Source organism: Mycobacterium aquaticum (assembly GCF_002086485.1).
GTDB lineage: Bacteria > Actinomycetota > Actinomycetes > Mycobacteriales > Mycobacteriaceae > Mycobacterium > Mycobacterium aquaticum.
The window spans coordinates 1-103457 of sequence record NZ_MVHF01000028.1 but is presented as its reverse complement, the minus strand read 5'-3'; the positions used below and the strand labels follow the sequence as shown (position 1 = coordinate 103457).

Annotated in this window: 104 protein-coding genes, 1 tRNA gene and 3 pseudogenes; 69 read left to right on the top strand and 39 right to left on the bottom strand. The window is 67.0% G+C overall.

Going from position 1 to position 103457, the window contains the following annotated elements; all coding sequences use genetic code 11:
• The 3 genes from BST13_RS24240 to BST13_RS24230 form a co-directional block, all read right to left on the bottom strand.
• Positions 1–1203 (bottom strand): HNH endonuclease signature motif containing protein (locus BST13_RS24240; protein WP_083166542.1); only part of this gene is annotated, 1203 nt, incomplete at its 3' end.
• A gap of 152 nt (positions 1204–1355) precedes the next feature.
• Positions 1356–1997, bottom strand: coding sequence for a DUF4145 domain-containing protein (locus BST13_RS24235; protein ID WP_083166541.1), 642 nt, complete (start codon positions 1995–1997; stop codon positions 1356–1358).
• Between the two features lie 29 nt (positions 1998–2026).
• Positions 2027–2239: a hypothetical protein gene (locus tag BST13_RS24230; RefSeq protein WP_083166540.1), complete on the bottom strand. Its 213-nt coding sequence runs from the start codon at positions 2237–2239 to the stop codon at positions 2027–2029.
• A gap of 777 nt (positions 2240–3016) precedes the next feature.
• On the opposite strand from BST13_RS24230, the pseudogene BST13_RS39080 reads away from it, so the two are divergent.
• Positions 3017–3241 (top strand): annotated as a pseudogene (locus tag BST13_RS39080) (hypothetical protein); the annotation flags it as partial.
• A gap of 122 nt (positions 3242–3363) precedes the next feature.
• Here the strand turns inward: BST13_RS39080 and BST13_RS24220 are convergent.
• From BST13_RS24220 to BST13_RS24210, 3 genes and pseudogenes are all read right to left on the bottom strand, one after another.
• A pseudogene (locus BST13_RS24220) lies at positions 3364–3492 on the bottom strand (IS481 family transposase); the annotation flags it as partial.
• A 104-nt stretch (positions 3493–3596) separates the two neighbouring features.
• On the bottom strand, positions 3597–3857 hold the full coding sequence (locus BST13_RS24215) for an alpha/beta fold hydrolase (RefSeq protein ID WP_083166537.1): 261 nt from the start codon (positions 3855–3857) through the stop codon (positions 3597–3599).
• Between the two features lie 106 nt (positions 3858–3963).
• On the bottom strand, positions 3964–4395 hold the full coding sequence (locus BST13_RS24210; RefSeq protein ID WP_083166536.1) for an esterase/lipase family protein: 432 nt from the start codon (positions 4393–4395) through the stop codon (positions 3964–3966).
• Between the two features lie 81 nt (positions 4396–4476).
• Here BST13_RS24210 and BST13_RS24205 point away from each other — a divergent pair, with 81 nt between their 5' ends.
• On the top strand, positions 4477–4740 hold the full coding sequence (locus BST13_RS24205; protein ID WP_083166535.1) for a ribosomal protein L7/L12: 264 nt from the start codon (positions 4477–4479) through the stop codon (positions 4738–4740).
• Between the two features lie 11 nt (positions 4741–4751).
• Here BST13_RS24205 and BST13_RS24200 read toward each other — a convergent pair whose 3' ends face one another.
• The 3 genes from BST13_RS24200 to BST13_RS24190 form a co-directional block, all read right to left on the bottom strand.
• Positions 4752–5654 (bottom strand): sensor domain-containing protein, encoded by a 903-nt coding sequence (locus BST13_RS24200; RefSeq protein WP_083166534.1) that lies wholly within the window; start codon positions 5652–5654, stop codon positions 4752–4754.
• 85 nt (positions 5655–5739) lie between these two features.
• Positions 5740–6258, bottom strand: a complete 519-nt coding sequence (locus BST13_RS24195; protein WP_083166533.1) for a DNA-deoxyinosine glycosylase — start codon at positions 6256–6258, stop codon at positions 5740–5742.
• 75 nt (positions 6259–6333) lie between these two features.
• The gene (locus BST13_RS24190) at positions 6334–8163 is read right to left on the bottom strand and encodes a flavin-containing monooxygenase (protein WP_083166532.1); all 1830 of its coding nucleotides are present in this window, start codon (positions 8161–8163) and stop codon (positions 6334–6336) included.
• A gap of 152 nt (positions 8164–8315) precedes the next feature.
• Between BST13_RS24190 and BST13_RS24185 the strand changes: the two genes are divergently transcribed.
• The 5 genes from BST13_RS24185 (at position 8316) to BST13_RS24165 (ending at position 13313) form a co-directional block, all read left to right on the top strand.
• Complete coding sequence (locus BST13_RS24185; RefSeq protein WP_083166531.1) at positions 8316–9371, top strand: 2,3-butanediol dehydrogenase; 1056 nt, start codon at positions 8316–8318, stop codon at positions 9369–9371.
• Positions 9368–10147, top strand: a complete 780-nt coding sequence (locus tag BST13_RS24180) for an acetoin reductase (RefSeq protein WP_083166530.1) — start codon at positions 9368–9370, stop codon at positions 10145–10147. Before BST13_RS24185 ends, BST13_RS24180 begins: the two co-directional genes overlap by 4 nt.
• 45 nt (positions 10148–10192) lie before the next feature.
• Positions 10193–11470: a GAF domain-containing protein gene (locus tag BST13_RS24175; RefSeq protein ID WP_083166529.1), complete on the top strand. Its 1278-nt coding sequence runs from the start codon at positions 10193–10195 to the stop codon at positions 11468–11470.
• A gap of 14 nt (positions 11471–11484) precedes the next feature.
• Positions 11485–12582, top strand: a complete 1098-nt coding sequence (locus BST13_RS24170) for an adenylate/guanylate cyclase domain-containing protein (RefSeq protein ID WP_083166528.1) — start codon at positions 11485–11487, stop codon at positions 12580–12582.
• A gap of 80 nt (positions 12583–12662) precedes the next feature.
• Positions 12663–13313, top strand: coding sequence for a DUF305 domain-containing protein (locus BST13_RS24165; protein WP_083166527.1), 651 nt, complete (start codon positions 12663–12665; stop codon positions 13311–13313).
• A 3-nt stretch (positions 13314–13316) separates the two neighbouring features.
• On the opposite strand, the gene BST13_RS24160 is transcribed toward BST13_RS24165, so the two are convergent.
• Positions 13317–14441: a HAMP domain-containing sensor histidine kinase gene (locus BST13_RS24160; RefSeq protein WP_083166526.1), complete on the bottom strand. Its 1125-nt coding sequence runs from the start codon at positions 14439–14441 to the stop codon at positions 13317–13319.
• Positions 14438–15163 (bottom strand): response regulator transcription factor, encoded by a 726-nt coding sequence (locus tag BST13_RS24155; protein ID WP_083166525.1) that lies wholly within the window; start codon positions 15161–15163, stop codon positions 14438–14440. The genes BST13_RS24160 and BST13_RS24155 overlap by 4 nt, the downstream gene beginning before the upstream one ends.
• 36 nt (positions 15164–15199) lie before the next feature.
• On the opposite strand from BST13_RS24155, the gene BST13_RS24150 reads away from it, so the two are divergent.
• From BST13_RS24150 to BST13_RS24115, 8 genes are read left to right on the top strand one after another with little or no spacing between them, the layout of a single operon-like run.
• On the top strand, positions 15200–15406 hold the full coding sequence (locus tag BST13_RS24150; RefSeq protein ID WP_083166524.1) for a heavy-metal-associated domain-containing protein: 207 nt from the start codon (positions 15200–15202) through the stop codon (positions 15404–15406).
• 4 nt (positions 15407–15410) lie between these two features.
• Positions 15411–16265, top strand: a complete 855-nt coding sequence (locus tag BST13_RS24145) for a hypothetical protein (RefSeq protein ID WP_083166523.1) — start codon at positions 15411–15413, stop codon at positions 16263–16265.
• A gap of 7 nt (positions 16266–16272) precedes the next feature.
• Positions 16273–18468: a heavy metal translocating P-type ATPase gene (locus BST13_RS24140; RefSeq protein WP_083166522.1), complete on the top strand. Its 2196-nt coding sequence runs from the start codon at positions 16273–16275 to the stop codon at positions 18466–18468.
• Between the two features lie 60 nt (positions 18469–18528).
• Positions 18529–19086 (top strand): methylated-DNA--[protein]-cysteine S-methyltransferase, encoded by a 558-nt coding sequence (locus BST13_RS24135; protein ID WP_083166521.1) that lies wholly within the window; start codon positions 18529–18531, stop codon positions 19084–19086.
• Positions 19083–19559 carry an RNA polymerase sigma factor gene (locus tag BST13_RS24130; protein WP_211296168.1) on the top strand — a complete coding sequence of 159 codons (477 nt, stop codon included), beginning with the start codon at positions 19083–19085 and terminating at the stop codon, positions 19557–19559. The genes BST13_RS24135 and BST13_RS24130 overlap by 4 nt, the downstream gene beginning before the upstream one ends.
• Before the next feature lie 14 nt (positions 19560–19573).
• Positions 19574–20137: a methylated-DNA--[protein]-cysteine S-methyltransferase gene (locus tag BST13_RS24125; protein ID WP_245839787.1), complete on the top strand. Its 564-nt coding sequence runs from the start codon at positions 19574–19576 to the stop codon at positions 20135–20137.
• Positions 20134–20850, top strand: a complete 717-nt coding sequence (locus tag BST13_RS24120; RefSeq protein ID WP_083166518.1) for a 2OG-Fe(II) oxygenase — start codon at positions 20134–20136, stop codon at positions 20848–20850. The genes BST13_RS24125 and BST13_RS24120 overlap by 4 nt, the downstream gene beginning before the upstream one ends.
• Positions 20847–21119, top strand: a complete 273-nt coding sequence (locus BST13_RS24115) for an Ada metal-binding domain-containing protein (protein WP_083166517.1) — start codon at positions 20847–20849, stop codon at positions 21117–21119. The genes BST13_RS24120 and BST13_RS24115 overlap by 4 nt, the downstream gene beginning before the upstream one ends.
• On the opposite strand, the gene BST13_RS24110 is transcribed toward BST13_RS24115, so the two are convergent.
• On the bottom strand, positions 21100–21924 hold the full coding sequence (locus BST13_RS24110) for an AIM24 family protein (RefSeq protein WP_083166553.1): 825 nt from the start codon (positions 21922–21924) through the stop codon (positions 21100–21102). The two genes, BST13_RS24115 and BST13_RS24110, sit on opposite strands and share 20 nt — an antisense overlap.
• A 71-nt stretch (positions 21925–21995) precedes the next feature.
• Between BST13_RS24110 and BST13_RS24105 the strand changes: the two genes are divergently transcribed.
• Together BST13_RS24105 and BST13_RS24100 are read left to right on the top strand one after the other, a co-directional pair.
• Positions 21996–22199: a hypothetical protein gene (locus BST13_RS24105; protein WP_083166516.1), complete on the top strand. Its 204-nt coding sequence runs from the start codon at positions 21996–21998 to the stop codon at positions 22197–22199.
• A gap of 79 nt (positions 22200–22278) precedes the next feature.
• Complete coding sequence (locus BST13_RS24100; RefSeq protein ID WP_083166515.1) at positions 22279–22827, top strand: hypothetical protein; 549 nt, start codon at positions 22279–22281, stop codon at positions 22825–22827.
• A gap of 74 nt (positions 22828–22901) precedes the next feature.
• Here BST13_RS24100 and BST13_RS24095 read toward each other — a convergent pair whose 3' ends face one another.
• Both BST13_RS24095 and BST13_RS24090 read right to left on the bottom strand, forming a co-directional pair.
• Positions 22902–24764, bottom strand: coding sequence for an ABC transporter ATP-binding protein (locus tag BST13_RS24095; protein WP_095533688.1), 1863 nt, complete (start codon positions 24762–24764; stop codon positions 22902–22904).
• 55 nt (positions 24765–24819) lie between these two features.
• Entirely contained in the window at positions 24820–26565 is a 1746-nt protein-coding gene (locus tag BST13_RS24090) for an ABC transporter ATP-binding protein (RefSeq protein ID WP_083166513.1), read from the bottom strand.
• Positions 26566–26683: 118 nt separating this feature from the next.
• Between BST13_RS24090 and BST13_RS24085 the strand changes: the two genes are divergently transcribed.
• Complete coding sequence (locus BST13_RS24085) at positions 26684–27277, top strand: DUF3558 domain-containing protein (protein ID WP_083166512.1); 594 nt, start codon at positions 26684–26686, stop codon at positions 27275–27277.
• On the top strand, positions 27274–27831 hold the full coding sequence (locus BST13_RS24080; RefSeq protein ID WP_083166511.1) for a DUF3558 domain-containing protein: 558 nt from the start codon (positions 27274–27276) through the stop codon (positions 27829–27831). The genes BST13_RS24085 and BST13_RS24080 overlap by 4 nt, the downstream gene beginning before the upstream one ends.
• A gap of 9 nt (positions 27832–27840) precedes the next feature.
• Here the strand turns inward: BST13_RS24080 and BST13_RS24075 are convergent, their stop codons facing one another.
• A complete protein-coding gene (locus BST13_RS24075) occupies positions 27841–28347 on the bottom strand; it encodes a SixA phosphatase family protein (protein WP_083166510.1) in 507 nt (168 codons plus the stop codon).
• Positions 28348–28477: 130 nt separating this feature from the next.
• Between BST13_RS24075 and BST13_RS24070 the strand changes: the two genes are divergently transcribed.
• Together BST13_RS24070 and BST13_RS24065 are read left to right on the top strand one after the other, a co-directional pair.
• Positions 28478–29662, top strand: a complete 1185-nt coding sequence (locus tag BST13_RS24070) for a metallophosphoesterase family protein (protein WP_083166552.1) — start codon at positions 28478–28480, stop codon at positions 29660–29662.
• On the top strand, positions 29659–32286 hold the full coding sequence (locus tag BST13_RS24065; RefSeq protein ID WP_083166509.1) for an AAA family ATPase: 2628 nt from the start codon (positions 29659–29661) through the stop codon (positions 32284–32286). The genes BST13_RS24070 and BST13_RS24065 overlap by 4 nt, the downstream gene beginning before the upstream one ends.
• 10 nt (positions 32287–32296) lie before the next feature.
• On the opposite strand, the gene BST13_RS24060 is transcribed toward BST13_RS24065, so the two are convergent.
• Complete coding sequence (locus tag BST13_RS24060) at positions 32297–33142, bottom strand: MBL fold metallo-hydrolase (protein ID WP_083166551.1); 846 nt, start codon at positions 33140–33142, stop codon at positions 32297–32299.
• Positions 33055–34506, bottom strand: coding sequence for a purine-cytosine permease family protein (locus BST13_RS24055; protein ID WP_083166508.1), 1452 nt, complete (start codon positions 34504–34506; stop codon positions 33055–33057). The genes BST13_RS24060 and BST13_RS24055 overlap by 88 nt, the downstream gene beginning before the upstream one ends.
• A 105-nt stretch (positions 34507–34611) precedes the next feature.
• Here BST13_RS24055 and BST13_RS24050 point away from each other — a divergent pair, with 105 nt between their 5' ends.
• A complete protein-coding gene (locus tag BST13_RS24050; protein WP_083166507.1) occupies positions 34612–35259 on the top strand; it encodes a TetR/AcrR family transcriptional regulator in 648 nt (215 codons plus the stop codon).
• Positions 35260–35291: 32 nt separating this feature from the next.
• Here BST13_RS24050 and BST13_RS24045 read toward each other — a convergent pair whose 3' ends face one another.
• Entirely contained in the window at positions 35292–36506 is a 1215-nt protein-coding gene (locus BST13_RS24045) for an acyl-CoA dehydrogenase family protein (RefSeq protein WP_083166506.1), read from the bottom strand.
• 79 nt (positions 36507–36585) lie between these two features.
• Between BST13_RS24045 and BST13_RS24040 the strand changes: the two genes are divergently transcribed.
• On the top strand, positions 36586–37824 hold the full coding sequence (locus BST13_RS24040; RefSeq protein WP_083166550.1) for an alpha/beta hydrolase: 1239 nt from the start codon (positions 36586–36588) through the stop codon (positions 37822–37824).
• On the opposite strand, the gene BST13_RS24035 is transcribed toward BST13_RS24040, so the two are convergent.
• Genes BST13_RS24035 through BST13_RS24020 form a run of 4 tightly spaced genes read right to left on the bottom strand, consistent with a single transcriptional unit; the run spans position 37814 to position 43219 of the window.
• Entirely contained in the window at positions 37814–39490 is a 1677-nt protein-coding gene (locus tag BST13_RS24035; RefSeq protein WP_083166505.1) for an ABC transporter family substrate-binding protein, read from the bottom strand. The genes BST13_RS24040 and BST13_RS24035 overlap by 11 nt on opposite strands.
• The gene (locus tag BST13_RS24030; protein WP_083166504.1) at positions 39487–41325 is read right to left on the bottom strand and encodes a dipeptide ABC transporter ATP-binding protein; all 1839 of its coding nucleotides are present in this window, start codon (positions 41323–41325) and stop codon (positions 39487–39489) included. Before BST13_RS24030 ends, BST13_RS24035 begins: the two co-directional genes overlap by 4 nt.
• Positions 41322–42245, bottom strand: a complete 924-nt coding sequence (locus BST13_RS24025) for an ABC transporter permease (protein ID WP_083166503.1) — start codon at positions 42243–42245, stop codon at positions 41322–41324. The genes BST13_RS24030 and BST13_RS24025 overlap by 4 nt, the downstream gene beginning before the upstream one ends.
• Positions 42242–43219, bottom strand: coding sequence for an ABC transporter permease (locus BST13_RS24020; RefSeq protein WP_064944818.1), 978 nt, complete (start codon positions 43217–43219; stop codon positions 42242–42244). Before BST13_RS24020 ends, BST13_RS24025 begins: the two co-directional genes overlap by 4 nt.
• Before the next feature lie 204 nt (positions 43220–43423).
• Here BST13_RS24020 and BST13_RS24015 point away from each other — a divergent pair, with 204 nt between their 5' ends.
• A complete protein-coding gene (locus BST13_RS24015; RefSeq protein ID WP_083166502.1) occupies positions 43424–43666 on the top strand; it encodes a hypothetical protein in 243 nt (80 codons plus the stop codon).
• On the opposite strand, the gene BST13_RS24010 is transcribed toward BST13_RS24015, so the two are convergent.
• Positions 43660–44091 carry a hypothetical protein gene (locus BST13_RS24010; protein ID WP_245839785.1) on the bottom strand — a complete coding sequence of 144 codons (432 nt, stop codon included), beginning with the start codon at positions 44089–44091 and terminating at the stop codon, positions 43660–43662. The genes BST13_RS24015 and BST13_RS24010 overlap by 7 nt on opposite strands.
• Positions 44092–44269: 178 nt before the next feature.
• Here BST13_RS24010 and BST13_RS24005 point away from each other — a divergent pair, with 178 nt between their 5' ends.
• The 6 genes from BST13_RS24005 to BST13_RS23980 all read left to right on the top strand — a co-directional run bounded on the left by BST13_RS24005 (position 44270) and on the right by BST13_RS23980 (position 52352).
• Entirely contained in the window at positions 44270–44974 is a 705-nt protein-coding gene (locus BST13_RS24005) for a response regulator transcription factor (RefSeq protein ID WP_083166549.1), read from the top strand.
• Positions 44952–46583: a sensor histidine kinase gene (locus tag BST13_RS24000; RefSeq protein ID WP_083166500.1), complete on the top strand. Its 1632-nt coding sequence runs from the start codon at positions 44952–44954 to the stop codon at positions 46581–46583. The genes BST13_RS24005 and BST13_RS24000 overlap by 23 nt, the downstream gene beginning before the upstream one ends.
• 61 nt (positions 46584–46644) lie before the next feature.
• The gene (locus BST13_RS23995; RefSeq protein WP_095533683.1) at positions 46645–48456 is read left to right on the top strand and encodes an ArnT family glycosyltransferase; all 1812 of its coding nucleotides are present in this window, start codon (positions 46645–46647) and stop codon (positions 48454–48456) included.
• Between the two features lie 55 nt (positions 48457–48511).
• Positions 48512–49795, top strand: coding sequence for a bifunctional glycosyltransferase family 2/GtrA family protein (locus BST13_RS23990; RefSeq protein WP_083166498.1), 1284 nt, complete (start codon positions 48512–48514; stop codon positions 49793–49795).
• Between the two features lie 28 nt (positions 49796–49823).
• Positions 49824–51728 (top strand): ArnT family glycosyltransferase, encoded by a 1905-nt coding sequence (locus BST13_RS23985; RefSeq protein ID WP_083166497.1) that lies wholly within the window; start codon positions 49824–49826, stop codon positions 51726–51728.
• A gap of 132 nt (positions 51729–51860) precedes the next feature.
• The gene (locus BST13_RS23980) at positions 51861–52352 is read left to right on the top strand and encodes a beta-class carbonic anhydrase (protein WP_083166496.1); all 492 of its coding nucleotides are present in this window, start codon (positions 51861–51863) and stop codon (positions 52350–52352) included.
• 84 nt (positions 52353–52436) lie between these two features.
• Here BST13_RS23980 and BST13_RS23975 read toward each other — a convergent pair whose 3' ends face one another.
• Positions 52437–52856: a PaaI family thioesterase gene (locus BST13_RS23975; RefSeq protein WP_083166548.1), complete on the bottom strand. Its 420-nt coding sequence runs from the start codon at positions 52854–52856 to the stop codon at positions 52437–52439.
• A gap of 105 nt (positions 52857–52961) precedes the next feature.
• Here BST13_RS23975 and BST13_RS23970 point away from each other — a divergent pair, with 105 nt between their 5' ends.
• From BST13_RS23970 to BST13_RS23935, 8 genes are all read left to right on the top strand, one after another.
• Positions 52962–54296, top strand: coding sequence for an MFS transporter (locus BST13_RS23970; RefSeq protein WP_083166495.1), 1335 nt, complete (start codon positions 52962–52964; stop codon positions 54294–54296).
• Between the two features lie 90 nt (positions 54297–54386).
• The gene (gene cysD / locus BST13_RS23965; protein ID WP_083166494.1) at positions 54387–55316 is read left to right on the top strand and encodes a sulfate adenylyltransferase subunit CysD; all 930 of its coding nucleotides are present in this window, start codon (positions 54387–54389) and stop codon (positions 55314–55316) included.
• A complete protein-coding gene (gene cysC / locus BST13_RS23960) occupies positions 55316–57160 on the top strand; it encodes an adenylyl-sulfate kinase (protein WP_083166493.1) in 1845 nt (614 codons plus the stop codon). Before cysD ends, cysC begins: the two co-directional genes overlap by 1 nt.
• The gene (locus BST13_RS23955) at positions 57157–57891 is read left to right on the top strand and encodes a 3'(2'),5'-bisphosphate nucleotidase CysQ (protein WP_083166492.1); all 735 of its coding nucleotides are present in this window, start codon (positions 57157–57159) and stop codon (positions 57889–57891) included. The genes cysC and BST13_RS23955 overlap by 4 nt, the downstream gene beginning before the upstream one ends.
• A gap of 101 nt (positions 57892–57992) precedes the next feature.
• Positions 57993–58706 carry a hypothetical protein gene (locus BST13_RS23950; RefSeq protein WP_142282829.1) on the top strand — a complete coding sequence of 238 codons (714 nt, stop codon included), beginning with the start codon at positions 57993–57995 and terminating at the stop codon, positions 58704–58706.
• A gap of 68 nt (positions 58707–58774) precedes the next feature.
• A complete protein-coding gene (locus BST13_RS23945; RefSeq protein WP_083166490.1) occupies positions 58775–59371 on the top strand; it encodes a cysteine hydrolase family protein in 597 nt (198 codons plus the stop codon).
• Between the two features lie 6 nt (positions 59372–59377).
• Positions 59378–60043, top strand: a complete 666-nt coding sequence (locus BST13_RS23940; RefSeq protein WP_083166489.1) for a pyridoxamine 5'-phosphate oxidase family protein — start codon at positions 59378–59380, stop codon at positions 60041–60043.
• A gap of 19 nt (positions 60044–60062) precedes the next feature.
• Positions 60063–60533, top strand: coding sequence for an Rrf2 family transcriptional regulator (locus BST13_RS23935; RefSeq protein WP_083166488.1), 471 nt, complete (start codon positions 60063–60065; stop codon positions 60531–60533).
• An 8-nt stretch (positions 60534–60541) separates the two neighbouring features.
• On the opposite strand, the gene BST13_RS23930 is transcribed toward BST13_RS23935, so the two are convergent.
• Entirely contained in the window at positions 60542–60925 is a 384-nt protein-coding gene (locus BST13_RS23930) for a VOC family protein (RefSeq protein WP_083166487.1), read from the bottom strand.
• A 55-nt stretch (positions 60926–60980) separates the two neighbouring features.
• On the opposite strand from BST13_RS23930, the gene BST13_RS23925 reads away from it, so the two are divergent.
• The gene (locus BST13_RS23925) at positions 60981–61505 is read left to right on the top strand and encodes a GNAT family N-acetyltransferase (RefSeq protein WP_083166547.1); all 525 of its coding nucleotides are present in this window, start codon (positions 60981–60983) and stop codon (positions 61503–61505) included.
• Positions 61506–61523: 18 nt separating this feature from the next.
• Here the strand turns inward: BST13_RS23925 and BST13_RS23920 are convergent, their stop codons facing one another.
• Genes BST13_RS23920 through BST13_RS23910 form a run of 3 tightly spaced genes read right to left on the bottom strand, consistent with a single transcriptional unit; the run spans position 61524 to position 64389 of the window.
• Complete coding sequence (locus tag BST13_RS23920; protein WP_083166486.1) at positions 61524–62408, bottom strand: DUF4097 family beta strand repeat-containing protein; 885 nt, start codon at positions 62406–62408, stop codon at positions 61524–61526.
• Positions 62409–62449: 41 nt separating this feature from the next.
• The gene (locus BST13_RS23915) at positions 62450–63094 is read right to left on the bottom strand and encodes a response regulator transcription factor (RefSeq protein ID WP_083166485.1); all 645 of its coding nucleotides are present in this window, start codon (positions 63092–63094) and stop codon (positions 62450–62452) included.
• Positions 63082–64389, bottom strand: coding sequence for a sensor histidine kinase (locus BST13_RS23910; protein ID WP_083166484.1), 1308 nt, complete (start codon positions 64387–64389; stop codon positions 63082–63084). Before BST13_RS23910 ends, BST13_RS23915 begins: the two co-directional genes overlap by 13 nt.
• A 105-nt stretch (positions 64390–64494) precedes the next feature.
• On the opposite strand from BST13_RS23910, the gene BST13_RS23905 reads away from it, so the two are divergent.
• Together BST13_RS23905 and BST13_RS23900 are read left to right on the top strand one after the other, a co-directional pair.
• Positions 64495–65637, top strand: a complete 1143-nt coding sequence (locus BST13_RS23905; RefSeq protein WP_083166483.1) for a TDT family transporter — start codon at positions 64495–64497, stop codon at positions 65635–65637.
• Positions 65638–65650: 13 nt separating this feature from the next.
• Positions 65651–66532, top strand: a complete 882-nt coding sequence (locus BST13_RS23900; protein WP_083166546.1) for an LLM class flavin-dependent oxidoreductase — start codon at positions 65651–65653, stop codon at positions 66530–66532.
• A 4-nt stretch (positions 66533–66536) separates the two neighbouring features.
• Here BST13_RS23900 and BST13_RS23895 read toward each other — a convergent pair whose 3' ends face one another.
• The 6 genes from BST13_RS23895 to BST13_RS23870 are packed head-to-tail and all read right to left on the bottom strand — an operon-like array spanning position 66537 to position 71302.
• Positions 66537–67964 carry an MFS transporter gene (locus BST13_RS23895; RefSeq protein ID WP_083166545.1) on the bottom strand — a complete coding sequence of 476 codons (1428 nt, stop codon included), beginning with the start codon at positions 67962–67964 and terminating at the stop codon, positions 66537–66539.
• 37 nt (positions 67965–68001) lie between these two features.
• Entirely contained in the window at positions 68002–68610 is a 609-nt protein-coding gene (locus BST13_RS23890) for a 2OG-Fe(II) oxygenase (protein ID WP_083166482.1), read from the bottom strand.
• Positions 68607–69494, bottom strand: a complete 888-nt coding sequence (locus BST13_RS23885) for a GlcNAc-transferase family protein (RefSeq protein ID WP_083166481.1) — start codon at positions 69492–69494, stop codon at positions 68607–68609. Before BST13_RS23885 ends, BST13_RS23890 begins: the two co-directional genes overlap by 4 nt.
• 2 nt (positions 69495–69496) lie before the next feature.
• On the bottom strand, positions 69497–69775 hold the full coding sequence (locus tag BST13_RS23880) for a hypothetical protein (RefSeq protein ID WP_083166480.1): 279 nt from the start codon (positions 69773–69775) through the stop codon (positions 69497–69499).
• Between the two features lie 46 nt (positions 69776–69821).
• On the bottom strand, positions 69822–70865 hold the full coding sequence (locus BST13_RS23875; protein ID WP_083166479.1) for an LLM class F420-dependent oxidoreductase: 1044 nt from the start codon (positions 70863–70865) through the stop codon (positions 69822–69824).
• Between the two features lie 26 nt (positions 70866–70891).
• A complete protein-coding gene (locus BST13_RS23870; RefSeq protein ID WP_083166478.1) occupies positions 70892–71302 on the bottom strand; it encodes a nuclear transport factor 2 family protein in 411 nt (136 codons plus the stop codon).
• A gap of 117 nt (positions 71303–71419) precedes the next feature.
• Here BST13_RS23870 and BST13_RS23865 point away from each other — a divergent pair, with 117 nt between their 5' ends.
• The 3 genes from BST13_RS23865 to BST13_RS23855 all read left to right on the top strand — a co-directional run bounded on the left by BST13_RS23865 (position 71420) and on the right by BST13_RS23855 (position 73054).
• The gene (locus BST13_RS23865) at positions 71420–71983 is read left to right on the top strand and encodes a PadR family transcriptional regulator (RefSeq protein ID WP_083166477.1); all 564 of its coding nucleotides are present in this window, start codon (positions 71420–71422) and stop codon (positions 71981–71983) included.
• A gap of 196 nt (positions 71984–72179) precedes the next feature.
• Complete coding sequence (locus BST13_RS23860; RefSeq protein ID WP_245839784.1) at positions 72180–72431, top strand: hypothetical protein; 252 nt, start codon at positions 72180–72182, stop codon at positions 72429–72431.
• A 62-nt stretch (positions 72432–72493) separates the two neighbouring features.
• Complete coding sequence (locus tag BST13_RS23855) at positions 72494–73054, top strand: cadmium resistance transporter (RefSeq protein WP_083166544.1); 561 nt, start codon at positions 72494–72496, stop codon at positions 73052–73054.
• Between the two features lie 17 nt (positions 73055–73071).
• Here the strand turns inward: BST13_RS23855 and BST13_RS38755 are convergent, their stop codons facing one another.
• Entirely contained in the window at positions 73072–73344 is a 273-nt protein-coding gene (locus tag BST13_RS38755) for a hypothetical protein (RefSeq protein ID WP_142282828.1), read from the bottom strand.
• A 246-nt stretch (positions 73345–73590) separates the two neighbouring features.
• Here BST13_RS38755 and BST13_RS23845 point away from each other — a divergent pair, with 246 nt between their 5' ends.
• The gene (locus BST13_RS23845) at positions 73591–73821 is read left to right on the top strand and encodes a hypothetical protein (protein WP_083166474.1); all 231 of its coding nucleotides are present in this window, start codon (positions 73591–73593) and stop codon (positions 73819–73821) included.
• Here the strand turns inward: BST13_RS23845 and BST13_RS23840 are convergent.
• A complete protein-coding gene (locus BST13_RS23840; RefSeq protein WP_083166473.1) occupies positions 73818–75758 on the bottom strand; it encodes a G1 family glutamic endopeptidase in 1941 nt (646 codons plus the stop codon). The genes BST13_RS23845 and BST13_RS23840 overlap by 4 nt on opposite strands.
• 419 nt (positions 75759–76177) lie before the next feature.
• Here BST13_RS23840 and BST13_RS23835 point away from each other — a divergent pair, with 419 nt between their 5' ends.
• Complete coding sequence (locus BST13_RS23835) at positions 76178–76840, top strand: DUF1942 domain-containing protein (RefSeq protein ID WP_245839783.1); 663 nt, start codon at positions 76178–76180, stop codon at positions 76838–76840.
• Between the two features lie 262 nt (positions 76841–77102).
• On the opposite strand, the gene BST13_RS23830 is transcribed toward BST13_RS23835, so the two are convergent.
• Positions 77103–77175: transfer RNA gene (locus BST13_RS23830), tRNA-Arg, on the bottom strand.
• 114 nt (positions 77176–77289) lie between these two features.
• Between BST13_RS23830 and argS the strand changes: the two genes are divergently transcribed.
• From argS to rho, 6 genes are all read left to right on the top strand, one after another.
• Complete coding sequence (gene argS, locus BST13_RS23825) at positions 77290–78939, top strand: arginine--tRNA ligase (protein ID WP_083166472.1); 1650 nt, start codon at positions 77290–77292, stop codon at positions 78937–78939.
• 35 nt (positions 78940–78974) lie between these two features.
• Positions 78975–80360, top strand: a complete 1386-nt coding sequence (gene lysA / locus BST13_RS23820; protein ID WP_211296169.1) for a diaminopimelate decarboxylase — start codon at positions 78975–78977, stop codon at positions 80358–80360.
• A complete protein-coding gene (locus BST13_RS23815; protein ID WP_083166470.1) occupies positions 80357–81679 on the top strand; it encodes a homoserine dehydrogenase in 1323 nt (440 codons plus the stop codon). The genes lysA and BST13_RS23815 overlap by 4 nt, the downstream gene beginning before the upstream one ends.
• On the top strand, positions 81676–82755 hold the full coding sequence (thrC, locus tag BST13_RS23810; RefSeq protein WP_083166469.1) for a threonine synthase: 1080 nt from the start codon (positions 81676–81678) through the stop codon (positions 82753–82755). The genes BST13_RS23815 and thrC overlap by 4 nt, the downstream gene beginning before the upstream one ends.
• 3 nt (positions 82756–82758) lie before the next feature.
• A complete protein-coding gene (gene thrB / locus BST13_RS23805) occupies positions 82759–83712 on the top strand; it encodes a homoserine kinase (RefSeq protein WP_083166468.1) in 954 nt (317 codons plus the stop codon).
• 286 nt (positions 83713–83998) lie between these two features.
• On the top strand, positions 83999–85948 hold the full coding sequence (gene rho, locus BST13_RS23800) for a transcription termination factor Rho (protein WP_083166467.1): 1950 nt from the start codon (positions 83999–84001) through the stop codon (positions 85946–85948).
• Positions 85949–86015: 67 nt separating this feature from the next.
• Here the strand turns inward: rho and BST13_RS23795 are convergent, their stop codons facing one another.
• On the bottom strand, positions 86016–86621 hold the full coding sequence (locus BST13_RS23795; RefSeq protein ID WP_083166466.1) for a TetR/AcrR family transcriptional regulator: 606 nt from the start codon (positions 86619–86621) through the stop codon (positions 86016–86018).
• A 129-nt stretch (positions 86622–86750) separates the two neighbouring features.
• On the opposite strand from BST13_RS23795, the gene fadD1 reads away from it, so the two are divergent.
• The 16 genes and pseudogenes from fadD1 to BST13_RS23715 all read left to right on the top strand — a co-directional run bounded on the left by fadD1 (position 86751) and on the right by BST13_RS23715 (position 101245).
• Positions 86751–88316 carry a fatty-acid--CoA ligase FadD1 gene (gene fadD1 / locus BST13_RS23790; protein WP_083166465.1) on the top strand — a complete coding sequence of 522 codons (1566 nt, stop codon included), beginning with the start codon at positions 86751–86753 and terminating at the stop codon, positions 88314–88316.
• A 116-nt stretch (positions 88317–88432) separates the two neighbouring features.
• Positions 88433–88672: a 50S ribosomal protein L31 gene (rpmE, locus tag BST13_RS23785; protein ID WP_029374091.1), complete on the top strand. Its 240-nt coding sequence runs from the start codon at positions 88433–88435 to the stop codon at positions 88670–88672.
• Between the two features lie 85 nt (positions 88673–88757).
• Positions 88758–89831 (top strand): annotated as a pseudogene (prfA, locus tag BST13_RS23780) (peptide chain release factor 1).
• Positions 89828–90709 (top strand): peptide chain release factor N(5)-glutamine methyltransferase, encoded by an 882-nt coding sequence (gene prmC, locus BST13_RS23775; protein ID WP_083166464.1) that lies wholly within the window; start codon positions 89828–89830, stop codon positions 90707–90709. The pseudogene prfA and the gene prmC overlap by 4 nt, the downstream one beginning before the upstream one ends.
• 15 nt (positions 90710–90724) lie before the next feature.
• A complete protein-coding gene (locus tag BST13_RS23770; protein ID WP_083166463.1) occupies positions 90725–91387 on the top strand; it encodes an L-threonylcarbamoyladenylate synthase in 663 nt (220 codons plus the stop codon).
• Between the two features lie 7 nt (positions 91388–91394).
• A complete protein-coding gene (locus tag BST13_RS23765) occupies positions 91395–92639 on the top strand; it encodes a glycosyltransferase family 4 protein (protein ID WP_083166462.1) in 1245 nt (414 codons plus the stop codon).
• A gap of 224 nt (positions 92640–92863) precedes the next feature.
• Positions 92864–93319, top strand: a complete 456-nt coding sequence (locus BST13_RS23760) for an ATP synthase subunit I (RefSeq protein WP_029374096.1) — start codon at positions 92864–92866, stop codon at positions 93317–93319.
• Between the two features lie 11 nt (positions 93320–93330).
• Complete coding sequence (gene atpB, locus BST13_RS23755) at positions 93331–94083, top strand: F0F1 ATP synthase subunit A (RefSeq protein WP_083166461.1); 753 nt, start codon at positions 93331–93333, stop codon at positions 94081–94083.
• Between the two features lie 61 nt (positions 94084–94144).
• Positions 94145–94396, top strand: coding sequence for a F0F1 ATP synthase subunit C (locus BST13_RS23750; RefSeq protein WP_018599073.1), 252 nt, complete (start codon positions 94145–94147; stop codon positions 94394–94396).
• A gap of 9 nt (positions 94397–94405) precedes the next feature.
• Positions 94406–94921, top strand: coding sequence for a F0F1 ATP synthase subunit B (locus BST13_RS23745; protein WP_083166460.1), 516 nt, complete (start codon positions 94406–94408; stop codon positions 94919–94921).
• Positions 94922–96259 carry a F0F1 ATP synthase subunit B/delta gene (locus BST13_RS23740; protein WP_083166459.1) on the top strand — a complete coding sequence of 446 codons (1338 nt, stop codon included), beginning with the start codon at positions 94922–94924 and terminating at the stop codon, positions 96257–96259.
• 82 nt (positions 96260–96341) lie between these two features.
• Positions 96342–97991, top strand: coding sequence for a F0F1 ATP synthase subunit alpha (gene atpA / locus BST13_RS23735; RefSeq protein WP_083166458.1), 1650 nt, complete (start codon positions 96342–96344; stop codon positions 97989–97991).
• 7 nt (positions 97992–97998) lie between these two features.
• A complete protein-coding gene (locus BST13_RS23730) occupies positions 97999–98925 on the top strand; it encodes a F0F1 ATP synthase subunit gamma (RefSeq protein WP_083166457.1) in 927 nt (308 codons plus the stop codon).
• Positions 98926–98961: 36 nt separating this feature from the next.
• Positions 98962–100392 (top strand): F0F1 ATP synthase subunit beta, encoded by a 1431-nt coding sequence (gene atpD / locus BST13_RS23725; RefSeq protein ID WP_083166456.1) that lies wholly within the window; start codon positions 98962–98964, stop codon positions 100390–100392.
• A gap of 33 nt (positions 100393–100425) precedes the next feature.
• Entirely contained in the window at positions 100426–100791 is a 366-nt protein-coding gene (locus tag BST13_RS23720) for a F0F1 ATP synthase subunit epsilon (protein WP_083166455.1), read from the top strand.
• A 7-nt stretch (positions 100792–100798) separates the two neighbouring features.
• Positions 100799–101245, top strand: a complete 447-nt coding sequence (locus BST13_RS23715) for a DUF2550 domain-containing protein (protein ID WP_064946988.1) — start codon at positions 100799–100801, stop codon at positions 101243–101245.
• Here the strand turns inward: BST13_RS23715 and BST13_RS23710 are convergent.
• On the bottom strand, positions 101239–101811 hold the full coding sequence (locus BST13_RS23710; RefSeq protein WP_083166454.1) for a cob(I)yrinic acid a,c-diamide adenosyltransferase: 573 nt from the start codon (positions 101809–101811) through the stop codon (positions 101239–101241). The genes BST13_RS23715 and BST13_RS23710 overlap by 7 nt on opposite strands.
• Positions 101812–101898: 87 nt before the next feature.
• On the opposite strand from BST13_RS23710, the gene murA reads away from it, so the two are divergent.
• On the top strand, positions 101899–103152 hold the full coding sequence (murA, locus tag BST13_RS23705) for a UDP-N-acetylglucosamine 1-carboxyvinyltransferase (RefSeq protein ID WP_029374106.1): 1254 nt from the start codon (positions 101899–101901) through the stop codon (positions 103150–103152).
• Positions 103153–103457: the final 305 nt, after the last annotated feature.

Sequence of the window (103457 nt, the reverse complement as noted above, 5' to 3'; positions counted from 1 at the left end):
GGCCAGGGTGGGGAACAGGGCCGCGCCGTGGGGTTCGGTGCGGTAGATGTGCCCGGTGGGGGCGGTGAGAAGCACGGTGCCGTCGGGCAATTGACGATCAGACCAGCCGGGGCAGAACGTTTTGACCAAGTGGTGATGGCGGCAGTACAGCTTGAGGTTGGATGGGTGGGTCGCCCCGTAGGGGTAGGGCACGGTGTGGTCGATGTCGGTGGCGAGTGCGGGGGCGTCGCAGCCGGGCCAGCGGCAGGTCAGATCACGCCATCGGATGAAGTCGCGCAACGCCGCCGTCGGGCGGTACCCGGGTGTTTCGGTGGGCACGGTGACGGGTGTGGTGCGCCCGGCGGCGGCGAGTTCTCGTACCGTCTGGGCGGGTTGGATCCCGAAGCCGGGCAGGTATCCCGGCTTATCGGAGGTGCCGTCGACGGTGGCTTGGTCGGCCAGGACATGTACCACCGCGGCGTCGGCGGCGGCGCGGGTGGCGGCGGCGGGGCAGTCCGGGGTGCCGCAGCGGCACGGCAATTGGGCTTCGAGTCGCGACAGTGGCCCGAGGGCGTCGGAGCGGCGTTGTTGGTGGGTGCGGGGGTCGTTGGCGCAGACGGTGGCGGCCAGGGCGTCGAGGCGTTGATCGAAGGAGGCGCCGTCGGCGGCGCTGACGGTGCCCCACACCACGGCTTGGCCGGGGGTGGTCGGCTCGACGGTGATGTGGCGGGACTCTTCGACACTGGGGGGTACTCGGACGCCGTTGGGGTCGTATTTGGCCACCCATTGATCGACGCGGTCTTGCAGTTTCTGGTCGGACAGGCGCATCCACTTGGGGGCGTGGCGGGCCAGGGCGGCATCCAACTCGGGGAACACGCCCGTGTCGACGGTGGCGGTGCGGGTGATGATGGTGCGGACCACCCGGTAGTCGATGGCCCCGGCGGCGAACACCGCCGCCACCAGGGGCAGTTTGTCCCGCAAGGCGCGGGCGTACTGGATTTGTCCGCCGGCGCGGGCGCGGCTGATGGCCAGGGCTGCGGATACTTCGGCGGCGACTTCTTCGAAGGGGTCGGTGCGCCAGAAGATGGTTTCGGCCAGTTCGCGTTCGCGGCGGGCGTCGAGTTCGCCGATCAGGGCCAGGCGTCGGGCGATGGCCGCGGCCTCCGCGCGCCCCGCATCGCTCAACCCGTCGATCAGGTCAGCGTCAGCGAGGGTATCGAACACATGTTCTATTATGCCATCGTCTGCTGACAAATCGCGGTGTGATGTCTCAGGGCATCGTCGCACTGACAGCCTGATTGTTTATGGCTGTGCGAAGCCCTCCTGAAGGCTCCGCGTAAATATAGGGACCGTGAGCCAGTACGATAACCAGCGAGCTATTTAGAGTCCCGTTGGTCGACCGCCTGACGTTTCGACTCCGGCAGTTGGGCATACAGGTGAGCGATCCGCTGCGGTCGGTAGACCAACCGCTCAACGACCAAATTCAGTAGCTCGAACAAGGCTTCAACGCTCGGCGACTGGTCGTCGAGTTGGACTTCTCGTGGATGCACAGCTCCATTGCCGGTGAGTCTCAGATAGTCCATTGCCTGTTGCAACGACTCGTCGAGTCTGCCGTCCTTCACCAGATTTCCGATGGCATCATTGAGACTGACGTTCTGCTGTCCCAAATGATTGGTAGTGAGGACTTCAAGGGCAGTACGCAGCAGCGCCGACGCACTCCGGGGAGACAAATCAGCAATCGAGGCTGCCTCGTCGTATAGAGCGAGTACATCTGCAGGCATTCCCTCTTGTGCAGGCGGAGCCGCTGATCGGCGAGGGTGGACAAGTTCGCCATCGATCCACCAGGAAATATGGCCGCAGGCACCGCACTTGCAGCGACGAGCTTGCTCGATCTCCTCGGGCCCCTCGTCCTTATAGGTCTGAAGGTAGAGCTTGAGCCAATTCTGCGAGACGAGCGTGCCACAGAACGGACAGGTGAATTGCCACTCGCTCATCGCGGGCTGCACGAACTTTGGCACTATGAATACTTACCCCATCCGGACAGTCGTTACCGAACCTGGTCCCACGCGCGCCGTACGACGCCACGAGCGGTGTCGCGAGGGCAGTCCAACCCAGCTTCCTTGAACTGCTTCTGCACGAAGCGGGTCGCACCGTCCTCGTTGGCCTCATCTGGGCTGGGCACGCAGACTCCCTTCGGAAAGTTGTTCCGCAGGTGCTTCTTGATGCATTTGACAATGTTCTCCACGTCGCCGTTGCTCACATCCCCACGGTAAACAAGGGATCCGACATTGCGTCGGTTTTATGCCTTCGCTCCGAAGCGCTTTTGAAAGCGGACCGACGTGGACAGAGCTCGCCCTAGGCAATTGCCGTTGACGTCGGGCTCGGCTGATACCTTTCCTCTGTGGCCGTGGGCAAGTTCAAGGTATTCATCAGCTGGTCTGGACAGCTGTCACGAAATGTCGCGGCTGTGTGGCAAGACTTGGTAAGAGAGACGTTCGATTCAGTACAACCGTTCATGTCCGAGGAAAACATCGGGTCGGGTGAGCGTGGTCTCGCCAAGATCGCCTCGGAGCTGTCGGGTACGTCGTTCGGGATCATTGTCGTTACGCAGCAGAATCAGAACTCCCCCTGGTTGAACTACGAAGCCGGCGCACTGTCGAAGGATGTTGACGACGAAACTGTGCGTGTCGCCCCGTCATTGGTCGACTTCGAGCGGAAGAACGATGTCACCGGCCCCCTTGGTCAGTTCCAAGCGAGCCTGCTGAACCGCGAAGGCGTCGAGAGCATCGTCGTCGAAATAGCGAAGGTCGTCGGGGCTGAAGAGCGGGCGGTAAAAAAGCGTTTCGCCAACTCATGGGGACAGGAGTACGAAAGCCGGTTCATGTACGCGAAGACGGCTGACGTAGAACTACCTGTTACGAAGCGTCGGAGTAATGATGAGATCCTCGATGAGATTCTCACGATTGTGCGCGAGATGGCTCGGTCACCGCTGCACACAGACGGAGCGGCATTGTGGGCGCATCTTGTTCCCCTATCCGCCGGCGGCACTAGCAGTAGCGGCGATGTCGGCAAGCCAAAAGTGCAGCGCGAGATTTTGGTGCTGGAACCCGGAGACTGGGTGGTACACGACAAGTACGGATCTGGCAAGGTCGAAGAGGTGTCAGGTGAGGGCTCAAGCCAAATGTCGCTTATCGACTTCGGCCAGGGCGGTCGGGTCAAACTGATGCACAATCATGCGCCGGTGGAGAAAGCGCCCTTTTAATAACCTCGCAGTCAAACCGACGAGGCTATGACTTCCATCTGACCTGTACACGGTCAGGGTTGAATCCATGGCCACCTTTGACGACCGGCGCAATGGTCACCGTCATGGGCAGCCGGATGGCAGCGCGCAGCGGTAGTGGCCGCGACTTGAAACCGTTCGGCAGCCCTGCGTAATGACCAACCGTTTTCGACGATGCAGCGAGCAAGGTGTAGACGGCCGGTTTCTGACAACACGGCATTACCGTGGGACATTAAGGCCTCCGAGACGAGTTGGTGCGTCCTCTACAGCTCGCACTTCACTCGGAGGTCTTAATGTGCCACGCCAATCCGTACCTAAGGTCCGTAGTCAACTCAGGCTAAGAAGCAAAGAGACCGCGATTGCCCGCGATCCAGGCGTCGATATGGCCCATGGTGGTCGCGAGCGCATCCCCGGAAAAGACGAGGTGATCAGAGCCGGCGATGTCGACGCATGTGCCGTACCGATAGCGGGCCGCTGTCTTGGGCGCGATTTGTGGCGGCACAAGCAGGTCATGTTCGGCCCGCAGGGTGAGCACGGGGGTTGTGACTGCCGCGAAATCCACTGTTGTCGCGTTGCCGCGGTCCAAGAAGGGGAACACGATTTCGCAATATGCTCGACCTGAGTCGCAGACCAAGTCGGCAAAGAACCCGCGGGCGTCCTCGTCGGTCTGCGTATTGGCTATCCATCGCCGAAACCGTTGCCAATCAGTCGGATACAGCGGTTTGGCCCAGGGTTTCGGCTGTATGAAGTGCGTGCCGAAGACGCTGGCGAAGGTTCGCACCGTAGACGGGGTCGGGGCGAAGATGCCTGCGGCCGGCGAGGGGGCAGGCGGCGACGACACCTGCATGGCGGGCTCGTGCAGCGACGAGCTGTGCGAGCAGGCCGCCAAGCGACAGGCCCACGAGAAGCGGCGGGGAGTCCAGCGAGTCGACGAGGGATACGAGGTCGTCGGTGTAGTCGCGCATGCTCACTGCCGCGACCTTGTCGGCGCCGTCCTCCAACGGCAGTTCGTGATGGCGCAGCGTCGGGGTGTGCACGGTGTAGCCGCGCCCTTCGAAGGCTGCTCGGGCCGGCGCCCAGCTGTCGCCGCGGCCCCACGTGCCGTGGATGAGAACGACGTGCGTGCAGTCGGGCATCACATCAGGGTGACGCCCGAGCGGTCAGACAGTGGCCCAAACGCCAAAGATCGCACCCATATCCCATGCCACACTTGCCCAATGGCATTGTTCGGAAGCTCCGACGACGATCTGCGGCGCCGCATCGAGGACCTGGAACGGCGGGTCGCGTTCCTGGAGCGCGCGGCTTCGGCCGCGGGCCGACCCACGGCGCCGACGCCCGGCCGGCCCGGCGAGCTGGTGGCCAGCCCGATGGTGCGTCAATTGGCCTTGCAGGGCAACAAGATAGCGGCCATCAAGCTACTCCGGGACGAGACGGGTCTCGGCCTCAAGGAAGCCAAGGACATCGTCGATCGATTGGCCTGATCGGCCGGGCCTCAGTGCCGCCTCGAGTGGTGGAACCAGCGGAAGTGACGGTGTGAAGACCGCTGGGTCTGCGCGGCCTTGTCGATCTTGTCGCCGATCTTGGCCGCCAGCTCCCCGACGAACTGCGGATCGGACTTGTCGTCGCACAGGCCGACCTCGACCACCACGTTGTCCCGCGCGCTCAGCCCGTCATGGCAGGTCCACCCGCCGGCGTCGGAACCGAGCTTGGTGATCGACCACAACACCACGCCGTCGCTGTCGGAGACATCGCCATTGCGCCAGCTGTCGACCGTGGGAGGAGTGTCGCCGGTCATGGTCACCTGGAACGTCTTGCCGACGCACTGCTGCCATTTGTCCTTGGTGGTGGAGACGAACTTCTGCGCGGAGTCCGCATCGGGAAACGCGACGACGGCCTGCGTGAGGCTGAAATCCTTGCCTTTGTCGGCATCGGAATCGGTTGACTTGAGGTTCTGCCTGCGCACCGCGGTCGATCCGCTGCCGGCGTGCTCGCGCTCGGCGCCGAGGACGAAGTTGCACGGATCGGGTTCGCTGGTGTCCCAGGAGCTTTCGACTTCGCCACCGTAATCCGTGTCGGCGACCAACGGTGCGGTACCCAGGATGGTGCCGGCCTCGGGCTTGGTCAGCAGCACGCCGGCCAGTGCGGACTCTTTGACGATCCGTTCCTCGTCGGAACCGCCGAGCAACCACAACACCAACGCGACGATCAGCATCACGACCACGAACACCACCCCGAGAACGATGATGATCAGGCGCGAGCGGCTGCGGCGCGGCGGGGCGGGCGGAGGCGGCGGAGCCGCGTAACCGCCACCGGGCGCCCACGGCTGGCCGGGCACCGGCTGCGGCGAGCCCCAGTTCTGGGCGGACGGCCAGGGGTCTGCTGGCGGAAACGTCATCGTGGTTCCTTCGTCAAGCCTGGGGGAGCTGGTGACGGCGGACAACGCGGCCTGGATCGCCCCCCGGTAGCTGAAGCGTAATGGGTCAACCTGCGCCCGCCCGACGGTAATCCGTCAACTCGAGGGCGGGCCGCCACGCGGCCAGCTTGTCGGCATAGGCCATGGTGTGCGCGGGGCTCGTGGACGGGAGCCGCACGCTGGGTGGCGAAGTCTCCACGGCCACGAGGCGGCGGTAGTTGGTCTCGGCGGCCGCGCCGTTGAACACCACTCGAACGATCTCGCGGTGAGCGACGAAGAACGTCCCGAAGTCGTTGGGCACCATGCTGTCTGGCTCCACAGCGGAATCGAGGCTGCCGACCCGGCGACAGGATCGCAGGACGTCCCATACGGCGATCCCGCGCTGCACCAGCGCGTGCACCCGCTCGTCATAGGGGGCGGCCGCGTCGAATCCGAGCACGTCGGCGGTGATCCGCCAGAACGCATTTCGCGGATTGCCGTAGTACTGGCCGGCGGCCAGGGACATGACGCTCGGCATGTTTCCGAGGATGAGCACGCGGGGTCGGGTGCCGACGATGGGGGCCAGCCCGTGCAGGAGCTCACTCACCCGAAGCACTCAACCACACGCGGGCGCCCCGAACGGAGTGGGGAATTCACGTTCGGGGCGCCATGTCGTGTGGTCTCAGCTCAGGTGATGGACCTCCTGCAGTCCGTACACCGGCGTCTCGAGCCCTTCATAACGGGCCTTGAGCTGCAACGCCAGATACAACGAGTAGTGCCGCGACTGGTGCAGATTGCCGCCGTGGAACCAGAGGTTCTCCTGCTGGGTGGGCTTCCACATGTTGCGCTGCTCGCCCTCCCACGGGCCGGGATCCTTGGTCGTGTCCGAACCCAGGCCCCAGACCTTGCCGACCTTGTCGGCGACGTCCTGGCCGATGAGGTCGGCGGCCCAGCCGTTCATCGAGCCGAAGCCGGTGGCGTAGACGACGACATCGGCGGGCAATTCGGTGCCGTCGGCCAGGATCACCGAGTCCTCGGTCAGGCGGTCGACCTGGCCGTGCGCCAGCTTGACGCTGCCGTCGGCGATCAGGTCCGATGCGCCCACGTCGATGTAATAGCCCGAGCCGCGACGCAGGTATTTCATGAACAGCCCCGAGTCGTCGTCACCGAAGTCCAACTCGAAACCGGCAGCTTCGAGGCGTGCGTAGAAGTCCTTGTCGCGCCGACGGATTGCGTCGTAGATCGGTCGTTGGAAGTCGGCCATGATGCGGTAGGGCAGCGACGCGAAGGTCAGGTCTGCCTTCTCCGTCGTCATGCCCGCCGCGACGGCCCGCTCCGAGTAGAGGTCGCCCAGGCCCAGATCCATCAGTGACTCGGACTTGACGATGTGCGTCGAGCTGCGCTGCACCATGGTGACGTCGACGTCGTTCTCGTAGAGCGCCTTGCAGATGTCGTGCGCGGAGTTGTTGGACCCGATCACCACGGCGCGCTTGCCGACATACTGGTCGGGGCCGGGGTGGTGGCTGGAGTGGTGCTGATCGCCACGGAACACTTCCTGGCCGGGCAGCGTCGGGATACTGGGCTTGCCCGACATGCCCGTCGCCAGTACCAGGTGCACCGGTCGCAGCGTCACTGGCTCGCCGTTGCGGTTCACCTCGACCGTCCAGCGCTTTTCGGCCTCGTCGTAGGAGGCCGAGAGGCACGTCGTCGAGCTCCAGTACGGGACCTCCATGACGCGTGTGTAGAACTCGAGCCAGTCGCCGATCTTGTCCTTGGGCGCGAACACCGGCCAGTTGGCCGGGAACGGCAGGTACGGCAGGTGGTCGTACCACACCGGATCGTGCAGGCACAGCGACTTGTAGCGCTTGCGCCACTGGTCACCCGGGCGTTCGTGCTGGTCGACGACGATGGCGGGCACGCCGAGCTGGCGCAGCCGGGCGCCCAGCGCGATGCCGCCCTGGCCACCACCGATCACCACGATGTAGGGCTGCTCGGTGTAGCCCAGCGTCAGTTCCTCGTCGAGGCGCTTCTCGGCCCACGATCGCCGGTCCGGGTCGGAGCCGTGCACGGCTCCGAGGACGCGGGTCGCCCCCTTGCGCTCCTCGTGGCCCTTGAGTTCCTGCAGGGTGGTCAGCAGAGTCCAGCCCTTGTCGTCGCGCAGCCGCAGATGACCCTTCCCGCGGCCGACGGCGGTCTCGAACTCGATGAACGCCGAGGTGATGACGTGTTCGCCGTCGAGGTCCTCGGTCGGGGGTTCTGCAGTCCGGAACCCGGACGGATCGGTGTCGTGCAGGCGCTCGGTCAGCATGCCGGAGATGCCGGCGTGACCTTCGACCGTCTTGAGGTTCCAGGTGAACGCGACGAGGTCGCGCCAGAAGCTGTCGGTGGCGAACTTCCCGACGACGCGGTTGATGTCCCGTTCGGCCAGTGCGGACTCGAAGTCGGCCAGCCAGGCGTCAACCCGTTCCTGCGGTGACAGTGTGGCCAGCGGTGCTGCGGTGGTCTGTGTCATGTGAGTCAGCCCACACGGTGGCAACGACTGCGACAAGGGTTGCACGGGGTTGCAGCCTGCCCGACGGTTGCGGGCGCAAATGAACACAGGAGCGAACGCAACCTCTTGCAACCCTTACGGCGAACGGGCCTGCTGGCCTAGAAACGTCCACCATGAAAGCAGCCGTGTATTACGGACCGAACAAGGTCGAGATCGCCGATGTGCCCGAGCCCCGACCGACCGAAGGGACCGTCAAGATCAAAGTCGGCTTCAACGGCATCTGCGGCACTGACCTGCATGAATACTATGCGGGACCCATCTTCGTGCCGACCGAACCGCATCCGCTGACCGGGCAGCAGCTGCCCCTGACGATGGGGCATGAGTTCTCCGGGACCATCACCGAGGTCGGCCCCGGCGTCACCGACTACACGCCGGGCGACCGGGTGGCGATCGAGCCGATCTACCGGTGCGGGCACTGCAGCCCGTGCCGGGCCGGGAACTACAACATCTGTCAGCAGATCGGCTTCCATGGCCTGATGTCCGACGGCGGGATGGCCGAGTACACCGTGGTCCCCGTCAACATGCTGCACCGCCTGCCCGACAACGTGTCGCTTGAGTTGGGTGCGCTCGTGGAGCCGATGTCGGTGGCCTACCACGCCGCCACCCTCGGTGAGGTGGGGCCGATGCACACCGCGGTGGTCTTCGGCGCCGGGCCGATCGGCATCGGGCTGTGGTTCGCGCTGCGGGGCAAGGGCCTGGAATCGGTGTTCGTCGCCGAGCCGTCGCCGACCCGGCGGGCTGCCATCGAGGCGCTCGGCGCCAAGACCCTGGACCCGACGACCACCGACGTGCCTGCCTTCATCGCCGATCACACCGATGGGCGGGGCGCTGACGCGGCCTTCGACGCCGCGGGCGTGGCGCCGGCCATCGCGGCCGCCACCGCGTGCGTGGGTGCGCGCAAGCCGACGATCAGCGTCGCCATCTACGAGAAGCCACTGGCCACACCACTGCTCAACCTCGTGATGAACGAATCCCGCATCCAGGGATCGCTGTGCTACACCTCGGCCGATTTCGAAGCCGTCATCGATCTGATGGCGCAGGGGGTGTACGACACGAAGGGCTGGGTCACGCCCATCGAGATCGACGACGTCATCGATGAGGGCTTCGAGGCCCTGCACGCCGGTAAGAAAATGAAGGTGCTCGTCGACCCGAGTGGAGAATCAGCATGACATTGCAGGGCAAGGTGGCGCTGGTCACCGGAGCGGGACGCGGTATCGGGCGGGGCATCGCGCTGCGGCTCGCGCGCGAAGGCGCCGACATCGCATTGGTCGACGTGGTGCCGGACGGCGTCAGCGCGGTGGCTGACGAGGTGACTGAAATCGGGACCAAGGCAACGACATTCGTCGCCGACGTGAGTGACCGCGACGCGGTGTATGCGGCGGTGGAACACGCCGCCACGGCGCTCGGCGGATTCGATGTGATGGTCAACAACGCAGGCATCGCGCTGGTCGGCCCCATCGCCGACGTCACACCCGCCGAGGTCGCGCGGGTGTGGTCCATCAACGTCGACGGTGTGCTGTGGGGCATCCAGGCCGCCGCGGCCAAGTTCATCGAGTTGGGCCGGCCGGGGAAGATCATCAACGCCTCATCGATCGCCGGTCACGACGGCTTCGCGATGCTCGGCGTGTACAGCGCTTCCAAGTTCGCGGTTCGCGGACTGACGCAAGCGGCCGCCAAGGAGTACGCGTCGGCCGGGATCACGGTGAACGCATACTGCCCCGGCATCGTCGGCACCGACATGTGGGTCGAGATCGACAAGAAGTTCGCCGAGCTCACCGGCGCGGCAGAGGGGGAGACGTTCCAGAAGTACGCGGGCGGCATCGCTCTGGGGCGGCCGGAAACTCCGGAGGACGTCGCCGGGTTCGTGGCGTATCTGGCCGGGCCGGACGCCGATTACATGACCGGACAGGCGGGCCTCATCGACGGCGGACTGGTCTATCGGTAGGGCCGTCGTAGCGCGTTGATGTGACGGGGAGCACAATTGCAGGCGATGTCCGGATCGTCGATACCCGAGCCCGCGGTCGCCCCCGGTGAGGACCCGCGTCGTTACGCGCGGCTGCTGACAGCGGTATACGACGCCACCATGTCGGGGGACCGGGCGCCGGCCCGGCCCCGCTCGATCATCGAGGACTCCTGGAACAGGTTGCGTGCCAAGGGAATCAATCCCGAGGAGCACAACCCGCCACGCATCGAGACCGGCTTGGAGTTGCTGCGCCAGTCGTCCGGGCTGGTCGGGGTGCTCGGTGACGTCACGCGTGGTCTCGAATCGGTGATCCAGGAGGGCGACAACATCCTGGTGATCGCCGACGCCCGCGGCCGTGTGCTGTGGCGGTCGGGCTCACCTCGGGTGCTGGCACTCGCCGACCGCCTCGGCTTCATCGAGGGCGCATGCTGGAGCGAAAATGCGGTGGGCACCAATGGAATTGGCACGGCGCTCGTGTCGCATTCCGCGGTGCAGATCTTCTCGGCCGAGCATTTCCTGCGCAGCCACCACCCGTGGACGTGCGCCGGGGCGCCAATCCGCGACCCGCGTACCGGCCAGGTGATCGGGATCGTCGACGTGTCCGGCCCGGCGCCCACCGTGCACCCCACGACGGTGGCACTGGTCGACCTGGTCGCCCGGCTGGCCGAGTCGCAACTGCGTGAGGTGCATGAGCGCACCCTCAACCGGTTGCGCACGGTGTCGGCGCCGATCCTGGCCCGGATGCGCAGCCCGGCGCTGGCCGTCGACACCGACGGCTGGGTGGCCGCGGTGGATTCCCTGCCGCTGCACAACCGGGTGCTGTTGCCGGAGGAAGGACTGCCCGGCCGGGTGTGGATACCGCCGCTCGGTATGTGCGACGTCGAGTCGCTGCCGGGCGGCTGGCTGGTCCGGGTGGCCGCCGACGCCGAACCGGCCCCGGCGCCGGCACGGGTGACCCTCGATCTGCGCGACAGTGAACCCTCGCTGGAGATGGTGGGGCAGTTCGGTAGCTGGCGCCGCGGGATCTCCAGCAGGCACGCCGAGATCCTGCTGGTGCTGGCCACGCGTCCGGAGGGCCGCTCAGCGCAGGAGCTGGCCGCGGATCTCTACGGTGACGGCTCCCGCGTGGTGACGGTGCGCGCCGAGATGTCCCGGTTGCGTAAGCAGTTCGTCGGCCTGCTGTCGGGTAAGCCCTATCGATTCGCCGATTCGGTGCTGGTCGACGTCCGTTACCCACAGGACATGACGACGCTGCTGACCGCGTCGACGGCCCCGGCGGTGCGAGCGGTCCGCGCCATCCCCTGACGCGCTACCTTGGCGTGGTGTCAGACGACGATTTGCTCGATGGTCTGGAAGGCGACGCCCGCGCCGAACGTGCCGAGCTGATCCCGTGGCTGCTGGGTCGGGGGATCACCGTCGAGCAGATCCGCCACGAGATCGCTCCGGCACTGCTGGCTCCGCGCCGCATCCTCGGGGACGACGGTCAGTACGTGTCCGCGCGGGAGATCAGCGAGCAGGTCGGTATCGATCTCGAGCTGCTGCAGCGTCTGCAGCGGGCCATGGGCCTGCAGTCGGTCGACGACCCCGATGCCGTGGTGCTGCCGCGGGCCGACGCCGATGTCGTGGCTCTTGCCCAGCGTTTCATCGAGCTCGGCGTGGAGCCCGACCAGGTCGTGCTGATCACCCGGGTGCTTGCCGAGGGCCTGGGCCGGGCCGCCGAGGTGATGCGCTACGCGGCGTTGGCGGCGGTGCTGACCCCTGGCGCGACCGAGCTGCAGATCGCGCAGGCCTCCGAGCAGTTGGTGGCCGCGGTGGCGCCGCTGATCGGGCCGATGATCCAGGACATGCTGTTCGTCCAGCTGCGCCATGCGCTGGAGACCGAGGCGGTCAACGCCTCCGAACGTGCCGAGGGGGTGCCGCTGCCCGGTGCCCGGTTGGTCAGCGTGGCCTTCGCCGATCTGGTGGGTTTCACGCGGTTGGGCGAGGTCGTGCCTCCCGAGGACCTGGAGCGGTTGGCCAACCGGCTCGCCGACGCCGCACGCGATGTCGCGGTGGGGCCGGTGCGGCTGATCAAGACCATCGGCGATGCGGTCATGTTGGTGAGCCCCGACGCGGCCGCCCTGCTCGACGCGGCGCTGGCGCTGGTGGCGGCCACCGAGACCGACGAGGATTTCCCGCGGCTGCGGGTGGGGCTGGCCACCGGGCTGGCGGTGAGCCGGGCCGGTGACTGGTTCGGCAGTCCGGTGAACCTGGCCAGCCGGGTCACCGGCGCGGCACGGCCGGGCAGCGTGCTGGTGGCTGAATCGACGCGCGAGGCGATCGGCGAGAGCGAGCGGTTCAGCTGGTCATTCGCCGGGGCGCGGCGCCTCAAGGGCATCAAGGGTGAGGTGAAACTGTTCCGCGCGCGGCCTGCTTGACGGCGCGGACGCGCTTTATCGAATCTTCACAGAACGACTAGGCCGGCCATATCCATCCCGGGCAGGCTCGAGTTGTGGACATGAAACGAACCATGGCGATAGGGGCCGCCGCGCTCGCCACCGTTGCGATCGCGGCAGGCTGTACCAATTCTTCGAGCGCTCCGGCGAGCAGCAGTCCGACGACGAGCGCGAGCCCGACGACAAGCGCCTCGGCGGCCGCAGAGGCGCACAACGCTGCCGATGTCATGTTCGCCCAGCACATGATTCCGCATCACCAGCAGGCCGTCGAGATGAGCGACATGCTGCTCGCCAAGCAGGGCATCGACAAGCGCGTCACCGACCTGGCGACTCAGATCAAGGCCGCGCAGGCGCCCGAGATCCAGCAGATGCAGGGTTGGCTCACCGCATGGGGCAACCCTGCGATGCCGCCGATGTCGTCGACCGACATGGGTCACGGCGGTATGCCCGGCATGTCCGGGATGCCCGGAATGCCCGCCATGCAGGGCATGATGTCCGACGCCGACATGACCGCGCTGCGCAATGCCCAGGGTGTCGAGGCCGCCAAGCTGTACCTGACCCAGATGATCGCCCACCACGAAGGGGCGATCACCATGGCGCAGAACGAAATCAAAGACGGTCAGTACCCGGACGCGGTCAAGATGTCGCATGCCATCGTGACCACGCAGCAGCAGGAGATCGACACGATGCGCGCCATCCTCGGCACGCTCTGACGGTCATCTCGCGGGCAGGGTGATGGTGAACGTGGTACCGGCACCGGAACTGCTGGCGACGCTGATGCGACCGTGGTGGGCTTCGACGAAGGCCTTGGCGATGGACAGGCCGATGCCGGAGCCACCGCGATCGCGGTCGCGGGCCGTGTCGGCGCGGTAGAAGCGTTCGAAGACATGCGCAAGGTGCTCGGCGGCGATGCCATCGCCCGTGTCGGTCACTGTGAGGGTGACCGCGGACGTGAGGAGCATCATCGGGTTTGTGGGACCTGTTGTCGTCGCGGCGATTTCGACGCGGCCGCCCAGCGGGGTGTGCCGCAGGGCGTTGTCGAGCAGGTTGCCGAGCACCTGGCCGAGTCGGTCCGGATCCGCCCACAGTTGCGGCAGACCTGGGTCGACGGCGGTGTGCAGGGTGACGCCCTTGGTGTCGAACCGGTCGGCGGCAGCGGCCACCGCGGCCGCCACCAGTTCCGCCACCGACACCGGGCCGGGTTCGATGATGGCCTGGCCCTCCTCGGCTTGCGCGAGCGCGGCGGCGTCGTCGGAAAACCGTACGAGCCGCCGGGTCTGCTGCCGCAGCACGGCCACCGTCTCGGCGTCGAGCGTGCGCACACCGTCCTCGACGGCTTCGATGTAGGCCTCCAAAACCGATACGGGAGTGCGGATCTCATGCGCGAGGTCGCCGAACAGCCGGCGGCGGCCGGTGTCGACCGCCTGCAGCCGGCCCGCCATCTCGTTGAAAGACTGTGCCAGGGCGTCGAATTCGTCGCCCAGATGCGCCGGCGGAACCCGCGAGTCGTAGCGGCCGTCGGCGATCGCGGAGGCTGCGGTGGCGACGTCGGTGACCGAGCGCTGCAGTCGTCGGCTGACGTACCAGGTGACCACCAGGGCGGCCAGGGCCGCCACGCACACCGCGACGCCGACCGAGATGACGGTCGCGTACACGTACGCCTGCTCGGCGTGCATCTGCTGGGCCGAATCACCGGAAACCCCGGCTCGGTGCAGATGTTCGCGGAACAACGGCGGCCCCACGACCGCGGCGACCACTCCGGTGGTGCCTGCTGCCGCAGCCAGCACCAGGGCCTGCGCGAACAGCAGTCGGGCGCCGAGCCCGGAGCGCTGGCGGCTCATCGGCCGGTGCCCATCCGATATCCGACGCCGCGGACCGTCATCACGTACCGCGGATCGGCCGGGTCGTCGCCGAGTTTGCGCCGTAGGTGACCGATATGGACGTCGACGAGGTGTTCGCTACCGACATAGCCCGGTTCCCAGACGGTTTCGAGCAACTGGCGCCTGCTCAAGACCACGCCGGGGTGTGCCGAGAGTGCGGCCAGCACGTCGAACTCGGTGCGGGTCAGCACGATCGGCTCGTCGGCGATCGACACCTGGCGTCCCGCGACGTCGATGCGCAGTGGTCCGAACACCCGATCGTTCTCGGCGGTCGCAGCGGTGTTGCGTGGCCGGCGCAGCATCGCGCGTATCCGGGCGACCAGCTCGCGCGGGCTGAACGGCTTGGTCAGGTAGTCGTCGGCGCCGACGGACAGCCCGACGATGGTGTCGAGCTCGGTGTCGCGGGCGGTCAGCATCACCACGTAGGCGTCGGAAAAGGTGCGCAGCCGACGGCACACCTCGATGCCGTCGATCCCCGGCAGGCCCAGGTCGAGAACCACGACGTCGGGGTCGACCTCACGGGCGAGCGCAAGAGCGTCGGGCCCACTATGGGCGATGGTGACCTCGAACTGCTCACGCTCGAGGTAGCTGGCGACAACGCCGGCCAGGGCGGTCTCGTCGTCGACGACCAGGGCGCGGTAGCCGGCCGGTGTTGGATCCACCACTTCATGGTGCACGAACATCCCACTTTCATACCCTAGGGGGGTATAGTATGAGTCATGAGCATTCAGACCATCACCGTCACCGGCATGACCTGCGGACACTGCGCCTCCTCCGTGCGTGAAGAGGTTGGCGGCATTCCCGGGGTCACCGGCGTGGATGTCGACCTGGCGACCGGCCGGGTCACGATCGAGAGCGACGCACATGTCGACGCGGGCGCCATCGACGCCGCCGTCGCCGAGGCGGGCTATCAGGTGGCGAGCTGACGCGATGAGCGCCGCCACGAAGATCGCCGCATTCGCCGCCGCGCTCGCGGTGGTGTTCGCCGCTGCGTTCGGGATCGGCGCCGCCTTCGGTCCGGTCGGCGCACCCGCAGGTCATGCCGAACATGCCGAACCTGCGGAATCCGACGCTCCGTCCGGTCAGAACCGCTACACCCTGCAACTGGAGCAATCGCTGGCCGCGGCGGGTCCTGCGGTGCCGCTGCGGTTCCTGATCAGGGACCCGTCCGGTGCACCGGTGACCGACTACACCGTCAGCCACGACAAAGAACTCCATCTCATCGTCGTGCGTCGCGACTTCACCGGTTACCAGCACGTGCACCCGGTGCGTGACAGCTCAGGCACCTGGAGCGTTCCGTTGAACCTGAGCAACGCCGGTGTGTACCAGGTGTTCGCCGACTTCGTTCCCGCCGGTGGGCAACCTGTGACGCTGAGTGCGGACCTGCACGTCGCCGGCCGCTACGACCCACAACCGTTGCCGCCGGCTTCGACCACCGCGACCGTCGACGGCTACACCGTCACGCTCTCGGGTGAGCCGACGGCCGGAGCGGCCTCGGAACTGGTGCTCTCGGTCACCCAGGACGGTGCGCCCGTCAGTGACCTGCAGCCGTATCTCGGTGCCTACGGGCACCTGGTCGCGCTGCGCGCCGAGGATCTCGCGTACCTGCACGTGCATCCGATGGGCGAACCCGGCGACGGGATCACACCCGCGGGACCCGAGATCCGGTTCCACACCGCGTTTCCCAGTGCGGGGTCCTATCGGTTGTATCTGGACTTCAAGCATCAAGACAAGGTGCACACCGCCGAGTTCACCGTGACCGTGCCGCGCGAGCACCAGCACTGATGAGGAGATGAGCGTGGAACTGCAGATCGGCGGCATGACCTGCGCGTCGTGTGCCGCACGCATCGAGAAGAAGCTGAACAACCTCGACGGCGTCACCGCCACAGTGAACTACGCGACCGAAAAGGCCCACGTCGACGGCGACGTTCCCGTCGACACGCTTATCAAAGTTGTCGAGGACGCCGGGTACACCGCACATGTGCCGACGCCCGAGCCGGAAACTGTTGTGGTTCAGGATGATCCGATGTCGTCGCTGCGGACCCGGCTGATCGTCTCGGTCGTGCTGGCCGTCCCGGTCATCGCGATGGCGATGGTGCCTGCACTGCAATTCACCAACTGGCAGTGGCTGTCGCTGACCCTGGCTGCGCCGGTCGTGGTGTGGGGTGCCTGGCCGTTTCACCGTGCCGCATGGACCAACCTGCGGCACGGCACGGCCACCATGGACACGCTCATCTCGATGGGCACCCTCGCCGCGTTCGGGTGGTCGCTCTACGCCCTGTTCTTCGGCACCGCCGGTGTGGCGGGAATGACGCACCCGTTCGAGCTGACCATCTCGCGCACCGACGGCACGGGGAACATCTATCTCGAGGTGGCTGCCGGCGTCACCACGTTCATCCTGGCCGGACGCTACTTCGAGGCCAGGTCCAAGAGGCGCGCGGGGGCTGCCCTGCGGGCGCTGCTCGAGTTGGGTGCCAAGGATGTCGAGGTACGCAGAAACGGTGTCGAACAACGGATTCCGATCGACGACCTGAGGGTGGACGACGAATTCGTGGTTCGGCCGGGGGAGAAGATCGCCACCGACGGTGTGGTGGTAGAGGGCTCGTCGGCCGTCGACGCGTCCATGCTCACCGGCGAGTCGGTGCCGGTCGAGGTCGGCCCGGGCGATCAGGTGGTGGGTGCCACCGTCAACGTGGGTGGGCGACTTGTGGTGCGCGCCAACCGGATCGGCTCCGACACCCAGTTGGCGCAGATGGCGCGGTTGGTCGAGGACGCGCAGAACGGTAAGGCACAGGCGCAACGCCTGGCCGACCGGATCTCGGGCATCTTCGTGCCGATCGTCATCGCACTGGCGGTGGCCACACTCGGCTTCTGGATCGGTATCGGCGGCTCGGTGGCCGCGGCGTTCACCGCAGCCGTTGCCGTGTTGATCATCGCCTGCCCCTGCGCGCTCGGTCTGGCGACCCCGACCGCACTGCTGGTCGGTACCGGGCGCGGAGCCCAGCTGGGCATCCTCATCAAGGGACCCGAGGTGCTGGAGTCCACCCGCAAGGTCGACACCATCGTGCTCGACAAGACCGGGACCGTCACCACAGGCACGATGACGCTGCTGGACGTCATCACCGCGGCCGGCGTGGACGACGCCGAGGCGCTGCGACTGGCCGGTGCCCTGGAAAACGCGTCGGAGCACCCGATCGCCAAGGCCATCGCGGCGGGCGCGCGCGACAAGGTCGGTGATCTTCCCGCGGTGGAGAATTTCGGCAACGTCGCCGGGCTCGGTGTGCAAGGTGTCGTCGACGGCCACGCCGTCGTGGTCGGCCGGCGCCGGCTCTTGGCCGATTGGGCGCTGCCGCTGCCGGACTCGCTGGACGCGGCCGTGCGCGATGCCGAGGCGCAAGGGCGGACCGCAGTCGCGGTGGGATGGGACGGTGAGGCCAGGGCGGTGCTCGTGGTGGCCGACGCCGTCAAGCCCACCTCGGCGGAAGCCATCGCCCAACTGCGCGCCCTCGGCCTGACTCCGATCATGCTGACCGGAGACAACCAGGCCGCGGCCCGCGCCATCGCCGATCAGGTCGGCATCGACGACGTGTACGCCGAGGTACTGCCGCAGGACAAGGTCGACGTGATCAAGCGGCTGCAGAGCGGCGGCGCCGTGGTCGCGATGGTCGGCGACGGGGTCAACGATGCCGCCGCACTGGCACAGGCCGACCTGGGGCTGGCGATGGGGACCGGCACCGATGTCGCGATCGAGGCCAGTGATCTGACCTTGGTCCGCGGTGACCTGCGGGCTGCCCCCGACGCCATCCGGTTGTCGCGGCGCACGCTCGCGACCATCAAGGGAAACCTGTTCTGGGCGTTCGCGTACAACGTCGCAGCGCTGCCGCTGGCCGCGGCCGGGCTGCTCAACCCGATGCTGGCCGGGGCCGCCATGGCGTTCTCGTCGGTGTTCGTCGTCAGCAACAGTCTGCGGTTGCGGCGTTTTCGGTAGACCTCACGAAACCTGGGCGCCCGGGCGTCTTCCTCATGACAGCGAGGAAAGGAGCCCGGGATGTCCGATCGTGCATGGCATTGCGTGGTGGAGAATCCGCTGGGCCGGCTCACCCTGGTCCGCGATGAAGCAGGGTTGTGCGGACTGTATTTTCCGCATCACTGGTACCGGCCCGATCCCGTGACGTTCGGTCCGTGCCGGGATGACGGATTCGACGACGTGATCAGTCAGCTCGACCAGTATCTGGTCGGCGCGCGCACTGGGTTCGAGCTGCCGCTCAACGTGCATGGCGACCCGTTTCAGGCCGCGGTGTGGAGGCTGGTCACGCGGATCCCCTACGGCGTGACCACCACCTACGGGGCGTTGGCCGCACAGATCGACGGGGCAACGGCTCAGCAGGTCGGCGCGGCGGTGGGACGCAACCCACTGTCGGTCATCGTGCCCTGCCACCGCGTGGTGGGGCAGGGCGGGAAGCTCACCGGCTACGCGGGCGGCATCGCGCGTAAGCGGTTTCTGCTCGAGCTCGAACGCGATCACAGACGCGCCGCGGGTGCCCTATCCGATCTGCCAGGATGGACACCTCACGAATCTCCTCGACGGGGCGTCTACAGAGCGTGAAAGTCAAACAGCCATTCGAGACGGTGGTGTGTCGGCACGGCCGGACGGTGTTGCGGGTGTGCCGCGCCGTCGTCGGGCCGATCGACGCCGATGACGCCTGGTCGGAGACGTTCCTGTCGGCGCTGAAGGCCTATCCCGACCTGGCTGCCGACGCCAACGTCGAGGCCTGGCTGGTGACCATCGCGCACCGCAAGGCCATCGACATCACCCGGGCCCGCTCGCGTACGGCAATCCCTCTCGACGTGGTGCCGGAACCAGCGCCGCCACCGGTGTCCGAACCCCACGACGACCTCATCGAGGCGCTGGATCGCCTCGCCGACAAACAGCGACACGCTGTCGCATACCACTACCTGGCAGGCCTGCCGTACCGCGACATCGCCGAGATCCTCGGCGGCAGTGAGGCGGCCGCCCGCCGCGCCGCCGCCGACGGCGTCGCAGCGCTCAGGCGCACGTTCAAGGGAGAGCTCCGATGATCAACGACGACAAGATGATTGACGATCTGGCGGTGTTGAAGGCTCGGCTGATCGCCGATGCGCAGCGCGACGGTGTCCTCGACATCGCGTACCGCGTCGTCGACAGCCCCGTCGGCCGACTGCTGCTGGCCGCCACCGACCAGGGGCTCGTCCGGGTTGCGTACGCGAGTGAGGATCACGACGCGGTTCTGCAGACCCTGGCCGACCGGATCAGCCCACGCATCCTGAACGCGCCGGGCCGGCTGGACACCGCCGCCCGCGAGCTCGACGAGTACTTCGGCGGTGCCCGCCGGACATTCGACGTCCCTCTCGACTGGCGACTGTCTGCGGGGTTCCGCAGCACGGTGCTGCACCATCTGCCGGAGATCGGGTACGGGCAGACCGCGAGTTATGCCGCGGTGGCCCGGCTGGCCGGGAACCCGAAAGCGGTACGCGCCGTCGGGACGGCCTGCGCCACCAACCCACTTCCGCTCGTGGTGCCGTGTCACCGCGTGGTCCGCAGCGACGGCGCGATGGGCGGTTACCTCGGCGGGGTCGATGCCAAACGGCTGCTGCTGGAGTTGGAGGCCGCGGCATGACGGCAGGGCCGTGGCGTGAGCGGGTCGAGGCAGTCGACTGGGACGGCGTGCGGTCGGGTCTCGACGACGTGGGGTGCGCCCTGACCGGCCCTCTGCTGTCGCCGCAGGAGGCCGCCGAGATCGCCGCGCTTTATCCCGATGGCAGCCGCTTCCGGTCGACGATCGACATGGCGCGCTATCGGTTCGGTGAGGGGCAGTACCGCTACTTCGCCGAGCCGTATCCCGACGCGGTCGACGCACTCAAGAGTGCGCTGTACCCCAAGTTGTTGCCCATCGCCCGCGACTGGTGGACCAGGCTCGGGCGGGATACGCCGTGGCCCAACGATTTCGGCGAGTGGTTGCAGCGCTGCCACGCGGCGGGACAGACCAAGTCGACGGCGATCCTGCTGCGGTACGGCGCGGGGGACTGGAATGCCCTGCACCGAGACCTCTACGGCGAGCTGGTGTTTCCGTTGCAGGTGGTCGTCAACCTGAACGATCCGGGGGTGGACCACACCGGAGGCGAGTTCCTGCTCTACGAACAGCGGCCGCGGGCCCAGTCGCGGGGCACGGCCGTCGTCATCCCGCACGGTCACGGGTTGGTGTTCACCACGCGCGACCGCCCGGTGCGGTCGGCCCGGGGCTGGTCGGCGGCACCGGTGCGGCATGGGGTTTCGGTGGTGCGATCCGGGGTCCGGTTCACCCTCGGGCTCGTATTCCACGACGCGGCATGACAATTCGGTCCTACACCCTGCTGGGCGCCGATGGCCGCCCGTACCGCAGCGCGGTGCCGGGAACGCTGGGCGGATACCGCCGCGGCAGGATCTACGGTCGGCTCGACTGCCCGTCGGCGCTGCGTGCGCTGGCGGCAGGCGGGTACGTCGCGCACCGCGTGTTCTTCGCCGACGCGGCGACCGCCGTGGCCGCGGGATACCGGCCGTGCGCGGTGTGCCTGCCCGATGCCTACCGGCGGTGGAAAGCCGTTACTGGGCCGCCACGGTGACGCCTTCCGACGGCTGCACGATCACGAAACCGTCGCCGTGGAACGCGACCTGCAGGGCCTCGCCCGATCCCCGACCGATCAATGCGCCCGCCTTGAAGCTGGTCTTGAGCTGGGTCTGCAGGTGTGCCGACCAGGCCACCACCGCGTTGGTATCGGCGTAGGTCGGTGCCTCTGCAGCGTTGAGCACCACCGGCGGGCCGTCGGTGGTCAGCGCCACCCACCCGCTGCCGCGCAACGTGGTGTTGAACAAGCCGCCGGTCGCGATGCTGCCGCCTTTGACGCGCTCGATGTTCCAATCCAGGCTCGCCGAGAAGGCCAGCACGTTCTTGCCGCTGATCGACAACCCGGAGTTGTTCAGCCGCAACAGGTGTACGTCGAACGCCTGGTCGGCGAGGAACACGTCGCCCTGACCCTGGCAGCGCATCAACGGCAGGCCTTCGCCGGTGAGCGCCTTCTTGATGAATTTCGATGCGCCGCCACCCTCGAACGAGAAGTCGACGTTGCCCTGGTAGGCGACCATCGAACCCTGCCGGGCCATGAACGGCTCGCCGAGCCGGACCCGCAGCATCTTGGCGTTCTGGTTGGCGATCGGGTCGGCTTCCTTCTCACTGAACCGGCCGTCGACGAGATCGCCTGTGATCCCGGCGAATCCGTCACCGGGCGCATTTCGCTGGGCGGCCTGCAGCGGGGCCCGGTGGGCCTGGCCCTGATGGGACACCTGATCGGTCCAGGACTGCCCGTCCCACCACCGGAAGTCGAAGCGTCCTTCGGGGTCGGGTAGCCACTGACCGTTGTTGCCCTGCACGGTTCGCACTCCTGTCGTTGTTCTGCCGATGAAGCACCGACAGTAGGGCACAGCACTGGCATCCTGGTGCCATGGCAAAGGAAATCGACCGGGTCCGTGCGCAGAGCGCCGTCGCGGTCTTCAAGCAGCACCCGGGCATGGTGCTGTTCGTGTTGTCGCCGGTCATCGTCGTGCTGGGCGTGGTCTGGTGGCTGATGGGTCCGGGTTGGGCGGGCCTGCTGCTGGTCGCGCTCGTGTTGGTGGGCGGCGCAGCGCTGCTGCTCAAGCGCAACTGAACCCGCGCGCCTGAGCACCGGTGTTCGCCGGTGGTGAACGCTGCCCTACCAGTGATGTAACGGTGTAATCATGTAATACATGAAGCAACATCATCAGCACGGGCGCGGTGGCTGGCAGCAAGCCCAGCAACCAGCGGCCCACGACGCACCCGAATGGTTCGCCGGGCGCCTGCCCGACACCTGGTTCACCGGCGACCCGACCGTCGTCGTCGACCGCGAAGAGATCACCGTCATCGGGCGGTTGCCGGATCCCGCCGACGACGAGAGCGAGGCCAGGGCCTCCGGCCGGGCCGCCCGGTTCCGTGAAGAGACGCGCGGTGAACGCATGCGCATCGCCGACGAGGCGCAGAACAAGTTCGGCCGCAAGGTCTCCTGGGGTGTCGAGGTAGGAACTCCGCCGGAGCGAATCTTGTTCACCCACATCGCCGTTCCGGTGATGACCCGGCTCAAGCAGCCTGAGCGGCAGGTGCTGGACACCCTCGTCGATGCCGGCGTGGCACGGTCGCGCTCCGACGCACTGGCCTGGTCGGTCAAGCTGGTCGGTCAACACACCGAGGAGTGGCTGGGCAAGCTGCGGGAAGCCATGAAGAACGTCGACGATCTGCGGGCAGAGGGCCCGAACCTGTAAATTCCCCCGCCGACACTACGGTTTTTCGTGCGTTTTCGGCGATTTCACGCCAAAATCCGTAGTCTCGGCGAGGCTCAGGCCTGAGTCATCTCCCAATACCTGCCGTGGCGCGCCATCAGATCTTCGTGGCTGCCGCGTTCGACGATCCGGCCGGCATCCATCACCAGGATCAGATCGGCGTCCCGGATCGTCGAGAGTCGGTGGGCGATGATGAAACTGGTTCGGTCCCGGCGCAATACGTTCATCGCATGCTGGATCAGCAACTCGGTCCTGGTGTCCACCGAACTGGTGGCCTCGTCGAGCACCAGCAGGGCGGGGCGGGCCAGAAACGCCCGCGCGATGGTGATCAGCTGCTTCTCGCCGGCGCTGATGCTGCCACCGTCGTCGCTGACGCGGGTGGCGTAGCCGTCGGGCAGCGTGTTCACGAACCGGTCCACGTGGGCGGCCTGCGCCGCCGCGATCACGTCCTCCTCGCCGGCATCCGGCCTGCCGTAGGCGATGTTGTCGTAGATCGTGCCGCCGAACAACCAGGTGTCCTGCAACACCATGCCTATCGACGAGCGCAGGGATTGACGGCTGACGGTCGAGATGTCCACGCCGTCGATGCTGATCCGGCCGGAATCCACGTCGTAGAACCGCATCAGAAGATTGACCAAGGTGGTCTTGCCCGCTCCGGTCGGCCCCACGATCGCCACCGTGCTGCCTGGTTCGGCGGTCAGTGACAGATCCTCGATCACCGGCGTACCCGGCCGGTAGCTGAAGGTGACGTGGTCGAATTCCACCCTGCCGCGGCGGATGTCGAGCCGACGGGGCGGGTCGGGCGTCTCCTCGGGGGTGTCCAGCAGTTCGAAGACCCGCTCGGCGCTGGCCACCCCGGACTGCATCGTGTTGTACATCCCGGCGATCTGGGTGAGCGGTTGGTTGAACTGCCGCACGTACTGGACGAAGGCCTGGATGCTGCCGAGGGTGATCTGCCCGGTGGCCACCTGCAGCCCGCCCACCACGGCGACGGCGACGTAGCTGAGGTTGCCGATGAACATCGTTGCGGGGGAGATCAACCCGGAGAAGAACTGGGCGGCGAAGCTCGACTGGAACACCTCGCCGTTGAGCTCGGCGAACCGCTGCCGCGCCGCGGCCTGGTGCCCGAACGTCTTGACGATGGTGAAACCGCTGTAGGTCTCCTCGATGTGGGCGTTGAGCCGCCCGGTGTTGCGCCATTGCGCGACGAACAGCCGCTGCGACCGGCGGGCGATCCAGCGGGTCACCCACAACGACAGCGGCACCGTGATCACGGTCAGCGCGGTGAGCAACGGCGAGATCGTCAGCATCATCACCAGCACGGCGATCACTGTGAGGACCGCGCTCATGAGTTGGTTGATGGTCATCGACACCGACGACGAGATGTTGTCGATGTCGTTGGTGACGCGGCTGAGCACCTCACCGCGCTGGCGGGAGTCGAAGTAGGACAACGGTAGTCGGTGGATCTTGTGCTCGACGTCGGCGCGCAGCGCGGCCATGGTGCGCTGCACGACCACCACGAGCAGCCGGGCCTGGACCCAGACGAACAGGGCGGCAAGCAGATACAGGCCAAGCGCCAGGGCCAGGGTGCGCGCGACGGCGGCGAAGTCCACGCCGTGCCCGGGGATCACGTTCATGCCGGACAGCAGGTCGGCGAACGTGATGTCACCGCGCGCGCGGGCTGCCGCGACGGCTTGCTCCTTGGTGAGGCCTGCGGGCAGCTCGCGCCCGATCACGCCGTTGAACAGCAGATCGGTGGCGTGGCCGAGGATGCGTGGGCCGATCACCCCGATCGCGACCCCGGCGACACCCAGCATGACCACCGCGATCGCCGGCCCGCGCTGCGGCACCAGCAGTTTGACGAGCCGCAGCGCCGAGCCCCGGAAGTCGCGCGTGCGTTCGGCGGGTGCGGCGAGCATCGCGCGGCGCGCGGACGGGATGCTCACTGGGGTCGTCTCCTCTTCGCGCAAGCGCTCATCGGCGCTCTCCGGCGCCCACCGACTGCGACTCGACGAACTCGGCGTACGTGGGGCAGTCGGCCAGCAGGGTGTCGTGGGTGCCGACGCCGACGATGCGGCCGTCGTCGACGACGACGATCTGGTCGGCATCGGTGACCGTCGAGATCCGCTGCGCCACGATGAGCACTGTCGCCCCACCCGACACCGCACGCAGTGCATCTCGCACCCTGGCGTCGGTGTGGACGTCCAGCGCCGAGAACGCATCGTCGAAGAGGTAGATCGCGGGCCGGCGGATCACGGCGCGCGCGATGGCCAGCCGCTGCCGTTGTCCGCCGGAGAAGTTGATGCCGCCCTGGGCCACCGGCATCTGCAGCCCTTCGGGGTGGGCGCGCACGAAGTCGTCGGCGGCCGCGATCCGCAGCGCCTCCCACATGTCGTCGTCGGTCAGCACCTGTCCCGGCGCGGCGCCGTAGCTCAGGTTTTCCGCGACCGTCCCGGTGAACAGGTAACCGCGCTGCGGCACCAGGCCGATCGTCGACCAGAGCTCCTCGATGTCGCGATCGCGCACATCGACACCGTCGATCCGCACCGCGCCTGCGGTGACGTCGTAGAGCCGGCAGACCAATGCCAGCAGCGTCGACTTGCCCGAACCCGTCGAGCCGACCACCGCGGTCGTCGTCCCGGATCGTGCCGTGAACGAAACATCTTGCAGCACAGGGCGATCGGCCCCCGGATAGCTGAATGTGGCGTTCTGCAGGGTGATGTCGCCGGTGTGGGCCCGCGGCTGCTGCGGGTGCTCGGGGCTGGTGATCGCGGGCGTGGTGTCGAGCACCTCTGTGACCCGCTCGGCGCACACCGAGGCCCGGGGAAACAGCACCAGCAGAAACGTCGCCATCAGCACGGCCATCAGGATCTGCATGAAATAGGCCAGGAACGCGATCAGCGAACCCACCTGCATGTGGCCCGCGTCGATGCGCAGCCCGCCGAACCAGATGAGCGCGACGCTGGAGACGTTGATCACCAGCGTGGTGACCGGAAGCATCAGCGCCTGCCAGCGCCCGCCCTCGATGGCGGTGCCAGCCAGCGCGTCGTTGGCTTCGGCGAACCGGACCCGTTCGACGGGTTCGCGGGAAAAGGCCCGGATCACCCGGATGCCGGACAGTTGATCGCGCATGACGCGGTTGATGCCGTCGATGACGCCCTGCAACCGGCGGTAGACGGGCATCAGGCGCCGGATGATGGTGTAGTTCGCCAGGGCCAGCACCGGCACGCTGACCAGCAGCAGCCAGGACAGCCCCGCGTCCTGGCGAACGGCCATCGCGATACCGCCGATCGACATGATGGGTGCTGTCACCAGCATCGTGCAGGTCAGTTGCACGAGCTGCTGGATCTGCCCGACGTCGTTGGTGGTGCGGGTCAGCAATGTCGGAGCACCGAAGCGTGCGGTCTCGGCGGCCGAGAACGTGGTGACGTGATGGAAGATCGCCGAACGCAGATCGCGCCCGAAGCTCATTGCGGCCCGCGACCCGAAGAACACCGCGGCGACCGAGCACAGCACCTGCAGCGCGGTGACGCCGAGCATCACGCCGCCCAGGTCGATGATCCGGCCGGTGTCACCCTTGGCTACCCCGTCGTCGATGATCGCGGCGTTGACGGTCGGCAGATACAGCGACGCCAGAGTGCTCACCACCTGCAGCGCGGCGACGGCGGCCAGCAGCGACCGGTACGGCCGCACATACCGCCGCAGCAGCGCCCAGAGCATCCAGCTACTGTCGCACACCGCGGCGCGGCAGAACCTGTCTGGCTGCTGACCGCAAAGTGAGTTGGAAAGTCCTGGTCAATCGGCATGTCGGTGGTTGCCCTCACAGGGTGCAGCTACAGTGCATGGCGTGACTGGACGCACGACGGCCATACGACGGACCCGCACCGCCACTCGGTTGGCAGTGCTGGCTGCCGTGGCAGTCCCGGTGTTCGCCGCATGCTCGGGCGCCGGTGATTCGGCAGGGCCAGGCGCGTCGCAGCCGGCCTCGCCGCCGCCGTCTGCCGCCGCCAAGCACGGACCGTTCTTCCCGCAGTGCGGCGGGGTCAGCGACCAGACCATCGCCGAACTCACCCAGGTGCAGGGGTTGGTGAACACCGCGGCCAACTCGTCGGGATGCCAGTGGCTGCAGGGCGGCAGCATCCTGGGGCCGCACTTCTCGTTCACGTGGTTCCGCGGCAGCCCGATCGGGCGCGAACGCAAGACCGAGGAACTGTCGCGCACCAGCGTGGAGGACATCAACATCGAGGGGCACGGCGGTTTCGTGGCCATCGGTCAGGACCCGCTGCAGAACACCTCCAACCTGTGCGAGGTCGGTATCCAGTTCAACGATGACTTCATCGAATGGTCGGTCAGTTTCGACCAGAAGCCGTTTCCCGAACCGTGCGGGGTGGCCAAAGAGCTCGCCCGCCAATCGATTGTGAACTCGAAATGAGCGTGCGCAGGGGTCGTAAAGGACTCACCGTCATGGTGGCCGCTCTGGCCGTGTTCGCCGGGCTCACCGGCTGCACTCGCACGGTCGATGGCGTTGCGGCCAAGGAGGGCTCCAGCGGCGGGCCCAGCAACAACAAGTCCGAGAAGCAGTACCCCAACCTGCTCAAGGAATGCGACGTCCTGACTCAGGACATCCTGGCCAAGACCGTCGGTGCCGACCCGCTGGACATCCAGAGCACGTTCGTCGGTGCGGTGTGCCGCTGGCAGGCGGCCAACCCGGCGGGCCTGATCGACATCACCCGGTTCTGGTACGAGCAGGGCAGCCTGGACAACGAACGCAAGGTCGCTCAGCAGCTGCAGTACGGGATCGAATCCCGCCGCATCAACGGGGTCGACTCGATCATCATGAAGCCCAACAGCCCCAACGGCGCGTGCGGGGTGGCCAGTGACGCCGCCGGTGTGGTCGGGTGGTGGGTGAACCCACAGGCGCCGGGTATCGACGCCTGCTCGATGGCGGTCAAGCTGATGGAGCTCACGCTCAACACCAACTCCTGAGCCGCGGGCTCAGCGCGCTACGTGGAAGCCGACCAGTTCGGCGCCGCCGAGGCCCAGATCGTCCCAGCGGCTGCCGGTCTGCAGCACCGCGACGGCGGAGGTGGGGAACTTCAGCGAAATCTCCTGCGTCAAGGTGGTATTGCTACCGTCGGACAGCCCGAGCGCGGTTGCCGACATGGCCGGTTCGTGGCCGATCACCAGCACCGTCGACACGTCGGTGCCGAATTGTGATTCCACGCCGTTGATCACATCGATCACGGTGCCCGCGGTCGCGTCGTAAATGCGGTCGACGTAACGCACCGGCGCGTCGATCCCGGTGCGCGCCAAGGTCTGACGGGTACGCGTCGCGGTCGAGCACAGCACCGCGTCGATCGGCGGCACGTTGGCGCGGATCCAGTCACCGGCAAGCGCGGCCTCCCGGATTCCACGCGCGGCCAGCGGGCGCTCATGGTCGGGCACGCCGTCGGGGTAGTCCGATTTCGCATGACGCAACAGCAGCAGGGTGTTGGTGCTCATCGCATGAGGCTATCGGGGATCCGGCGTTGGGCCATGCCGATCGACGTCCCCGGACTTGTCGGCGCCCCGACCTACACTCGCCTTGCTCGACGACGAACGACGCGAACGGATCAGAAAGGACGGGCTGCGAATGCGTTTTCTGCACACCGCCGACTGGCAGCTCGGCATGACCCGGCACTTTCTCAACGGTGAGGCGCAGCCACGGTATTCGGCCGCTCGCCGGGACGCGGTGGCCGGGTTGGGCGCGCTGGCGGCTCGCACGGGAGCCGAATTCGTGGTGGTGGCCGGCGACGTGTTCGAGCACAACCAGTTGGCGCCTCGCGAGATCAGCCAGTCGCTGGAGGCCATGCGCGCCGTCGGTGTCCCGGTGTACCTGCTGCCGGGCAACCACGATCCGCTCGACGCGGCGTCGGTGTACACCAGCGCGCTGTTTCTCGCCGAGCGGCCGGAGAACGTCGTCGTCCTCGACCGTGCCGGGGTCCATGAGGTGCGGCCCGGCCTGCAGATCATCGCCGCGCCGTGGCGGTCCAAGGCGCCGACCACCGATCTGACCGGTGATGTGCTGGCGGATCTGCCCGCCGATGGCGTGACCCGCATTGTGGTCGGCCATGGCGGGGTCGACGTGCTCGACCCGGACAAGGACAAGCCGTCGCTGATCCGGTTGGCGGCCGTCGAGGCAGCGCTGGCACGCGGGGCCGTGCACTATGTGGCCTTGGGGGACAAGCACTCCCGCACCGAGGTGGGGTCGACGGGGCGGGTGTGGTACTCCGGCGCACCGGAGGTCACCAACTACGACGACATCGAATCCGATTCCGGCCACGTGCTTCTCGTCGACATCGATGAAGAGGACCCGCAGCGCCCGGTGCGGGTGAACTCCGAGCGGGTGGGCCGCTGGCGCTTCGTCACGCTGCGCCGCGACGTCGACAGCGACCGCGAGGTGGCCGACCTCGACATCAACCTGGACCAGTTGGGCGACAAGGAACGTACCGTCGTGCGGCTGGCGTTGACCGGCTCGCTCACCGTGACCGCCAAGGCGGCCCTCGACGCCTGTCTGGACAAGTACGCCCGGTTGTTCGCGGCACTGACCGTGTGGGAGCGGCACACCGACATCGCGGTGCTGCCTGCCGACGGCGAGTTCGACGATCTTGGTATCGGCGGGTTCGCCGCGGCCGCGGTCGACGAACTGGTCGCCACCGCGCGGTCCGACGCCGATGGCGCCGAGGACGCGCGGGCCGCGTTGGGCCTGCTGCTGCGGCTGGTCGACACCAGGGGTTCCGATGAGCCGCTTGCGCGAAGAGCAAAGGGAGCAGCGTGAAACTGCATCGGCTCGTCCTGACGAATTACCGTGGAATCACCCACCGCGAGATCGAGTTTCCCGATCACGGTGTGGTGGTGGTCAGTGGCGCCAACGAGATCGGCAAGTCGTCGATGATCGAGGCGTTGGACCTGCTGATCGAGGCCAAGGACCGCTCGACCAAGAAGGACGTCAAGCAGGTCAAGCCGACCCACGCCGACGTCGGTGCCGAGGTTACGGCCGAAATCTCCACCGGCCCATACCGGTTCGTGTACCGCAAGCGGTTCCACAAACGCGCCGAGACCGAGCTGACGGTGCTCTCGCCCAGACGTGAACAGCTCAGCGGTGACGAGGCACATGAGCGCGTGCTGGCCATGCTGAACGAGACCGTGGACACCGCGCTGTGGCAGGCCCAGCGAGTACTGCAGTCGGCGCCGACCGCGCCGGTGGACCTGTCGGGTTCCGATGCGCTGGCGCGCGCGCTCGATGTCGCTGCGGGCCAAGCAGTTTCGTTGTCGGGTGACGAGCCGTTGCTCGTCGAGCGCATCGACGCGGAGTACGCACGGTACTTAACGGGCACGGGCCGTCCCACCGGTGAATGGGCCGCGGTGATCAAGCGCCTGGCCGAGGCAGACCAGGAGGTCGCGCACCGTGCGGCCGCGGTGGCCGAGGTCGACGACGCGGTGCGCCGGCACGCCGAGCTGACCGCCGAGGTGCGTCGCCTGGCCGACGAACGGGCCCAGGCCACGGTACGGCTGACCGCCGCCCGTACCGCTGCCGAGGCCGTCGCGGCACTGACCGCACAGCTCAAGGAGGCCGAGGTGGTGGCCGCAGCCGCCCAGGCCACGTATGCAGCCTCGACCGCGGCCCTCACCGAACGCCGCCGGTTGCGCGCCGACATCGATGAGCGCACCGCGGCCATCGTCGAAGTAACCGCTGCCGTCACGGCAGCCGCGGCCGACGCCGAGACGGCGCACGAGGTCCATGAGGCCGCCGAGGACGCTGCCGAGCTGGCCCAGGCGGCGGTGCGAGAGCACGCCGACCGGGTCGACGCCGCCCGGGCGATGGTCGACCGGCTGGCTGCGCGCGAGGAGGTCGAGCGGCTGGCCACCCGGCTGGGCCGGATCGACTCCGCGCAACGCGAAGTCGACCGGATCAGCCACGAACTCGCCACGATCACCCTGGACGAGGCGGGGATGCGGGCCATCGAGACCGCGGCCGTCGCCGTCGAGCGCGCCGCGGGTCAGGACGAACTCGCCTCGGCGCGTATCGAACTCGTTGCGGCGACCGACGTCGCGGTTCGCGTGGGTGACGCCGACGTGGCACTCGACGCCGGTGGGCAGTGGTCGGTGCGTACCACCGCGCAGACCGATGTCGAGGTCCCGGGCGTTCTCACTGTGACGGTGGTGCCGGGCACGCCTGCGGCCGAGACCAGGGCCAAGCTCACCGCAGCGCAGGCTGTGCTGGCCTCCGCCCTGGCCGGGGCCGGGGTGGCCGACGTCGCCGCCGCTCGGGCGCTCGACGAACGCCGTCGCGAGCTCATCGGGGCCCGGGACCGGGCCCGGGCCACCGTGGATGCGCTGACCGGCGACGATCAAGTGCCCGCGTTGCGGGCGCGCCTGGCGGCGCTCAGCGCCGATCAGCCGGCCGAAGCGGCGCTGTTCGACCTCGACGGTCCTGCCGACATCGCCACGGCCAGAACGGAACTCGACGCGGCAGTCGCAGCTCACCGGCAGGCGGTCATCGACGCTGAAACCCATCGCAAGGTGGCCAACGCAGCCGCGCGGAAGCTCTCGCAAGCAACCACCGGCGTCACGGTGCTGCGCGAGAAGCTCGCCGCGGCTCAGGCCGAATTGACCGTGGACACCGGTCGTCTCGCCGCGCAGCGCGCCACCGTCGGGGACGACGAGCTGGCGGTGGCCGCGCAGGCCGACGGTGACCGGGCCGCATCGGCCTGCGCGAAGGTCACGGCGTTGCGCAGCGAACTCGACGGCAGCACACCGGATCTCGTGAACGCCGAACTGGCTGCGGCAGTACACGCTGCCGAAGAACTGGGAGCGCGCCACGATGCGGCGGTCGACGGGCTGCGTGAGGTCGCGACCCAACTGAAGGTGTACGGCACCGAAGGCCGCAAGGGACAGCTCGATGCCGCCGAGACCGAACGTGAGCATGCCGCAACGCAATACCGCCAGGTGCATCGGCGGGCCCGGGCTGCCGAGATGTTGCGTTCGGTGATGAGCAGGCACCGCGACGCCACGCGGCAGCGTTACGCCGACCCGTTCCGGCTCGAGGTGCAGCGCCTCGGCCGGCTGGTGTTCGGTGAGGACTTCGATGTCGACGTCGACAGTGAACTGCGGATCTGCACCCGCACGGTGTCGGGCCGGACGGTGCCGTACGAGTCGCTGTCGGGCGGCGCGAAGGAGCAGCTGGCCATCGTGACGCGGCTGGCCGGCGCGGCGCTGGTGGCCAAGGAGGACAACGTGCCGGTGATCATCGACGATGCACTCGGGTTCACCGATGCCGAGCGGCTGGTGAAGATGGGCGCGGTGTTCGATGCGGTGGGCGGCGACGGCCAGGTGATCGTGCTGACCTGCAGCCCGCAGCGCTACGCGGGCGTGGGCGCCGCCCACCACATCGAGTTGTGATCCTGCCTGCTCACGTGCGCCGCAGGTAGTCGTTGGCTATGTCGCACAACCGGTCTCGGTCGAAACTGTCCCCGTGGCCGGGGTGCACGACGCTGACGTCGAGTTCGGTCAGCCGGTTCATGGTGATGCGGTAGTCGGGGATGTGCGAGCCGACGCAGTTGTCGATGAGGATGTCGTCGTAGACGACGTCACCCGAGAACAGCGTGCCGTGTACTTCGTCGACCAGACCGACGCTGGCCGGTGTGTGGCCGGGCAGGTGCAGCGCCGTGAAGCTACGGTCACCGAGGTCGATCCGCATACCTTCACTGAGCCATTCGATCTTCGGTGCCGGCTGCAGGCGGTAGTCGCCGGGCGCGTAGTCCGAGCGCGGTAGGGCATCCAGCAGTATCGGGCCGTCGATGCCGAAATCCGCAGCACTGATTCCCAGTTCGTCCGCCAAGGGCTCCGGATACAGACTGCCCGGCGGAGGTGTGCGAAACGGTTCGCCGGGATATGCCCAGCAGCAATCGAATTCGTGGGCGCCACCCATATGGTCGAGGTGAGCGTGGGTCAACACCACGACGGGATCCCGTGCGAACAACTGCGGTAGGTGGGCACGGAGCGACGCCACACCGAGACCCGTGTCGACGACGAGATCGCGATCTCGTCCGCGCATGTGCCAGATGTTGGCGCGGAGCAGGTCGTGAACGTGCGGCTCATCGATTCGATCGAGCGTCGGACTCACCGCACGGGTGCGAAACCATGAGCGGCCCAAGGGGAGTTGCCGGCTCACTGGACGAAGGTCTTGCGTGTTGTCAGGTCCTGCCCGGTGGGCAGGGCGGGGTAGCAGAGCCTCGTGACGACGATGTAGACGCATGCGGAGACCAGCGGGCCGACCAGCCAGGACAGGTCAGCGCCACCCAGTGCGCCTGCGAGGGGCCCGGCGAATTCGCTGTTCTGCACGAACAAGGCTGCTGCGGCCGCGCCCGCGAGAAACGCTGCGATGCCTGCGATATTGAACCCGCGGGTGTACCAGGCGACGCCGTGTGCGCTGACATCGTTGAGCGCAATGCCGTCATAACGGTTGTGCCGCAACCACTGATCGGTGACATAGATGGCAACCGACGGACCCACCAGCAGAATGCTCGACTCGAGAATGCCGCTGAGCGCGCTGGTGAAATCGGAGACGAACAAGGCGTAGCAGGCGAGCGCTGTTCCGAGCAGACCGTCGAACAGCACCGTGATCGAACGGCGTAACGCGATACCCACGGCTTGCAGGTACAGCCCGGACGAATACATGGTCAGCACGTTGTTGGCCATCGAACCGACGACGATCACCAGCAGAAACACCGGATAGAACCACGCCGGCACGATCTTGGCGAGATTGCCTTGCGCATCGGCCATATCGATGACTGTTCCGGCCAGCACGCCAAGCACTCCCAGCGTGACGGAGGGGATGAATCCGCCCAGCGCCGTCCAGATCGCTACCGCCCGCGCCGAGGTCTCGGTGGGCAGGTACCGGGCGTAATCCGGGCTTACCCCCCACGACAGTGGTGCTGCGGCGATGATCGCGGTTCCCGCGGCCATCGTCGCCCACAGCGGGCCCGAGCTGAGGGCTGTGTCGGGTCGATAAGCCCAATCGGCGTGGGCCACGACGAATATGCCCAACACGAGCATCACCGCGGCGAGCATCACCGTGAACACGCCGCTCATGCGCATGATGGTGGCGTGGCCGTAGACACTGATCACCAGTGTGGCTGCGGCGATCACCACGACAATGGCCACCCGGACCGGTACCGGCAGAGACACCCCGGCAGCTTCGACGACCGCATATCCGGCCAATGCGCCGACACATAGGTTGATGGCTTCGTACGCGATGAATACCGGCCACTGGAAGATCCCGAGGTTCAGCCTGTTGCCAGTGATCCCGTACATCGCTCGCATGATGACGCTGCTCGGTGCGCCTGCGACCGGGCCGCTGGTGGCCATCACGCCGATTGCGAACCAGAACAGGTTGCCCACCACCACGACCAGCGTGGCCTGCCAGATGTTGAGGCCCGATACCGTCAACAGGCCGCCCAGAACGATGTAGAGGTAGTTGATGTTGGAGGCGGCCCACACTTTGAACAGGTCACGCGGCTTGCCATGGCGTTCTTCAGCCGGAATGAAATCGATGCCGCGGGTCTCCACCCTGCCGAATTCGTCGGTGACCACCTCCCGTTCGTCCGTATCGCCCGCCATCCTCGCAGCCTCCTTGTTGGTGTCAGCACCAATAATTATTGGTGTGAAGAACAATAAGGGATCGAGGGTGCGTTGTCACCGGATTCGCGGTGTTAACGTCAGGCCATGAGTTCCAGGGCGGCTGCGTCAGGTCCGCGCCGTAAATCCCCGGAGAAGCGACGAGGCGAGATTGCCGAAGCCGCCGGGCGGATCGCCCAAGACGACGGATTGGCTCAGGTGACCGCCAAACGCGTGGCCGAGGCCGTGGGTGTCTACCCGGGCTTGGTCAACCACTATTTTCGCTCGGTCGACGAGCTCGTCGCGGCCGCATTCGCGGCCGTGAACGAACGCCGCCGCGAGGCGCTGAAGGCCAAGGTGGCTGCCGAGTCGGACGGCCCCACAACCGAGCTGCGGATGTTCTTGCAGGACACGCTCGCTGCCGACCACGACTCCGTGGCGCTGCTGTGGCTCGATGCCTGGCGCGAATGCCGACGCCGGCAGGCGTTGCAGCAGGAGGTCATCCGTCAGATGGAGACCGATATCGCGAACCTGACCGACGTGCTCACCCGCGGAGTGGCCGCCGGGGAATTCGTCGCCGACGATTGCGCCGCGGCGGCGATGCGCATCCTGGCCATGATCGACGGTACGTTCGGTCAAAGCGCCGTACGTACGGCGCTGGCGGGGACGTCGTTGGTGAACTACCCGATCGTCACCGAAATGCTATTGCGCACAACAGAACAGGAACTGGGGTTGGACGCCCGCGCGTTGGGCTAGACGGCATGCCGCCCGCGCGGGCACTCCTCCCGTCAGAAGTAGGCGTTGGCCGGAACCGGCGTGCCGTGCAGCAGGTTCTGGCCGATCACGCGGGCCTTGTACACAACCGGGTTGTGCAGCGTGATGGTGCGGATGTTGCGCCAATGCCGGTCCAGGTTGCGTTGCCGACTTGCCGCGGAGGCGCCGCCGAGTTCCAGCAGCCGGGTGGCGGCCTCGGGCGCCACGTCGTCGAGGTGGACTTTGACCTTGGCGACCTTGAGCTGGGCTTCCTCGGCGAGGCGCGCATCGGGCACGCCGTCGACCTCGGAGTCCGTCGCCGCACCGATCGCCGCCGCGGCGTCCAGCACCGCCGCCCGCGCCACGTACGCGGTGCTCGCCAGCACCCCCAGCTGACGTTGCAGCAGCGGATCTTCGGTCGGCTGCTCGGTCAATGCGTGGCTGAAGTTGCGCTCGCGAGACCGCAGGAGCGCCACGCCGTCGTCGACGACGTTGGCCAGGATCCCGGCCACCACCGCGTGGATGAACAGCTGCAGCGACGCGTACTGCACGGTCGGCACCGGCGCGGCGTCGTACGGGGTGTCGGAGAGCACCTCATCGGCGGCGACGGCCACGTCGTCGAAGCTCGTGGTGCCGGTACCGGTGCGGCGCTGGCCGAAACCGTCCCAGTCGTCGACGATGCGGACCCCGTCGCGGTCGGCCGGGATCACCACGTTGGCCACCGAGTCGTGATCGGTGGTGGCGGTGACGGTGAGGTAGTCGGAGAACAGGGTGCCGGTGCTGTAGTACTTCTCTCCGGTGAGCAGGTAGCCACCGTCCTGGCCGGGCAGCAGCCGGGTGTTGAACACCAGGCTGCCCACGGCCAGGGAACCCTTCTCGCTGAACGCATTTCCGAAGATCTTGCCGTCGGCCACCTTGGCGAGCCAGCGCTGCGAGGCCGGGTCATCGGCGGTGCGCAGCCGCTCCTCGGTGAACCAGAAATGGGTGCGGAAGATGTGCGCCACAATCGGATCGGCTTGTGCCACGTCGATCACTGCCGAGAACAGTTGGGGCACTGTCAATCCGGAGCCACCGAGTGACTCGGGCAGGCGCAGCGTGCCGAAGCCGGCTCGTTTTAGCGCGGCCACCTGATCGAAGGGGTTTTCATCGTTGAGGTCTCGGTCCTTGGCGCCTGCGGCAACCTTGGCCAATAGTTCGGTCCACTCAGGCGTCCCGGGAAGGATGCGCGTCGGGTTCTCAAGGGTCGTCATGGCACGTTTGTACCGACGCCCGTGCGCCGCAGGCACTGCTTTGGATCAGCCGGAACCGAACGCGGCACAATGGACCGCGATGACGATGAACCCGAAGCGTCGGCGCAGGCATGACAAGCTCGCCGCGCAACCCGGCGTCCGTGCGGTCCGACGACCGGTCACCCCGGGTAGCGCTGAGCACTTCAACCTCTATTACGTCCGGTCGGGCCGGAAGTCCGCACATCCCGTGGTGATCATCCCGGGTGGCCCGGGTGTCGCTTCGGTGCAGTCCTACCGCGGGTTGCGGCGCCACGCCGCGGCGGCCGGGGTCGATGTCATCATGGTCGAGCATCGCGGCGTCGGGATGTCGCGGCACACCGACTCCGGTTCAGACCTGCCGCCCGATGCCATCACCATCGACCAGGCCGTCGACGACCTCGCGGCTGTGCTCGACGACGCCGGGGTGTCCACGGCGACGTTCTACGGCACCTCGTACGGCACGTATCTCGCCTCTGGTGTCGGTGTGCGCCACCCCGAGCGCGTCGAGGCGATGGTCCTCGATTCGCCGCTGCTGTCGACCGGCGACATCGACGCCATGCGTACCGCCATCCGCAGCCTCTTGTGGGACGGCTCGGATCCGCAGACATCGGGGTTGGCGTCCAAGGTCCGTACGCTGGCCGAGTCCGGGGTGTTCGGTGCCGCGGGTGGTCAGGTCGCCGGAACCCTGTACGGCTACGGGGGTGCGGCGCTGCTGGACCGCCAACTCGACCTGCTGTTGGGCGGGCACACCCTGGTGTGGTCGGCGCTGCGCCGACTGGGCCGGATGGCGACTCGAAAAGTCCCGTACCGCAACGAGTCCGACCTCGTCGGCCGCATCGCTTTTCGCGAGTTGAACTACGCGGGAGTGCCCGACGGCCTACCGCTGGACCCGGCGATGGACCCCCACCTCGGCGGGAACCCGGGGCGCTACGAGCCGTTCGATGCCGAGCCGTACGACCTGGTGGCCGAGATGCCGAAGTTCGGTTGGCCCACGGTTGTCATCTCCGGGGGCCGTGATCTCACCACGCCACCGGCGATCGCAGAACGGGTCGCCACGCTGGTGCCCGACGCCGTCCTGGTATCGATGCCGACCGCAGGGCACAGCGTGCTCGACAGCCGCGAACGTGCCGCGCTGGCGGTGATCGACGCCGTACGCAACGGTGCTGCGGAACAACTTTCGGCGATCGCCCCAGAGTTGGACGCCTTGCCGGGCCGGACCGGCCTGCGGCTGGCCATGTCGGCGATCGCGGCGGCGGCCGCGTGCGAATCGGTGCTGCCGGACCGAGCGCTTACTTCGTGAAGCCGATCTTGGTGTAGTCGGCGTCGGCGAGTCCGAAGGCGCCGAAGTTGGCCAGATTGCTGCGCACCGCGACGTTTCCGGGCGACTGGAACAGCGGGAGGCTGAACACCTCGGCGAACAGCATCTTGTCGAGCTCGTTGGCGAGCGTACGCGCCTTGTCGGGATCGAGCTCGCGCAGCGTCTCCTCGATCTTCGCGTCGATCTCCGGGCTGCCGATCTTGCCGAAGTTGCTCGCGCCGTTCTGGGTGTAGATCTGGGTGAGCGACCCCAGTGGGAACGCATCGCCGAGGAAGGCGAACTGCGCGATGTCGAAGTCGCCCTTGCTGATGAAGTTGGTGAAGAACCCGGTGCCCGGCTTGGTGTCGATGACGAGCTTGACGCCGATCTGGGCCAGGGTGTTCTGTGCGATCTGCGCGACCTGCCGGGTACTGCCCGCGTCGTAGAGGACGTCACGGATCACCAGCTGCTTTCCGTCCTTCTCCCGGAACTGTCCGTTGAGCTTCCAGCCGAGGGCGTCCAGTTCGCTCTTGGCCTTCTCCGGGTCGAAGGCCACCTCGGCGCTGTTGTCCTGGTAGCCCTTCTGCCCGGCGACATAGATGTGATTGTTCAGCGGCACCGGATTGTCGGTGAGACCGCGCTGGGTGATGTTGGCGATGGCCTGACGGTCGATGCCCTTGGCCACCGCCTGCCGCAGCGCCTTGTCGGCCAGGATGGACCCGGGCGCGCCGTTGAACGTGAAGTGGTACCAGCTGGGGCTGGGTGCGCGGCGGATCGAGATCCCCGGCGTGTTGCGCGCGATGGTCAGCTCGTCGAGCGACGCCGTTCCGGTGGCGTCGATGGTGTTGTTCTGCAACGCCGGGATGCGCGCCGCGTCGTCGAGCACCGAATACGTCATGCTGTCCAACAGCGGCGGGGTACCCCACCACTTGGGGTTGCGGGTCAAGGTGATTCGCTGTGCACCCCGGTCGAGGTTGGACACGATGAACGGGCCCGCGGAGGGGCCGGGCCCGTTGAGCTGGCCCTTGTTGAACACCTCGGGGTTCTCGGTCATGCTCTTGGGCAGCAACCGGCCGTTCCCGGCGAACATGCCCTGCCAGTCCGCGTACGGCTCGGCGAACGTCATGACGGCCTGACGGTCGTCGACCCCGCGGGTGACCGAGGCGACGCGCTCGCTGCCGTTGGGGGCGGCGATCACGAATGCCGGGTTCTTGCCGCTGGTCGCGTCGATCTGGGACTTGATGTCTTCCCAGGTGATCGGCGTGCCATCGGACCACACCGCCTTCGGGTTGATCGTGTAGGTGACCACCTGCGGGTTCTTGGAGGTCAGTTCGACGTTGGTGAAGTAGTCGGTGTTGACCTTCGTGGTGCCGTCGGCGGCGATGGTGAAGGCCCGGGGCAACGTCGGCTTGGACAGCGAACCGACATCACCGGTGTTGCCGTCCAGGTGCAGCGGGTTGAAGTTCGACGGGAACTCGGTGAGCGCCAGCCGCAGATTGCCGCCCTGCTTGAGGTTCGCCACATCCTGCGGGTTGATGTCGCTGGTGGTCCCGACCTCCGCATTGCCGCCGGCCGACGGGACCTGACGATCACCCCCTGAGCACGCGGTGAGCGTGAGTGCGGTGGCGAGGCTGGCGATGGCGAGGCGACGCAGGTTCTTCCCGTTCACCCCGCCGATGCTAGAGGTTGCGGGACCGCCGACAGCAGCCGACGGGTGTACTCGTGCTGCGGATTGGCGAAAACTTCTTCACCGGAACCCTGTTCGACGATCGCGCCCTTGTACATCACGGCGACGTCGTGCGCAAGGTGTTTGACCACTGACAGGTCGTGGGAGACGAAGAGGTAGGACAGGCCGAATTCGTCCTGCAAATCGAGCAACAAGTTGATGATGCCTGCCTGGATCGACACATCCAGCGCCGACACCGGTTCGTCGAGGGCCAGGATCTTGGGTTGTAGTGCCAGCGCCCGGGCGATGCCGATGCGTTGCTTCTGCCCGCCCGAGAATTCCGCTGGATACCGGCTGGCGTCGGCGCGCCGCAGGCCGACGATCTCCAGCAGCTCGGCCACGCGTTCGTCGGTGCGCGTCTTGTCGAAACCGTTGGCGGACAACGGCTCGGCCAACACATCGAAAACCGGGAGGCGCGGATCGAGGGAGGCCACCGGGTCCTGGAAGACCACCTGCAGGTCGGTGCGCACCGCGCGGCGGGTGTGGCGGTCAAGCGCCGCCACGTCGGTTCCCAGCACCTCGATCGAACCTGCTTGCGGGGCAGCGAGATTCAGGATCTGGTGCAGCGTGGTGGATTTGCCGGAACCGGATTCGCCGACGATGCCCAGAGTGCGGCCCTGGCGCAGCTCGAAGCTGACATTGTCGACCGCGCGGACCTCGCCGACCTGACGGCGGAACACCACGCCCTTGGTGAGCTTGTAGGTCTTGGCCAGGTCGCGAACGCGCAGGACCACCGGCGCGTCGGCGGCCGGTGCGTCGGAGCGGGCGGTCGGCACCTGGTAGATGTCCGCGGCGCTGCGGCCGCGCACCTCGTCGGAGCGGATGCACGCGGCCTTGTGGTTTGCGGTGCCGGTCACCGGCACCAATTCCGGCTCTGGGGACCGGCATTCGTCGATCGCCAGTGGACACCGCGGCGCGAACGGGCAACCTTGCGGCGTCACCATCAACGACGGCGGTGAACCGGGGATGGGCACCAGCCGCGTGCCCTGGGCCGCGTCCAGCCGGGGCACTGACCCGAGCAGACCGACCGTGTAGGGCATCCGGGCGTTGCGGTACAGCTCGCCGACGGTCGCGTCCTCCACCGCGCGCCCGGCGTACATCACCAGCGCCCGGTCGGCGAACTCGGCGACCACTCCCAGATCGTGGGTGATGATCAGCACGCCCGCCCCGGTGACATCCCGTGCGGTCTTGAGCACATCGAGAATCTGGGCCTGCACGGTCACGTCGAGCGCGGTCGTGGGCTCATCGCAGATCAGCAGGTCGGGATCGTTGGCGATGGCGATGGCGATCACCACCCGCTGGCGTTCGCCGCCCGACAGTTCGTGGGGGAACGCGCGGGCCCGCCGCTCCGGTTGCGCGATGCCGACCAGCTCCAGCAGCTCGACGGCCCGCGCTCGCGCGGCCCGCCGCCCCAGCTCGCGATTGTGGACCTGCAGTGCCTCGGCGATCTGGTCGCCGACCGTGTAGACCGGGGTCAGCGCCGACATCGGGTCCTGGAACACGGTGCCGATGGTGTTGCCGCGAATCTTCGACATCTGCGCGTCGGAGCGGCCCAGCAGCTCCTCGCCGCGCAGCCGCACCGACCCGGAGACCTCGGCGAACTCGGGCAGCAGGCCGACCACCGACATGGCGCTGGCCGATTTCCCGGCGCCGGATTCGCCGACGAGGGCCAGCACCTCACCGGCGTCGACGTGGAAGCTCACGCCGCGCACGGCGGCCACCGGGTCGGCGTCGGTCGGGAACGTCACTGTCAGGTCGGTGACCTCGAGCAGGCTCATCGGCGCTTCTTCCGCCGCCGCAGCTGGCCACTGCCCGGGTCGAGGGCGTCGCGCAGGCCGTCACCGGCGAGGTTGGCGCACAGGATGATCAGCACCAGGACCCCGGCGGGGAACAGGAACACCCACGGAAACGTCGTCGCCGATTTGGTGCCGTCGGCGATGAGCGTTCCCAGCGACACGTCGGGCGGCTGGATGCCGAAACCCAGGAAGCTCAAACCGGTTTCTGCCAGGATCGCGACGCCGACGTTGAGCGCGGCATCGATGATCAGCAGGGAGGCCACGTTCGGCACGATGTGGCGCACGATGATCCGCCAACTGCGGACACCCATATACCGTGCGGCGACGACGAATTCACGTTCCCGCAGGGTCATGGTCATGCCACGCACGATGCGTGAGCTGATCATCCAGCTGAACAGCGAGAACAACATGATCAGCCAGAAGACGCGGTCGGACTGGCCCAGTCGCGGTGTGACGATGGCGATCAGGATGAAGCTGGGTACCACGAGCAGCACGTCGACCACCCACATCAGCGCCCGGTCGCGCCAACCGCCGAAATACCCTGCGATCGACCCGACCGTTGCGGCGATGACCGTCGAGATGAGCGCCACGCAGACGCCGATCAGCATGGATTTCTGCATGCCGCGCAGGGTTTGGGCCAGCAGGTCCTGCCCCAGTGCGTTGGTGCCGAACCAGTGCGTGGTCGACGGTGGTGTCTGCAGCGCGTAGTAGTCGAGGTCGGTGTAGTTGTACGGCAGCAGCGGGGGCAGGGTGTAGCAGCCGACGAACATCGCCGCCAGCACGACCAGCGCCGCCACCGCGGGCTTGTTGCGCATGAACCGCCGGAAGACGAGCGTGCGCCGGGTGGCGAACTCCTCGGTGTGCAGCCCTGATCGCGCAGCGGTGGCTGAGGTATCGGTCATGTCACTCGCACTCTCGGGTCCAGCGCCGCGTAGATCACGTCGGACAGCAGACCGGCCAGCAGCACGACGGAGCCGGTGAACACCGTGATGGCGGCGATGATGTTGGTGTCCTGGGTGGCGATGCCCTGGACCACCCATTCGCCCATGCCGTGCCAACCGAAGATCTTCTCCACGAACACCGCTCCGGTGACCAGGCCCGCCACCCCGTAGGCGAACAGCGTCGCCATGGGGATGAGCGCGGTGCGCAGGCCGTGCTTGAACAGGGCCTGCCGTCGCGTCAGACCTTTGGCCCGTGCGGTGCGGATGAAGTCCTGCCCGAGCACGTCGAGCATCGCGTTGCGTTGGTAGCGGCTGTAACCGGCGATGGCCGACAGCGCCAGCGTGAAGGTCGGCAGTGCGAGGTGCTGCAACCGGTCGGCGAACTGGTTCCAGCCGCCGCCGACGGCGTCGGGCGAGGTCTCCCCGGTGTATTCGAAAAGGCGCACTCCCAGAATGGAATTCACGTCGAGTGCGGCCAGGATCAGCAGGTTGGCGATGACGAAGGTCGGGGTGCTGATCACCAGCAGCGACAGCAATGTGATGACGCGGTCCGACAGCCGGTACTGCCGGATGGCGCCCCACGCGCCGACGACGACACCGATGACGGTGCCCAGCACCGATCCGATGACCAATAGACGCAGGCTCACACCGATGCGGCGCCACAGTTCGTCGGACACGGGCTGTCCGGTCACCGTGGTGCCGAAGTCGCCACGCACGGCGCCTGCGGCCCAGTGCGCGTACCGAATCGGGATGGGCTTGTCGAGACCGAGTTCGGCGGCCTTGGCGTCGATGGTGGACTGCGGCGGGCGCGGATTGCGCTGCAGCAGGCTGTCGAGGGGCTCGAAGGTGTACGAGGTCAACGTGAAGGTCAGAAACGACGCCAGCGCCAGCAGCACGATGTAGTTGAGCAGCCGGCGCGCCAGGAAGCGCGTCATCCGGTTGGTCCCTGCTGCATGGCACACACAGTAGAAGAGGCGGGGCGTAACCGTCCTGAAGCTGTCGATCGGCGCGCCAAATAACCGCCTGGTTGGGAATTTCCAGCGCAGCCTCAGCGTCTTCATAGTCGCGGCGGGTTCACTGGGGACCACCTGGCGATTTCGCCAACGCTGACTGAATGAGATCAATCTAGGGGCGATGTCATGACCATCCGGAAAGCTCACAACGTGAAATTCGTCGCTGCGATCGCCGGGGGTGCCGCGGTCGTCGCGCTCGGTGCGCTCGGTCTCGTCGGCCATGAGCCGTCATCGGCTGTCGCGACCAGCACCATGAACCTCGGGGCGACCGTCACCGAAACCACCCCGCCGACCGCTCCCGCCACGTCGATGGCTGTGCCCGGGATCAAGGGCTACAACCCGCCGGCCGGCTTCGCGACCACTCACTGACCGGCGGTTCCCGCCTCTCCGATGCTGCTCACGGTGGCTGTCGCGCCGGAGCGTGTGGCCCGCACCAACACGCGGTCGTTGACCGCCCACGTGGGTTTGAGCGTCGACGGCAGCGCGTAGAGCTGGCTGAACCCGTCGGTGCTCGCGACGGTCACTGAATTGGCGGTCAGCGCCGTGATCACGCCCACCTGGGTGAGTTCGGTGGTGTAGCCACCATGCCCGTCGCGCCGGACCGATTCGCTGTGAACCGTTGCGGCGTCGGCGTTGTCGCGTCCGGGCTGGGCCCACGGCGGCGGACCGTCGCCGTGGTGGCCGGGCGGACCACCGTCACTCATGCCCGGGGAATCGGTCGCGGCGTACACCGCGGCGCCGCCGAGTCCGGCTATCGCCGCGGCGACTCCGATCGCAGCAACCGTGCGCCTCATGCTCATGGCACCTACCGTGCAGGCGTCGTCTGTGCGTTGGCTGTGAATGAATTCAGCGACAGATGAGCGCGAGTCTCACAGCTCGGGCATAGACAACGCATAGGCCGGCCCCATCGCGTCGGCGAATAATGGGCGTGTGCCTGCAGCCGTCAACGACAACGAACCCGCCCGTGCCGTGATGCGCCGCGCCGACGGCAACCCCATCCAGGTGCTCGTCGTCGACGACGAACCTGTGCTGGCCGAACTGGTGTCGATGGCGCTGCGCTACGAGGGCTGGGACATCGCCACCGCCGGTGATGGCGCGACCGCCATCGCCACAGCCCGCGAGAACCCGCCCGACGTCGTCGTACTCGACGTGATGTTGCCCGACATGAGCGGTCTGGAAGTACTTCAGAAGCTGCGCGAGCAGATCCCGGGGCTGCCGCTGCTGCTGCTCACCGCCAAGGATTCGGTGGAGGACCGGATAGCCGGCCTGACCGCCGGCGGTGACGACTACGTCACCAAACCCTTCAGTCTCGAAGAGGTCGTGCTGCGATTGCGCGCCCTGCTTCGGCGCACCGGCGTGACCAGTGAGGACGGCGGCGCGAAGATCATCGTCGGCGATCTGGTTCTCGACGAGGACAGCCACGAGGTGACCCGCGCGGGTGACCCCATCACGCTGACCGCGACCGAATTCGAACTGCTGCGCTTCATGATGCGCAATGCCAAGCGCGTGCTGAGCAAGGCGCAGATCCTCGACCGGGTGTGGAGCTACGACTTCGGCGGCCGCTCCAACATCGTCGAGTTGTACGTGTCGTATCTGCGCAAGAAGATCGACAGTGGCCGTGAACCGATGATCCACACGTTGCGTGGCGCGGGTTATGTCCTCCGGCCCCCGCGCTGAGGTGCCCGGAACCAGGTGGTGGCAGCCACGCACGTGGTCGCTGCGCCGGCGGCTGGTGCTGACCCAGGTGGCGCTGCTGGCCGTGGTGTGCGTGAGCATCGGTGTCGCGACCGAGTTTGCGCTGCAACGGTTCCTGATGAACCAGCTCGACGACCAGGTCATGGAGGCCGGGCGCCGGTCGGCCGCTATCTTCGAATTGCCGCCGCCCCCACTGATGTTCCCGCCCCCGCTGGGTCCGGACGGGCGGCCCATGAATCCGCCTCCGGGACGCCACCACATCCTGTTCGATCCCGAACGTGGCCCGGGGCCAGGGTTTCTCAACGCGCCCGGCCAGGCCGCTCGCACGGTCGGCGCGGTCGTCTCCCCGGGGCGGCCGATCGACGCGGGCGTGATCACCTCCGACGGTGATCGGGTGTTCGTCAGCGCCGCCGCTGCCCAGCAGCTGGCGCAGGTGCCGCCGGATCACACGCCGAGGACCATCGACGTCGACGGGCTCGGCCGGTACCGGGTGATCGGCCTGCACCCTCGGCACGGCGGCCCGCAGACCATCGTGACCGGGCTGCCGACCGCAGTGGTGGACGACACCCTGCTGTGGGTGCTCGGCATGTTCGCCGTGCTGGCCGTCGTCGCGCTGATCGCCGCGACCCTCGGCGGCATCCTCATCATCCGCCGCCAATTGGCCCCTCTGTCAAGGGTTTCCGCTGCCGCGCGGGCGGTGGCCGACCTCGAGCTGGACCGCGGCGAGGTGCGGCTGCCCACCCCGATCGTCAAGGTCGACCCGGCCAGCGCGCACACCGAGGTCGGGCAGCTGGGCACGTCGCTCAACCGCATGCTGGACCGCATCGCCAACGCCCTTTCGGCGCGGCACGCCAGTGAGACCCGGGTGCGGCAATTCGTCGCCGACGCGAGCCACGAACTGCGGACGCCGCTGGCTGCCATCAGGGGCTACACCGAACTGGCGCAACGCAAACGCGACGACCTGCCCGTCGATGTCGCGCACGCGATGAACCGCGTCGAATCCGAGACCGCACGCATGACCCAGCTGGTCGAGGACATGCTGCTGCTGGCGCGCCTCGACGCCGGGCGGCCGCTGGAGCGCGAACCGGTGGACCTGTCCCGGTTGGTGGTCGACACTGTCAGCGACGCGCACGTCGCCGGGCCGCAACATCAGTGGTCGCTGGAGCTGCCCGACGACCCGGTGGTGGTGGACGGCGACGAGGCCCGACTGCATCAGGTGCTGGCCAACCTGCTGGCCAACGCACGCACCCACACCCCACCGGGAACCTCCGTCACCGTGACGCTGGAACCCGATCACGACGGCTCGGTCGCCCTCACCGTCGCCGACGACGGGCCGGGCATACCGGAATCGCTGCAGCCCGAGGTGTTCGAACGGTTCGCTCGCGGGGACTCGTCGCGGTCGCGCCGGGAGGGCAGCACCGGGCTCGGACTGGCGATCGTCGCGGCCGTCGTCAAGGCTCACGGCGGCACCATCGCTGTGCGCAGCGCCCCAGGTGCGACGGCGTTCACTGTGCGTCTTCCCGGTGTTGCGCCCTCACAGGCTACGCACAGGTCCGACCAATCCGACACCAAGTTGCCGTCGCAACGATGAGAGTGTGAGCCTGGTTGCTGTCGACCCTGTCGTAAAAGAGGTTGGGGCACAGGAACAGCCCATGACGCTGCGCCTGACCGGGCGTGAACGCCTGGCCGTGGCGGGCCTGCTGGCTGCGACCGCGGTGCTGTACTTGTGGAATCTGTCGATCAGTGGCTGGGCCAACGCGTTCTACTCCGCCGCCGCGCAGGCCGGAGGCAGCAACTGGACCGCGATGCTGTTCGGTTCCAGTGACGCGGCGAACGCCATCACCGTCGACAAGACCCCGGCCGCCCTGTGGCTCGTCGACCTCTCGGTGCGGCTGTTCGGGCTCAACTCGTGGAGCGTCCTGGTGCCGCAGGCGCTGGAGGGCGTCGCCGCCGTCGCGGTGCTCTACGCCGCGGTGCGCCGGGCCGCAGGCCCTACCGCAGCGCTGCTGGCCGGCACGGTGCTGGCGCTGACACCCGTGGCAGCGTTGATCTTCCGCTTCAACAATCCCGACGCGCTGCTGGTGCTGCTGCTGGTGGTGGCCGCCTACTGCGTACAGCGCGGGATCGAGAAAGACGCCAGCCGGTGGTGGTTCGTCGCAGCGGGCGCCGCCGTGGGCTTCGGCTTCCTGGCCAAGATGCTGCAGGCGTTTCTGGTTTTGCCCGGCCTGGCCGCTGCCGCACTGACCGCGGGCGACCGTCCGTTGCGGGCACGACTCGGTGATCTGCTGGCCGCCAGTGCAGCCATGGTGGTCAGCGGCGGCTGGTACCTGCTGCTGGTCGAACTGTGGCCGACGTCGTCACGGCCCTACATCGGCGGATCCCAGCATGACAGCATCGTCGAACTCGTGCTGGGCTACAACGGTTTCGGCAGGCTCACCGGCGACGAGACCGGTGGCCTCGGCAACATGAACTTCGACGCGGGCGCCGGGCGGCTGTTCGGCTCCCAGATGGGCGCCGACATCGCGTGGCTGTTACCTGCCGCGTTGGTCTGCCTGGTCGCCGGGCTGATCCTCACGCGGCGCGCGCCCCGTACCGACCGGACCCGGGCGGCGCTGCTGCTGTGGGGTGGCTGGCTGCTGGTCACCGCGGTGGTGTTCAGCTTCATGAACGGCATCGTGCACCCGTACTACACCGTGGCGCTGGCTCCCGCGGTGGCTGCCCTGGTCGGTATCGGCGCGCCACTGTTGTGGCAGCGGCGCAACGACATCCGGGCTGCTACCGCGATGTCGGGCGCGGTGCTCGTCACGGCGGTCCTGGCCGCGGTGTTGCTTGCCCGCCAAGGCGATCCGATGCCGTGGCTGCGGGCCGCCGTCGCCGTCGGGGGAGTGGGCTCTGCTGCGCTCCTGCTGGTGACCGGATGGCTGGACCGCCGGGTGGTACCCGCCGTGGCGACCCTGGCGCTGTTGTCCTGTCTGGCCGGGCCCGCAGCGTATGCCGTCGCGACCGCGGCCAACCCGCACAGCGGCGCCATCCCGTCGGTGGGACCGTCGCGCGGCGGTGGCCCGTTCGGTGGCTTCGGTGGCATGTTCGGCGCACCCGAGCCCGGCCCCGCGCTGACGGCGCGGCTGTCCGCCGATTCCGCGGCGTACACGTGGGCGGCGGCGGTGGTCGGCTCGAGCAACGCCGCCGGCTACCAATTGGCCACGGGCGCACCGGTTATGGCCATCGGCGGCTTCAACGGCACTGATCCCGCACCGACCCTGGGCGAGTTCATCGGCGACGTCGATGCACACCGCATCCACTACTTCATCCAGAGCCGGATCATGGGTGGCTTCGGCGGCGGCACGACCAGCGGCAGCCAGGAGGCCTCCCGCATCGCCGAGTGGGTCGAGAACCATTTCACCCCGATCACCGTCGACGACGTGACCATCTACGACCTGACGCAACGTGGCCAGAACACATAGCCGGCGCATAGCTTCGCCCAACGGGGAACACACACCACCGGAGAAGTCTGAAGACATGACAGAAATCGCCACGCGGTCGGACTTCGACTTCGACGACGACGTTCAGCCGGGCCGGTTCCATTTCGCGTCGCGGCCCAACGCCGCGGTGGCCGCCCGTGCCGCGGGCGTCCCGGTACTCGACGTCGTGGTGCCGGTGTACAACGAGCAGGCAGCGCTGGCACATTCGGTGCGCCGGCTGCACCGCTACCTGCGGGAGAACTTCGCGCTGCCGACGCGCATCACCATCGCCGACAACGCCAGCGTCGACGACACCCCGCGGATCGCCGCCGAACTGGCCGCCGAACTCGACGACGTGCGCGTCGTGCGACTCGAACAGAAGGGCCGCGGCCGTGCCCTGCACGCTGTGTGGTCCACCTCGGACGCCCCGGTGTTGGCCTACATGGACGTCGATCTGTCCACCGACCTGGCCGCACTCGCCCCGCTGGTCGCCCCGCTCATCTCCGGGCACTCCGATCTGGCGATCGGCACCCGGTTGAGCCGCGGTTCGCGGGTGGTCCGCGGTGCCAAACGCGAATTCATCTCGCGCTGCTACAACCTGATCCTGAAATCGACGCTGTCGGCCCGGTTCTCCGACGCGCAGTGCGGATTCAAGGCCATCCGTGCCGACGTGGCGCACGAGCTGTTGCCGTACGTCGCGGACACCGGCTGGTTCTTCGACACCGAACTGCTGGTGCTGGCCGAACGCAGCGGCCTGCGAATCCACGAGGTGCCCGTGGACTGGGTCGACGACCCGGACAGCCGCGTCGACATCATCGCCACCGCTACCGCTGATCTCAAGGGTATCGGCCGCCTGCTGCGCGGGTTCGCCAACGGTTCGATCCCGGTCAATACCATTGCCGCCCAACTCGGTTCGTCACGCAAGGCGGGCCCGCCGAGTTCGCTGCTGCGCCAGGTGGTGCGCTTCGGTGCCATCGGCGTGGTGTCCACCCTGGCCTACCTGCTGCTGTTCATGGCGCTGCGATCCGGCCTGGGCGCACAGGCGGCCAACCTGGTCGCGCTGCTGGTGACCGCGATCGGCAACACCGCGGCCAACCGGAGGTTCACCTTCGGCATCGCGGGCGCAGGCAATGTCACGCGCCATCACTTCGAGGGCCTCATCGTGTTCGGTATCGCGTTGTCGATCACCAGCGGTTCACTGGGCCTGCTGCACCTGCTGACCCCGGTTCCGCACCGCGCGGTCGAGCTCGGTGTGCTGGTCGCCGCGAATCTGATTGCCACGGTTGTCCGCTTCGTGCTGTTGCGCGGCTGGGTGTTCCACCCGGCCCGGACGCGACGCTGAACCCCTACAGACTGAAAGACGACAGATAATGCTGACTGTTTCTGATCCACAATTGGACGCCGTGACGGTATCCGGCGAAACCCCCGAACCCGTGCGACCCCGCTGGGTGCGGCCCTCGTACTGGGCGCTGCTCGCGGCGACCGCGGTGCTGTACCTCTGGGGACTCGGTTCTGCGGGGTGGGCCAACAGCTACTACGCCGCGGCCGCGCAGGCCGGAACCCAGTCCTGGAAGGCCTGGCTGTTCGGGTCGCTGGATCCTGGCAATGCCATCACGGTCGACAAGCCCCCCGCCGCGATGTGGGCAATGGGCTTGTCCGGCAGGCTCTTCGGCTTCAACGAGTTCACCCAGCTGTTGCCGCAGGCGCTCATGGGTGTGGCTGCGGTGGCGGTGCTGTACGCGACGGTGCGCCGCAGCAGCGGTCCCGGTGCGGCGCTGCTCGCCGGTGCGGTGCTCGCGGTGACCCCGGTGGCCACGGCGATGTTCCGATACAACAACCCCGACGCGCTGCTGGTGCTGCTGCTCGTGGTGGCCGCCTACTGCATGGTGCGCGCGATCGAGAACGGCGGTACCCGCTGGGTCGCGCTGACCGGTGTCGTGGTGGGCTTCGCGTTCCTGACCAAGATGTTGCAGGCGTTCCTGCCGCTGCCCGGGCTGGCCCTGGCATTCCTGGTGGCCGCGCCCATCCCGCTGTGGAAGCGCATCGGCGCGTTGGCCGTCGGAGTGGCCGCGATGATCGTGTCCGCCGGTTGGTACATCGCGCTGGTGGCGCTGTGGCCCGCGGATTCCCGGCCCTACATCGCGGGCTCGACCGACAACAGCTTGCTGCAACTGGCCTTCGGCTACAACGGAATCGACCGTATCGTCGGGCAGAACCAGCCCGGTGGCGGGTTCGGACACGGCCCCGGCGGCGGTGGTGGGCCGAACCTGTTCTTCGGCGGGCAGGCCGGCATCGGCCGGATGTTCGGGCAGTCGATGGGCACCGAGGCATCCTGGTTGCTGCCTGCGGCACTGATCGGCCTGGTGGCCCTGCTGTGGCTGACCCTGCGCGCCGCGCGGACCGACAAGCTGCGCGCCGGTGCCCTGCTGTGGGGCGGCTGGCTGCTGGTCACCGGTGCAGTCTTCAGCTTCATGGACGGCACCATTCACCCGTACTACACCGTGGCATTGGCGCCGGCAATCGCCGCGCTGGTGGGCATGTCGGTGGCGGCACTCTGGCCGCTGCGCGCCCAGTTGCTGCCACGCCTTGTGCTCGCAACGATGTTGGCGGCCACCGGAATCTGGGCCTTCGTGCTGCTCGACCGCACACCGGACTGGTTGCCGGCGTTGCGCTGGGTCGTCGCCATCGGCGCCGTTCTGGTCGCCGTGGTGCTCGCGGTCGGTGGCAACCGGTTGGGCCGGGCGACGGCAGTGGTTGCCTTGGCGGCCACGGTGTTCGGCCTCGGTGCGACTGTGGCCTACTCGATCGAGACCGTGGTGAACAGTCACAGCAGCGGGCCGATGCCGACGGCAGGTCCCAAGCACGACATGGGATTCGGCGGGCCGGGCGGTCCGGGCGGCCCCGGCGGTCCGGGAGGCTTCGGCAAGGCCGACGACGTGGCACTCGGCGAACTCATGACCGGACTCAACAATCGTTGGGCCGCAGCAAGTGTCGGCTCGATGATGGTCAGCGACCTGGAGCTCAAGACCGGTGCCTCGTTGATGGCGATCGGCGGATTCACCGGCGGCGACAACTCGCCCACCTTGGCCCAGTTCCAGCAGTACGTCGCCAACGGCGATGTGCGGTACTTCTTCGACCGGCCCGCCGGTGACCACGGCGGCCCACCGCACGACCCGCACGGCAGTGCCGGGGACATCACCAACTGGGTCAAGGCGCACTTCACCCCGCAGGAGATCGGCGGCATCACCGTCTACGACCTCCAGCACCCCCACTAGCCGGTTTCCCGCGAGCAGACACGCAGGTACTCGACACGCCGGTGTTCGGGTACCCGCGTGTCTTCTCGCCGTAAAAAGTCACGCCGATTCTGACCGGTGACCACGGCCGGCGAAGCGACTAGGTTCCGGCGCATGTCCGTCACCGACGAGTACCTGGCCAACAACGCGGAGTACGCCAAGACCTTCACGGGCCCGCTGCCGTTGCCGCCGAGCAAGCACGTCGCGGTGGTGGCCTGCATGGATGCCCGCTTGGACGTCTACCGCATCCTCGGTCTGGGCGACGGCGAGGCGCACGTCATCCGCAATGCAGGCGGTGTCATCACCGACGACGAGATCCGGTCACTGGCCATCAGTCAACGCTTGCTGGGCACCAAAGAGATCATCCTCATCCACCACACCGATTGCGGCATGCTGACTTTCACCGACGACGAGTTCAAGCGAAGCATCCAGGACGAGACCGGCATCAAGCCCGAGTGGGCCGCGGAGTCCTTCGGTGATCTGGAAGAGGACGTTCGGCAGTCGCTGCGGCGCATCGAAGCCAATCCCTTCGTCACCAAGCACGAATCGTTGCGCGGCTTCATCTTCGACGTCGCCACCGGCAAGCTAGACGAGGTGACGCGCTGACCCGTCGCCAACCGCGAGTGTGCATCCTCTGCGGTAATTCCGCGAAAATTTCGCAGAGGACGCACACTCGCGAGCGGTGATGCACTAACCGACCTTGTACGTGGCGATCGCCTTGGCCACGGCGTCGCCGGCGGGGGTGATGACGTCGACCTCACAGTGCACCAAGGCTTTTCCCTGCCGCAGTGCCCGGCCCACGCCGATCAGGTCGGTCGCGCGGGCTGGGGCCAGGTATTGCAGGGCCATCGAGACCGTCACACCACGCAGGGAATCGGGGACGTCGGCGCGAGCCCAGGCAGCGGCCATCACGGTCACATCGGCCAGCGCTGCGATGGCGCCGCCGTGCACCATGTCGCCGAGCGTGACATTGCCCGGATCCCACGGCAGGCGGAGCCGCACGACACCGTCGGGTGCGTCGAGCGATTCGGCGACGATGCCGAGCTTCGCCACGAACGGGGACTGGGGGATGAACTGCGCCATGACTTCCGGTCCGGTCTGGGTGCCCATGCCCGTAGTCTGCGCACCGCCGGTCATCGGTTCAATTACCTGCCAAGTAATGGCACTAGATTTGCACCGGTGTCGACACCAGAGCCCCAACCGTTCCCACGGAGCATGGCCCTGCTCGTGGCCGGCGCGTTCTTCATGGAGATTCTCGACGCCACGATCATCACGCCGGCCATCCCGCTGATCGCGTCGTCGCTGCATGTCGACGCCGTCGATGTGAGCGTCGCGATCTCGGCCTACCTGGTGACGGTGGCCGTGCTGATCCCGGCGAGCGGCTGGCTGGCCGACCGGTTCGGCATCCGGCCCGTGTTCATCGCCGCCATCGCGGTTTTCACGCTGGCATCGATCGGCTGTGCCGTGAGCGTCTCACTGCCCATGCTGGTCGGCATGCGGGTGCTGCAGGGCGTCGGCGGCGCGATGATGGTGCCCATCGGCCGGCTCGCGGTACTGCGCTACAGCGACAAGTCCGATCTGGTCCGGGCCATCGCGCTGCTCACCTGGCCGGCACTGGCCGCGCCTGTCCTGGCGCCCGTGCTCGGCGGTGGTATCGCGACCCTGGGCAGTTGGCGGTGGATCTTCGCCGTCAACGTGCCCATCGGGATCGTCGGATTCGTGCTGGCGCTCAAGCTGATCCGGGGCGCACCGACACCGTCGCCGCGGACCCTGGACTGGCCCGGCCTGCTCGCGCTGGGGGCGGGCATCGCCGCGGCCCTGATCGCGCTGGAACACGTCCGGGTCTCGGGCACAGACTGGGGCCTGGTTGTCGGGTGTGCCGTCGCGGCCGTCGTCCTGCTCGGGGGTGCGGTGTGGCATCTGCTGCGGGCGTCGTCACCGCTCGTGCAGTTGCGGGTCCTGCGGGTGCCGACGCTGCGCATCACGGTGTCGGCCGGGTCGCTGTACCGCATGGTGATCACCGCCGTGCCGTTCCTGCTGCCGCTGCAGTACCAGCTGGTGTTCGGGTGGACGCCGTTCGCGGCCGGCTTGATGGTGGCCGCCCTGTTCGCGGGCAATCTGACCATCAAACCGATCACCACGCCGCTGATGCGCCGGTTCGGCATCCGCACGGTGTTGCTCGTCAACGGTGTGCTGTCGGTCGGCTGGTTCGGCCTGTTGGCGCTGCTGCGGCCGGGGCTGCCCATCGTGGCGATGGCCGCGATCCTCTATGTCAGCGGGGCGCTGCGCTCTATCGGCTTCACTGCCTACAACAGCCTGGCGTTTTCCGACGTCGAGGGCGATCGGCTGACGCACGCCAACACTCTGAACGCGTCGGTTCAGGAGCTGGCGGCCGGCCTCGGCGTCGCGGTCGCCGCGCTGCTGTTGAGCCAGCTGGCTTCCTACGCGTGGACCTACCTGGTGCTCGGCGCGTTGCTGGCGCTGACGATCATCGAGTCGCTGCGGCTGCCGCGTGCGGCCGGGGCGCATGTCAGCGGGCATGACGGCTGACCGGTGAGCGTTGACACTCACACCGCATCCCGATAGATTCCTGGCCATGCTTGCAATCCTGGCCATTTCTACCAACTTAATGGAGAAGTGATGACCGCAACGCTCAAGGCTGACAAACAGGCCGGGCACTATGAGTTGAGCCATCTGCGCTCGCTCGAAGCCGAAGCCATCCACATCATCCGCGAGGTCGCCGCCGAGTTCGAGCGTCCCGTGCTGCTGTTCTCCGGCGGCAAGGACTCGATCGTGATGCTGCACCTGGCCATCAAGGCCTTCAAGCCGGGGCGGTTGCCGTTCCCGGTGATGCACGTCGACACCGGCCACAACTTCGACGAGGTGCTGCAGACGCGCGACGAGCTGGTCGCCGAGCACGGCGTGCGGCTCGTGGTGGCCAAGGTGCAGGACGACATCGACGCCGGGCGCGTCGTCGAGACCATCCCGTCGCGCAATCCGCTGCAGACCGTCACGCTGCTGCGGGCCATCCGGGAGAACAAGTTCGATGCCGCATTCGGTGGCGCCCGCCGCGACGAGGAGAAGGCCCGCGCCAAGGAGCGGGTGTTCAGCTTCCGCGACGAGTTCGGCCAGTGGGACCCCAAGGCGCAACGCCCCGAGCTGTGGAACCTGTACAACGGACGTCACCACAAGGGTGAGCACATCCGGGCCTTCCCGATCTCCAACTGGACCGAGTTCGACATCTGGTCCTACATCGGCGCAGAAAAGATCAAGCTGCCCACAATCTATTACGCCCACCAGCGCAAGGTTTTCGAGCGCGACGGCATGCTGCTCGCCGTGCACCGGCACCTGCAGCCGCGCAAAGATGAGCCTGTGATCGAGAAGTCCGTGCGCTTCCGCACCGTCGGCGACGTCACCTGCACCGGCTGTGTCGAATCGACGGCGGCCACGGTGTCCGAGGTGATCGCCGAGACCGCGGTGTCGCGGCTGACCGAGCGCGGCGCGACCCGCGCCGACGACCGGATCTCCGAGGCGGGTATGGAAGACCGTAAGCGGGAGGGCTACTTCTGATGAGCACGTTGTTGAGGCTTGCCACCGCAGGGTCCGTCGATGACGGCAAGTCCACACTGATCGGCAGGCTGCTCTACGACAGCAAGGCCGTCATGGAGGACCAGCTCGCCGCCGTCGAGCGCACCTCCAAGGAACGCGGCCACGACTACACCGACCTGGCACTGGTCACCGATGGCCTGCGCGCCGAGCGTGAGCAGGGCATCACGATCGACGTGGCCTACCGCTACTTCGCCACGGCCAAGCGCAAATTCATCATCGCCGACACCCCGGGGCACATTCAGTACACCCGCAACATGGTGACCGGGGCCTCCACCGCGCAGCTGGTCATCGTGCTGGTCGACGCGCGCCACGGACTGCTCGAGCAGTCGCGCCGGCACGCGTTCCTGGCCTCGCTGCTGGGCATCCAGCACATCGTGCTCGCGGTCAACAAGATGGACCTGATCGATTGGGATCAGGAAAAATTCGAGGCCATCCGCGACGAGTTCCACGCGTTCGCGGCCCGCCTCGACGTCCATGACGTGACCACCATCCCGATGTCGGCGCTCAACGGCGACAACGTGGTGACCAAATCCGATGTCACTCCCTGGTACGAGGGTCCGGCGCTGCTGAGCCATCTCGAAGACGTCTACATCGCCGGTGACCGCAATCTCGTCGATGTCCGTTTCCCGGTCCAATACGTGATCCGGCCGCAGACGCACCAGCATGCCGACCACCGCAGCTACGCGGGCACGGTCGCCAGCGGCGTGCTGCGCACCGGCGACGACGTCGTGGTATTGCCCGCGGGCAAGTCGACCCGGATCACCGAGATCGAGGGCCCGTCGGGCGTCGTCGACGAGGCCTTCCCGCCGATGGCCGTGTCGATCAGCCTGTCCGACGACATCGACATCTCACGCGGTGACATGATCGCGCGGCCGAACAATCAGCCGCGCGTGGTGCAGGATTTCGACGCCACCGTGTGCTGGATGGCCGACGACGCGTCGTTGGAGCCCGGTCGCGAGTATCTGGTCAAGCACACCACCCGCACCACGCGGGCCAAGGTGGTCGGCCTGGACTATCGCCTCGACGTCAACACCCTGCACCGTGACAAGTCCGCGACGGCGCTGAAACTCAATGAGCTGGGCCGCATCTCGTTGCGCACGCAGGTGCCGCTACTGCTCGACGAGTACAGCCGCAACGCCGCCACCGGATCGTTCATCCTGATCGATCCCAACACCAACGGCACTGTCGCCGCGGGCATGGTGCTGCGTGACACTCGCAATGAGACCTCGAGCCCCAACACGGTGCGGCACCAGTCGCTGTGCACCGCGGAGGATCGGCTGTCGAAGGGCCGCACTGTCTGGTTCACCGGGCTGTCCGGGTCGGGGAAGTCGTCGGTGGCCATGCTGGTGGAGCAGAAGCTGCTTGAAAAGGGTGTTCCCGCTTACGTTCTCGACGGCGACAATCTGCGCCACGGGCTGAACTCGGATCTCGGCTTCTCGATGGCCGACCGGGCGGAGAACCAGCGCAGGCTCGCCCACGTCGCCGCCATCCTCGCCGACTCCGGTCAGGTCGTGCTGGTGCCTGCCATCAGCCCGCTCGAGGAGCATCGTGCGTTGGCGCGCAAGGTCACCACCGAGGCGGGTTTGGACTTCTTCGAGGTGTTCTGTGACACCCCGCTGGAAGACTGTGAGCGCCGAGATCCCAAGGGGCTCTATGCCAAAGCCCGGGCCGGTGAGATCACCCACTTCACCGGGATCGACAGCCCGTACCAGCGGCCCAAGAACCCGGATCTGCGGCTGACCCCGGACCGCAGCCCGGACGAGTTGGCGCAGTCGGTCATCGATCTGCTGGAGGGCGGCCGATGAACGACCACGAGCTCGCGGAGCGGCTGGCCACGCGTACTGGGGATCTGCTGCTCGATGTTCGTGCCGACTTCGCCGATGCCACGGTGGAGGAGCGAAAGGTGGCCGGGGACAAGCAGTCCCACGACTTCCTGATGGCGGAGTTGGCCGCGCACCGTCCGGGCGACGCAGTGCTGTCCGAAGAGGGGGTGGACGATCCGGTCCGGTTGAGCGCCGACCGGGTGTGGATCGTCGACCCGCTGGACGGCACCAGGGAGTTCTCCGAACTCGGCCGTGACGATTGGGCCGTCCACGTGGCCCTGTGGCAGGCGGGCGAATTGGTCGCGGGTGCGGTGGCGTTGCCTGCCCAGAACACCACCCTGTTCACGCCTGAGGTGGCCGCGCCGCGCGCATTCGACGGCCCGCCGCGGGTGGTCGTGTCCCGCACCCGGCCGCCTGCCGTGGCGCTTGCGGTGCGTGACGCGCTCGACGGCACTCTGGTCGAAATGGGTTCGGCCGGAGCGAAAGTCGCCGCCGTCATCCGCGGGGTCGCTGACGTGTACGTGCACGCAGGTGGGCAGTACGAATGGGATTCGGCAGCACCGGTCGCCGTGGCGCGGGCCGCCGGCCTGCACACGTCACGCATCGACGGCTCGCCGCTGGTCTACAACTCGGCAGATCCCAAGCTGCCCGATCTGCTGGTGTGCCGTCCCGAGTTGGCCAAGCGCGTGTTGGCCGTCACCGCTGCGCAGTAGCCTCCGCTGCGGCCCGGTGCAAATTGGCGCCGGGAGCCGCTCATCAGGCGTGCCAGGATTCTGGTGTGGGCTTCTTTGACTGCAAGTGCATGTTGACCGGGGTGAGCGTTGATTACGTCGGCGCGGTGGTGGTGGTCTTGCGGTGCACCCCCTCCGGGTACGAGCCGGTGAGTCTTGGTATCCCCGGCGAGTACGACGGCACCGGGTCGATCTTCCCAGAGACGAGCGACCGAGCCGTCGAATTGCTGCACGGCTACCTTGAACAGCAACACCGCACTGGCAGATTCGTGGTCAAGCCCGCAGTCGAGGGCGAGGTCGTCGATTTTTCAGGCGATTGCGGCCTCCAGGGGCTGCTCACCTACATCATGGACGCCTGGCTGCTGGCGGGACCGTACGGTGACGAGCCGTTCACCCCGATGCCGATGGCCGTACTGGACGGCGACCCCTTGGTCTACGCCCTGATCGCACAACCTGTTTGGGATGCCATCGTCGCGGCGGGGTCTGGCCCGGCCACCCTGGAAGGTGCGTTCGGTGACTGCCCGTTTCCGAGGGAAATCTACGGCGCTCACGTCGCCGAGGTCGAACCCCAACTGCACGCGCTGGCACGCATCACCGAATTCGTTCGCAAACATGAGCTCCGCTGGGCGCCACCAGCCGACCCGGGCCAGCGCTACCCGAGCGACGGAGACCAGTGGGACGCAGAGCAGAACGCCTCCTACGTCTCACGAGCGCGCCTCGATTACCGCGACAGTCCGGCCGTGCTGGCCGGGCTCGACACGTATGTCGAGCGGCTGAAGCAACAGTGCTTCGACTGAGCGAGGCGGTACTCCGCAGTCCCGCATTCGGAGCCTGAGCGCCGTCACGGGACACTAGGCTCACCGAGATGACCCGCCCCACTCTGCGCGAACTTGCCAGCCTGCCCGTCGAACCCGCTCGTCTCGCCGACTCCGCCCTGGTGCTCATCGACTGCCAGAAGACCTACACGCAAGGGGTCATGGAGCTCGAAGGCGTCCAGGCTGCGCTCGACGAGACGGCCGCACTGCTCGACCGTGCCCGCACCGCCGGTATTCCGATCATCCACATCCAGCATTCCGACGGTCCCGGTTCGCTGTACGACATCGAGGGGGAGAGCGGCGCGATCGTCGACGCCGTGGCACCACGCGGCGACGAGCCGGTGGTCGTGAAGCAGTTCCCGAACTCGTTCGTGCAGACCGATCTCGACGAGCGGCTCAAGGCCCTTGGCGCATCGAACCTGGTCCTCGCAGGCTTCATGACCCACATGTGCGTGAACTCCACCGCCCGCGGCGCATTCAACCTCGGGTACGCACCCACGGTCGTGGCCGCCGCGACGGCCACCCGCAGCCTGGCCGGCCCGGACGGTCAAGCGGTATCCGCCCCGGCGTTGCAAGCCGCAAGCCTGGCAGCGCTGGCCGATCTGTTCGCGCTCGTGGTGCCCGGCACGGCCGACATCCCTGACTAACCCACCATGACGCGCCCCGACACCCAGGTGACCCGGCTCGCCGAGCTGCAGAGCACCTCCCGCAGCCGGCTCGACCAGCTGCTCGACAGCACACCGCTGGCGACCGTCGCCCTTGTCCGCGACGGTCACCCCGTGGTGTTCCCGATCGGATTCGCCCGCATCGACGACGATCTCGTCATCCACGGTTCGACGGGATCACCTTGGATGCGGGCGCTGGCAGATGGGGCCCCGGTCGCGGTGTCGGTCACCGCGCTGGACGGGGTGACGGTGGCGCGCAGTGCTTTCGAGTCGTCGTTCGCCTATCGCAGTGCGGTGGTGTTCGGGACGTTCGAGCGCATCGCCGCCGAGGACAAGACCGCGTACCTGCAGCTCTTGACCGATACGTTCGTGCCGGGCCGCGTCGCCGAACTGCGGGACAGCACCGCCAAGGAACTTGCCGCGACGCTGGCGTTGCGGTTGCCCATCGGTGTCGACAACTGGTCGTTGAAGATCAGCGACGGCTGGCCCGAGGATCCGCCGGAGGATGTCGCCGCAGGCGCCTGGGCCGGGGTGGTGCCGCTGACGACGCAGTACGGGCCGCCGCAAACCGCCCCGGATGTCGCGCCGGGTACGCCTGTGCCGCCGTCGGTACGCGCCATGACGGGTGCCCTGCGCAACACCGCCCCTCGGTAACGCTGGCAGAATCCACACCATGCGGATGTCGGCGAAGGCGGAGTACGCCGTCCGCGCCATGGTCGAACTGGCTACCGTCGGCGAGGGCGATCTAGTCAAAACCGATGATCTGGCCAAGGCGCAGGGCATCCCGGCGCAGTTCCTGGTCGACATCCTGTCCGACCTGCGGACCGACCGTCTGGTCCGCAGCCACCGTGGCCGCGACGGTGGCTACGAGTTGGCCCGTCCGGCCGACGCGATCAGCATCGCCGACGTGCTGCGTTGCATCGACGGCCCATTGGCCAGCGTCCGCGACATCGGGTTGGGCGATCTTCCGTACTCGGGCCCGACGGCTGCGCTCACCGACGTGTGGCGGGCGTTGCGGGCCAGCATGCGGTCGGTGCTTGAGGAAACCAGCCTGGCCGACGTGGCCAGCGGCACGTTGCCTGGCCACGTCGTGAAATTGGCCGGCGCCTACATCAGTCAAGAGGCGCAGCGGGGTCACGGCTGAGCGGGTGCTCAGCCGCCGTACGGCCGGGTGATGATCTCCAGGTAATGGCCCGAGGGGTCCTGGAAGTACACCCCGCGGCCGCCGTCGTTGTGGTTGATCTCGCCGGGCCGCGCAGCCCGTGGATCCGCCCAGTGCTGCAGTCCGCGTTCCCGGATGCGGCCGTAGATCGCGTCGAACTCGTCCTCGGACACCAGGAAGGCGTAGTGCTGCGGCCGAATGTCTTCCTCGGGACCCACTTGTGCGTAGTCGAGACTGACCCCGTGGTTGAGCGTCACGGCCAGGAAGTGTCCGAATTCTTTGGCGCTGGGCAGGCCGAACAGGTCGGTGAAGAAGCTCGCCGACTCCTCACGGTCCCTGGCGGCGACGATGGTGTGGTTGAAGGTGATGGCCATGTAAATCGAGTAAACCCCTGCGCCGACATCGTCGGCAACGGTGCAGGATATGGGGATGTCCGAGGTACCGACACTGACCGGACCGCGGGTGCGGCTACGGGCTCCCGCAGTCACCGACGCCGACGCGATGTTCACCCGCATCTCCTCCGATCCCGAGGTGACGCGGTACCTGGCCTGGCGCCCGCATCCTGACGTGGCCGAGACGCGCCGCGTGATCACGTCGTTGTTCAACGCGGACAAGGAGATTACGCGATTGATCGAGGTGGATGGCGAAGCAATCGGCCTGTGTGCCCGCCGGTACCGCCAGCCGCACGAGGTCGAGTTGGGCTACTGCCTCGCGCGAAAGTGGTGGGGCCGGGGACTGATGTCTGAGGCGGTCGCGGTGCTGCTCGATGAGATCGTGCGCGATACCGCGGTGTACCGGGTGTCGGCGTTCTGCCATGTCGACAATGCCGCGTCGGCCGGAGTGCTGCGCCGGTGCGGTCTGGCGGCGGAGGGCCGGCTGGCCCGCTACTCGATGTTCCCGAACATCAGCGAAGAACCCCAGGACGTGCTGCTGTTCGGAAAAGCGTTGCGGTAGCGGGCCATCGGTCTCGTCTCAGCGGTTGCGCAGCGAGAGCTGTTGCACCACCACGTCGCCGTCAGAGGAGCGGGCGGTGATCTGGGCGACCGCGGTGTCCGGGCTGTTGGTCTCGGGCACCTGCACATCGGTCGACCCGCTGGTCTGGGTGCGCACCAGGTACGGTCCGCGTTCGGGCAGCCCGATCGCGACATCGCCGTTGCGGGTGATGGCCTCGACACTGCGCGGCGCGGTGTCGCGGAAGTCGACGGTGACGTCGCCGTCAGATGTGCTCGCGATGAACTGCTCGGACACCGCTATGGGGTCGCGGGTGGTGACCGAACCGTCCACGGTGTGCACCTCGATCCGCCGTGCACCACCGAGCAGGATGATCTCGCCGTCGTTGGTGCGGGCTTCCAGCTGGTCCAGGTCGGCCTGTGCGATGACGGCGCCGAACTCCTGCTGGGTACGCACGGTCAACCGGCGCGCCTGATCGGGCGGCAGCGCGACGGTGATCTCGCCGCCACGGGCCCATGCCAGCATCGGACCGGGGTTACCCGCGATGGTGACGCGCGTTTCGCCGCCGACGGTGCTCACCGAGAGCTGGTGGGCTCCGCTGTGCGTGGTGTTGAGCAGGCGCAGATCGGCTTTGGGTTCGCGGGTTTCGCGGTCCGCGGTGATGCGGATCGCGACGGGGATACGCGCGGTGTCGATCACCAGGGCGCGCATGGTCGACGGCAGCGCCTGGCTGTCGGTGATGACCCGTAGCGCGCTGACGCCCCACGCGGTCACGCCCAGCGCTGCCACGGTCGTGGCGACCACCAGTGCGGCGATGGCGATCAGGGTCAGGCGCAAGGCGGTGCGCCCGCCCGAGGACAGCTGCGGCGGCTGCGCGGCTATCGGTGGGGGCGTGAGGGTCTGCACGTTGGAAGTCCTTCCCGGGGTGTGTATTTGACGACGTAGGGCTACGACTCGAGATAGCGGAGCACGGCCAGCACGCGGCGGTTCTCGCTCTCGTCGGGAGCCAGGTCGAGTTTGGTGAAGATCGAGGCGATGTGCTTCTCGGCCGAGCCGACCGAGATGTGCAGCGCGCCAGCGATGGCGGAGTTGGTCCTGCCCTCTGCCATGAGTTGCAGCACGTCGTGTTCGCGTGGAGTCAGTTGGTCCAGCGCGCTGCGCCGGTGGGAACGCACCAAGATCTGTGACACCACCTCGGGATCGAGCACTGTGCCGCCGCCACCCACCACCGTGACGGCATCGAGAAAGGCCGGTACGTCGGCGACCCGGTCTTTGAGCAGATAGCCGAAACCCTTTGTGTCCGAGGTGATCAGGTCAGCGGCGTAGCGCTCCTCGACATAGTGGGACAGCACGAGCACTGCGGAATCGGGGTTCTGCTTGCGTAACAGGGCCGCTGCACGGATGCCCTCGTCGGTGAAGGTGGGTGGCATCCGTACGTCGACGATGGCCAGGTCCGGACGCTTGTCGTTGACCAGCCGCAGCAGGTTGGTGGCGTCGGGCACACCGGCGACGACCTCGTGCCCGGCGTCGGCGAGGATCCGCTCGATACCGGCGCGCAGCAGGGCGGAGTCCTCGGCGATCACGATGCGCATGGCAGCACCGCCGTGACGATCGTCGGTCCGGTGACCGGACTGGACACCCCGAACGATCCACCGGCAGCCCGCACCCGTTCATCGAGCCCGCGCAGGCCCGTGGCGTTCTCGTCGGTCCCGATCACCGCCCCGCCCGCACCGTCGTCGAACACTGACACGTGCAGCACATTCGCCGACGGGTCCCACCGCACAGTGACCACCGCCTGGGTTGCGTTGGCGTGTTTGGCGATGTTGGTCAGGGCCTCGGCGACGACGAAGTACGCCACCGATTCGACCTCGTCGGGCAGCCGCTGCGGCAGTTCGACGTGCAAAGTCGTTGGCACACCCGAGGTTTCGGCGCGTTGCACCACCGAGGACAGTGCGGCGTCCAGTCCGCGATCGGCCAGGATGGTCGGTGCGATGCCACGCACCACGTTGCGCAGCTCCACCAGAGCGCTCTTGGCGTCATCGTGCGCTTCGGTGATCAGGGCCTTGGCGGCAGGTAGATCGGTGTCCAGCTTGGTCTGGGCCAGCCCGATCGTCATCGCCAGGGACACCAGCCGCGGCTGCACACTGTCGTGCAGATCGCGCTCGATGCGGTGTCTTTCGGTCTGAGCCGAGGACACCGCGCCTTCCCGGGCATCGGCCAGTGCGCTGACCTGATACTGCAATGCCGCGGTGGGCGATGGCGACAACAGCCAGCGGTCGATCGCGGCATCGAGTGCGGGCGCGAACACCAGCACGGCCAGCGCGACGGTGAATGCGATGACGGCCAGCAGCCACGCGATCGGTGGCGAGATGAACACCAGGCCGGCCTTGTCGTCACTGTGCCGGATGGCGATCGACGCCGCCGGGCCCAGGAATGCGAAGGCCAGCAGTCCGAAGGCCAGGCCGGTGGCGAGCAGGTCGTAGGTCATCCGCAGGAAATGCTGGGCCACGGCCTTCCAGAACCGGGTGCCACTGACGTCCAGCCACAGTTGATGCGCCCAGCCCTGGAACCCGGTGTACGGGGAGAGCCGGCGCGGTGGAACACCGATGCGCAGGCCGAAAACCGCCTCGCTGCGGACGCGTTCCACCCATTCGACCCCGCGCATCAGGTAGATGAACACTACTGCCGCGAGCGCGAAGCCGACCAGCGACGGGATCGACGAGATGCCGATGATCATGACCGACAACGGGATCCAGCTCCACAGCAGCGCCGCCGCGGCACCGGTGATCATCGATGCCGTCGGCGTCACGCCGATGTTGCGCGGTAGCGTGCGGGGCCGGGCGGGTGCGGGAACGACGGGTGGACCCGTTTCGCTGATTGCGACCATGCCATCAACCTACGAAGTTGTCGGGCTCGGCGACACAGCGTTTTCCCGCGAACCGGGTGGGGGATATCCCCCGGTCGCGCCCCAGCCAGGACGTAGGGTGCGGCCATGGCCACATCGTCTACTCCCGATGAACCCCGGTCACGTGTCGAGGTGTTGGGCAACATCGGGCCGAACTGGTTCGCCTCGGTGATGGGAACCGGGATCGTAGCGACGGCGGCTGCCACTCTCCCAGTCCAGTTCACCGGGCTGCGGGCCTTCGCCGAGGTGGTATGGATCATCGCCGCGCTGCTGCTGATCGTGCTGATCGCGTTGGTCGGCGGGCACTGGCTGCGGCACCCCACGGTGGCCCGCTCTCACGCGCGCAACCCGCAGATGGCGCACTTCTACGGGGCCGCACCCATGGCGCTGATGACGGTGGGCTCAGGCGCCATTCTGGTGGGCCGAGACCTGATCGGCGCACGGATCGCGATCGACCTGTGCTGGGTGCTGTGGACCGCGGGAACGCTGGGCGGCTTGTTCACCGCGGTCAGCATTCCGTATCTCATGTTCACCCAGCACAATGTCGAGCCCGATGCTGCGTTCGGCGGTTGGCTGATGCCCGTGGTGCCACCGATGGTCTCGGCGGCCACCGGTGCCCTGCTGATCCCGCACATGGACCCCGGAACCGGCCGGGCCACCATGCTCTACGGCTGTTTTGCGATGTTCGGACTGTCCTTGGTGGCGGCACTGCTGATCATCTCGATGATCTGGAGCAGGCTCACCCACTACGGCACATCGGGAACCGCACGGGTACCGACGTTGTGGATCGTGTTGGGGCCGGTCGGCCAGTCCATCACCGCCGCCGGGCTCCTCGGCACGAATGCCGCCTTGGCTGTCGACCGTGAGATTGCGGCCGGATTCAGCGTTTTCAGCGTTCTGTTCGGGGTCCCGATGTGGGGTTTCGCGGTGTTGTGGATCGCGTTGGCCACCGGACTGACGGTGCGTACCTTGCGCCGCGGCATGCCGTTCGCGCTGACGTGGTGGAGCCTGACGTTCCCCGTCGGCACGTTCGTCACGGGAACCACACAATTGGCGGTGCACACCCATCTTCCGGTGTTCAAGGTCGCCGCGGTGGTCGCGTACGCCGGGTTGCTGTTCACCTGGTGTCTGGTCGCGGTGCGCACGACGCGAGGCAGCTTGCGCGGCAACCTGTTCCAGCCGCCACCGGCCACCGGACCGGTCAAAGCGCACAAGGATCCGGTGCGCTGACATGCGGGTCGGGATGACCATGCCGGTGATGGAGCCGGATCTTGACGCCGCACTGCTCAGGTCGTGGGCCAGGACTGTGGACGAGGGGCCGTTCTCGTCGCTGTGTTGGGGTGAACGCATTGCGTTCGACAACCCGGACAGCCTCACGTTGCTGGGTGCGCTGGCAGCGTGGACCGACCGGGTGCAGCTGGTCACCACCGTGATCGTGCCGCAGCTGCACGATCCGGTGGTGTGCGCAAAAGCCTTGGCCACCGGCGATCTGCTCAGCGGCGGGCGACTGACCGTGGGCATCGGAATCGGCGGCAGACACGAGGATTATCACGCGGTGGGTGCGGACCCCAAGACTCAGACCATGCGCGGGATGGCCGAGCGGGTCGAGATCATGCGCCGGGTGTGGGCGGGGGAGAAGATCACCGATTCGGTGTTGCCCGTCGGCCCGGCGCCGGTACGGGCAGGTGGCCCGCCACTGTTGGTGGGGACGATCGGGCCGAAGACCGTGCGCAGTGCGGCATCGTGGGCCGACGGATTGGCAGGCATCACAATGGATCTCGATACCGGTAAGCAGAACGAGTTGTTCGACGTCGCCCGTGGCGCCTGGGCACGGGCCGGCAAACCGGCACCACATCTGGCGACATCATTCTGGTTCGCCGTAGGACCCGCCGACGTCGCCCGCGACCAGGTGCGTCGTCATCTGCGCCGCTACATGAACTGGATTCCCACCGAATACGTCGATGCCATCGCCCCGACCACGGGCTGGTCCGGTTCGCAGGACGAACTGGCAGACACGTTGCAGCGATTCGCGGCGATCGGCACCGATGAGGTGCACCTGATCCCGACCAGCTCCGATCTCGACCAGGTGCACCGCGCGGCCGAGGTGGTGAGCGACTTCACGTGAGTCTCTAGTGGGACAGTCCGACCGTCGCCACCAACGGGCCCGGTTTGGGTTTCAAGACGACACTGAACACGAGCGCGACCGCACCGATGGCCATGCAGACCCAGAACGCGTGTTGGAAGGTCGTGTCGGTGCCGGACCCGACTATCGGTCCGGCCCAGGCGAATCCGAGCGACGCCCCGATGCCGTAGCTGGCGTTGGCGATACCGGGCAGGGCGCCCGGCTCCTCGTCGGAAGCCTGGATGACACCCAGTGAGCTCATCGCCGTCAACAGCACGGCGTTGAACGCCAACCCGTAGAGCACCATCAGTCCGATGAAGATGGTCTCCTGTTTGGCGAAGATCGCCAGCAGCGCGGTAACCGCAACGGAGGACACGATTCCCGCGCGCAGCACGGTGACGAACCCGATGCGGACCGCGAGCCTGCCCACGAACGGGCCTGCGATGACCTGGACGATCGACGCGGGCGTGAGGAACAGCAGTGCCGTCATGGTGGCGTTGTGGCCGAAGCCGGAGTCGGTGTCCTCGGCCAGCGCAGGAACCAGGAAGCCGGTGACCACCATGAACGAACCCATCACCAGGATGGTCACGATGATCAGCGGCCACGCCTCACGTGAGCGCATGTGTTTGATGGCCATCAGCGGGTGCGCCACCCGGCTGTCGACGATGATGAGCGCGATCAGGGCGAGCACGGCGACGGCAATCCAGATCAGCGCGGGTCGCGAGGTCCAGCCCTCGTGACCGCCTGCACCGAAGAACAGGTTGATGCCCGCAACCGTCAGGGAGATGAGCGCCGCGCCCAACCAGTCCATCCGGCCCGGCGAGCGGCTGCCGGGGTCATCGGAAGGCACTGATTTCCAGGCGAATCCGAGCCCGAGCAGACCCACCACGAGGATCAGTACGAAGATCGACCGGAAGCCGAGATGATCGACCATCAGCCCGCCCAGCAGGGCGTCGCCGCCGGCCACGCCGCCGTTGATCGACGAGATCACGCCGCAGCACACGCCGAACATCGGGCCGCTGAGCCGCTCCCGCATGATGAGGAAGGCCAGCCCGAACGTGATGTTCGACCCACCCTGCAAGGCGCGGCCGAGGACGAACAGGGGCAGCGAGGTGGATACGATGCACAGCACCGTGCCGATGCACAGCACGATCATGATGGCGAGCAGCACGCGTTTGCGGCCGATGTAGTCGCTGAACCGGATCAGCACCACGTTGGCGATGGCCCCGGCCAGGTAGAAGTACGTCGACATCGCCACGAACGCATTGGGACCCAGCTCGGCGGTGATGGCGTGGTAGGCCGGCGCCACCATGGTGGCGTTGAGCTGGAACGAGATCACCGACGCGACGAGCGCGGCAACCATGAACACGATCTGGCGTTGCGAGAGCGCGGTGCCGCCCGCGTCGGGTGACGTGGCGACCGGGGGCTGGCTCACGATCGCATCGTAGGTGCGGCGACCTGCGCGTGCAGCATTATTGACGCGCCCCATGGTTCACCCTGGCCCATGTCGTCAGGGCGATCTTGCGGCCCTTGCGTACCTGCCGCGCCACATGGTCCATCACGGGATCCGGAGATCCGTCTGTCGTCAGGTTCTTCCAGGCCAGCAGGCGACCCGCGCGGGCGGCCACACTGAGATGAAGGTGCGGAAACCAGGTGCTTCCGCCTACGTCGGGCGAGTGCAGGTACAGCAGCACGGTGGTGGAGCGTTCACCGCCGGGCTCGGCCGCGAACAGTCCCGCGTCGTGGTGGCGTTTGAAGCCTGTGCGGTACCCGTAGCGCAACGCCTGCCAGTATTCGAGGCGTGCCGCGTCGACGCCGAGCGCGGTGCACACCGCCGATTCCAGATCGGCCAGCCGTGGCCGCAAGTCATCGGGAAACCAGTACTGCGTGGTCGATTCGCTGGTCCGCCGCGGCGACTGGAAGGACTTCAGCTGGCCGGCCGGCGAGCGCGACACCACCGAACTGCGCCGCCACAACGCGAACTCGAGCCCTTCGGCGAACGCCGCACACTCCTGTGCGGTGAGGAAATCGTCGTCCCACGCGATGCGGTCGTGCTCCAGGCGCTGCGCGAGCGTGCTCATCGAAGGGCGACCAGCGGTGTGAGAGTGTGGTTTTCGAACTCGGCCACGGTGCGTTCGGTGCCAAGGACGAGCACGTCGTCGATGTAGTCACCGGCGAAGAACCGCCGCATCACCGCCAGCGATCGCTCGTGCTGCTGGTGCCAGTCCGGATGATCGTTCCAGTGCGGGACCCGGCCGGCGCGGTCGAAGCAATGCCAGCCCAGGATGCGGTGCGGGTGATACAGGTCGTAGCCGTGGGTGTATGCCCGCACGCTCGTCACCACCTCGTCGCCGAAGAAGTAGATGCGAGGGCTGAACCGGATGTCGCGATTGAATTCGCCTGCGGTGAAGATGAAGTGCAGCGACACGAAGTCGGCGACGACGGGCTCGGTGAGGCTCGTCCACCACGGTATGGGTGTGCTGGCCAGTTTGGTGAGAATGCCACGGTCCCGGCCATAGGGGATGATCCGATACGGCCGTTTGCGCCGCGCCCCGGGTTCGCGCTGTGGGTCATAAGCCGGTAAGTAGGCCGTCAGCAACGGTTTACGGACGCCCTGGTCGCGCAGCTGCCGGTGCATCGCGATCGCTGCGTCATCCCAGCCGCGGGCGAACCGGTGGTGCGAGTCGATGATGAGGGTGTATTCCTCGTCCTGCCAACGCTGTTGGGCCATGGAGCGGGCCCAGTTACAGCCGCGGCTGCGGTCCGCGTCGATGTCGACGATCTCGATCCCGGGCAGGTCCCACACCTCGGACGGCAGCGACTCGTGCGGCGCGTGTTGCCAGATCACACACGTACGCAACCGGTCCGGCGCGGCGGCCTTGCCGTACAGATCCAGCAGGGTCTTGGGTAGCTCGGTGTCGCGATACGCGGGGATCTGCACGTAGATCCGGGGCAGCCCTGACATGGCTAGCGCGCGTCGAGTCGTTTGTTGAGCGCGGCGACGTCGCGGCTGACCTTGAGCAGTTGGCGCATCACCTCGTTGAGCGTGACCTCTTCCAGGACCCGGCACGGATCCGGCGGAGGAGGCGGAGGGGGCGGCGGTGTTCCGCCCGGGAGTCCTCCGTCGAGATCGTCCAGGACGTAGCGGCGCATGATCTCGATGAGCGCCTCGGGACGCTCGGCGAGATTGATGATCGGGCCGTAGGTGGCGATCACCTGATCGATGACGTGCTGTTCGGATGGCATGTGCGAAACGCTAGGCCGCCGAATGCCCGGTGGATTGAGTAGTGGACTACTCGTTTGTGAGGTCGCGCAGCTGCTCGATGAGCTTGACCCGGTCGGCGGTTGTCGCGGCGATCGGGACGACGTTGAGGACCGTGACGCCCGACTCCCGGAAGGCCTGCACGCGTTCCTTGACGAATCCGGCGGGGCCGATCAGGGAGATGTCCCGGATGAGCTCGTCGGGAACGGCCTTGGCTGCCGCGTCCTTCTCGCCGGCGAGGTACAGCTCCTGGATGCGATCAGCCGGCGCGCCATAGCCGTAACGCGTCGCCAGACGGTGATAGAAGTTCTTCTCCTTGGCGCCCATGCCGCCGATGTACAGCGCCACATGGGGTTTGACGAACTCGCGCAGCGGCTCGACGTCGTCACCGATGGCCAGCACGGGGCTCGCGTAGACCTCGAGCGGGCCCAGCGCGGGATCGCGTTTGGCCTGCCCGGCGGCCAGGGCGTCACCCCAGACCTCCCCGGCTTTCTCGGGCAGGTAGAAGATCGGCTGCCAGCCCTCGGCGGCTTCGGCGGCCAGCTCGACATTCTTCGGTCCCAGGGCTGCGAGCAGGATCGGAATACGTTCGCGGACTGGGTGATTGATGAGTTTGAGGGACTTGCCCAAACCTGTGCCCCGGTCAGCAGGCAGTGGGATGGCGTAGTGATCACCCTGGAATTCGAGAGCTTCACGACGCCACACGCGGCGGCAGATGTCGATGATCTCGCGGGTGCGGGCGATCGGGGCGTCGTAGGGCACGCCGTGGAAGCCTTCGATGACCTGTGGTCCAGATGCGCCCAGGCCCAGGATGAATCTGCCGTCGGACACGTAGTCCAATCCGGCGGCCGTCATCGCAGTCAGCGTGGGCGTGCGGGTGTAGATCTGCAGGATGCCCGAAGCCAGTTGAACCCGCTCGGTGCAGGCGGCCAGATAGCCGAGCGCGCTGACTGCGTCGAGCGAATATGCTTCTGGCACAAAGATAATGTCGATGCCGGCCCGTTCCAGGTCGGCGACCTCGGCCGCGACGTCCTTGAATCCGCCTGCGTAGTTGATGCCCAAACCGATGCGCATGATGTGAGTCCTCTGTCTCGTCGCGGCTAGGCCTGCTTGGCGCTGATCTCGTCGAGGGCCTCGGCCTGGATGCGGCCGAACTGTGCGGCCATCGCCTCGGACAACGCCTGCGCGCCCGACAGTGGCCGCACCATCACCATGAAGTCATCGATCAGGCCGTCGTCGTTCATGTGCAGGAAGTCGCATCCCGTGATTTTCTTGCCGGCCACGTTCGCCTCGAACACCAGGGCATGATCTCGGCCGTCTGCGTCGACGATCTCGCGGACGTAGTGGAAGTCCTCGAAGACCCGCATGACCCCGCGCAGGATCGCCGCGGTGATCGGCTTGCCGGGGTAGGGCTTGAAGGCCACGGGGCTGGTGAACACCACGTCGTCGGCCAGCAGGGCCGCTATGGCCTCTTCATCGCGGGCTTCGACGGCCTGTCGGAACGGATGCATCCCACACCTCGCATAGTCAATTTGTTGAGTATTAGAGCCACGGTAATGGCCGATGGCCTCGATGTCTAGATGCTGGTTAGTCAATTTGATGACTATTCATGTTGTACGATCCCCGGCGTGGCGCTTCGTGATGCGGTGCTCGCCGCCTTGCTCGACGGCGAATCGTCGGGCTACGACCTGGCCAAGGCGTTCGACGCCTCGGTGGCCAACTTCTGGATGGCCACGCCCCAGCAGCTCTACCGCGAGCTCGACCGGTTGGCCGAGGACGGACTGATTCAGGCCCGTGTGGTCCAGCAGGACCGGCGCCCCAACAAGCGGATGTACTCCCTGACCGACACTGGCCGCGCCGCATTGCGGCAGTTCACTGCCACGCCGCCCAAACCCTCGATGCTGCGCGACGAGCTACTGGTCAAGGTGGCGGCGTTGGATGCCGGTGACGCCGCCGCGGTGCGTGACCTGGTTGCTGAATTCGCGCAACGCGCGACGGTGAAACTCGCTCGCTACGAACGGGGCCGGGCGGTTCTACTGGATGGGCGCACCGAGGAGCAGTACCTCAACGAGGCCGAGCGGGTGGGCCCCTACCTGACCCTGCTGCGGGGAATCTCGTTCGAGCAGGAGAACATTCGATGGGCCGAGCACGCCGTGGCCGCCATCGAACGGAGAATCAACGCGCTCCGATAGTGGGGCCTGCGGCGGCCAAATGTCCGCCTGACTTGCGAAAACTGGCTCTCTGCTGGCTGTTTCGTGCCTGCTGGCTGTGGACTCGGATCGAAAAAGTTGGGAAGTCTTGGAATAACCGCTGTGGGCCGTTGATTGCAATTGGTAAGACCCGCCCAACCCGGGCGGGGTTACCGGTGACCAAGTGGGGTGGTCAGAGGTGCAATTGAAGAACGATCACAGACGGCTCAAGACCGTTTCGGCCGGCGTTGGGCTGGCCGCCGTGGTCGCGATGGGCGCTGTCGGGCTGCTCGCAAGCGGTGCGTCCGGCGGCCTGCAGATGCAGTCGCAACCCGAGATGACGACCGGTCAGACCGTCACTCAAACGACGGCCGAAAAGTCGCCTGCGACCTCGGTGGCGACACCGCCGTTCACCTTCACGACGCCGGAGGGTTTCGCGGTACCGCACTGATCGATTGATCGTGCTCTAGTCTCGCGGCGGTGGAACTGGCACTTGTCGGCCAAGCCGCCGTGATGTTCGCCGTCACCAATGTCGACGACATGGTGATGCTCACGGTGTTCTTCGGCCGCGCCGAGGGCAGACGGTCGGCAGTGCTGCGCGTCGTCGTCGGTCAGTATCTGGGCTTCATCGCGATTGTCGTCGTCTCGATGCTCGGCGCGTTGGGTGCCACGCTGCTGCCCGACAGCGTTGCGCCGTACCTGGGGCTGCTTCCGATCGCCCTCGGTGTGCGGGCGGGCTGGCTCGCGTGGGGTTCGCGACACGACCGTGCCGAGGATGTCGATCGAGACGACGGCGTCGGCGTACTGCACGTCGCGCTGGTGACCTTCGCCAACGGGGGTGACAACATCGGCGTCTACGTCCCGGTGTTCGCGGTCGCGGGCGTCGGCAGCATGATCGGTTATGTCGCCGTGTTCCTCGTCGGTGTCGCGGTCTGGTGCGTTGCGGGCCGCTACCTCGCAAGCAGGCCCGCCATCGCGACAGTGCTGTCGCGATGGGGACACATCATCCTGCCCGTCGTCCTCATCGGCATCGGGCTACGGATCCTCGCCGAGGGCAAGGCGTTCGGGTTGTGACGTGACGGAGGCGTCCGTCAGCAGCCCCAACCACCACCCCAGCCCGCGTAGCCGTAGCCGGGGTAGCCCCACGGCGGCGGAGGCGGAGGTGGCGGCGGACCCCAATACCAGGGCTGTCCCCAGCCCGGGCCCCAGCCGTGATGACCCCAGCCCCAGCCCTGCACGAACGTGGTCGTCGACAGGTCCTGCGACGTGGGTGTGGCATGCCCGATACCGGTGCTCAGGCCAAGGGCAGCAATGCCGAGCCCTCCGGCGATAGCAGCTTTGGCAAATATTCGCTTGAGATTCATGGGTGGCGCCACCTCGTTCATAGCCAGTCCGACCCCGGCCAGGTGTTCCGCGACAATTCGCGCCTGGTCGCGGTAATGGAGCCTACTCTTCTCCGGTCCGGATTAACATCCCTCTCGGCGTGGCGACGAAGCGCGAAACAAATCGCGGACTTGTTGTTACAGCAAACAATTGGTGCCGTCTGTCCTGGCACAGGATCAACGCCACCCGAGTCGCGAGACCCGGGCAACAATGCGACGATGCCTTGCGTGGACGACGCAGACACCGCCCAGGCCCGCGTTCTGCTGGCCGCGCTGTGGGAGCAGGTGAACGACACGTCATCGAAGCTCGAAGCGGCTGAACGCCGGCTTGCCCGCACGCACGCCGGCGTCAGTTCGCACCACCGACGCGCGGCCGCAGATCTACGACACGAGCTCTACCACGAGCACCGATTGATCGATCAACTGCACCGCCGGTTCCCGGGGGCGAAGCGTCCTTAAGGCACGTTCAACCACGCGGTGAGCGCATGACCGTTCGGGTCGACGGCGAACAGATCGACATCGGTGTCGTCGTGGGTGACCGCGGCGATGTGCGTTCCCTGGGTGAACTGGGCCCCGCCGACCTCGTTCCAGCCCTCCCAGCCCACTGTGCCGGCTCGCCACCAGGCGGTGTAGAGGCCGCCGTCGGTGCCGACGCCGAACAGATCCAGGTTGGTGCCGCGAGCGACGGCTGTGAGCGGGGTCAGCTGGGCAAACAGTCCTGCGCCGGCAGGCTGCCAGTCGCGCCACCCTTCGTCCTCACGCCACCCCGCCCAGTAGACGGCCGAGTCGGTGTTGTCCATGCCGACGCCGAACAGGTCGATGTCCTTGCCGCGCACTGCCGCAGCGATCGGCGTCGTCTGGGTGAAGGTGCCCAAACCGATCGGGTGCCAGTCGCGCCAGCCGCCGGCCTGTCCCCACCAGGCGCTGTAGACGGATCCGTCCGTTCCCACTGCGAACAGATGTATTTCGTCTTCGCGAAGCACCGCGGTAACCGGCGTCGACGGCGAGAACAGCCCGCTACCGATCGTCGCCCAACCGCCCCAATTCGGCCCGCCCCGCCACCATGCCGAGTACACGCGACCGTCGGTGGCCACCGCGTACAGGTCGATGTTTCCACCGCGGGCCACCGCGCTGACATGCGTTCCAGGGGAGAACTGCCGGTGACCGATGGGCGCCCAACCGCTCCAGTCGGGACCGCCTCGCCACCATGCTGTGTAGATCCGCGAATCGTCGTGCACCGCATACAGATCGCGGTCCGAGCCGCGAGCCAGCGCGGTGATCGGCGTCCGCTGAGGAAATGTCATGGGGCGCACCCGTATCCAGTTCGACCAGTGCGGGCCACCGCGCCACCAGCTCGTGTAGACCGGCCCGTCCTGTCCGACCGCATACAAGTCGATGTTCGAACCGTCCGCCGCCGCGCCGACCGGGGTCAGATCGCTGAAAAGGCCCGAGCGGATCTGAGACCAGCCCACCCACGGGTTGACATAGGTGCAGCGCACGGTCGTGGAACCGGCCAGTGATGCCCGCGCGATGATGCGGCCGCTGTCGTCGAACATGTTGAGTGTCTTGCCTGTACCGGCCCCGAGCGCCAAGCCACTGTGCGTACCGGAGTCGGCAACATCGAACGTCAGCGTCCCGAAGTCGGCCAGTTGGGTGAGGCTGGGGTTGACGGACGGCCCCGACTCGGGTCGCTCCACGACCCACTCCGCCGAGTCTGCGCGCCACATGGCGCTACCGGGTTTGCCGATCGCCAGGGACGTGACCGTTGAGCGGGTCCTGTTGACGTACAACACCGATGCCGTGGTGGACGCTGCCCCATCCGGTACGACGATGATCGTGATCGCATCACCGACGTCGACGACGAAGTTGGAGATCGTGACCGATTGGGCGGGAACCCATTCCACCCACGCGTACAGGTCGACCGGCCCGGCGTTGATGTTGCCGCCCGACCCGACCGAGCTCTTCGACGCGATGCCTGCCTGGCACACATCGGAGCCCGGGTGAAAGCCGCCGATTCCCACCCAGCTCGCGCAGTAGTAGCTCTGATCATCGGTCGGTACCCCGACGTGGGGCACGGTCCACTCGCCGAGTACCCAGTCGAACGAGTCTCCCTGAGGTGGTGAGACGACCGCGCCGCACCACGCGGCGTTGTCGGCGAACCTCAGCGTCGAGCGACGGCCGGGGAGCCCTTCGGGATGAAGTTCGACCTCGGCCGTCACGACCTTCATGCCCCGCAGTTCCGCGAGGAGCCGGTCGTAGCGCTCGCGCTGCCGCGGGTCTGCCGGACGTTTCGGAAAGCCGTACCGCATCAGGTCCTGGTCGGAGGCGGCAGCGGGGATCCAACCGTTTGGCGGGACGTCAAATGTAGCGATCTGCGGTACTTCTCGCACCTGCATGGCTGCTCCACTCTCAGGTAAGTATCAGTGAACGGCGGGCCTTCGCCTCAGCTGCGATACGCCACTCAGCCGGGCCAAGAACCGTGGCACGACAAGTATCGGCTCGGGCGGGCAGCACACCCTCGAGTAGTCGACTACTCGATTGCGGAGGGCCTTGCGGCGGCTCGGGCGAGTTTCCTGAAGGCAAGGCAGCAGCGTCACTCCACGCGACAGTTGATCAAGCGCTGAAGGAGTAAGACCGGCAACGAGTTTCGTCGTTGCCGGTATCGATCCATTGCGGTGATCGTCGCGGGGTCGAAAATCCGGGTGAAGGCCAGGAACATCACTGATCCAATTGCGGCAAGTTGCATTTGGACAGTGGCGCGGCGAGGTACCCTCCGCGAAGGACACAGCCTGGGCGTTAGGAAGGGGAGATACGGGTGAAGATCAACAAGCTTGCGGCGCCCGTTGGCATTGCCGCGATCGCGGTCGGCATGGCCGGCGCTACGGCGGGCCCCGCCTCTGCGGCCAACAACATCAGGCCGTACGGCCAGCAGGAGACGCTGAACGACTACGGCACCGGTGCCCCGATGATCGGCTACACGGTCAAGGGCCTTGCCCCGAGTTCGGACCCCGTGCCGCACAGCGGCCAACTGTATGCAGCGATCGTGAAAGTCTCAGGGCTCGGAGGCTGGGCCACCCCGTTGATCCCGCTGTTCAACGCCCGCGCCGAGAGCGGGGCGAACTACCGGGTCATCGGCGGGGGCGTGCCGCCGGCACCGCCTGGTGGGACGACGACCGGCACACTCTACTTCGACGTAGTCGGCGATCCGCCGAACAGCGTCGTCTACAACGACGGCGTTCAGGACCTTCTGGTTTGGGTGCCCGGCGCCCCGGAGGGTGGCGTACCTGGTGGCCCGCCAGACACCGCAGGCGAGTCCTCCGAGATCATCGCCCCACCACCTGCCGAGGAAGCTCCAACAGGGGGTGATGAGTTTGCCCCTCAAGTCGTCGCGCCGCCCCCCTACCAGCTCACCCAACCGGAGCTGGCTGCACCAGGGTTCAATGGCGGAGACCACGGCGGCGGTGGTGGACATCGTTGAGCAACTAACCCCATGGTTGCCCGACGAGGGTATCCGCGTGGAAGTGGGCTGACTGCTGGCCCCCAACTCCGAATCGGTTCTGCTTCAGCGGGATCGGCGAGAATGAGCACCTGCCCCGGTGCCCATGGTCGGCGCGGGCATGCGGATCTGTGCCATTCGCGGGACTCTGCGCTGGAGGCTGCCGGGGAGAGGGAGACGGCTTGTGCTCGATCGGTAACGGACGTGTCGAGCGAATGCGCTGCTAAACGCCGGTTTTGAAGAGTGCCCCCGGCAGGATTCGAACCTGCGGCCTTCTGCTCCGGAGGCAGACGCTCTATCCCCTGAGCTACGGGGGCGCAGTGTCAGCGGGCTGTCCGAGACATCTGTGCCATTGGGCGTGCATAGCGTAGCGCATCAGAACTGGAACACCGATTCGGGGCGTGAATGCCCAGGCCATAGGATGGACCCCCGTGACCCCCGCCGACCTCGCCGAGCTGCTCAAGGCCACTGCCGCGTCAGTGTTGACCGACCATGACCTGGACCCCGCCGCGCTGCCGGCCACGGTCACGGTCGAGCGCCCGCGCAACCCTGAGCACGGCGACTACGCCACGAACATCGCATTGCAGCTGGCCAAGAAGGTCGGCGTCAATCCCCGCGAGCTGGCCGGGTGGCTGGCGACGGCTCTGAGCAGCAGCGATGGCATCGCCGCGGCCGAGGTCGCCGGGCCGGGGTTCGTCAATCTGCGCATCGAGGCGTCCGCGCAGGGCGTCATCGTCACCAACGTGCTCAGCGCGGGCGACCATTACGGGAGCTCGGCGTCACTTACCCAAAAGATCAACCTCGAATTCGTCTCGGCCAACCCGACCGGCCCGATCCACATCGGCGGCACCCGCTGGGCCGCCGTCGGTGACGCGCTGGGGCGGCTGCTGTCCACCCAGGGCGCCGACGTCACCCGTGAGTACTACTTCAACGACCACGGCGCGCAGATCGACCGGTTCGCGCGGTCGCTGGTCGCTGCGGCCAAGGGGGAGCCGACGCCGGAGGACGGTTACGCGGGCACCTACATCAACGACATCGCCGCGGCCGTGCTGGCCAAGCGGCCCGATGCGCTGAGCCTGCCCGCCGATCAGCAGCAGGAAGCCTTCCGCGAGGTGGGCGTCGACCTGATGTTCACCCACATCAAGGAATCGCTGCACGAGTTCGGCACCGACTTCGACGTGTACACGCACGAAGATTCGATGCATACCTCCGGTCGCGTCGAGCAGGCCATCGCCAAGTTGCGCGAGACCGGCAACATCTACGAAAAGGACGGCGCAACGTGGTTGCGCACCACCGAGTTCGGTGACGACAAGGATCGCGTCGTCATCAAGAGCGACGGCAACCCGGCCTACATCGCCGGCGACCTCGCCTACTACCTGGACAAGCGCCAGCGCGGTTTCGATCTGTGCATCTACATGCTCGGCGCCGACCACCACGGCTACATCGCCCGGCTCAAGGCCGCCGCTGCGGCGCTCGGCGACGACCCGGACAGCGTCGAGGTGCTCATCGGCCAGATGGTGAACCTGGTCCGCGACGGGCAGCCCGTGCGGATGAGCAAGCGGGCGGGCACGGTCATCACGCTCGACGACCTGGTCGAGGCCATCGGCGTGGACGCTGCGCGGTATTCACTGATCCGTTCGTCGGTGGACACCCCCATCGACATCGACCTGGCGCTGTGGTCGAGCGCGTCCAACGAAAACCCGGTCTACTACGTGCAATACGCGCACGCCCGGCTGTCCGCGCTGGCCCGCAACGCCGCCGACCTCGGCGTCACGACCGACACCGGCCACCTGGATCTGCTGAGCCACGACAAAGAGGGCACGCTGATCCGCAACCTCGGTGAGTTCCCGCGCGTGCTGAAAGCCGCTGCGGCGCTGCGGGAACCGCACCGCGTGTGCCGGTATCTAGAGGATCTGGCCGGCGATTACCACCGGTTCTACGACGCCTGCCGGGTGTTGCCGCAGGGCGACGAAGAACCGGGTGAGCTGAACTCGGCGCGGCTGGCGCTGTGCCAGGCCACCCGCCAGGTGATCGCCAACGGTCTGGCCATCCTCGGCGTGACCGCACCGGAGCGGATGTGAGCGCACATCCCGCCGGCCCTCGGCACGCCGACGAGATCCACCACCCGGGAGCGCCGGCACGGCCGCAGACCCCGGATGACCTCCTGCTGCTGGCTCCGAATGTGTGGCCCCGCAACCTAATTCGTGGTGCCGACGGTGTGGTGTCCGTCGCCGGGGTGACGGTCACCGATCTGGCGGCCGAATTCGGCACCCCGCTGTTCGTGATCGACGAGGACGACTTCCGGTCGCGCTGTCGTGACATCGCCGCGGCTTTCGGGGGTGGCGAGTACGTGCACTACGCGGCCAAGGCGTTCCTGTGCAGTGAGATCGCGCGCTGGGTCGACCAGGAAGGCCTGTCGCTCGACGTCGCGACGGGTGGCGAGCTGGCCGTCGCGTTGCACGCGGGCTTCCCGGCGCAGCGAATCACCATGCACGGCAACAACAAATCCGTCGAGGAACTGACCACCGCGGTGAGCGCCGGGGTGGGCCACGTGGTGGTCGACTCGTTGATCGAGATCGAGCGCCTCGACGCCATCGCCAGCGCCGCGGGCATCGTGCAGGACGTGCTGGTGCGCGTCACGGTCGGGGTCGAGGCGCACACCCACGAGTTCATCTCCACCGCGCACGAGGATCAGAAGTTCGGGCTGTCACTGGCCAGCGGCGCCGCGATGGACGGCGTGCGCCGCGTGTTCGCCACCGACAACCTGCGCCTGGTGGGCCTGCACAGCCACATCGGCTCACAGATCTTCGACGTGGACGGCTTCGAGCTGGCTGCCCACCGCGTCATCGGCCTGCTTCGGGATGTGGTGGCCGAGTTCGGTGTCGACAAGACCGCACAGATCTCAATCATCGATCTCGGTGGGGGATTGGGTATTTCGTACCTGCCCGACGACGATCCGCCGCCGATGGACGACCTGGCCGGCAAGCTCAAGGCGATCGTCGAGAACGAGTCGGCTGCAGTGGGCCTGCCCGCGCCCAGGCTCGTGGTAGAGCCCGGCCGGGCCATCGCAGGCCCTGGCACCATCACGCTCTACGAGGTCGGCACCGTCAAGGATGTTGCCATCGGCCCCACGACGCAACGGCGCTACGTCAGCGTCGACGGCGGTATGAGCGACAACATCCGCACCTCTCTGTACGCCGCCGAGTACGACGCCCGGTTGGTCTCGCGGGCCAGCGAGGCCCCCGCCGCACTGGCGAGAATCGTCGGAAAGCACTGCGAGACAGGGGATATCGTTGTCCGCGACACCTGGGTGTCCGACGACATCGCGCCGGGCGATCTGCTCGGTGTAGCTGCGACCGGCGCCTATTGCTATTCGATGTCGAGCCGGTACAACCTGCTCGGTCGCCCGGCGGTGGTGGCGGTCAAGGACGGCCGCGCGCGGCTGGTGTTGCGGCGGGAGACCGTCACTGATCTGTTGAGTCTGGAGGTGAGCGACGTATGAGCGGCAAGAAGTCGATCGGCGTAGCGGTATTGGGTTTGGGCAACGTCGGCAGCGAAGTTGTGCGCATCATCAACGAGAGCGCCGCGGACCTCGAGGCGCGCATCGGTGCGCCTCTGGAGTTGCGCGGTGTCGGCGTGCGCCGGGTGTCCGGCGACCGTGGCGTACCCGCCGATCTGCTCACCGACGACATCGACGCGCTGGTATCGCGCGATGACGTCGACATCGTCGTCGAGGTGATGGGTCCGGTCGAGCCGGCGCGCAAGGCCATCCTGTCGGCGCTCGAACAGGGCAAGTCGGTAGTCACCGCGAACAAGGCGTTGATGGCACAGTCCACCGGCGAGTTGGCGCAGGCTGCCGAGAACGCCCGTGTCGACCTGTATTTCGAGGCGGCGGTGGCCGGCGCCATCCCGGTGATCCGTCCGCTGACGCAGTCGCTGGCCGGTGACAGCGTGGTGCGGGTGGCAGGCATCGTCAACGGCACCACCAACTACATCCTGTCCGAGATGGACAGCACCGGAGCGGATTACGCGAGCGCACTGGCCGACGCCAGCGCGCTGGGCTATGCCGAGGCCGATCCCACCGCGGATGTCGAGGGCTATGACGCCGCCGCCAAGGCCGCGATCCTCGCCTCGATCGCGTTCCACACGCGGGTCACCGCCGACGACGTCTACCGCGAGGGCATCACCAAGGTCAGCGCCGAGGACTTCGCATCCGCCCGGGCGCTGGGCTGCACCATCAAGCTGCTGGCGATCTGCGAACGGATCTCCACCGACGAAGGCAAGCAACGGGTTTCGGCTCGGGTGTATCCCGCCCTGGTCCCGCTGACGCATCCGCTGGCCGCGGTCAACGGTGCGTTCAACGCCGTGGTGGTCGAGGCCGAGGCCGCAGGCCGGTTGATGTTCTACGGGCAGGGCGCAGGCGGCGCACCGACCGCCTCGGCAGTGATGGGTGATCTGGTGATGGCTGCGCGCAACCGCGTGCAGGGCGGCCGGGGGCCGCGCGAGTCGAAGTACGCCAAGCTCAAGATCGCGCCCATCGGTTTCATCCCGACCCGCTACTACGTCAACATGAACGTCGCCGACCGTCCGGGCGTATTGTCCGCGGTCGCAGCCGAATTCAGCAAGCGTGAGGTCAGCATCGCCGAGGTGCGGCAGGAGGGCATGGTCGACGACGAGGGAGCGCCGTGCGGCGCACGCATCGTCGTGGTGACCCACCAGGCGACCGACGCGGCCTTGTCCGAAACCGTCGAGGCGCTCGCCGATCTCGATGTGGTGCAGACCATCAACAGCGTGCTTCGTATGGAAGGAACAGACGTATGAGTGCAGCTCAGGCTGTGCACCGGCCATGGCCGGGGCTGATCGAGGCGTACCGCGCCCGGTTGCCGATCGGTGACGACTGGGCACCGGTCACCCTGCTGGAGGGTGGCACGCCACTCATCCATGCCAAGCGGATCTCCGAACAGACCGGCTGCACAGTGCATCTCAAGGTCGAGGGACTCAACCCGACGGGGTCGTTCAAAGACCGCGGCATGACCGTCGCCGTCACCGAGTCGGTGGCGCGCGGCCAGCAGGCCGTGCTGTGCGCGTCGACCGGCAACACGTCGGCGTCGGCCGCGGCCTACGCGGCGCGGGCCGGCATCACCTGCGCGGTGCTGGTGCCGCAGGGCAAGATCGCGATGGGCAAGCTCGCCCAGGCAGTCATGCACGGCGCCAAGATCATTCAGATCGACGGCAACTTCGACGACTGTCTGGAGCTGGCGCGCAAGCTGACCGCGGATTACCCGACCATCGCGTTGGTCAACTCGGTCAACCCGTACCGCATCGAGGGCCAGAAGACCGCGGCGTTCGAGATCGTCGACGCGCTGGGCACCGCACCCGACGTGCACGCGCTGCCGGTCGGCAACGCGGGCAACATCACCGCGTACTGGAAGGGCTACAACGAGTACCACCGTGACGGGCTGACCGACCGCCTGCCCCGCATGCTGGGCACGCAGGCCGCCGGTGCCGCGCCGCTGGTGCTCGGCGAACCCGTCAAGGAACCCGAGACCATCGCCACCGCGATCCGCATCGGTGCTCCCGCGTCGTGGAATACGGCCGTTGAGGCTCAGCAGCAGTCCAACGGGCGGTTCCTGGCCGCGACGGACGAGGAGATCCTCGCCGCGTACCACCTGATCGCGCGGACCGAGGGCGTGTTCGTCGAACCCGCTTCGGCGGCCAGCGTCGCCGGCCTGCTCAAGTCCATCGAGGATGGTTGGGTCAAGCGCGGTTCAACCGTGGTGTGCACCGTCACCGGCAATGGGCTCAAGGACCCCGACACCGCGCTGCGGGGCGTGCCGCCGGTCACCCCGGTTCCCGTCGACCCGATGGCCGTCGTCGCCAAGCTCGGACTGGTCTGATCTGTGAGCAAAACCCTGCCGGTCGGCATCGCCGCCACCTCCGTCGTCGCCGCATCGAGCGCGAACCTGGGCCCAGGCTTCGACAGCCTGGGCCTGGCGCTCAGTCTGTACGACGAGATCGTGGTCGAGACAACAGAATCCGGCCTCGAGGTGGAGGTCGAAGGGCAGGGTGCCGGCCAGGTGCCGCTGGATGCGACGCATCTGGTGGTCCGGGCGATCGAAGCAGGCCTGCGGGCCACCGGGTACACCGCTCCGGGGCTGATCGTGCGCTGCCGCAACGACATTCCGCATTCCCGCGGACTGGGTTCGTCTGCCGCAGCGGTGGTCGGCGGCCTGGCAGTGGTCAACGGCCTTGTGACACAAGCGGGTTCGGAGCCCATGAGCGAGGATCAGCTGATCCAGCTCGCCAGCGAATTCGAGGGCCATCCGGACAACGCCGCCGCCGCGGTGCTCGGCGGCGCCGTGGTGTCCTGGACGGACGCCCCGAGCGTCACGGGCGAACAGCCGCGCTACGCCGCGGCGCAGGTGGGCCTGCATCCCGATATCCGCTTGTTCTCCGCGGTGCCGCAGCAGCGGTCCTCGACTGCCGAGACGCGAGTTTTGCTGCCAGAACAGGTCAGCCACGTCGACGCGCGTTTCAACATCAGCCGCGTGGCGTTGCTCGTGGTGGCACTCACCGAGCGTCCCGATTTGCTGATGGACGCCACGCAGGACGTGTTGCACCAACCACAGCGGGCGGCGGCGATGCCTGCTTCCTCGGAATATCTGGGGATACTGCGGCGTTATGGCGTGGCGGCGGTGCTCTCAGGAGCCGGGCCATCTGTGCTCGGTCTGAGCTTCCAAGCGGGTTTACCTGCGGAGGCGTTGCAATACGGCACTGCCAACGGGTTCACGGTGCGCGAGATGTCGGTTGGCGACGGAGTCCGGTGGATGTCGGGTGTTGCAGTCCGCAACTGAGATAACACGCTCCACGTGGGGGTTGCTTGCTTCCCGCCTGAAAGCGGGCTATTCTCGCTGTCGTCCAGCAATCGCAGCGGCTCTGCCTGCGCAGACACTAGGACGACCACCCAAACTTCTTGTGTTCTACTCGTGGACTAACGGGTCGCCGTTCGACGGCAAACCCATGCGATCACCGTTGCATAGGCGACGGTGCGAGCTACGCGCTCAGCGGTACAGCTGAATGCGTGTCGACCTTTGGGGAACCCTCGCACGACGTAAACAGCGAGGGAAAGAAAGGAAATCCGTGACTGATACGGACCTCTTCACGGCTGATAACAGCAATGACACTGGAGAGCTGTCGAACGCCGTGACGGCAGCAGCTCCAGCGGAAACACCGGCTGCTGCGCCCTCCGCGCCCACGTCCGACGCCCGCGCCGCAAACCCGCGGCCTGCCTCGCTGTCGACGATGGTGCTGCCCGAGCTGCGCGCGCTCGCCAAGGAAATCGGTGTCGAAGGCGCGTCGGGCCTGCGCAAGAGTGAGTTGATCGCCGCGATCCGCGCCCACCGGGGCGAGACCAACGGCCGCGGTGCTGCCGCGACCGCACCCGCCGAGGCCAAGGCAGACGCCGAGGCACCGGCCGAGCAGCCGACGCGTCCGCGTCGCGAACGTCGTGGCTCGTCCCGCCAGGCGGGAGCACCTGCTGCCGACGCCGAGCCCGCCAAGCAGGCCGAAGGCGACAAGCCGGCCGAGGTGGAAGCCAAGCAGGCCGAGCAGGAAAAGCCTGCTCAGCAGGAGCAGCCGGCCAAGCAGGAGAAGCAGGACCGGCCGGCCAGGCAGGACAGGCAAGACAAGAGCGAGAAGCAGGACGCGTCGGAGAAGGCGGACACCAAGTCGGCCGAAGAGCGCTCTGACCAGCAGGGCGACCAGCAGAACCGGGGCGGCAATGCCGGCGGGAACGCTGGTGGAAATGCCGGCGAAGACGACGGCGACGGCCGCCAGGGTCGGCGCGGCAGGCGCTTCCGGGACCGGCGCCGGCGCGGTGAGCGCGGCGGCGAGGGCGAGAGCGGCGGCCGCAACGAGACCGAACTGCGGGAAGACGACGTCGTGCAGCCCGTCGCGGGCATCCTCGACGTCCTCGACAACTACGCGTTCGTCCGGACTTCGGGCTACTTGGCCGGTCCCAACGACGTGTACGTGTCGATGAACATGGTGCGCAAGAACGGTCTGCGCCGCGGCGACGCGGTCACCGGTGCGGTCCGCGTGCCCCGCGAGGGCGAGGGTGGCGGCCAGAACCCGCGGCAGAAGTTCAATCCGCTCGTGCGCCTGGACAGCGTCAACGGTGGCCCGGTCGAGAACGCCAAGAACCGGCCCGATTTCACCAAGCTGACCCCGCTGTACCCGAACCAGCGGCTGCGCCTGGAGACCACGCCCGAGCGGCTGACCACGCGCGTCATCGACCTGATCATGCCGATCGGCAAGGGGCAGCGTGCCCTGATCGTGTCGCCGCCCAAGGCCGGTAAGACCACGATCATGCAGGACATCGCCAACGCGATCACCAAGAACAACCCGGAGTGCCACCTCATGGTGGTGCTCGTCGACGAGCGGCCTGAAGAGGTCACCGACATGCAGCGTTCGGTGAAGGGTGAGGTCATCGCCTCCACCTTCGACCGGCCGCCGTCAGATCACACGCAGGCCGCCGAGCTGGCCATCGAGCGGGCCAAGCGCCTGGTCGAGCAGGGCAAGGACGTCGTCGTGCTGCTCGACTCGATCACCCGGCTGGGCCGCGCGTACAACAACGCGTCGCCGGCTTCGGGTCGCATCCTCTCCGGTGGTGTGGATTCCACCGCGCTGTACCCGCCCAAACGGTTCCTCGGCGCGGCACGCAACATCGAGCACGGTGGTTCGCTGACCATCATCGCCACGGCGATGGTCGAAACCGGGTCGACCGGTGACACCGTGATCTTCGAGGAGTTCAAGGGCACCGGTAACGCCGAGCTCAAGCTGGACCGCAAGATCGCCGAGCGCCGGGTGTTCCCGGCCGTCGACGTCAACCCGTCCGGCACCCGTAAGGACGAGCTGCTGCTGTCCCCGGACGAGTTCGCGATCGTGCACAAGCTGCGCCGTGTGCTGTCGGGCCTCGACAGCCATCAGGCCATCGACCTGCTGATGAGCCAGCTACGCAAGACCAAGAACAACTACGAGTTCCTGGTCCAGGTGTCCAAGACCGCGCCGGGATCGATGGACGTCGACTAGTCCTACCCGCCGTACGCATACTGCCCCGCACGCCCAGCGCGTCGGGGCAGTGTGCGTTGTTCAGGTCTTATAGCGCCGGGTCGGTTTTGAGGCCGGGCATCACGTACCGGCGCACGTGCCGCAGCAGCGCGTCGAAGTCGCCGGCGTCGAGCTGCTCGCCCGGCATGGTTGCCAGCGAAAGCAACACGCGCGCAACCCATTCCGAAGCCTCGGCGATGTCGGTGTCGAGGTGGATCTCGCCTGCGTCACGTGCGGCGACCAGATACGGCGACCAGAACGCCGCGAGATCGGGCACCAGGCCCTGTACGCCTGCGCCCGCGCACGCGGCGAACTCGTCGGGTTCCTCCATGCGCAGTTTCATCAACAACGCGCCCGGATCGTCATAGGCGGTGCGGCCATGCCGGACGCCTGCCGCGATCTTCTGGTCGAGGCCGTCGAACTGAGCGAGCATGGCGTGCGCCTCGGACCAGTAGGCCTCGTTGAGTCGCACGATCGCCGCACCGAGCAGGGTCACCTTGTCGGGGAAGTGGCGGTAGAGCCAGCCTCGGGACACCCCGGCGGCCTCGGCCACCTCCGACACCGTGGTCGCGCGGATGCCCTTGGCGCGCAGACAGACTTCTGCCGCATCGATCAGGCGGTCACGCACGGTGCGGGGGGCGGTGGTGCTGGTCAACTCCGGCGGCTCCTGGTCGTGAGGTTCTTCGGTGGTAATGATTGTGCCAAGTACCTGACGCTACCGGCAGCCGCCACAGCCATGGTAGACAGTTTCGAAAAACTGTTCACTAGCCTTGGGGGGCGACGAATGGCCGACACACTGCAGCAGCTGCTGAGCGAACGTGCAGATCAGGACACTGTCGCGATCAAATTCGGCGATCGCACCTGGACCTGGGCCGAACACGTCGCCGAAGCGCGCGCACAGGCTGCAGCCCTGATCGCGGCCGCAGATCCCATCCGGCCGCTCCATGTCGGCGTACTCATGGGGAACACCCCCGACATGCTCACGGCCCTCGCGGCCGCTGCGCTGGGCGGCTACGTGCTGTGCGGCATCAACACCACGCGCCGCGGCGAAGCGCTGGCCCGCGACATCGCCAGGGTCGAGTGCCAGATCGTGCTCGTGGACTCGCAGCACCGCGTCCTGCTCGACGGCGTCGACCTTCCCGGCGTCACCGTCATCGACGTATCGGAGGCCGTATGGCCGGCGCGGGACCTGGTCCCGTATCGCCAGGTAGGGCCTGATGACACCTTCATGATGATCTTCACCTCGGGCACCAGCGGTGAGCCCAAGGCCGTCGAGGTGGCGCACTCCATCGTGCTGTTCTCCGCCACAGCGCTGGTCCAGCGCTACGGGCTCACCTCGGCGGACACCTGCTACCTGGCCATGCCGTTGTTCCACTCCAACGGGGTCTACGCGGGCTGGGGAGTCGCGTTGGCCTCCGGCGCGGCGATGGCGCCCGCCGCGTTCTCGGCGTCGCGGTTCCTGTCGGACATCCGTCGGTACGGCGCGACGTACATGAACTACGTCGGCAAGCCGCTGGCGTACATCCTGGCCACCGCCGAGCGGCCCGACGATCACGACAATCCGCTGAAGGTCGCGTTCGGCAACGAAGCCGCCGACCGCGACATCGACGAGTTCAGCCGCCGGTTCGGCTGCAGCGTGTGGGACGGTTTCGGCTCCACCGAGTTGGCGATCATCATCACCCGCTCCGAGGGGTGCCCGGCAGGCAGCGTGGGTAAGGGCTTTCCCGGCGTCGCGATCTACCACCCCGAGACGCTCACCGAATGCGAGGTCGCGCGCTTCGACGACGCAGGTGCCCCGGTCAACGCCGACGCGGCAACCGGTGAGCTGGTCAATACCGACGGCAGCGGGATGTTCCGCGGCTACCACAACGACCAGGGCGCCACCGACGAGCGGCTCCGGCACGGCATGTACTGGTCGGGTGACCTGGCCTACCGCGACGCCGATGGCTGGATATATCTGGCGGGCCGGACCGCGGACTGGATGCGGGTCGACGGCGAGAACGTCACCTCAGCACCCATCGAACGAATCCTGTTGCGTCAGCCGGTGATCAACCGGGTCGCGGTGTATCCCGTGCCCGACGAATTCGTCGGTGACCAGGTGATGGCCGCCATCGTGCTGCGCGACGACCACCGGCTCACGCCGGAAGAGTTCGGCCAATTCCTCGCCGCCCAACCCGACCTGTCACCCAAATCCTGGCCCCGTTTCGTCTGGCTCGCCGACGATCTGCCGACCACCGCCACCAACAAGATCCTCAAACGGGAGCTGGTCGCCCGCGGGACCGACCCGACAGGCCGGGTGCTGTGGCAGCGCGACGGAACGGCGTACGCGCGTATCCCATCGGGGGAATAGCGCCTGGCCGGCACGCGTTTAGGCTGCTGGCGGCCGAACTGGCATAATGGACCGTCGACCCTCGGTCCCGGTTCACGTCCACACGGGCGACCCGGGCCAACGACTGAAGAGGAACCATGAAAACGGGCATTCACCCTGAGTACGTCGAGACCACCGTGCACTGCGGTTGTGGCAACACTTTCACGACGCGCAGCACGAAGAACAGCGGACAGATCGTCGTTGAGGTCTGCTCGCAGTGCCACCCCTTCTACACCGGCAAGCAGAAGATCCTCGACAGCGGCGGCCGCGTGGCCCGCTTCGAGAAGCGTTACGGCAAGCGCAAGCCGGCCGGCGAGAAGGCCGCGGCCGACAAGTAGCTTTGTCGACGACGCCCGATCTGTCGCATTCGCGTCAGATCCGGGCGTCGTTCTCGTTTGAGCAGGCATTCAGGAGGAGGTTGACGTGACAGATAACGCTTCGGCTGTCGAGGTGATCCTCGCCGAGCACGCCGACCTCGAACTCCAACTGGCCGATCCCAACCTGCACGCCGACGCGTCGGCTGCCCGCAAGGTCGGACGCCGGTTCGCGCAGATCTCACCGGTCGTGGCCACGTACCGCAAGCTGGAGGCCGCCCGCGGCGACCTCGAGGCCGCGCGCTAACTCGCGGCCGACGACGCCAGCTTCGCCGCCGAGGTCGACGAACTCACGGCGCGCGTCGCCGAACTCGACACCCAGCTGACCGATCTGCTGGCCCCGCGTGATCCGCACGATGCCGACGACATCGTGCTCGAGGTCAAGTCGGGGGAGGGCGGCGAGGAGTCGGCACTGTTCGCCGCCGACCTCGCCCGCATGTACATCCGCTACGCCGAACGTCACGGCTGGACCGTGACGATGCTCGGCGAAACCACGTCCGACCTGGGCGGATACAAGGACGCCACGCTGTCCATCCGCAGCAAGGGTGATTCGGCCGACGGCGTGTGGGCCCGGCTGAAGTTCGAGGGCGGCGTGCACCGCGTGCAGCGCGTCCCGGTCACCGAGTCACAGGGCCGGGTGCACACCTCGGCTGCCGGCGTCCTCGTGTACCCGGAGCCCGAAGAGGTCGAGCAGGTCCAGATCGACGAATCGGATCTGCGCATCGACGTGTACCGCTCGTCGGGCAAGGGCGGCCAGGGCGTCAACACCACCGACTCGGCGGTCCGCATCACGCATCTGCCCACCGGCATCGTGGTGACCTGCCAGAACGAGCGTTCGCAGCTGCAGAACAAGGCCCGCGCCATGCAGGTGCTTGCCGCGCGGCTGCAGGCGCTGGCCGAGGAACAGGCCGACGCCGACGCCTCGGCGGACCGCGCCAGCCAGATCCGGACTGTGGACCGCAGTGAGCGCGTCCGCACCTACAACTTCCCCGAGAACCGCATCGCCGATCACCGGATCAACTTCAAGGCACACAACCTGGACCAGGTGCTCGACGGCGAACTGGACCCGCTGTTCGACGCGCTGGCCGCCGCTGACAAGCAGTCGAGGCTGCAACAGGCATGACCCGGCCCGCCAGGGAAGGCACGACCGACCTGCGGCAGGCCATCCAAGCGGCCGCCGAAACCCTGGCCGCGGCTGGCATCGACTCGGCGCGCACCGATGCAGAACTGCTGGCCGCCCACGTCGCGGGCGCCGACCGCGGCCGCCTGATGTTCATCGACGATCCCGGCGAGAACTTTCAACCGGCGTTCGACGCATTGATCGCGGCGCGCGCGCAGCGGGTACCGCTGCAGCATCTGGTGGGTACCGCCGCATTCGGTCCACTGACGCTGGCCGTCGGCCCCGGGGTGTTCATCCCCCGGCCCGAGACCGAATCGCTGCTGGAATGGGCAATGAAATTCGTTGAGGCACAACAGTTTTCAGAACCTCCGGTGATCGTCGACCTCTGTACGGGTTCGGGCGCGCTGGCGTTGGCGCTCGCGGCGTACTGCCCGGACGCGCGGGTGCTGGCCATCGACGACTCGGAGGCAGCTCTCCAATACACCCGACGCAACGCGGCGGGCACGCAGGTCGAGGTCCTGGCCGCCGATGTCACGACGCCGGGTTTGTTGCCGGAGCTCGACGGCCGGGTCGATCTGCTGGTTGCCAACCCTCCGTACATCCCGGCCGGAGCCGAACTGGATCCCGAGGTGGCCGACCACGATCCGGCGCACGCATTGTTCGGCGGCGTCGACGGCATGGAGGTGATCGGTCCCATCGTCAGGCTTGCCGCGCGGTGGCTACGCGACGGCGCGGGCTGCGCGGTCGAGCATGACGACACCACCTCGGGCCAGACCGTCGCGATGTTCACCGACGACGGCAGTTTCACGTCGGTCTTGCCGCACCGCGACCTGGCCGGACGACCCCGCTTTGTCACAGCCATCCGCGTTGGGAGAAGCTGAGTTCATGGAGCCGAGATGACAACGTTCGACTGCAGTGACCCCGATCAGCGCGCGACGGGCATCGCGTCGGCGATCAGCGCGCTCAAGGGCGGTCGGCTCGTGGTGATGCCGACCGACACCGTCTACGGCATCGGCGCGGACGCCTTCGACCGCGACGCGGTCGGCAGTCTGCTCGCGGCCAAGGGGCGTGGCCGCGATATGCCGGTCGGTGTCCTCGTCGGATCCTGGACCACGATCGATGGCCTGGTCTTCTCGGTGCCCGATGCCGCGCGCGAGCTGATCCGGGCGTTCTGGCCGGGCGCGCTGAGCCTGGTGGTGCGCCAGGCGCCGTCGCTGCAGTGGGACCTCGGCGACGCCAACGGCAGCGTGATGCTGCGGATGCCGCTTCACCCCGTGGCCATCGAACTGCTGCGTGAGGTCGGGCCGATGGCGGTGTCCAGCGCCAACATTTCCGGGCGGCCCGCCGCGGTCACCGCCACCGACGCGCGCGAGCAACTCGGCGACCTGGTCGAGGTCTATCTCGATGGCGGGCCCGCCGAACGGCAGGCCGCGTCCACCATCGTCGATCTGACCGGTGCACAGCCGCGCATCCTGCGCGAGGGTCCGATCAGCGCCGACGACATCGCCAGGGTTCTCGGAGTGGAAGCCACGACACTGGCCCCGACACTCACGGAGTGATCTCAGCTTGCTGACGTACGGTGCACCGGTGATCACGGCTGCGGGGCAGATCGATGCCGCGATCCCGACCGGCCTGCTCGCGTTGTCCGACCAAGGCGCCGGCGTGCCGCTGCGTGAGCTCGCGTTGGTCGGCCTGACTGCCGCCATCATCACCTACTTCGCCACCGGCTGGGTCCGGGTGATGGCCATCCGCCTCGGCGCCGTCGCCTACCCGCGGGAACGTGACGTGCACGTCCAGCCGACGCCCCGGATGGGCGGGCTCGCCATGTACGTCGGAGTGGCCGCGGCCGTGCTGTTGGCGTCCCAGTTGCCGGCGTTGACCCGGGGATTCGTCTATTCGACGGGTATGCCGGCCGTCGTCGTGGCCGGCGGCCTGATCATGGCGATCGGGCTGATCGACGACCGGTGGGGTCTGGACGCGCTGACGAAGTTCGCAGGCCAGATCACCGCCGCCAGCGTGCTGGTCACGATGGGCGTGGCGTGGAGCGTGCTGTACATCCCGATCGGGGGAGTGGGCACGATAGTGCTCGATCAGGTGTCGTCGATCCTGCTCACGTTGGCGTTGACCGTCTCGATCGTCAACGCGATGAACTTCGTCGACGGGCTCGACGGCCTGGCAGCCGGGCTCGGCTTGATCACCGCGCTCGCCATCTGCGTCTTCTCGGTCGGACTGCTGCGTGACCACGGTGGCGACGTGCTGTTCTACCCGCCCGCGGTGATCTCGGTGGTGCTGGCCGGCGCCTGCCTGGGCTTTCTGCCGCACAATTTCCACCGCGCCAAGATCTTCATGGGCGACTCGGGGTCGATGTTGATCGGGCTCATGCTGGGCGCTGCCTCGACCACCGCAGCGGGCCCGATCTCTCAGAACGCCTACGGTGCGCGCGACGTGTTCGCTCTGATGTCGCCGTTCCTGTTGGTCATCGCAGTGATGTCTGTGCCCGCGCTGGACATGTTGCTGGCCATCGTGCGCCGCACCCGCGCCGGGCGCAGCCCCTTCAGTCCCGACAAGATGCATCTGCACCATCGGTTATTGCAGATCGGGCATTCGCACCGGCGTGTGGTGCTACTCATCTACCTATGGGTGGGCATCGTCGCCTTCGGCGCGGCCAGCACGATTTTCGTCGACCCGCGCTACACCGGCGCGGTGATGGCGGCGGCCATTCTGGTCGCGATCGTGGTGACTCTGATCCCGCTGTTGCGCCGCGGTCCCGATGCGCGGGAACCGCAGCTCGACGATCATTACGACGAATAGTAGTAGGCCTTCTACCATGTGGTACGGTGCTGGCAGAACCCGAAAAACCTCACGGGTTGCCGGCCCGGCCCATCGGTCCCGAAAAGCCGATCGGCGCCGAATAACGACCGACAAAGGGAGCTACCCCTTGGGTGATTCCAGCGCGCCCGTCGCCCTTCGATACGCTCGTCGGGCACATTCAGGACTTTGTCAGGTAAAAGCTGTACAGGGATTGGGGTGAAGCAGTGACGACACCAGCGCAAGATGCGCCGTTGGTGTTCCCGTCGGTGGCATTTCGGCCGCTGCGGCTCCTGATCGTCTGCGTGGCACTGACCGGCGTTGCCGTCGCGGCCGCTGCGTTCACCGGACACGTTTTCTTCGGCCTGTTCTTCGGCGTCGGCCTCGGCCTCGGCCTGATCAATGCGTTGCTGGTGCGGCACGCGGTGGAGTCGATCACCGCGGAGGAGCACCCCCTCAAGAAGAAGATGGCGGTCAACTCCGCCACGCGGCTGCTGATCATCACCGCGATCGCGCTCGCGATCGCCTTCTTCTTCAAGAACTCGGGCGGCATCGCGGTGCTGTTCGGGTTGGCGATCTTCCAGGCACTGCTGGTGATGTCCACCAGCTTCCCGGTGCTCAAGAAGATCCGCACCGACGGCCTGGACGCCGTCGATACCTCTGGCACGGATTCGAAGGGTTGAGCTGACATCAGATGACCGAGACTGTTTCTGCCGCAGCGATCCACGTCGGCCACCACGAAGAAGTGCAATGGCTGGGGATGACGTTCAACATCGACACGATCACCGCAACCGCGGTCGCCGCCGTCATCGTCATCGCGCTGGCGTTCTTCCTGAAGGCCAAGGTCACCTCCACCGGGGTTCCCGGTGGTGTGCAGCTGTTCTTCGAGGCCATCACCATCCAGATGCGTCAGCAGATCGAGAGCGCGATCGGCATGAAGATCGCACCGTTCGTCCTGCCGCTCGCGGTCACCATCTTCGTGTTCATCCTGGTGTCCAACTGGCTGTCGGTGCTGCCCGTGCAGTTCGGCGGGTCTGACGGCGCGGCGTCCGAACTGCTGGCCCCGCCGGCCTCCGACATCAACTACGTGCTGGCCCTGGCCCTGTTCGTCTTCCTCTGCTACCACGCGGCGGGCATCTGGCGGCGCGGTCCGTTCGGGCACCTGAAGAAGCTGGTCAAGGGCCACGTCGCGGTGCTGGCGCCGATCAACATCGTCGAAGAGATCGCCAAGCCCGTCTCGCTGTCCCTCCGACTTTTCGGCAACATGTTCGCCGGCGGCATCCTGGTCGCGCTGATCGCCATGTTCCCCTGGTACATCCAGTGGGCGCCGAACGCCATCTGGAAGACCTTCGACCTGTTCGTCGGTCTGATCCAGGCCTTCATCTTCGCCCTGCTGACCATTCTGTACTTCAGCCAGTCCATGGAACTGGACCACGACGAGCACTGACCTGCCAGTACCACAACAGACCCTGGTGGCATCGCTGCCAGTTACCAAGGAGGAATAAGGAATGACCGACCCCACCATCGTTGCCGGTGCCCTCATCGGCGGCGGTCTGATCATGGCCGGTGGCGCTATCGGTGCCGGTATCGGTGACGGTATCGCCGGTAACGCGCTGATCTCCGGTATCGCGCGCCAGCCGGAGGCACAGGGCCGCCTGTTCACCCCGTTCTTCATCACCGTCGGTCTGGTCGAGGCCGCGTACTTCATCAACCTGGCATTCATGGCGTTGTTCGTGTTTGCGACCCCGGGCGCTTCGTAATCCAGCGTGATGGAACAACTGAGCGCAACGATCCTGGCGTCCAGCCAGGCGGCTGAAGAAGGCGGCGGGGGTCAGAGCAACTTCCTGATCCCCAACGGCACCTTCTTCGTCGTGCTGCTCATCTTCTTGATCGTGCTTGCCGTGATCGGGAAATGGGTGGTGCCGCCGATCAGTAAGGTCCTGGCGGAGCGGGAAGCGATGCTGGCCAAGACTGCTGCGGACAACCGCAAGTCGGCCGAGCAGGTTGCGGCCGCACAGGCCGACTACGACGCCGCGATGGCGGGAGCTCGTACCGAGGCTTCGGCCATTCGGGACGAAGCTCGCGCGGCCGGCCGCTCGGTTGTCGACCAGAAGCGTGCCGAAGCCAGCGGTGAGGTAGCCGCAACCGTTCGCGACGCAGACCAGCAACTGTCTGCGCAGGGTGCTGCCGCGCGGTCCGACCTCGAGTCGTCGGTAGACGGCCTGTCGGCCACGTTGGCCAGTCGCATCCTCGGCGTCGACGTGAAACCAGGTGGGACGCAGTAGATGGAAATCTTCATCGGACAGCTGATCGGCTTCGCGGTCATCGCTTACATCATCTGGCGGTTCGTGGTACCGCCGGTGAAGGCGCTGATGGCCAAGCAGCAGGAAGCAATACGCACCGCGCTCGCGGAGAGCGCCGAGGCGGCCAAGAAGCTCGCCGACGCCGACGCCATGCACGCCAAGGCGCTCGCGGATGCCAAGGCCGAGTCGGGCAAGGTCACCGACGAGGCCCGCCACGATTCCCAGCGGATCACCGCGCAGCTCGCCGAGCAGGCAGGCGCGGAGGCAGAGCGCATCAAAGCTCAAGGCGCACAACAGATTCAGCTGATGCGCCAGCAGCTCATCCGCGGGCTGCGCAACGGTCTGGGCGAGGAGTCCGTGGCCAAGGCCGACGCACTGGTCCGGGCGCACGTCGCCGACCCTGCCGCGCAGTCTGCCACGGTTGATCGCTTCCTGGACCAGCTGGACCAGATGGCTCCGTCGAGCGCGGTGATCGACACCGCCGCGACCTCCACACTGCGGGCCGCCAGCCGTGAGTCATTGGCCACCCTGGTCAAAAAGTTCGACGCGGTCGCCGGTGGTCTCGACGCCGCCGCGCTCACCACTCTGGCCGACGAGCTGGCCGCCGTGGCCAAGCTGCTGCTGTCGGAGCCGGTGCTCAACCGGCACCTCGCCGAACCCACCGACGATCCTGCGTCGAAGGTGCGTCTGGTCGACACGCTGCTGTCGGGCAAGGTGGGCACGACGACACTGGACCTGGTGCGGACCGCTGTGTCGCAGCGCTGGTCGACGGAAGGCAACCTGGTCGACGGCATCGAGCACGCCGCGCGCCTGGCCCTGCTCAAACGTGCCGAGGTCGCCGGTGAGGTTGACGAGGTCGAGGACCAGCTGTTCCGGTTCGGCCGCGTCCTGGATGCCCAGCCGCGTCTGTCCACTCTGCTGAGTGACTACACCACCCCGGCAGACGGCCGGATCGCCCTGCTCAACAAGGTGATCACGGGCAACGCCGGTGTGAACAGCACCGCGGCGGCTCTGCTGGCCCAGACCGTGGGCCTGCTCCGTGGCGAGCGCGCCGACGAGGCCGTCATCGACCTCGCGGAGCTTGCCGTCGCCCGGCGCGGCGAGGTGGTCGCGCACGTCACGGCCGCCGCCGAACTCAGCGACACGCAGCGCAACCGCCTGACCGAAGTGCTCACCCGGATCTACGGGCACCCGGTCTCCGTTCAGCTGCATGTCGACCCGGATCTCCTCGGTGGGCTCTCCATCACCGTCGGCGACGAGGTCATCGACGGCACCATCTCGTCACGACTGGCTGCGGCCGCAACCGGCTTGCCGGACTGACGAGCGCTTGCGCGAGGAAGCGACACGCCTCGCCACGAACGACACGAACGACCCCAGGAACTAGGTAGGAAGACGAAAAACCATGGCAGAGTTGACAATCTCGGCTGCTGATATCGAAGGTGCCATCGAGGACTACGTATCCTCGTTTTCCGCCGACACCGAGCGTGAAGAGATCGGCACCGTCATCGATGCCGGCGACGGCATCGCCCACGTCGAGGGCCTGCCCTCGGTGATGACCCAGGAACTCCTCGAGTTCCCCGGCGGCGTCCTCGGCGTCGCGCTCAACCTCGACGAGCACAGCGTTGGTGCCGTCATCCTGGGTGAGTTCGAAAAGATCGAAGAAGGCCAGCAGGTCAAGCGCACCGGGGAGGTGCTGTCGGTTCCGGTCGGCGACGCCTTCCTCGGCCGCGTCATCAACCCGCTGGGTCAGCCGATCGACGGCCAGGGCGACATCGCCGCCGAGACCCGCCGCGCCCTCGAGCTGCAGGCGCCCTCGGTGGTTCAGCGTCAGGGCGTCGGCGAGCCGCTGCAGACCGGTATCAAGGCCATCGACGCCATGACGCCGATCGGCCGTGGCCAGCGCCAGCTGATCATCGGCGACCGCAAGACCGGCAAGACCGCGGTCTGCGTCGACACCATCCTCAACCAGCGTGAAGCCTGGGAGACCGGTGACCCCAAGCAGCAGGTGCGCTGCGTGTACGTCGCCGTCGGCCAGAAGGGCACCACCATCGCGAGCGTGAAGCGCGCGCTGGAAGAGGGTGGCGCGATGGAGTACACCACCATCGTCGCGGCCCCGGCCTCCGACTCCGCCGGCTTCAAATGGCTTGCGCCCTACACCGGTTCGGCCATCGGCCAGCACTGGATGTATGACGGCAAGCATGTGCTGATCGTCTTCGACGACCTCACCAAGCAGGCCGAGGCCTACCGCGCCATCTCCCTGCTGCTGCGCCGCCCGCCGGGCCGTGAGGCTTACCCCGGTGACGTCTTCTACCTGCACTCCCGTCTGCTGGAGCGTTGCGCGAAGCTGTCCGACGAACTCGGCGGCGGTTCGATGACGGGCCTGCCGATCATCGAGACCAAGGCCAACGACATCTCGGCCTACATCCCGACCAACGTCATCTCCATCACCGACGGCCAGTGCTTCCTGGAGTCCGACCTGTTCAACCAGGGCGTGCGACCGGCCGTCAACGTCGGTGTGTCGGTGTCCCGCGTCGGTGGCGCCGCGCAGATCAAGGCGATGAAAGAGGTTGCAGGCTCGCTGCGGCTGGATCTGTCGCAATACCGCGAGCTGGAGGCCTTCGCGGCCTTCGCCTCTGACCTGGACGCCGCGTCCAAGGCTCAGCTGGACCGTGGTGTCCGCCTGGTGGAACTGCTCAAGCAGGCGCAGTACAGCCCGATGGCAGTCGAGGACCAGGTCGTCGCGATCTTCCTCGGTACCCAGGGCCACCTGGATTCGGTTCCCGCCGAGGATGTTTCACGCTTCGAGACCGAGTTCCTCGAGCACGTGAAGGCCAGCCACTCCGACATCCTCACTGGCATCAAGGAGTCCAAGAAGCTCTCCGAGGAAGCCGAGGAGAAGCTCGTTTCGGTCATCAACGACTTCAAGAAGGGCTTCGCCGCGTCCGACGGCAGCTCGGTGGTCGTCTCCGAAGCAGACGCCGATGCGCTTGATCCCGAGGACCTGGAGAAGGAATCCGTCAAGGTCCGCAAGCCGGCTCCGAAGAAGAACTAGGTAATCAATGGCAGCCACACTTCGCGAGCTACGCGGTCGTATCCGCTCCGCCTCGTCGATCAAGAAGATCACGAAGGCCCAGGAGCTGATCGCCACGTCGCGGATCGCCAAGGCGCAGGCCCGGGTCGACGCGGCCCGGCCCTACGCCACGGAGATCACCAACATGCTCACCGAACTCGCCGGTGCCAGCGCGCTGGATCATCCGCTGCTCGTGGAGCGGCCCGATCGCAAGCGCGCCGGCGTGCTGGTGGTGTCCTCGGACCGTGGCCTCTGCGGCGGGTACAACGCCAACGTGCTGCGGCGCGCCGAAGAGCTGTTCTCGCTCCTGCGGGACGAGGGCAAGAACCCGGTGCTCTACGTAGTCGGTCGGAAAGCCTTGGGCTACTACAGCTTCCGGCAACGTACCGTGATCGAGTCGTGGACCGGCTTCTCTGAGCGGCCGACCTACGAGGACGCCAAGGAGATCGCCGACACCCTGGTGGCGGCGTTCATGGCCGGAGCCGACGACGACGGTGACGAGCCGGGTGCCGACGGCATCCTGGGCGTCGACGAACTGCACATCGTGTCAACCGAGTTCCGGTCGATGCTGTCGCAGACCGCGGTGGCACTGCGGATCGCGCCGATGGTGGTCGAATACGTAGGCGAGCCGGAAACCGGTCCGCACACGCTGTATTCGTTCGAACCCAACGCCGAGACGCTGTTCGACGCGCTGCTGCCGCGGTACATCGCGACCCGCGTGTACGCGGCGCTGCTCGAGGCCGCGGCCTCGGAGTCGGCGTCTCGCCGCCGTGCCATGAAGTCGGCCACGGACAACGCCGACGATCTGATCAAGGCGCTCACGCTGGCGGCCAACCGCGAGCGTCAGGCTCAGATCACCCAGGAAATCAGCGAAATCGTCGGCGGCGCCAACGCGCTGGCTGACGCCAGCAAGTAGAGCCCCCGTCGAGAGCTAGAGAAGCGAAGAGAAGAAATGACTGCAGCCGTAGACACCAAGACCGCGGGTCGCGTTGTCCGTATCACCGGCCCGGTGGTGGACGTCGAGTTTCCACGTGGCGCCGTTCCTGAACTGTTCAATGCGCTGCACGCCGACATCAGCTTCGGCGCGCTGGCGAAGACCCTGACGCTCGAGGTCGCTCAGCACCTCGGCGACAACCTGGTGCGCTGCATCTCCATGCAGCCCACCGACGGCCTGGTGCGCGGCACCGAGGTGTCGGACACCGGGGCCTCCATCTCGGTGCCCGTCGGTGACGGCGTCAAGGGCCACGTGTTCAACGCCCTCGGCGATTGCCTCGACGACCCGGGTTACGGCAAGGACTTCGAGCACTGGTCCATCCACCGCAAGCCGCCGGCCTTCGCCGACCTGGAGCCCCGCACCGAGATGCTGGAGACCGGTCTGAAGGTCGTCGACCTGCTGACCCCGTACGTGCGCGGTGGCAAGATCGCCCTGTTCGGTGGTGCCGGCGTGGGCAAGACGGTTCTGATCCAGGAGATGATCAACCGTATCGCCCGCAACTTCGGTGGTACCTCGGTGTTCGCCGGCGTCGGTGAGCGCACCCGTGAGGGCAACGACCTGTGGGTCGAGCTCGCGGACGCCAACGTGCTCAAGGACACCGCGCTGGTGTTCGGTCAGATGGACGAGCCGCCAGGCACCCGTATGCGCGTCGCCCTGTCGGCCCTGACCATGGCCGAGTTCTTCCGCGACGAACAGGGCCAGGACGTGCTGCTGTTCATCGACAACATCTTCCGGTTCACCCAGGCCGGTTCCGAGGTCTCGACCCTGCTGGGTCGTATGCCGTCGGCCGTGGGTTACCAGCCGACGCTGGCCGACGAGATGGGTGAGCTGCAGGAGCGCATCACCTCTACCCGTGGTCGCTCCATCACCTCGATGCAGGCCGTGTACGTGCCCGCCGACGACTACACCGACCCGGCGCCGGCTACCACGTTCGCCCACCTGGACGCCACCACCGAGCTTTCTCGTGCGGTGTTCTCCAAGGGCATCTTCCCGGCGGTGGACCCGCTGGCTTCGTCCTCGACGATCCTGCACCCCAGCGTCGTCGGCGACGAGCACTACCGCGTCGCCCAGGAAGTCATCCGGATCCTGCAGCGCTACAAGGACCTTCAGGACATCATCGCCATCCTCGGTATCGACGAGCTGTCGGAAGAGGACAAGGTCCTGGTGTACCGCGCCCGTAAGATCGAGCGCTTCCTGAGCCAGAACATGATGGCCGCCGAGCAGTTCACCGGCCAGCCGGGCTCGACCGTGCCGCTCAAGGAGACCATCGAGGCCTTCGACAAGCTGGCCAAGGGCGAGTTCGACCACCTGCCCGAGCAGGCGTTCTTCCTCATCGGTGGTCTCGACGACCTGGCGAAGAAGGCCGAGAGCCTCGGCGCCAAGCTGTGATGAGCGCCTCTTCCCCTCGAAAGGTGGTGTGACGTGGCGGAATTGCACGTCGAGATCGTCGCCGTGGAGCGCGAGCTGTGGTCGGGTGACGCGACGTTCGTGTTCACCCGCACCACCGCGGGCGAGATCGGCATCCTGCCACGGCACATCCCGTTGGTCGCCCAACTCGTCGACGACGCCATGGTGCGCGTCGAACGCGAGGGTGAGGACGACCTGCGGATCGCTGTTGACGGTGGCTTCCTGTCGGTGACAGAAGAGGCCGTCCGGGTCCTGGTCGAAAATGCTCAGCTGGAATCCGAGATCGATGCCGAAGCGGCCAAGCGGGATTCGGAATCCGACGATGAGGCAACTGCGGCATGGGGCCGGGCGCGGCTGCGCGCCCTAGGCCAGATCGACTGATATGCCGATGAGCGCGTCCATGATCGGCATGGTCGCGCTGGTCTGTGTGCTGCTACTGGCAGTAACTGCGCTGTCCTACCGACTCTGGAAATTGCGCCAGGTCGGTGGGACAGCTGCTATTTTGCGGGATTATCCCGCGGTCGGCGGCCACGGCTGGCGACACGGCGTCATGCGGTACCGCGGCGGCGAAGCCGGCTTCTACCGGTTGTCGAGTATGCGGTGGTGGCCTGATCGACGGCTGAGCCGGCGCGGTCTTGAGGTGGTGTCGCGACGTACCCCGCGCGGCGACGAGTTCGACATCATGACTTCCGAGATTGTTGTGCTCGAGCTCCGTGACACCAGTCCCGAACGCCGCCAGGGCTACGAGATCGCTCTCGATCGGGGAGCTCTGACCGCCTTCACGTCGTGGCTGGAGTCACGGCCGTCGCCCCGCGCGCGTCGGCGCAGTTACTGACCCTGGCCCGGTTTCCACAGCACATCGCCGTCCGGGTTGGCGACTCGGGACAAGATGAACAGCAGGTCGGACAGTCGGTTGAGGTACTTCGCCGGCAGGATGCTCACTCCGTCACCGTGCTCCGCCACCGCCGTCCATGCCGATCGTTCCGCCCGCCTTGCCACCGTCCGCGCCACATGCAGCAATGCCGAGAGCGGCGTACCGCCCGGCAGGATGAACGAACTCAGTGCGGGCAGTGGCTCATTGAACTCATCGCACCAGCGTTCCAGCCGGTCGATGTAATCCTGCGTGATCCGCAGCGGCGGATACTTCGGGTTCTCAGCCACCGGGGTGGACAGGTCGGCGCCGGCGTCGAACAGATCGTTCTGGATCTGCCGCAGAACCGCCAGAACTTTGTCTCCCGGTTCGCCCATGGCGATCGCAACGCCGATGGCGGCGTTGGCTTCGTCACAATCCGCGTACGCGATCAGCCGCGCGTCGTTCTTCGCGACCCGGCTGAAATCGCTGAGTCCGGTGGTGCCGTCGTCACCGGTGCGGGTGTAGATGCGGGTGAGGTGAACAGCCATGTGGGAACCGTACCGGGCGCAACATCCACCTCGGCATTCTGAGAGAGCTTTCTGAATCTCACTCGGTCGCCGCTTAAACTAACCCGCGTGAGCGAGCGATTCGTGGTGACCGGCGGAAACCGGTTGTCGGGCGAAGTTGCTGTCAGCGGAGCGAAGAACAGCGTGCTGAAGTTGATGGCAGCCGCGCTGCTGGCGGAGGGCACCAGCACCATCACCAACTGCCCGGACATCCTGGATGTGCCGTTGATGGCGGAGGTGTTGCGTGGCCTGGGCGCCACTGTCGAGTTGAACGGCGGGACGGTTCGGATCACGTCTCCCGATGAACTCAAGTACGACGCAGACTTCGCCGCGGTCAGACAGTTCCGGGCTTCGGTCTGTGTCCTTGGCCCGTTGGTAGGCCGGTGCAAGAAGGCCCGCGTCGCGTTGCCCGGCGGTGACGCCATCGGTTCGCGGCCACTCGACATGCATCAGTCGGGACTGCGGCAGCTCGGTGCGCGATGCAGCATCGAACACGGCTGCGTGGTGGCAGAGGCAGATCATCTGCGCGGCGCCGAGATTCAGTTGGAGTTTCCCTCGGTGGGGGCGACCGAGAACATTCTCATGGCAGCGGTTCTCGCCGAGGGCGTCACCACGATCCACAACGTGGCGCGCGAACCGGACATCGTCGACATCTGCGCGATGCTCAACCAGATGGGTGCCCAGGTCAGCGGGGCGGGTACGTCGACGTTGACCATCACGGGCGTCGATCGGCTGTACCCCACGGAACACCGCGTGATCGGGGACCGTATCGTCGCGGCCACCTGGGGGATTGCAGCAGCGATGACGCGCGGCGACATATCCGTCACCGGTGTCGACCCGCAGCACCTGCAGCTGGTGCTGCACAAATTGCACGACGCGGGAGCGACCGTCACCCAGAACGACGACGGTTTCCGGGTGGTCCAGTACGAGCGGCCCAAGGCCGTGAATGTCGCGACGCTGCCGTTCCCGGGATTCCCGACGGACCTGCAGCCGATGGCCATCGGGCTGGCCTCGATCGCAGATGGCACCTCGATGATCACCGAGAACGTCTTCGAGGCGCGGTTTCGTTTCGTCGAGGAGATGATCCGGCTCGGGGCAGATGCCCGGACCGACGGACACCATGCGGTAGTCCGTGGAATCCCGCAGCTGTCGAGCGCGCCCGTGTGGTCGTCGGACATCCGTGCCGGCGCCGGCCTGGTCCTCGCAGGCCTGGTCGCGGACGGAGATACCGAGGTCCACGACGTTTTTCACATCGATCGCGGCTACCCGCTGTTCGTCGAGAACCTGATCAGCCTTGGGGCTGAGATCGAGCGGGTAAGCTAGGCCAGACGGCCGCGGTTGGGCCGAAACCCCTCTGACCAGGGCATTTGACTCCCGTGGCGGATGGTTCTAATCTAGTCGAGTTGCCCCGGCAGCGGGGAGACAAAAAGCCGCTTGACTCTCTGACGAAGATGGTTTAAGCTGGCAGGGTTGCCCTAAAGGGGCTAACTCGAAACAATCTGGTGTGTTGTTTGAGAACTCAATAGTGTGTTTGGTGGTTTTTGTTTGTTGTTTTTGGTTGCATTCTTTTTCCCGTTTAGGGTGTGACCTTTTGTTTTTTTGGATGCCAGTTTGTTGGTGTCTTTTTG

Coding starts and splice junctions, on each gene's coding strand:
- BST13_RS24210 (WP_083166536.1), bottom strand. CDS start 4,395: ATGCCCGACTGCACGCACGTCGTTCTCATCCACGGCACGTGGGGCCGC.
- BST13_RS24205 (WP_083166535.1), top strand. CDS start 4,477: ATGGCATTGTTCGGAAGCTCCGACGACGATCTGCGGCGCCGCATCGAG.
- BST13_RS24200 (WP_083166534.1), bottom strand. CDS start 5,654: ATGACGTTTCCGCCAGCAGACCCCTGGCCGTCCGCCCAGAACTGGGGC.
- BST13_RS24190 (WP_083166532.1), bottom strand. CDS start 8,163: ATGACACAGACCACCGCAGCACCGCTGGCCACACTGTCACCGCAGGAA.
- BST13_RS24185 (WP_083166531.1), top strand. CDS start 8,316: ATGAAAGCAGCCGTGTATTACGGACCGAACAAGGTCGAGATCGCCGAT.
- BST13_RS24180 (WP_083166530.1), top strand. CDS start 9,368: ATGACATTGCAGGGCAAGGTGGCGCTGGTCACCGGAGCGGGACGCGGT.
- BST13_RS24175 (WP_083166529.1), top strand. CDS start 10,193: ATGTCCGGATCGTCGATACCCGAGCCCGCGGTCGCCCCCGGTGAGGAC.
- BST13_RS24165 (WP_083166527.1), top strand. CDS start 12,663: ATGAAACGAACCATGGCGATAGGGGCCGCCGCGCTCGCCACCGTTGCG.
- BST13_RS24160 (WP_083166526.1), bottom strand. CDS start 14,441: ATGAGCCGCCAGCGCTCCGGGCTCGGCGCCCGACTGCTGTTCGCGCAG.
- BST13_RS24155 (WP_083166525.1), bottom strand. CDS start 15,163: ATGTTCGTGCACCATGAAGTGGTGGATCCAACACCGGCCGGCTACCGC.
- BST13_RS24150 (WP_083166524.1), top strand. CDS start 15,200: ATGAGCATTCAGACCATCACCGTCACCGGCATGACCTGCGGACACTGC.
- BST13_RS24145 (WP_083166523.1), top strand. CDS start 15,411: ATGAGCGCCGCCACGAAGATCGCCGCATTCGCCGCCGCGCTCGCGGTG.
- BST13_RS24140 (WP_083166522.1), top strand. CDS start 16,273: ATGAGCGTGGAACTGCAGATCGGCGGCATGACCTGCGCGTCGTGTGCC.
- BST13_RS24135 (WP_083166521.1), top strand. CDS start 18,529: ATGTCCGATCGTGCATGGCATTGCGTGGTGGAGAATCCGCTGGGCCGG.
- BST13_RS24125 (WP_245839787.1), top strand. CDS start 19,574: ATGATTGACGATCTGGCGGTGTTGAAGGCTCGGCTGATCGCCGATGCG.
- BST13_RS24120 (WP_083166518.1), top strand. CDS start 20,134: ATGACGGCAGGGCCGTGGCGTGAGCGGGTCGAGGCAGTCGACTGGGAC.
- BST13_RS24115 (WP_083166517.1), top strand. CDS start 20,847: ATGACAATTCGGTCCTACACCCTGCTGGGCGCCGATGGCCGCCCGTAC.
- BST13_RS24105 (WP_083166516.1), top strand. CDS start 21,996: ATGGCAAAGGAAATCGACCGGGTCCGTGCGCAGAGCGCCGTCGCGGTC.
- BST13_RS24100 (WP_083166515.1), top strand. CDS start 22,279: ATGAAGCAACATCATCAGCACGGGCGCGGTGGCTGGCAGCAAGCCCAG.
- BST13_RS24095 (WP_095533688.1), bottom strand. CDS start 24,764: ATGCTCGCCGCACCCGCCGAACGCACGCGCGACTTCCGGGGCTCGGCG.
- BST13_RS24090 (WP_083166513.1), bottom strand. CDS start 26,565: ATGCTCTGGGCGCTGCTGCGGCGGTATGTGCGGCCGTACCGGTCGCTG.
- BST13_RS24080 (WP_083166511.1), top strand. CDS start 27,274: ATGAGCGTGCGCAGGGGTCGTAAAGGACTCACCGTCATGGTGGCCGCT.
- BST13_RS24075 (WP_083166510.1), bottom strand. CDS start 28,347: ATGAGCACCAACACCCTGCTGCTGTTGCGTCATGCGAAATCGGACTAC.
- BST13_RS24070 (WP_083166552.1), top strand. CDS start 28,478: ATGCGTTTTCTGCACACCGCCGACTGGCAGCTCGGCATGACCCGGCAC.
- BST13_RS24060 (WP_083166551.1), bottom strand. CDS start 33,142: ATGCGTCTACATCGTCGTCACGAGGCTCTGCTACCCCGCCCTGCCCAC.
- BST13_RS24055 (WP_083166508.1), bottom strand. CDS start 34,506: ATGGCGGGCGATACGGACGAACGGGAGGTGGTCACCGACGAATTCGGC.
- BST13_RS24050 (WP_083166507.1), top strand. CDS start 34,612: ATGAGTTCCAGGGCGGCTGCGTCAGGTCCGCGCCGTAAATCCCCGGAG.
- BST13_RS24045 (WP_083166506.1), bottom strand. CDS start 36,506: ATGACGACCCTTGAGAACCCGACGCGCATCCTTCCCGGGACGCCTGAG.
- BST13_RS24040 (WP_083166550.1), top strand. CDS start 36,586: ATGACGATGAACCCGAAGCGTCGGCGCAGGCATGACAAGCTCGCCGCG.
- BST13_RS24030 (WP_083166504.1), bottom strand. CDS start 41,325: ATGAGCCTGCTCGAGGTCACCGACCTGACAGTGACGTTCCCGACCGAC.
- BST13_RS24025 (WP_083166503.1), bottom strand. CDS start 42,245: ATGACCGATACCTCAGCCACCGCTGCGCGATCAGGGCTGCACACCGAG.
- BST13_RS24020 (WP_064944818.1), bottom strand. CDS start 43,219: ATGACGCGCTTCCTGGCGCGCCGGCTGCTCAACTACATCGTGCTGCTG.
- BST13_RS24015 (WP_083166502.1), top strand. CDS start 43,424: ATGACCATCCGGAAAGCTCACAACGTGAAATTCGTCGCTGCGATCGCC.
- BST13_RS24010 (WP_245839785.1), bottom strand. CDS start 44,091: ATGAGGCGCACGGTTGCTGCGATCGGAGTCGCCGCGGCGATAGCCGGA.
- BST13_RS24005 (WP_083166549.1), top strand. CDS start 44,270: ATGCGCCGCGCCGACGGCAACCCCATCCAGGTGCTCGTCGTCGACGAC.
- BST13_RS24000 (WP_083166500.1), top strand. CDS start 44,952: ATGTCCTCCGGCCCCCGCGCTGAGGTGCCCGGAACCAGGTGGTGGCAG.
- BST13_RS23995 (WP_095533683.1), top strand. CDS start 46,645: ATGACGCTGCGCCTGACCGGGCGTGAACGCCTGGCCGTGGCGGGCCTG.
- BST13_RS23990 (WP_083166498.1), top strand. CDS start 48,512: ATGACAGAAATCGCCACGCGGTCGGACTTCGACTTCGACGACGACGTT.
- BST13_RS23985 (WP_083166497.1), top strand. CDS start 49,824: ATGCTGACTGTTTCTGATCCACAATTGGACGCCGTGACGGTATCCGGC.
- BST13_RS23980 (WP_083166496.1), top strand. CDS start 51,861: ATGTCCGTCACCGACGAGTACCTGGCCAACAACGCGGAGTACGCCAAG.
- BST13_RS23975 (WP_083166548.1), bottom strand. CDS start 52,856: ATGGGCACCCAGACCGGACCGGAAGTCATGGCGCAGTTCATCCCCCAG.
- BST13_RS23970 (WP_083166495.1), top strand. CDS start 52,962: ATGGCCCTGCTCGTGGCCGGCGCGTTCTTCATGGAGATTCTCGACGCC.
- cysD (WP_083166494.1), top strand. CDS start 54,387: ATGACCGCAACGCTCAAGGCTGACAAACAGGCCGGGCACTATGAGTTG.
- cysC (WP_083166493.1), top strand. CDS start 55,316: ATGAGCACGTTGTTGAGGCTTGCCACCGCAGGGTCCGTCGATGACGGC.
- BST13_RS23955 (WP_083166492.1), top strand. CDS start 57,157: ATGAACGACCACGAGCTCGCGGAGCGGCTGGCCACGCGTACTGGGGAT.
- BST13_RS23945 (WP_083166490.1), top strand. CDS start 58,775: ATGACCCGCCCCACTCTGCGCGAACTTGCCAGCCTGCCCGTCGAACCC.
- BST13_RS23940 (WP_083166489.1), top strand. CDS start 59,378: ATGACGCGCCCCGACACCCAGGTGACCCGGCTCGCCGAGCTGCAGAGC.
- BST13_RS23935 (WP_083166488.1), top strand. CDS start 60,063: ATGCGGATGTCGGCGAAGGCGGAGTACGCCGTCCGCGCCATGGTCGAA.
- BST13_RS23930 (WP_083166487.1), bottom strand. CDS start 60,925: ATGGCCATCACCTTCAACCACACCATCGTCGCCGCCAGGGACCGTGAG.
- BST13_RS23925 (WP_083166547.1), top strand. CDS start 60,981: ATGTCCGAGGTACCGACACTGACCGGACCGCGGGTGCGGCTACGGGCT.
- BST13_RS23915 (WP_083166485.1), bottom strand. CDS start 63,094: ATGCGCATCGTGATCGCCGAGGACTCCGCCCTGCTGCGCGCCGGTATC.
- BST13_RS23910 (WP_083166484.1), bottom strand. CDS start 64,389: ATGGTCGCAATCAGCGAAACGGGTCCACCCGTCGTTCCCGCACCCGCC.
- BST13_RS23905 (WP_083166483.1), top strand. CDS start 64,495: ATGGCCACATCGTCTACTCCCGATGAACCCCGGTCACGTGTCGAGGTG.
- BST13_RS23900 (WP_083166546.1), top strand. CDS start 65,651: ATGACCATGCCGGTGATGGAGCCGGATCTTGACGCCGCACTGCTCAGG.
- BST13_RS23890 (WP_083166482.1), bottom strand. CDS start 68,610: ATGAGCACGCTCGCGCAGCGCCTGGAGCACGACCGCATCGCGTGGGAC.
- BST13_RS23885 (WP_083166481.1), bottom strand. CDS start 69,494: ATGTCAGGGCTGCCCCGGATCTACGTGCAGATCCCCGCGTATCGCGAC.
- BST13_RS23880 (WP_083166480.1), bottom strand. CDS start 69,775: ATGCCATCCGAACAGCACGTCATCGATCAGGTGATCGCCACCTACGGC.
- BST13_RS23875 (WP_083166479.1), bottom strand. CDS start 70,865: ATGCGCATCGGTTTGGGCATCAACTACGCAGGCGGATTCAAGGACGTC.
- BST13_RS23870 (WP_083166478.1), bottom strand. CDS start 71,302: ATGCATCCGTTCCGACAGGCCGTCGAAGCCCGCGATGAAGAGGCCATA.
- BST13_RS23855 (WP_083166544.1), top strand. CDS start 72,494: ATGTTCGCCGTCACCAATGTCGACGACATGGTGATGCTCACGGTGTTC.
- BST13_RS38755 (WP_142282828.1), bottom strand. CDS start 73,344: ATGAATCTCAAGCGAATATTTGCCAAAGCTGCTATCGCCGGAGGGCTC.
- BST13_RS23840 (WP_083166473.1), bottom strand. CDS start 75,758: ATGCAGGTGCGAGAAGTACCGCAGATCGCTACATTTGACGTCCCGCCA.
- BST13_RS23815 (WP_083166470.1), top strand. CDS start 80,357: ATGAGCGGCAAGAAGTCGATCGGCGTAGCGGTATTGGGTTTGGGCAAC.
- thrC (WP_083166469.1), top strand. CDS start 81,676: ATGAGTGCAGCTCAGGCTGTGCACCGGCCATGGCCGGGGCTGATCGAG.
- fadD1 (WP_083166465.1), top strand. CDS start 86,751: ATGGCCGACACACTGCAGCAGCTGCTGAGCGAACGTGCAGATCAGGAC.
- rpmE (WP_029374091.1), top strand. CDS start 88,433: ATGAAAACGGGCATTCACCCTGAGTACGTCGAGACCACCGTGCACTGC.
- prmC (WP_083166464.1), top strand. CDS start 89,828: ATGACCCGGCCCGCCAGGGAAGGCACGACCGACCTGCGGCAGGCCATC.
- BST13_RS23770 (WP_083166463.1), top strand. CDS start 90,725: ATGACAACGTTCGACTGCAGTGACCCCGATCAGCGCGCGACGGGCATC.
- atpB (WP_083166461.1), top strand. CDS start 93,331: ATGACCGAGACTGTTTCTGCCGCAGCGATCCACGTCGGCCACCACGAA.
- BST13_RS23750 (WP_018599073.1), top strand. CDS start 94,145: ATGACCGACCCCACCATCGTTGCCGGTGCCCTCATCGGCGGCGGTCTG.
- BST13_RS23745 (WP_083166460.1), top strand. CDS start 94,406: ATGGAACAACTGAGCGCAACGATCCTGGCGTCCAGCCAGGCGGCTGAA.
- BST13_RS23740 (WP_083166459.1), top strand. CDS start 94,922: ATGGAAATCTTCATCGGACAGCTGATCGGCTTCGCGGTCATCGCTTAC.
- atpA (WP_083166458.1), top strand. CDS start 96,342: ATGGCAGAGTTGACAATCTCGGCTGCTGATATCGAAGGTGCCATCGAG.
- BST13_RS23730 (WP_083166457.1), top strand. CDS start 97,999: ATGGCAGCCACACTTCGCGAGCTACGCGGTCGTATCCGCTCCGCCTCG.
- atpD (WP_083166456.1), top strand. CDS start 98,962: ATGACTGCAGCCGTAGACACCAAGACCGCGGGTCGCGTTGTCCGTATC.
- BST13_RS23715 (WP_064946988.1), top strand. CDS start 100,799: ATGAGCGCGTCCATGATCGGCATGGTCGCGCTGGTCTGTGTGCTGCTA.
- BST13_RS23710 (WP_083166454.1), bottom strand. CDS start 101,811: ATGGCTGTTCACCTCACCCGCATCTACACCCGCACCGGTGACGACGGC.